At 36.3% G+C, this 115343-nt stretch carries 108 protein-coding genes, 2 pseudogenes, 1 riboswitch and 1 other annotated feature (2 of these 112 only partly in view); of the genes and pseudogenes, 36 read left to right on the forward strand and 74 right to left on the reverse strand.

What is annotated here, in order from left to right:
• Together parE and parC are read left to right on the forward strand one after the other, a co-directional pair.
• On the forward strand, window positions 1–463 hold the final stretch of the coding sequence (gene parE, locus J7W16_RS06095; RefSeq protein WP_210596382.1) for a DNA topoisomerase IV subunit B. Its footprint begins 1508 nt before the window's first position; the window shows 463 of its 1971 coding nt (coding positions 1509–1971); its start codon lies beyond the left edge, outside the window; it ends in the stop codon at window positions 461–463.
• Window positions 464–465: 2 nt separating this feature from the next.
• A complete protein-coding gene (parC, locus tag J7W16_RS06100; protein WP_210596383.1) occupies window positions 466–2922 on the forward strand; it encodes a DNA topoisomerase IV subunit A in 2457 nt (818 codons plus the stop codon).
• 325 nt (window positions 2923–3247) lie between these two features.
• Here the strand turns inward: parC and J7W16_RS06105 are convergent, their stop codons facing one another.
• The 5 genes from J7W16_RS06105 to J7W16_RS06125 form a co-directional block, all read right to left on the reverse strand.
• The gene (locus J7W16_RS06105) at window positions 3248–3619 is read right to left on the reverse strand and encodes an rRNA methyltransferase (RefSeq protein ID WP_210596384.1); all 372 of its coding nucleotides are present in this window, start codon (window positions 3617–3619) and stop codon (window positions 3248–3250) included.
• Window positions 3620–3751: 132 nt separating this feature from the next.
• Window positions 3752–4828, reverse strand: a complete 1077-nt coding sequence (gene xerS, locus J7W16_RS06110; protein WP_210596385.1) for a tyrosine recombinase XerS — start codon at window positions 4826–4828, stop codon at window positions 3752–3754.
• A 363-nt stretch (window positions 4829–5191) separates the two neighbouring features.
• Window positions 5192–5377, reverse strand: a complete 186-nt coding sequence (locus J7W16_RS06115) for a hypothetical protein (RefSeq protein ID WP_210596386.1) — start codon at window positions 5375–5377, stop codon at window positions 5192–5194.
• A gap of 152 nt (window positions 5378–5529) precedes the next feature.
• Window positions 5530–6153 carry a YpmS family protein gene (locus tag J7W16_RS06120; protein WP_210596387.1) on the reverse strand — a complete coding sequence of 208 codons (624 nt, stop codon included), beginning with the start codon at window positions 6151–6153 and terminating at the stop codon, window positions 5530–5532.
• Window positions 6153–7091 carry an SGNH/GDSL hydrolase family protein gene (locus tag J7W16_RS06125; RefSeq protein ID WP_210596388.1) on the reverse strand — a complete coding sequence of 313 codons (939 nt, stop codon included), beginning with the start codon at window positions 7089–7091 and terminating at the stop codon, window positions 6153–6155. Before J7W16_RS06125 ends, J7W16_RS06120 begins: the two co-directional genes overlap by 1 nt.
• A 287-nt stretch (window positions 7092–7378) precedes the next feature.
• Between J7W16_RS06125 and J7W16_RS21880 the strand changes: the two are divergent.
• Both J7W16_RS21880 and J7W16_RS22255 read left to right on the forward strand, forming a co-directional pair.
• Window positions 7379–7885 (forward strand): annotated as a pseudogene (locus J7W16_RS21880) (peptidoglycan recognition protein family protein); the annotation flags it as partial.
• A 30-nt stretch (window positions 7886–7915) separates the two neighbouring features.
• Window positions 7916–8419 carry a peptidoglycan-binding domain-containing protein gene (locus J7W16_RS22255; protein WP_346726910.1) on the forward strand — a complete coding sequence of 168 codons (504 nt, stop codon included), beginning with the start codon at window positions 7916–7918 and terminating at the stop codon, window positions 8417–8419.
• 272 nt (window positions 8420–8691) lie between these two features.
• On the opposite strand, the gene J7W16_RS06135 is transcribed toward J7W16_RS22255, so the two are convergent.
• Window positions 8692–10623 carry a fructose-1,6-bisphosphatase gene (locus tag J7W16_RS06135; protein WP_210596390.1) on the reverse strand — a complete coding sequence of 644 codons (1932 nt, stop codon included), beginning with the start codon at window positions 10621–10623 and terminating at the stop codon, window positions 8692–8694.
• Between the two features lie 278 nt (window positions 10624–10901).
• Entirely contained in the window at window positions 10902–12566 is a 1665-nt protein-coding gene (locus J7W16_RS06140) for a 2-isopropylmalate synthase (protein ID WP_210596391.1), read from the reverse strand.
• Between the two features lie 51 nt (window positions 12567–12617).
• Window positions 12618–12834, reverse strand: a binding site (T-box leader).
• Window positions 12835–13033: 199 nt separating this feature from the next.
• Here J7W16_RS06140 and J7W16_RS06145 point away from each other — a divergent pair.
• Entirely contained in the window at window positions 13034–13624 is a 591-nt protein-coding gene (locus J7W16_RS06145; RefSeq protein WP_210596392.1) for a lysophospholipid acyltransferase family protein, read from the forward strand.
• A gap of 141 nt (window positions 13625–13765) precedes the next feature.
• On the opposite strand, the gene J7W16_RS06150 is transcribed toward J7W16_RS06145, so the two are convergent.
• From J7W16_RS06150 to J7W16_RS22260, 3 genes are all read right to left on the reverse strand, one after another.
• Window positions 13766–14488 carry a hypothetical protein gene (locus J7W16_RS06150; protein WP_210596393.1) on the reverse strand — a complete coding sequence of 241 codons (723 nt, stop codon included), beginning with the start codon at window positions 14486–14488 and terminating at the stop codon, window positions 13766–13768.
• Window positions 14489–14598: 110 nt separating this feature from the next.
• On the reverse strand, window positions 14599–15243 hold the full coding sequence (locus J7W16_RS06155; RefSeq protein ID WP_210596655.1) for a TlpA disulfide reductase family protein: 645 nt from the start codon (window positions 15241–15243) through the stop codon (window positions 14599–14601).
• A gap of 15 nt (window positions 15244–15258) precedes the next feature.
• Complete coding sequence (locus J7W16_RS22260) at window positions 15259–15372, reverse strand: TlpA family protein disulfide reductase (RefSeq protein WP_210596394.1); 114 nt, start codon at window positions 15370–15372, stop codon at window positions 15259–15261.
• A 163-nt stretch (window positions 15373–15535) separates the two neighbouring features.
• Between J7W16_RS22260 and J7W16_RS06165 the strand changes: the two genes are divergently transcribed.
• The gene (locus J7W16_RS06165; RefSeq protein ID WP_210596395.1) at window positions 15536–16222 is read left to right on the forward strand and encodes a YetF domain-containing protein; all 687 of its coding nucleotides are present in this window, start codon (window positions 15536–15538) and stop codon (window positions 16220–16222) included.
• A gap of 172 nt (window positions 16223–16394) precedes the next feature.
• On the opposite strand, the gene J7W16_RS06170 is transcribed toward J7W16_RS06165, so the two are convergent.
• On the reverse strand, window positions 16395–17651 hold the full coding sequence (locus J7W16_RS06170) for a CYP152 family fatty-acid peroxygenase CypC (protein ID WP_210596396.1): 1257 nt from the start codon (window positions 17649–17651) through the stop codon (window positions 16395–16397).
• Between the two features lie 167 nt (window positions 17652–17818).
• Between J7W16_RS06170 and J7W16_RS06175 the strand changes: the two genes are divergently transcribed.
• The gene (locus tag J7W16_RS06175; protein WP_210596397.1) at window positions 17819–18592 is read left to right on the forward strand and encodes an STAS domain-containing protein; all 774 of its coding nucleotides are present in this window, start codon (window positions 17819–17821) and stop codon (window positions 18590–18592) included.
• Window positions 18593–18893: 301 nt separating this feature from the next.
• Window positions 18894–19511: an acetate uptake transporter gene (locus tag J7W16_RS06180; protein ID WP_210596398.1), complete on the forward strand. Its 618-nt coding sequence runs from the start codon at window positions 18894–18896 to the stop codon at window positions 19509–19511.
• Window positions 19512–19571: 60 nt separating this feature from the next.
• Here J7W16_RS06180 and J7W16_RS06185 read toward each other — a convergent pair whose 3' ends face one another.
• The 4 genes from J7W16_RS06185 to lepB form a co-directional block, all read right to left on the reverse strand.
• A complete protein-coding gene (locus J7W16_RS06185; RefSeq protein ID WP_210596399.1) occupies window positions 19572–20426 on the reverse strand; it encodes a DUF4097 family beta strand repeat-containing protein in 855 nt (284 codons plus the stop codon).
• Window positions 20423–20980, reverse strand: coding sequence for an HAAS signaling domain-containing protein (locus J7W16_RS06190; RefSeq protein WP_210596400.1), 558 nt, complete (start codon window positions 20978–20980; stop codon window positions 20423–20425). The genes J7W16_RS06185 and J7W16_RS06190 overlap by 4 nt, the downstream gene beginning before the upstream one ends.
• A complete protein-coding gene (locus tag J7W16_RS06195) occupies window positions 20973–21296 on the reverse strand; it encodes a PadR family transcriptional regulator (RefSeq protein ID WP_210596401.1) in 324 nt (107 codons plus the stop codon). The genes J7W16_RS06190 and J7W16_RS06195 overlap by 8 nt, the downstream gene beginning before the upstream one ends.
• Before the next feature lie 212 nt (window positions 21297–21508).
• Window positions 21509–22126, reverse strand: a complete 618-nt coding sequence (lepB, locus tag J7W16_RS06200) for a signal peptidase I (RefSeq protein ID WP_210596402.1) — start codon at window positions 22124–22126, stop codon at window positions 21509–21511.
• Window positions 22127–22333: 207 nt separating this feature from the next.
• Here lepB and J7W16_RS06205 point away from each other — a divergent pair, with 207 nt between their 5' ends.
• Together J7W16_RS06205 and J7W16_RS06210 are read left to right on the forward strand one after the other, a co-directional pair.
• The gene (locus J7W16_RS06205) at window positions 22334–22768 is read left to right on the forward strand and encodes a MarR family winged helix-turn-helix transcriptional regulator (RefSeq protein ID WP_210596403.1); all 435 of its coding nucleotides are present in this window, start codon (window positions 22334–22336) and stop codon (window positions 22766–22768) included.
• A gap of 89 nt (window positions 22769–22857) precedes the next feature.
• Entirely contained in the window at window positions 22858–23484 is a 627-nt protein-coding gene (locus tag J7W16_RS06210; RefSeq protein WP_210596404.1) for an FMN-dependent NADH-azoreductase, read from the forward strand.
• Between the two features lie 71 nt (window positions 23485–23555).
• Here J7W16_RS06210 and J7W16_RS06215 read toward each other — a convergent pair whose 3' ends face one another.
• The 3 genes from J7W16_RS06215 to J7W16_RS06225 form a co-directional block, all read right to left on the reverse strand.
• Complete coding sequence (locus tag J7W16_RS06215) at window positions 23556–23708, reverse strand: hypothetical protein (RefSeq protein ID WP_210596405.1); 153 nt, start codon at window positions 23706–23708, stop codon at window positions 23556–23558.
• A gap of 106 nt (window positions 23709–23814) precedes the next feature.
• The gene (locus tag J7W16_RS06220) at window positions 23815–24132 is read right to left on the reverse strand and encodes a DUF3892 domain-containing protein (RefSeq protein ID WP_210596406.1); all 318 of its coding nucleotides are present in this window, start codon (window positions 24130–24132) and stop codon (window positions 23815–23817) included.
• Between the two features lie 76 nt (window positions 24133–24208).
• Entirely contained in the window at window positions 24209–24799 is a 591-nt protein-coding gene (locus J7W16_RS06225) for a polysaccharide deacetylase family protein (RefSeq protein ID WP_210596656.1), read from the reverse strand.
• Between the two features lie 273 nt (window positions 24800–25072).
• On the opposite strand from J7W16_RS06225, the gene J7W16_RS06230 reads away from it, so the two are divergent.
• The 4 genes from J7W16_RS06230 (at window position 25073) to J7W16_RS06245 (ending at window position 29023) form a co-directional block, all read left to right on the forward strand.
• Entirely contained in the window at window positions 25073–25696 is a 624-nt protein-coding gene (locus J7W16_RS06230; RefSeq protein ID WP_210596407.1) for a nitroreductase family protein, read from the forward strand.
• A gap of 351 nt (window positions 25697–26047) precedes the next feature.
• Complete coding sequence (locus J7W16_RS06235) at window positions 26048–27277, forward strand: MFS transporter (RefSeq protein ID WP_210596408.1); 1230 nt, start codon at window positions 26048–26050, stop codon at window positions 27275–27277.
• Window positions 27278–27447: 170 nt separating this feature from the next.
• Window positions 27448–28413: a processed acidic surface protein gene (locus J7W16_RS06240; protein ID WP_210596409.1), complete on the forward strand. Its 966-nt coding sequence runs from the start codon at window positions 27448–27450 to the stop codon at window positions 28411–28413.
• Window positions 28403–29023, forward strand: a complete 621-nt coding sequence (locus J7W16_RS06245; protein ID WP_210596410.1) for a class D sortase — start codon at window positions 28403–28405, stop codon at window positions 29021–29023. The genes J7W16_RS06240 and J7W16_RS06245 overlap by 11 nt, the downstream gene beginning before the upstream one ends.
• A 77-nt stretch (window positions 29024–29100) precedes the next feature.
• On the opposite strand, the gene J7W16_RS06250 is transcribed toward J7W16_RS06245, so the two are convergent.
• Entirely contained in the window at window positions 29101–29817 is a 717-nt protein-coding gene (locus J7W16_RS06250) for a gamma-glutamyl-gamma-aminobutyrate hydrolase family protein (protein WP_210596411.1), read from the reverse strand.
• A 346-nt stretch (window positions 29818–30163) separates the two neighbouring features.
• Here J7W16_RS06250 and J7W16_RS06255 point away from each other — a divergent pair, with 346 nt between their 5' ends.
• Window positions 30164–30931 (forward strand): LysM peptidoglycan-binding and 3D domain-containing protein, encoded by a 768-nt coding sequence (locus J7W16_RS06255; protein WP_210596412.1) that lies wholly within the window; start codon window positions 30164–30166, stop codon window positions 30929–30931.
• A 264-nt stretch (window positions 30932–31195) separates the two neighbouring features.
• The gene (mreBH, locus tag J7W16_RS06260) at window positions 31196–32206 is read left to right on the forward strand and encodes a rod-share determining protein MreBH (RefSeq protein ID WP_210596413.1); all 1011 of its coding nucleotides are present in this window, start codon (window positions 31196–31198) and stop codon (window positions 32204–32206) included.
• A 313-nt stretch (window positions 32207–32519) separates the two neighbouring features.
• On the opposite strand, the gene spoIIP is transcribed toward mreBH, so the two are convergent.
• The 3 genes from spoIIP to J7W16_RS06275 form a co-directional block, all read right to left on the reverse strand.
• A complete protein-coding gene (gene spoIIP / locus J7W16_RS06265; RefSeq protein WP_210596414.1) occupies window positions 32520–33392 on the reverse strand; it encodes a stage II sporulation protein P in 873 nt (290 codons plus the stop codon).
• Window positions 33393–33929, reverse strand: coding sequence for an RNA polymerase sigma factor (locus J7W16_RS06270; protein WP_246879871.1), 537 nt, complete (start codon window positions 33927–33929; stop codon window positions 33393–33395).
• A 708-nt stretch (window positions 33930–34637) separates the two neighbouring features.
• A complete protein-coding gene (locus J7W16_RS06275; protein WP_210596415.1) occupies window positions 34638–35153 on the reverse strand; it encodes a type 1 glutamine amidotransferase domain-containing protein in 516 nt (171 codons plus the stop codon).
• Window positions 35154–35348: 195 nt separating this feature from the next.
• Here J7W16_RS06275 and J7W16_RS06280 point away from each other — a divergent pair, with 195 nt between their 5' ends.
• Window positions 35349–36008, forward strand: coding sequence for a DsbA family oxidoreductase (locus tag J7W16_RS06280; protein ID WP_210596658.1), 660 nt, complete (start codon window positions 35349–35351; stop codon window positions 36006–36008).
• Between the two features lie 410 nt (window positions 36009–36418).
• On the opposite strand, the gene J7W16_RS06285 is transcribed toward J7W16_RS06280, so the two are convergent.
• Entirely contained in the window at window positions 36419–37984 is a 1566-nt protein-coding gene (locus tag J7W16_RS06285; protein ID WP_210596416.1) for a histidine kinase N-terminal 7TM domain-containing diguanylate cyclase, read from the reverse strand.
• 182 nt (window positions 37985–38166) lie between these two features.
• A complete protein-coding gene (locus J7W16_RS06290) occupies window positions 38167–38745 on the reverse strand; it encodes a YdcF family protein (RefSeq protein WP_346726907.1) in 579 nt (192 codons plus the stop codon).
• Between the two features lie 140 nt (window positions 38746–38885).
• Between J7W16_RS06290 and J7W16_RS06295 the strand changes: the two genes are divergently transcribed.
• Together J7W16_RS06295 and J7W16_RS06300 are read left to right on the forward strand one after the other, a co-directional pair.
• A complete protein-coding gene (locus tag J7W16_RS06295; RefSeq protein ID WP_419095814.1) occupies window positions 38886–39284 on the forward strand; it encodes a GNAT family N-acetyltransferase in 399 nt (132 codons plus the stop codon).
• A 246-nt stretch (window positions 39285–39530) separates the two neighbouring features.
• Window positions 39531–40052 (forward strand): DUF5698 domain-containing protein, encoded by a 522-nt coding sequence (locus J7W16_RS06300; protein ID WP_210596418.1) that lies wholly within the window; start codon window positions 39531–39533, stop codon window positions 40050–40052.
• A gap of 33 nt (window positions 40053–40085) precedes the next feature.
• Here J7W16_RS06300 and J7W16_RS06305 read toward each other — a convergent pair whose 3' ends face one another.
• Together J7W16_RS06305 and pepF are read right to left on the reverse strand one after the other, a co-directional pair.
• A complete protein-coding gene (locus J7W16_RS06305) occupies window positions 40086–40814 on the reverse strand; it encodes a ZIP family metal transporter (protein WP_210596419.1) in 729 nt (242 codons plus the stop codon).
• 210 nt (window positions 40815–41024) lie between these two features.
• Window positions 41025–42842, reverse strand: coding sequence for an oligoendopeptidase F (pepF, locus tag J7W16_RS06310; RefSeq protein WP_210596420.1), 1818 nt, complete (start codon window positions 42840–42842; stop codon window positions 41025–41027).
• Between the two features lie 224 nt (window positions 42843–43066).
• Here pepF and J7W16_RS06315 point away from each other — a divergent pair, with 224 nt between their 5' ends.
• A complete protein-coding gene (locus J7W16_RS06315; protein ID WP_210596421.1) occupies window positions 43067–43225 on the forward strand; it encodes a hypothetical protein in 159 nt (52 codons plus the stop codon).
• A 483-nt stretch (window positions 43226–43708) separates the two neighbouring features.
• On the opposite strand, the gene J7W16_RS06320 is transcribed toward J7W16_RS06315, so the two are convergent.
• The 8 genes from J7W16_RS06320 to J7W16_RS06355 form a co-directional block, all read right to left on the reverse strand.
• Entirely contained in the window at window positions 43709–44254 is a 546-nt protein-coding gene (locus tag J7W16_RS06320) for a DinB family protein (protein ID WP_210596422.1), read from the reverse strand.
• A 153-nt stretch (window positions 44255–44407) separates the two neighbouring features.
• The gene (locus tag J7W16_RS22605) at window positions 44408–46099 is read right to left on the reverse strand and encodes a methyl-accepting chemotaxis protein (RefSeq protein WP_210596423.1); all 1692 of its coding nucleotides are present in this window, start codon (window positions 46097–46099) and stop codon (window positions 44408–44410) included.
• Between the two features lie 5 nt (window positions 46100–46104).
• Complete coding sequence (locus tag J7W16_RS06330; protein ID WP_210596424.1) at window positions 46105–46458, reverse strand: STAS domain-containing protein; 354 nt, start codon at window positions 46456–46458, stop codon at window positions 46105–46107.
• 4 nt (window positions 46459–46462) lie between these two features.
• On the reverse strand, window positions 46463–46891 hold the full coding sequence (locus J7W16_RS06335; protein ID WP_210596425.1) for an ATP-binding protein: 429 nt from the start codon (window positions 46889–46891) through the stop codon (window positions 46463–46465).
• Entirely contained in the window at window positions 46854–48104 is a 1251-nt protein-coding gene (locus J7W16_RS22265) for a GAF domain-containing SpoIIE family protein phosphatase (RefSeq protein WP_210596426.1), read from the reverse strand. The genes J7W16_RS06335 and J7W16_RS22265 overlap by 38 nt, the downstream gene beginning before the upstream one ends.
• 165 nt (window positions 48105–48269) lie before the next feature.
• Window positions 48270–49844, reverse strand: a complete 1575-nt coding sequence (locus J7W16_RS06345; RefSeq protein ID WP_210596427.1) for a M2 family metallopeptidase — start codon at window positions 49842–49844, stop codon at window positions 48270–48272.
• 93 nt (window positions 49845–49937) lie between these two features.
• Window positions 49938–50396: an SAM-dependent methyltransferase gene (locus J7W16_RS06350; protein ID WP_210596428.1), complete on the reverse strand. Its 459-nt coding sequence runs from the start codon at window positions 50394–50396 to the stop codon at window positions 49938–49940.
• A 30-nt stretch (window positions 50397–50426) separates the two neighbouring features.
• Entirely contained in the window at window positions 50427–50798 is a 372-nt protein-coding gene (locus tag J7W16_RS06355; RefSeq protein WP_210596429.1) for a VOC family protein, read from the reverse strand.
• A 116-nt stretch (window positions 50799–50914) separates the two neighbouring features.
• On the opposite strand from J7W16_RS06355, the gene J7W16_RS06360 reads away from it, so the two are divergent.
• Window positions 50915–51772, forward strand: a complete 858-nt coding sequence (locus tag J7W16_RS06360; RefSeq protein WP_210596430.1) for a LysR family transcriptional regulator — start codon at window positions 50915–50917, stop codon at window positions 51770–51772.
• Between the two features lie 40 nt (window positions 51773–51812).
• Here the strand turns inward: J7W16_RS06360 and J7W16_RS06365 are convergent, their stop codons facing one another.
• The 3 genes and pseudogenes from J7W16_RS06365 to J7W16_RS06370 form a co-directional block, all read right to left on the reverse strand.
• Window positions 51813–52598, reverse strand: a complete 786-nt coding sequence (locus J7W16_RS06365; protein ID WP_246879872.1) for a class I SAM-dependent methyltransferase — start codon at window positions 52596–52598, stop codon at window positions 51813–51815.
• A gap of 51 nt (window positions 52599–52649) precedes the next feature.
• A pseudogene (locus tag J7W16_RS22390) lies at window positions 52650–52796 on the reverse strand (cysteine-rich CWC family protein); the annotation flags it as partial.
• Between the two features lie 381 nt (window positions 52797–53177).
• A complete protein-coding gene (locus J7W16_RS06370; RefSeq protein WP_210596432.1) occupies window positions 53178–54458 on the reverse strand; it encodes a chloride channel protein in 1281 nt (426 codons plus the stop codon).
• A 114-nt stretch (window positions 54459–54572) separates the two neighbouring features.
• On the opposite strand from J7W16_RS06370, the gene J7W16_RS06375 reads away from it, so the two are divergent.
• Window positions 54573–55820 (forward strand): erythromycin esterase family protein, encoded by a 1248-nt coding sequence (locus tag J7W16_RS06375; protein ID WP_210596433.1) that lies wholly within the window; start codon window positions 54573–54575, stop codon window positions 55818–55820.
• Between the two features lie 58 nt (window positions 55821–55878).
• Here the strand turns inward: J7W16_RS06375 and J7W16_RS06380 are convergent, their stop codons facing one another.
• From J7W16_RS06380 to J7W16_RS06390, 3 genes are all read right to left on the reverse strand, one after another.
• Window positions 55879–56382, reverse strand: a complete 504-nt coding sequence (locus J7W16_RS06380) for a GNAT family N-acetyltransferase (RefSeq protein ID WP_210596434.1) — start codon at window positions 56380–56382, stop codon at window positions 55879–55881.
• 153 nt (window positions 56383–56535) lie between these two features.
• Window positions 56536–58371 (reverse strand): UbiD family decarboxylase, encoded by a 1836-nt coding sequence (locus tag J7W16_RS06385; RefSeq protein WP_210596435.1) that lies wholly within the window; start codon window positions 58369–58371, stop codon window positions 56536–56538.
• 42 nt (window positions 58372–58413) lie between these two features.
• Entirely contained in the window at window positions 58414–58680 is a 267-nt protein-coding gene (locus tag J7W16_RS06390; RefSeq protein ID WP_210596436.1) for a DUF6407 family protein, read from the reverse strand.
• A 374-nt stretch (window positions 58681–59054) separates the two neighbouring features.
• On the opposite strand from J7W16_RS06390, the gene J7W16_RS06395 reads away from it, so the two are divergent.
• On the forward strand, window positions 59055–60266 hold the full coding sequence (locus J7W16_RS06395; protein ID WP_210596437.1) for an L-lactate MFS transporter: 1212 nt from the start codon (window positions 59055–59057) through the stop codon (window positions 60264–60266).
• 628 nt (window positions 60267–60894) lie between these two features.
• On the opposite strand, the gene J7W16_RS06400 is transcribed toward J7W16_RS06395, so the two are convergent.
• Both J7W16_RS06400 and J7W16_RS06405 read right to left on the reverse strand, forming a co-directional pair.
• Window positions 60895–62682 carry a S9 family peptidase gene (locus J7W16_RS06400; RefSeq protein ID WP_210596438.1) on the reverse strand — a complete coding sequence of 596 codons (1788 nt, stop codon included), beginning with the start codon at window positions 62680–62682 and terminating at the stop codon, window positions 60895–60897.
• Window positions 62683–62830: 148 nt separating this feature from the next.
• Entirely contained in the window at window positions 62831–63604 is a 774-nt protein-coding gene (locus tag J7W16_RS06405) for an SDR family oxidoreductase (protein ID WP_210596439.1), read from the reverse strand.
• Window positions 63605–63846: 242 nt separating this feature from the next.
• Between J7W16_RS06405 and J7W16_RS06410 the strand changes: the two genes are divergently transcribed.
• Entirely contained in the window at window positions 63847–64311 is a 465-nt protein-coding gene (locus J7W16_RS06410) for a hypothetical protein (RefSeq protein WP_210596440.1), read from the forward strand.
• Between the two features lie 455 nt (window positions 64312–64766).
• Here J7W16_RS06410 and J7W16_RS06415 read toward each other — a convergent pair whose 3' ends face one another.
• From J7W16_RS06415 to J7W16_RS06435, 5 genes are read right to left on the reverse strand one after another with little or no spacing between them, the layout of a single operon-like run.
• On the reverse strand, window positions 64767–66446 hold the full coding sequence (locus J7W16_RS06415) for a long-chain-fatty-acid--CoA ligase (protein ID WP_210596441.1): 1680 nt from the start codon (window positions 66444–66446) through the stop codon (window positions 64767–64769).
• Between the two features lie 38 nt (window positions 66447–66484).
• Window positions 66485–68257: an acyl-CoA dehydrogenase family protein gene (locus J7W16_RS06420; protein ID WP_210596442.1), complete on the reverse strand. Its 1773-nt coding sequence runs from the start codon at window positions 68255–68257 to the stop codon at window positions 66485–66487.
• Window positions 68258–68311: 54 nt separating this feature from the next.
• Complete coding sequence (locus tag J7W16_RS06425; RefSeq protein WP_210596443.1) at window positions 68312–69487, reverse strand: acetyl-CoA C-acyltransferase; 1176 nt, start codon at window positions 69485–69487, stop codon at window positions 68312–68314.
• Between the two features lie 23 nt (window positions 69488–69510).
• Window positions 69511–71904, reverse strand: coding sequence for a 3-hydroxyacyl-CoA dehydrogenase/enoyl-CoA hydratase family protein (locus J7W16_RS06430; protein ID WP_210596444.1), 2394 nt, complete (start codon window positions 71902–71904; stop codon window positions 69511–69513).
• Window positions 71905–71926: 22 nt separating this feature from the next.
• Window positions 71927–74071, reverse strand: a complete 2145-nt coding sequence (locus tag J7W16_RS06435) for a (Fe-S)-binding protein (protein ID WP_210596660.1) — start codon at window positions 74069–74071, stop codon at window positions 71927–71929.
• A 252-nt stretch (window positions 74072–74323) separates the two neighbouring features.
• Here J7W16_RS06435 and J7W16_RS06440 point away from each other — a divergent pair, with 252 nt between their 5' ends.
• Window positions 74324–75091 carry an electron transfer flavoprotein subunit beta/FixA family protein gene (locus J7W16_RS06440; RefSeq protein WP_210596445.1) on the forward strand — a complete coding sequence of 256 codons (768 nt, stop codon included), beginning with the start codon at window positions 74324–74326 and terminating at the stop codon, window positions 75089–75091.
• Window positions 75092–75130: 39 nt separating this feature from the next.
• Window positions 75131–76111 (forward strand): electron transfer flavoprotein subunit alpha/FixB family protein, encoded by a 981-nt coding sequence (locus J7W16_RS06445; RefSeq protein WP_210596446.1) that lies wholly within the window; start codon window positions 75131–75133, stop codon window positions 76109–76111.
• 35 nt (window positions 76112–76146) lie between these two features.
• On the opposite strand, the gene J7W16_RS06450 is transcribed toward J7W16_RS06445, so the two are convergent.
• From J7W16_RS06450 to J7W16_RS06460, 3 genes are all read right to left on the reverse strand, one after another.
• Complete coding sequence (locus J7W16_RS06450) at window positions 76147–76527, reverse strand: hypothetical protein (protein WP_210596447.1); 381 nt, start codon at window positions 76525–76527, stop codon at window positions 76147–76149.
• 170 nt (window positions 76528–76697) lie between these two features.
• On the reverse strand, window positions 76698–78227 hold the full coding sequence (locus J7W16_RS06455; RefSeq protein ID WP_210596448.1) for a multicopper oxidase family protein: 1530 nt from the start codon (window positions 78225–78227) through the stop codon (window positions 76698–76700).
• Window positions 78228–78348: 121 nt separating this feature from the next.
• Window positions 78349–78576 carry a hypothetical protein gene (locus tag J7W16_RS06460; RefSeq protein WP_210596449.1) on the reverse strand — a complete coding sequence of 76 codons (228 nt, stop codon included), beginning with the start codon at window positions 78574–78576 and terminating at the stop codon, window positions 78349–78351.
• A gap of 221 nt (window positions 78577–78797) precedes the next feature.
• Between J7W16_RS06460 and guaC the strand changes: the two genes are divergently transcribed.
• Window positions 78798–79781, forward strand: coding sequence for a GMP reductase (gene guaC / locus J7W16_RS06465; protein ID WP_210596450.1), 984 nt, complete (start codon window positions 78798–78800; stop codon window positions 79779–79781).
• A gap of 78 nt (window positions 79782–79859) precedes the next feature.
• Here the strand turns inward: guaC and J7W16_RS06470 are convergent, their stop codons facing one another.
• The 4 genes from J7W16_RS06470 to J7W16_RS06485 all read right to left on the reverse strand — a co-directional run bounded on the left by J7W16_RS06470 (window position 79860) and on the right by J7W16_RS06485 (window position 83383).
• Window positions 79860–80612, reverse strand: coding sequence for a YdcF family protein (locus J7W16_RS06470; protein ID WP_210596451.1), 753 nt, complete (start codon window positions 80610–80612; stop codon window positions 79860–79862).
• Between the two features lie 126 nt (window positions 80613–80738).
• Window positions 80739–81593 carry an HAD family hydrolase gene (locus J7W16_RS06475; RefSeq protein WP_210596452.1) on the reverse strand — a complete coding sequence of 285 codons (855 nt, stop codon included), beginning with the start codon at window positions 81591–81593 and terminating at the stop codon, window positions 80739–80741.
• Between the two features lie 202 nt (window positions 81594–81795).
• The gene (locus J7W16_RS06480; RefSeq protein ID WP_210596453.1) at window positions 81796–82800 is read right to left on the reverse strand and encodes an LLM class flavin-dependent oxidoreductase; all 1005 of its coding nucleotides are present in this window, start codon (window positions 82798–82800) and stop codon (window positions 81796–81798) included.
• A 76-nt stretch (window positions 82801–82876) separates the two neighbouring features.
• On the reverse strand, window positions 82877–83383 hold the full coding sequence (locus J7W16_RS06485; protein ID WP_210596454.1) for a DUF421 domain-containing protein: 507 nt from the start codon (window positions 83381–83383) through the stop codon (window positions 82877–82879).
• Window positions 83384–84228: 845 nt separating this feature from the next.
• Between J7W16_RS06485 and J7W16_RS06490 the strand changes: the two genes are divergently transcribed.
• Window positions 84229–85014 (forward strand): SDR family oxidoreductase, encoded by a 786-nt coding sequence (locus J7W16_RS06490; RefSeq protein ID WP_210596455.1) that lies wholly within the window; start codon window positions 84229–84231, stop codon window positions 85012–85014.
• 83 nt (window positions 85015–85097) lie between these two features.
• Entirely contained in the window at window positions 85098–85253 is a 156-nt protein-coding gene (locus J7W16_RS06495) for a hypothetical protein (protein ID WP_210596456.1), read from the forward strand.
• 330 nt (window positions 85254–85583) lie between these two features.
• On the opposite strand, the gene J7W16_RS06500 is transcribed toward J7W16_RS06495, so the two are convergent.
• The 8 genes from J7W16_RS06500 to J7W16_RS06535 form a co-directional block, all read right to left on the reverse strand.
• Window positions 85584–86780, reverse strand: coding sequence for a phosphoglycerate dehydrogenase (locus J7W16_RS06500; RefSeq protein ID WP_210596457.1), 1197 nt, complete (start codon window positions 86778–86780; stop codon window positions 85584–85586).
• Window positions 86781–86930: 150 nt separating this feature from the next.
• A riboswitch (ZMP/ZTP riboswitch) is annotated at window positions 86931–87011 on the reverse strand.
• A gap of 142 nt (window positions 87012–87153) precedes the next feature.
• Window positions 87154–87528, reverse strand: a complete 375-nt coding sequence (locus tag J7W16_RS06505; RefSeq protein WP_210596458.1) for a PH domain-containing protein — start codon at window positions 87526–87528, stop codon at window positions 87154–87156.
• A gap of 188 nt (window positions 87529–87716) precedes the next feature.
• Window positions 87717–88502, reverse strand: coding sequence for a formate/nitrite transporter family protein (locus J7W16_RS06510; RefSeq protein ID WP_210596459.1), 786 nt, complete (start codon window positions 88500–88502; stop codon window positions 87717–87719).
• Window positions 88503–88721: 219 nt separating this feature from the next.
• Window positions 88722–89714 carry a Gfo/Idh/MocA family protein gene (locus J7W16_RS06515; protein WP_210596460.1) on the reverse strand — a complete coding sequence of 331 codons (993 nt, stop codon included), beginning with the start codon at window positions 89712–89714 and terminating at the stop codon, window positions 88722–88724.
• A 128-nt stretch (window positions 89715–89842) separates the two neighbouring features.
• The gene (cysI, locus tag J7W16_RS06520) at window positions 89843–91564 is read right to left on the reverse strand and encodes an assimilatory sulfite reductase (NADPH) hemoprotein subunit (RefSeq protein WP_210596461.1); all 1722 of its coding nucleotides are present in this window, start codon (window positions 91562–91564) and stop codon (window positions 89843–89845) included.
• 30 nt (window positions 91565–91594) lie between these two features.
• Window positions 91595–93430 (reverse strand): assimilatory sulfite reductase (NADPH) flavoprotein subunit, encoded by a 1836-nt coding sequence (locus J7W16_RS06525; RefSeq protein ID WP_210596462.1) that lies wholly within the window; start codon window positions 93428–93430, stop codon window positions 91595–91597.
• Between the two features lie 769 nt (window positions 93431–94199).
• Window positions 94200–94769, reverse strand: a complete 570-nt coding sequence (locus tag J7W16_RS06530; protein WP_210596463.1) for a flavin reductase family protein — start codon at window positions 94767–94769, stop codon at window positions 94200–94202.
• Between the two features lie 167 nt (window positions 94770–94936).
• Complete coding sequence (locus J7W16_RS06535) at window positions 94937–95914, reverse strand: ring-cleaving dioxygenase (RefSeq protein ID WP_210596464.1); 978 nt, start codon at window positions 95912–95914, stop codon at window positions 94937–94939.
• Between the two features lie 196 nt (window positions 95915–96110).
• On the opposite strand from J7W16_RS06535, the gene J7W16_RS06540 reads away from it, so the two are divergent.
• Complete coding sequence (locus J7W16_RS06540; protein ID WP_210596465.1) at window positions 96111–96815, forward strand: M50 family metallopeptidase; 705 nt, start codon at window positions 96111–96113, stop codon at window positions 96813–96815.
• An 809-nt stretch (window positions 96816–97624) separates the two neighbouring features.
• Here J7W16_RS06540 and J7W16_RS06545 read toward each other — a convergent pair.
• Window positions 97625–99400, reverse strand: a complete 1776-nt coding sequence (locus J7W16_RS06545) for an SLC13 family permease (RefSeq protein WP_210596466.1) — start codon at window positions 99398–99400, stop codon at window positions 97625–97627.
• A gap of 154 nt (window positions 99401–99554) precedes the next feature.
• Here J7W16_RS06545 and csaA point away from each other — a divergent pair, with 154 nt between their 5' ends.
• Both csaA and J7W16_RS06555 read left to right on the forward strand, forming a co-directional pair.
• Entirely contained in the window at window positions 99555–99884 is a 330-nt protein-coding gene (gene csaA / locus J7W16_RS06550) for a chaperone CsaA (RefSeq protein WP_210596467.1), read from the forward strand.
• A 179-nt stretch (window positions 99885–100063) separates the two neighbouring features.
• Entirely contained in the window at window positions 100064–102694 is a 2631-nt protein-coding gene (locus J7W16_RS06555; protein WP_210596468.1) for an EAL domain-containing protein, read from the forward strand.
• A 292-nt stretch (window positions 102695–102986) separates the two neighbouring features.
• Here J7W16_RS06555 and J7W16_RS06560 read toward each other — a convergent pair whose 3' ends face one another.
• The 5 genes from J7W16_RS06560 to J7W16_RS06580 form a co-directional block, all read right to left on the reverse strand.
• Window positions 102987–104273, reverse strand: coding sequence for an ATP-binding protein (locus tag J7W16_RS06560; protein WP_346726911.1), 1287 nt, complete (start codon window positions 104271–104273; stop codon window positions 102987–102989).
• Window positions 104274–104276: 3 nt separating this feature from the next.
• The gene (locus J7W16_RS06565) at window positions 104277–104486 is read right to left on the reverse strand and encodes a hypothetical protein (RefSeq protein WP_210596470.1); all 210 of its coding nucleotides are present in this window, start codon (window positions 104484–104486) and stop codon (window positions 104277–104279) included.
• A gap of 206 nt (window positions 104487–104692) precedes the next feature.
• A complete protein-coding gene (locus J7W16_RS06570) occupies window positions 104693–105121 on the reverse strand; it encodes a disulfide oxidoreductase (protein ID WP_210596471.1) in 429 nt (142 codons plus the stop codon).
• A 1-nt stretch (window position 105122) separates the two neighbouring features.
• Window positions 105123–105803: a DsbA family protein gene (locus J7W16_RS06575; RefSeq protein WP_210596472.1), complete on the reverse strand. Its 681-nt coding sequence runs from the start codon at window positions 105801–105803 to the stop codon at window positions 105123–105125.
• Window positions 105804–105906: 103 nt separating this feature from the next.
• Complete coding sequence (locus J7W16_RS06580) at window positions 105907–107175, reverse strand: ATP-binding protein (RefSeq protein ID WP_210596473.1); 1269 nt, start codon at window positions 107173–107175, stop codon at window positions 105907–105909.
• Between the two features lie 162 nt (window positions 107176–107337).
• On the opposite strand from J7W16_RS06580, the gene J7W16_RS06585 reads away from it, so the two are divergent.
• The 4 genes from J7W16_RS06585 to J7W16_RS06600 all read left to right on the forward strand — a co-directional run bounded on the left by J7W16_RS06585 (window position 107338) and on the right by J7W16_RS06600 (window position 110258).
• Complete coding sequence (locus J7W16_RS06585; RefSeq protein ID WP_210596474.1) at window positions 107338–107508, forward strand: hypothetical protein; 171 nt, start codon at window positions 107338–107340, stop codon at window positions 107506–107508.
• Between the two features lie 125 nt (window positions 107509–107633).
• Window positions 107634–108560 carry a 3'-5' exonuclease gene (locus tag J7W16_RS06590; RefSeq protein ID WP_210596475.1) on the forward strand — a complete coding sequence of 309 codons (927 nt, stop codon included), beginning with the start codon at window positions 107634–107636 and terminating at the stop codon, window positions 108558–108560.
• A gap of 92 nt (window positions 108561–108652) precedes the next feature.
• The gene (locus tag J7W16_RS06595; RefSeq protein ID WP_210596476.1) at window positions 108653–109414 is read left to right on the forward strand and encodes a TatD family hydrolase; all 762 of its coding nucleotides are present in this window, start codon (window positions 108653–108655) and stop codon (window positions 109412–109414) included.
• Between the two features lie 97 nt (window positions 109415–109511).
• The gene (locus J7W16_RS06600) at window positions 109512–110258 is read left to right on the forward strand and encodes a glycerophosphodiester phosphodiesterase (RefSeq protein WP_210596477.1); all 747 of its coding nucleotides are present in this window, start codon (window positions 109512–109514) and stop codon (window positions 110256–110258) included.
• 97 nt (window positions 110259–110355) lie between these two features.
• Here J7W16_RS06600 and J7W16_RS06605 read toward each other — a convergent pair whose 3' ends face one another.
• The 6 genes in view from J7W16_RS06605 to J7W16_RS06630 are tightly spaced (at most 23 nt apart) and all read right to left on the reverse strand, a layout consistent with a single transcriptional unit that may run on beyond the window.
• The gene (locus J7W16_RS06605) at window positions 110356–110532 is read right to left on the reverse strand and encodes a hypothetical protein (RefSeq protein ID WP_210596478.1); all 177 of its coding nucleotides are present in this window, start codon (window positions 110530–110532) and stop codon (window positions 110356–110358) included.
• Window positions 110533–110542: 10 nt separating this feature from the next.
• Window positions 110543–111304, reverse strand: coding sequence for a 2-amino-3,7-dideoxy-D-threo-hept-6-ulosonate synthase (locus J7W16_RS06610; RefSeq protein ID WP_210596479.1), 762 nt, complete (start codon window positions 111302–111304; stop codon window positions 110543–110545).
• Window positions 111305–111327: 23 nt separating this feature from the next.
• Window positions 111328–112437, reverse strand: a complete 1110-nt coding sequence (locus J7W16_RS06615) for a 3-dehydroquinate synthase II domain-containing protein (RefSeq protein ID WP_210596480.1) — start codon at window positions 112435–112437, stop codon at window positions 111328–111330.
• Window positions 112418–113692, reverse strand: coding sequence for a phenylacetate--CoA ligase family protein (locus J7W16_RS06620; RefSeq protein ID WP_210596481.1), 1275 nt, complete (start codon window positions 113690–113692; stop codon window positions 112418–112420). Before J7W16_RS06620 ends, J7W16_RS06615 begins: the two co-directional genes overlap by 20 nt.
• A 12-nt stretch (window positions 113693–113704) precedes the next feature.
• Window positions 113705–114460 (reverse strand): amidohydrolase family protein, encoded by a 756-nt coding sequence (locus J7W16_RS06625; protein WP_210596482.1) that lies wholly within the window; start codon window positions 114458–114460, stop codon window positions 113705–113707.
• 12 nt (window positions 114461–114472) lie between these two features.
• Window positions 114473–115343: the 3' portion of a phenylacetate--CoA ligase family protein gene (locus J7W16_RS06630; RefSeq protein ID WP_210596483.1), read on the reverse strand. 464 nt of this gene lie beyond the right edge of the window; 871 of the gene's 1335 nt are visible here — the last part of the coding sequence; the start codon falls outside the window, past its right edge — the gene reads right to left on this strand; the stop codon is at window positions 114473–114475.

Consider the following 115343-nt stretch of genomic DNA (forward strand, 5'->3'; position numbering starts at 1 on the left):
TGCGGATACCGATGGAGCACATATCCAGGTTCTACTTCTAACATTCTTTTATCGCTATATGCGACCACTTTTTGATGTTGGCAAGATCTATATCGCATTGCCACCACTTTACAAAGTAAGCAGAGGAAGCGGAAAAAAAGAGGTTGTTGAATATGCTTGGGATGAAAGAGAACTTGATAAAGCAACGAAAATCGTTGGACGAGGCTATATTTTGCAGCGTTACAAGGGTTTAGGTGAGATGAATGCAACCCAGCTCTGGGAGACTACGATGGACCCAGAAACAAGAACTCTTATTCGAGTTAAGCTTGATGATGCAGCCCGTGCAGAGAAACGAGTAACTACTTTAATGGGCGATAAGGTTGAACCACGCCGTAAGTGGATTGAAGCAAATGTTGCCTTCGGTCTTGAAGAAGAAACAAATATCCTAGAAAACGAAAATTTAGCTGTAATTGAGGAGGAGTAAGCTTGTCACAAACAGAGCGTTACTTAGACCTTCCTTTAGAAGATGTCATAGGCGATCGTTTTGGTCGTTATAGTAAATATATCATTCAAGAACGTGCCTTACCTGATGCAAGAGATGGTCTTAAGCCGGTACAACGCCGGATTTTATATGCAATGTATAAAGAAGGAAACACAGCAGAGAAACCATTCAGAAAGTCAGCTAAAACGGTTGGTAATGTAATCGGTAATTACCATCCACATGGTGATTCCTCTGTCTATGAAGCTATGGTTCGTATGAGTCAAGAGTGGAAAGTACGCAATTTACTTGTTGATATGCATGGGAACAACGGTTCGATAGACGGAGATCCACCAGCAGCAATGCGTTATACTGAAGCGAGATTATCCAAGATTGCTTCACAGTTATTAAGAGATATTGAGCGTGATACGGTTGAGTTCATCCCTAACTTCGATGATTCTGAGGAAGAGCCTGTTGTACTTCCCGCAATGTATCCGAACCTCCTTGTTAATGGTTCTACAGGTATCTCGTCAGGTTATGCAACCGATATCCCACCACATCATCTAGGTGAAATTATTGATGGCGTCATTATGCAGATGGAAAAACCATCAACTACGCTTGATGATCTTCTTCAAGTAATTAAGGGACCTGACTTTCCTACTGGAGGAATCGTTCAAGGAATTGACGGTATTCGCCAGGCGTATCAAACAGGAAAAGGTAAGGTTGTTGTGCGTGCGAAGACGGAAATTGAAGAGCTTCGTGGTGGAAGAGAACAAATTATTATTACTGAAATTCCATATGAGGTTGTTAAATCAAATCTTGTCAAAAAAATGGATGAGCTTAGATTTGATAAGAAGGTCGATGGAATCGCAGAGGTACGCGACGATACAGATCGAACCGGGTTACGTATTGTAGTTGAACTAAAAAAAGAAGCAGATGCAAATGCAATTCTACATTATTTATTAAAAAACACTGATCTTCAGGTCACATATAATTTTAATATGGTCGCAATTGCGAATAAAGCTCCAAAGTTAATGGGATTACAAGCATTAATTCAAGCATATATTGATCATCAAAAATTAGTCGTCAAAAGACGTACGAAATTTGATTTGAAAAAGGCACAGGATCGCCAGCATATTGTTCAAGGATTAATCAAAGCCATTTCTATCCTTGACGAGGTAATTGCAACAATCCGTTCATCAAATGATAAAAGAGATGCAAAAGAAAATCTAATTTCGAAATACGCATTTACTGAAGCACAAGCAGAAGCAATTGTCACATTGCAGCTTTATCGTTTGACGAATACTGATATCACAACGCTTGAAGAAGAAGCAGCAGATTTAGAGCGTCGAATTCATGAGCTTGAGTCAATTCTTGAGAGTGAAAAGAAATTAATTCAAGTCATTAAGAAGGACCTACAAACGATTAAGAAAGAATTTGCTGACGTTAGACGTACAATTATTAAAGACGAAATTGAAGAAATAAAAATTAATATGGATGTGTTAATTGCGTCTGAAGACGTGATGGTCACAGTAACAAAAGAAGGATATGTCAAGCGGACGAGCATACGTTCGTATGGTGCGTCAAATGGTGAAAACCCTGGAATGAAGGAAGGGGATTATTTACTCGGTCATTACGAAATTAACACGACCGATATTCTCATGCTTTTCACGAAACTAGGGAATTACTTATACATCCCTGTACATCAGCTTCCAGATATAAGATGGAAAGACGATGGCCAGCATGTTGCGAATTTAGTAACTGGACTTGATCGTGAGGATGAAATTATAACTGCCATTCCAATTAAAGAATTTAAAGAGGAAGAGTCTTTACTTTTTATTACGAAACAGGGGATGGCTAAACGTTCGCAACTTTCTCTTTACCAAGCACAACGCTTCACAAAACCATTAATGGCACTCAAATTAAAAGAAAATGATGAAGTTGTATCTGTGGCATTAACAAATGGTGAGAAAGAAGTGTTTATCGCAACAAATTTAAGCTTTGGCTTATGGTTAGGTGAAAGTGAAATCAATTTAGTTGGCCAAAGAGCAGCTGGAGTAAAAGCAATTAACTTAAAAGAGGATGATTATGTTGTTGATGCAACGACATTCTCATTAGAAGATAAAAAAGTTGAATTTGTGATTGTCACACAGCGTGGAGCAGTAAAAAAGATGCCAATCACTGAGTTTGATAAGTCTAGTCGAGCAAAACGAGGTCTTGTGATGCTTCGAGAGCTAAAGTCGAATCCACATAGGATCTTAGCTTGCAAACGCGTCATGGACACAGCAGATACGTTTGCTGTTAAGACGAAAAAGGACATTGTTGAGACATTTACCGTTTCAGATTACCGTAACTCTGATCGATATAGTAATGGATCATTTATAACTGATGTTCACCAAACTGGTGAAGTAATGGAAGTTTGGAAGATTGTCGATACGACAATTAAAAACGAAGAAAACAAGTAAAGTGTAAATGCATGGGGGAGATAGATCAATCCTCCATGCATTTTTACTGTTTAGGTGGTTGGTATTGTATTTAGAAGCGGAAAGAGGGAAGCAATCCTAATTCCAGACTTTGTTGTTGGTTTATTCATAGTAAGTAAGTAACCAATTTAATTTTCAGTGTGCGAAGTATATTGAACTTATAAGTAGTAAATCTGAATGACAAAAATCCAACTTAATTTTTATTTCGTCTCATTATCTTAAGAATACTTTAGATTAGAGACAGATTACATTTTTATTTTTTTACTTCCGATAATATATATTATGTTCGGGGCACTAAATAAGAATATTATTCTATTCGGTATTTATGGCTTCTAAGTTTAAGGTTATCAAAATCAATGAAGTTCACACTATATTCTATAACATCGTTTATAAATAATTTGTTTTGCTTAGCAAATTCTTTAACATTTGCTAATAATGCTGTATCATATGTTGTTTTGTAATGAATTCGATCTTTTGGTCTCAATTCTTTATTATATGAAATTGTTCCATTCAGCAACAAATTCTCTAATCCGCTTTCCAATAGGTAGTTAGGAAAAGTGTGATGTTCTTTTGCTAAAGTATCCAATTGCTCTAAAAGTGCTGCACTTATTCGTGTTCTAAATTTAACTCTATTGTGATCTGTTGTATGAACCAGCTTGCCGTTTACTGATTTCCACATTATAAATCCATCCTTTATTTAAGTAATAGGGTTTAGTTATCATAATGAATAATTTACTTAAGATAGCTCAAATATACACTTACTAGTGATTCAGATCGTTATTCCTTGACCTGAATCACTAGTTATTAATCATCAATCCTTTGGCATGTCCATTTTATCAACCGCACTTTTTAGGTCATCATTTCTAATATGTGTATAGATCATGGTGGTTTGGATTGAGGAATGACCTAATTGTCTTCTTAATTTAGGTACATCATTGATCTCAAAATGATATCTTGTTGCAAACGAGTGGCGTAGTTTATGTACAGATAACGATGGTTTTCCGAATGCTGTTGCATATTTTTCAATAAGTTTTTCAATTGAACGTGCTGTTAATCTTCTTGTTTTTCCTTTAGGACCCATTGCAGCTGCTACGAACAGTGCTTTATTGGTTTTATCAACCTTATAACGACTTTCTCTAATTTTCAAGTATTCTTGAAGGTCATCCATAGCAATTTTACTAAAAAACACATACTGTTCCTTGTTACCTTTACGAATGACTCTCGCTGAATACTTTTTAAAATCGATATCATTCAAATCTAAATTAACAATTTCCGAAAGTCGCAAGCCGGAACCAAGTATCATTGACGTAATTGCTGTATCTCGTTCCTGATTTAGCTTATAGAAGTTCACTAGCTTCTTATTTTCTTTTATTAATTCCCCGTAATCATGTGCAACAAAGCGTCTAAACCCTTCATATTCATCACCAATTAATATTTTTCCTTCCATTTTGTTTGCAATGGTTTCCATGCTTTCTTTTATGTCATTAAAGTCAACCTTAGCCATCACATTGCGGCTTAGATAGGGCTTAAGGTCACGTGTTTCTGCAATATTTTGAAGATAGTTAAATAGTGATTTCAAGGCTGATAATTTACGATTCACTGTGATCTCTTTATTATCTAGCTGATAACGAAGAGAATGCAGAAAGCCTTCAATTTGCTGGACTGTTAATTTCTCAAGTAATTCTAATGGGATCTCACGTACGGAACCCTCGAACAAATGTTCCGAAGTAATCCACTGAAAAAAGATTTTGTAATCATGACAGTAATTTAGTAAGGAAGCTGCAGAAAGTTTTCTTCGTTTGTGATCAATATATTCTTCAACATACCAGGGTAAGTCTTTTAGCAGTAATTGTAGTTTTTGATAATGTTGCTGCTGTTGATTATTCATATAATTCACCTCAATACTATACATTCTACATAGAATAATGATTTCCTTCTTTTATTACGTCAAATTTATATTTTACGTAATAATGTTTTGGATCTATATCCAGAGCAATCAATATCTCCTGTTCATTTCTTCATAACTGTTTTGTATAATTGATGCGATTTAAAATAAAGCTTTTGATAAAAATCCTCAAAGTAATGAGAAACTATTAGCCTTATTAAAGAAAAGAAAAACGCTATAACTAATATGATAAATAAAAATATTGCACCTAGTTTGATTCCCTCCATTAACAACACCTTCTTTGATCTATCCTGGTTATATTGATTTAAGGCTTGCTCATTTCAGATTACATCAAGCGAATTTATTTTAACGAATTGCTTTGTTATTTTTCCTCCATATTAATGACATTATCAGTAAACTAACGCCAAGTGACATCGCAATAATTTGATCGAATAAAAGCTCGCCGGTTTTGAGATAACGAATTAAAGATGCCCCACCAAAAATAGTTATACTTATAATAGCTAAGCGAATTAAGAAAGAATTTGTTTTCAAATAAGTCCCCTCCCTCTCTTCAGTGATCTCCACTTCTATTGATTTCATCTTAACATTAATTCCCTTTTTTCAACAAGGATGGGTGCCTCAAACACACTATTCATACAAAAAAACCCACTACTTTTTACTGAGTTAGTGGGAGGTTATTATTTTTAAAATCCTAATGTTTCATTTGGAATCTTTATCCAAAAAGAGATGTTATCTTGTTTCAAATCAAAATGTTGGACTTTTACATTAATATTATTTTTCATTTTAATTTGAGTGACTGCTATATAGATCCTTTGTTTCTTCGGATCAATTTCAATCCAGTCAGGGGTTTCTAACTCTTTCTTGACGTATTCGAGAATTTTCTGTTGTGGTAATTGGAGCAAACCAAGTGACATTTCTGTAGGATATAGAACAAGGTCTCCATTCTCTTCTACTGACGGCTCTAAAATAATTGAGACAGGAATGTCTGTTTTAAAGGCCTCAATTGAACCAGTGAAATGGACATTCTCTTCCATGTTAATCGAATATTTGTCATCTTTATCTTTAAGTTTTTTATCAATATATGCATTAACAAGATCGTTTAGGTTTTGTTTACTTGACTGGATCGTAAACTCAGAACCAAGTTCCTCTTCAAAAATTTCTGAAATCGATGTCCCTCCCTCTGAAACAGGCCAGATAATAAACATTAGAAATAGTAGAAGGAGACAAACATTTATTCCAGCCAAAATTATGAATAACGTTTTCCAATTCCAGTTTATTCTTTTGAAGTCAAATCGCTTTCTAAACATTATTCAACATCCTCTGGTGTAATATCCGTTTCCTCATTTATTTCAAGATGCTCTAGGACACGTTTAGCAATTAATTTGTAGCCACTAGTATTTGGATGGAATTGATCATCAGCTAATAAATCAATATCACCATTTAGGAATAAATCCTGTGTAGGTATAAAATGGACATTTGCATATTCCTCTGTAAGTGATTTACCAGCTGTGTTCCAATCATTCAAGATTATTTGTAGTTGGTAAATATCACTGAAATAACGTTCAAACGGATTGTAAAAGCCGATCAGATATATTTGTGCATCTGGATTCAGCCCATTGATTCTATCCAATATAGCAGTAAGACGTACAACATAATTTGGTAGCTCTTTTTGGAAAGGCTCTAGTGTGAGATTAGTAAAGTTACTTTTAACTATTTTCATAATATCATTCGCACCAATTGTAATTAACACAGTATCTGCCTCTTTGATAGAAGCTGCAATTTCTTCTTTTTCGAGTCGTTTTAATAACTGATCAGAACGGTTACCCCTTTTTCCGATATTTTCAATTTCTATATTAATATTATTATCTTCAAAAGTGTGGTTCAAAATCCCCACATAACCTCCCTTTTCGGTTTCATCACCAACGCCTTGTGTAAGTGAGTCACCGATCGCAACAATCTTTTGTTCTTTAGTAAAAAGGTTAATTGCAACATCTAGGACTTCTCTGACCTTATCTTTTAAATCCTCTGTTATCGTTGGTTGCTCCAATGTATTCGCCTCAACTAATTGCTCAACCTCTTCAGCTGCATTGGTTTCAGGTAAATCTTCAACTTGTTCTTCATTAAGGATATTTACCGCTTCCACACTCTCTAGCTTCGTTTGACTTGGATTCAAAAAAACTAAATATAGAAGAAAACTAACAAGAAGTAAAATTGCAATTGCGCCTAATGCTTTCTTCATATGCATGTTCACATCACACCTGTCAATAAGATCACTATTAAACTAGAAAATGGCTAGTTTGAATATCTCATCATTTTATCATTCAGAAGCGAATAATGTAATATAATTTTCTCGCTTTTTTTGTAGAAAGTATTTCTAAGAGTCACCCCCCATTCCTTTGGTTCCTTATATTAATAAAAAGAAGAAAGGTTAGTATCCTTGATTTACTTATACCCCATTTTCTTCTGGTCTTATCACAGAATTATTGCTACATGCATAAACAAAAGTATAAATAAATCAATTAGAGGTGTTCTATGTTATATAATATTACAAGGGATTACATCTCATTAGGGAATTCCCGATCAGGTCAAAGACTAGAAAATGTAGAATTTATTGTTAGCCATGATACTGGTAACCCTGGTTCCTCGGCATATGCTAATAGGAATTACTTCGAAAATGCAGATCCTTTTGCTTCAGCTCATACTTTTATCGACGATGATATTATTTTGGAAATTATTCCTCTTACTGAAAAAGCGTGGCATGTTCGTAATAGTGTTACAGCAGATAACCAACGTTTTGGAGCAGATGCTAATGCTGCAGCAATCGGAGTGGAGCTTGCTTGGGGTGGTTCAATTAATTTTGAGGAAGCATACAATCGCTATGTTTGGTACCATGCCTATTTATTAGACAAATATAATCTCGATGCAGACAGACATATTGTCGCTCACAGTACTCTTGACCCAACTCGAAGAACAGATCCTCAGAATGCCTTAAATCGATATGGTATCTCGTGGAATGAATTTATTAGTGATGTCAAGAGAGCACGTCAAAAATATTTTGATGGCCAAGAAGTGACAGAGCCCGTCATAAAAGGTGAATCGGTTGACCTTCCATTAAGTAAAGGAGACGAAGGGACATTTATTCAAGAGATTCAACGAGACCTTATTCGTGCAGGGTTTTCTTTACCTGTTTACGGTGCGGATGGAATTTTTGGAGCAGAAACACAACGAGCGGTCATGCGTTTTCAAGAGGCTTATAATTTACAGATTGACGGGTTAGTTGGTCCAATTACACTAAATAAATTAAAAGAAGTCGTTGGTTCAAGTAATCCTCTTTCAGACTTTCCTTTACCAGATGGAATCCTGAGAAAAGGAGATGAAGGCCCTGAAGTCGCACGTGTTCAGCGTGCACTAAAAGCAATTGGCTATGACCCCACATATATTGATGGAATCTATGGTGAATTAACAGAAAATGCCGTTAGACGTTTTCAATCAAGCTATGCGAAGCTTGCTAATGATGGCATTTATGGGCCAAATACAAGAGAATATATGGAACTGGAATTAGATAATTTATAATTAGTAGGATTGTTTATCGGAAGGAGAAATTTCTTCTTCCGGTGACTTTTTCACCTGACAATAACATCAATAAAGATGAGTGCTATCAATACATAGAAAAAGAGACCGGGACATACAAAAGCTTCTAATGAAAATTAAACAAATCAATAACTTAGCTACTGTATCTAACCCAGCTATGATTGTTCGGTTTTTCATTTAGTTAACCACCTTTGTCCCTGCCTCTTACAAAATTTTTGATTTTATAATCTCAGTTGCACAAAATTAAATTAGTCTTACTTTACATACCGATCTTGCATTAAGCTATTCAACGTAGAGACTTCCTGTAATAGCTCCTCTCCAACATTGGTTTCTAAAACTTTCTTTCTTTCGAGCTCTTCATCGACTAATCTCTTCACAGACAGAACATCCGTTCCGTTCAATAGTACCTCTTCTTTTGAATTGAAATGTTTATGGGCAACTAACTGCATTCCAAATGAATTGTATAATAACGTGTAACCAGCAATACCGGTTGTTGATTGATAAGCTTTAGAAAATCCACCGTCAATAACAATCATTTTTCCGTTTGCCTTAATTGGGTTTTCTCCATCAATTTCTTTGACTGGTGTATGACCATTGATAATATGACCTTGATCTGGATTAAGATCAAACTCACTTAAAATTTGACGACAAATCTCCTCATTTTCACGTAAATAGTAGTAAGGATTTTTCACTTCTTTATGAGCTTTTTTATCCTTAATGAAATACCGTTCAAATGTTGTCATCTCCTTTTTACCAAAGAGCGAGGAATACTCACCCGTCCATAAATACCACGCGATGTCTGTAGCAAGATCATCAGTTTCTTCTGGGTGTGCAAATGCATATCGTAGATGCTGTTCAAAGACATCAAGCAATTCACGCCCAGCGTAGGTTTTATTTTCAATAATCATTTGATCCATATTTCCTTGTTCGTCTAAAGGGATACATCCATGAATAAGTAGGTTTCCGTTATATCTCAAGTAAAGGCTACCCTTTTTCATTAAAAAATTCATATGTCTAGCTAGTTTCTCGGAGTGCTGGACGGAAAATAACAGTTTATCAATTACCTGTCTTTCCTCTTCCAGCAATTGATCAGGCTGCTTGGGATTAATTGTTCCAAAGCAAGTATCTTCAAGTGGATAAGTAATGCCATGAAGTGTAATTTCGTTTTTATCATAATCGACCTTCTCGAGCATAAGCCTATTTGACATCGTAAAGTTAGGTCGCCTTTTAATAATAGGCATTTCGAGCTTAAATTGAATGATTGCAATAGCTTGATGAATTTTTGTGATTTGTAATTGTTCTTGCTCGGTAAGTTGCTTGTCGGAATGGCGCTTTGGTCTAAATGCTGGGTTGTCCTCATAATACTTCTCAGCAAGATTAAGAAGTGGTCTTAGGTTGATCCCATAGACGTCTTCAATGATGTCCAAATTATCGTATCTAGCACAAATACGGATGATATTGGCTAAACAAACCTTTGATCCAGCAAATGCACCTATCCATAATACATCATGATTTCCCCATTGGATATCTACAGAGTGATAGTTTATTAATGTATCCATAATTTTATCGGGCTCGGGTCCCCGATCATAAATATCTCCAACAACATGAAGATGATCCACAACCAACCTTTGAACGGTATAAGCAAGTCCAGTAATTAATTTGTCAGCTTGTCCAAGTGCGATAATTTGTTGAACAATTTTTGCGTAGTACTGTTTTTTATTGCTATATTCGTCTGTCTTGTACAATAATTCTTCAATGATATAAACAAATTGCTCTGGTAGGGCTTTGCGTAATTTAGATCGTGTATATTTTGAAGATACATATGGTAGCAGCTTGATCAAATTCGTAATCATTTTTGTGTACCATTCTTGCAATTCTTGTTTATTATTAGCATTATTCTTAATTATCTGTAATTTCTCTTCAGGATAATACACTAATGTCGCAAATTCGCTAATATCATCGGCAGTTAATTCATCGACAAAGATATCTCTTATTTTCTCTCTCACTTTACCTGATCCGTTTCGTAATACATGCTGGAATGCTTGATACTCTCCATGTAAATCACTGACAAAATGCTCCGTTCCCTTTGGTAGATCGAGGATAGCTTCAAGGTTAATAATTTCTGTTACTACTTTTTCCTCACTATCATAGCGTTCGGCTAGTAGATCTAAAAATTTAGTGTTCAAGATACATTGAATCCCCTTTCAAATAACATTTAAATGAGTTGAATGTACTTTATCATACGATCTATTATAGCAAATTATTTATTTCTAATCGGGTGTACCTGCAATAAATCCGGACTATTTTAATAGGTTACTATATGCTTATCTTCGACTAAACAAAGCATTTACTACAAAAATTGCATTGTGTGATAGTGTATATGTAAAAAAACGATCTCAATCAAGTAGGAGCGTTGCCCTTTTGCTGCAACGCTCATTTACTCTCAAGCTAACTTGTCGTTTTACTATTGATCTAAAATCAATTTATTAACAGCACTGAACAGGGCTTTAATCGATGAAGTCATAATATCGACGTCTATTCCACATCCCCAGTATATGGTACCAGATTCGTTTGTAATACCGACATAGGAAACTGCCTTCGAGTCGGAACCAGTTCCCAACGCATGTTCCTTATAAAGTAAATTTGAATAGCTAATATTCAATTGACTTTGAATGACCTGGCTAATCGCATCTAGTCGTCCATTACCTATGCCGGTAAACTCATGAATGACTCCATCCTTTTTCACTTCAATCATCGTTTCAAATTGCTCGCCACTTTTGAATGAATAATCAATGAACTGAATTGGTTTATTTAGGTTGATATATTCCTGCTCAAAAATTGTATATATTTCAGCAGAACCTAGCTCCTTATGCAAATGATCGGAAATTGATTTCACTCTATAGCCAAAGCTCTCCCGCATTTGAATAGGCAGATCAAGACCATAAGTTTGTTCTAGGATATACGCAATGCCACCTTTACCTGACTGACTATTAATCCTAATAATATCTCCTTCATACTCTCGACCAATATCGGTTGGGTCGATTAAAAGATATGGTACATTCCAATATGGTTCAGCATTGTCCTCTCTCCATTTAATCCCTTTTGCAATCGCGTCTTGATGAGAGCCAGAAAATGCAGTGAAGACCAACTCGCCGCCGTATGGATGTCGTTCTGGTACTTTCATTTTTGTGATTCGTTCGTACACCTTTAAAACGTCTGGAATTCGTTCGAAATTCAGCTCTGGATCAATGCCGTGTGAATATAAATTCAAGGCAAGTGTCACAATATCAACATTTCCAGTCCGCTCCCCATTGCCAAATAACGTCCCTTCCACTCGGTCAGCTCCTGCTAACATCCCAAGTTCAGCATCAGCAACACCAGTCCCTCTGTCATTATGAGGGTGAATAGACAAAATGACATGCTCCCTATACTTTAAATGCTCACTCATATACTCAATTTGGCTTGCATAGACGTGTGGCATCGAAAGCGAGACCGTTGCAGGGAGGTTAATGATCACTTCATTATCTACTCCTGGTTTCCAAACATCTAGGACCTGATTACAGATATCAAGTGCAAAATCAATTTCTGTTCCTGTAAAGCTTTCTGGTGAATATTGAAAGGTGAAGTCACCTTCTGTTTCCGCTGCACAGCTAGTTAATAATTCCGCTCCAGAAACCGCAATCTGAATAATCTCTTCTTTTGATTTCTTGAACACTTGTTCTCTTTGTGCAACAGAAGTCGAATTATACAAATGAACCACTGCTTTACGGACACCCTGTAACGCATCAAACGTTTTCCGAATAATATGCTCTCTCGATTGAGTTAACACTTGTACTGTGACGTCTGCAGGTATTAAATCTTGTTCAATCAATGTTCGTAAAAAGGTAAATTCAGTCTCTGAAGCAGCTGGAAAGCCAACTTCAATTTCTTTAAAGCCTAGGTCAACTAATAACTGAAAGTACTCAAGCTTTTCTGCTAAGTTCATTGGTACAATCAAAGCCTGATTGCCATCCCTTAAATCAACACTACACCATTTTGGTGCCTTTGTTACATATTCCTTCTCCATCCATTTCATGCTAGTCTTAGGTGGCATGAAATAGCTTCTAGCATATTTGTTATAGTTTTTCATTATGTTCATACTCCCCTTTATCTAATATAAATAAAAAAAGCCCATCATCTCTTAAGAGACGACAGGCTTGAACCTTCGTGGTACCACTCTTGTTGATTTGTTTATCCTAAAACAAATCCACTCTAAACCGATTACGGGGTTAATCGTTAAGGCCTGTGATAGCCTTACCACTCACGGATGAGTTGGGGAGTCTATAGACTGTCTCTCACCAAAACGACAGCTCTCTGAACAATAGAGGATCCTTAATACTTCCGATCATTGTGTTTATTGAAATATTTGAATTTTCCTTATATTAAATCGGTTATGAGTTACTGTCAAGGGTATTTCAAAAAAAGACAAATAGCAAGATGGTCACTACGTAAAGAAGATGCATAGTTCTTTATTACTGATGGTTAATTAATTGATGTATTTTAATACTAATTTGATTATAATTTTCTAGATGATCTTTTATTGAAAGGAAGGAAGATATGTACACATTTGGTAGAGTTGTAATGAAAGCATTTCTACTCATTTTTGGTGGAGGCATCAAAGTATTGCAGCGGGATCGATTACCCAACATACATAACGGATACATTGTGGTTTGTACACATAGGACATGGATTGATGTAGTAGCACTTGGTATTGCGATGAAACCGACTTCGTTATATTATATGGCAAAAAAAGAGTTGTTCCAAACGAAGCTAACTAATTGGTTATTCTCATCATTGCATGCATTCCCTGTCGATAGAAAGAATCCTGGGCCGAGCACATTGAAAATACCTCAACGTCTAATAAAGCAAGGAAAGGTCGTCGGAATTTTTCCAAGTGGTACGAGATCAACAGAAAATGTAGGTTTAAAAAGAGGTGCTTTTGTAATAGCAAAACGTGCTGGAGTCCCTATTATCCCAGCTGCTTATAAGGGACCTAATTCACTGTTTGGAATTTTCAAGAGAGAGAAAATCAAGGTCATCTTTGGAGATCCAATCGATCTTAGCGACTACGATGCAAAAGAAGACTCGGAAATTGCTTTACAAAAAATACAAACAATCTTTTCTCAACTTGAAAAAGAGCTAAATTAGTCAAGCTTCCTCAATCATTTTATCAAAAATCCTGTCGACACTATTGCATAAAACAATAATGTAGACAGGATTAGCCCTCTTACTTGTTAATTATGCGTTGAATGAAAATCTACTCCATGTGAATATGAGTGTTCAAACAGGTTATTTCCCGACATGAATTGCGGTTTCACTAATAATATAACTAAGACGTAACCTGGCTAACCACTTTTCTGAACTACTTTGATTTCCGATGATTCCATTAATTGCTTCGTGATATTCTAAACCTTCGACAGCAGTGTAGCCTATATTGAGTTTAGCGATTCTATGAATAATCATAGCCCATTCGGCATCTGTCATCTTTTCTTTTGAATATGTATTAATATATGTCGCTGCTCTCCTTGTAAACATACAGGATCCAGCGGTTACGTCAACTTTTTGACCTAGCTCCATCGAAACAATTTTGTTTGTAATTGTCTCTGTCTCAATCCATTCTATAGGATGTGTTTGCATCGCACGTTCTGTACGTCCTAGAATAAGATAATCTTCATCATGTTTAGTTGATACTGTCCTCTTTAATTCTTCTAAGTAATTCTCTCCCCAGGTCAACAGTCTATCAAAGTCACAGTAATGGAAAAACTCACTTTCTCCACCAAGTCCGAATTTTACCACTTCTCGTCTCGCCTCTGCTGCTCCTTTTTTGGGTATGATCTTCACATTGAAGTTGCTATTTTTCAGTTCTTTTATGTATTCAATTGAGGATTTGTCGCTAATAGCAATGAAAACCTCCCCGTAAATATGTTCAATTTCCTTTTTCAATTGATTCATTAATTTAAGATTTTTTGCGTTAGGGTCATGGGTAACCGTTAATAGTGCGACGTTAGTCAAGTTTTATCATCTCTCTCTGAAAAGTAGATTACAAAATATACTATAGAATGACCGCCATATTAATTCAAGAAAGCAGAGTGTGATCTGCTTTCCTGGATTAATGATAAAAATTACTTTTTCTCATTTGAAGTGCCAGGAATAACACAGCCTTCAGGACTACAAACTAAATCCTTATTTAATAAAGCTTCCTCCGTCTTTTCCTTTTCTAGCTGTTTTTGTTGCCATTCAATGTCAATCGTTGGTGAAAATTTCTCAGGATGCCGGATGTACCATCTCTGCTTCCTGATTAAGAAATTATCTGCATTAAGTAATAAAGCTTCATCCAATTCTTTTAAAGCTTCTTCAATTTTATCATTATTGTAATACTCCATTCCCAACTTGAACTTGGTCTGTGAAAGCTGCTTTTCAAGTGCATTAGTTGGATTGGACGGGTTAAAATAGTGATCATCTAATTCTACTTTTTCAACTTCGTTAAAAAGTAATGTTCTAACAGCTTCTATATGATCTGTATTAGAAACTTGAAAGCCTTGTTTAATTAAGCGAATGACACCTGCTTTGTCAATGAAAATACCATTCGGGACAATATTGAAGTTAAACAAATTGGCAAGCTTATTTTCAGGATCAACAACAGTTGTAAAGGAAAGATCTTCAGAATATGGCTTCGCTACATCAGCACCTTGAATATCAACAGAAACGGATAAAATTTCAAAATCTTTATGTTTATATTTTTCATAAAATTCCTGCCACCCTGGCAGTTGATCTCTACAACGTCACCAAGAAGCCCACATAAATAGTAGCGTGTTTTTTCCTTGATAATCATTAATTGAGACTTCTTTTCCATCTAAATCAAAAAGTTGAACAGTTGGCATCTTTTGTAATAACACTGTATCCCTCCTTTTTAGCTTTAGTTTACTTTATACAGTTATTTTAAACCAATCATCTGCTTCCATTCCATCGACTAGTACCATGTAATCATAATAAAGAATGCATGAGGCCTTAACAATAGACAACAATAAGAAGTAATAGAGAACGAAAGGAGAATCGATTATGACTTTACTTGAACTTTCAATTAGAGTCTTACTTGCTTTTGTAGTCTTATTAACTTTGACTAAAATAATGGGAAGAAAAGAACTATCCCAGATGACGTATTTCAATTATGTATCAGGAATTACAATTGGTGCAATTGCAGGTGTATTAGTTATTGATTCAAACGTCAGTATCAGAAATGGTGTATTTGCACTGGTTGCTTGGACTTCTGTAACAATCTTGCTTGGGTTTATTGATATTGGATCAAAAAAAGCACGCAATATGATTGAAGGTGAGCCGAAAATCTTGATTAAAAAGGGTCAAATTATGGAACAGGAGCTACGGAAAGTACGTCTCGACATTGATGCATTAAATGCCTTACTAAGACAAAAAGATGTTTTCGCTATTTCTGAAGTTGATTATGCTATTTTTGAGACAGATGGCAATCTTTCTGTCCTTAAAAAAGAAACTGAAAATAATGGATTTCCCAAACAGGAAATGTCAAAGCATGCTCCACCTATAGCCACTGCTGTAATTTCAGATGGAGTAATTCAAGAGGAAAACTTATCTAAATTAAATATTGATCACGCTTGGGTAAATGAACAATTACATCAAGCTGGAATTTCTAAAATCGAAGACGTGTTTTATGCTGAATTACAAAAAGATGGTAGCTTATATATCGACCAAAAACATGATGTAATTCACTAAGTGGCTTACTGGAAAACAGTTAGTGAGTATTCTAATTCAGGGGAAATGAATTCCTAGCTTAGGACAACGTTAGTTTTTCATCTGTTTTCTTAACTATTCTCCAAATGAAAAGCTAAGTCATCTGCCTCTTAAACCAGTGACTTAGCTTTAATTTATATTATTTATATGAGGACTATTTTCTCTTCACATTTCTAATGATAATCTTACTCTCAGGCAAACTTGGTATTTCATTCATACTAAATTGTAATTCTTGCTCTGGTAGCTCATATCTCATTTTATTGACAAGATTATCTAAACTAACCTTCATGATATCAATCGTAATCCATTCTCCTGCACATCTATGTCCAATATCATATTCTCCTCCACCCTGTGGGATAAAATCAAATGGACTTTTGTCCCATTGTATAAAACGATCAGGCTCAAAACGATCGGGATTTTCCCAATCATCTGGATGGTGATTTGTGCCATATAAATCCAGTAGTGTCAACGTGCCTTTCTCGAATTCATATCCGCCCCAAGTGAAATCGTCTTTGACACGTGCTGCGGTAAACGGGAAAAAAGGATAATATCTTCGCACCTCTTGTACAAAGCGTTTAAGATGTTCCTGATCCCCTGTTTTTAGCTTTTCAACTTCCTCTGGATAATGATGAATAGCAAGTGCAGTAAAACAAATGTAGACTGAAATCGCAACAATTGGCCGTAGTAAATTAATAAGTTCAACTGCTACAATTTTCTCATCTACTAACTCACCATTTGTATCGCGGTGCCACGAAAATTTATAAAGAGCTCGATCTTGTTCGGGTTGTATTGCTCCTGTCCTAACCTTTTTTACAAGGACCTCTACCCTATCTTCTATTTTGGACCTGGCCATTCGGCCTTTCCAGTGGCTTGGACCAAGTGCAGCGGCGGTTTCAAACATAAGACCAAGTTCTTTTGACCAATCATCTATATCTTCACCTATCGGAATCCCTGTCCATTTGCTAGCAACGAGTGCTAGAATTTTCTTTGATTCATCGTATAGGACAATAGTGTCATCCCTTAGCCCCCAACTAGTAATTGCCTTTCTCCATTCTTCCTCTGTTAATTCCGATATTTCTTGAAGTGATTCTTTCGTCATTAATGACATGAACATACCTTTTCTTTCTCGATGAGCGTCTCCATCTAAGCCTTGAACGCCACCTTGACCAAATAATGTCTTCTCGATTCGTTTTGGTGCCGCTCCAACTCTTGTAAACTTGTCATTATCATAAAATAACTTTGCGGTTTCTTTTCCTGTTAAACAAATCGTCTTCTCCGCGAGTAGCTTAGTTTCAAAGACATTCGAATGAAACATGTGACTTCTGTTTAGAATAAACTGATAGCCTTCCTGTAATAACTTTAGACTATGATCAAAACCCTCTTCTATTGGCATAGTATGTTTGTTATTCATTATCATCTAGTCCTCCGTATTAACAATCATTTCAATACTTACTATTATTCCCAACTACTTGCGATAAGAAACCACTGTTTATCCTATATGAATAACATGCCGTTTCTTGTAAACTTATTATCTATGGGATATAATTACGTAAATTGTAAACTAAGGTGGAAAAAGCCATGAATCGACAAGTACCTATCAATCTTTCATGTACTGATGCGCTAAATAGCATAGGAGAAAATATCATCATTGCTGATAAGGAGTTCAAAATTAGCTGGATGAACATTGAAGCGATAAAAACACTTTCAGTTGTAGCTCCATTTTATAATTTGGAAAACGCTGAGAAAATGATTGGCTTAAATATGGATTTTTTCCATAAGAGACCCGGACATCAACAACAAATTATGAAACATTTAAGTGAGAGTCACAGAGCGAGAATTAATATAAAAGGTGTACTGGATGCCGATATCGTTATTACCCCGATAAAGTGTGAACAGAATCCCCAGGATATCGAAGGATATATGGTTATGCTAATGGATATCACTTCACAAGCAGAAGAACAAAAGAAGAGAGAACAGCTGATTAGAGAGCTATCTGTTCCTATTTTAAATATATGGGATAAGACAATCGCATTGACACTTATAGGACAGTTAGATGTAGATCGCGGTGAAATGGTTATAGCAACCGTCTTAGAGGAATGTGTCTCAAAGGGGATTGAATTTGTCATTTTAAGTCTTGCAGGAATCAATAGTTTTGATGACAGTATTAGAGCGAACCTTCAAAAACTATACGACTGTTTGAAATTAATCGGTGTCCAATGTATCATAGTTGGTATTAAACCAAAGCTAGCATTAAATATTATTGAGCTGAACAATAGTCTCACTTTTAGAGATGCAAATTCTGCGTTGAAATACATAATGAAACACCAAAATATGAAACTAGCTCAAATTTAATTTTGATGATCAACTAAATCTTCTTTTACTACAGAAATCCACCAATATAATGGTGGGTTTGTTTTATCTTTTTAATGTATTCGTTTCTAAAAAAATAGAAAAACTATACGGATACATAACAAGATTTTGGTGTACTGGCTCTACTTAACAATCTAATACCCACACCCCTAACCTAACTAAGCATGCTCCCAAACATCGCAAAAAAATTATTTATGAAAATTATGCTTACATAATAATTTTAATTGAAATGGTGAGTTTTTTCGTGTAAATTAGTCAAGTATGTTTAATAGGAGGTATCATCATGAGTCAAACTCAAACAAATCAACGTGTTCAAATTGTTACGGCAGACCCTTCTGCTATCGGTCTCTTTGGGCTAGCTATGGTCACTTTAGTCGCATCCTCTGCAAAGCTAGGTTGGACAGATGGAGTTTCATTCGTTCTTCCATGGGCCATTTTCTTAGGAGGGATTGCACAACTTTTTGCAGCAGTGCAAGATGCCAAGCATAATAATACATTTGGGACGACAGCTTTCGGAGCATTTGGATTATTTTGGTTAGGTGTTGGAACAACTTGGCTAATTAATTATGGGGTTTTCGGTGAAGCTGCGGCTGCGGCTGCGGATCCAAACCAGTTAGGTGTAGCCTATATTGGGTATTTAATCTTTAGTTTATTTATGACAATCGGTGCGATGGAAACACATAAAGTCCTATTTATTATTTTTGTCCTCATCGACTTCTTGTTTATTGGACTAGCTCTTTCAACCTTAGGAATCATGCCCGAATTCATGCATCAACTAGCAGCAGTATCTGAATTATTAATTGCTATTTTTAGTTTCTACGGTTCGGCAGCTAGTGTTTTAAATAACCATTTCGGGAAAGTAACGATACCAGTAGGAAAGCCTTTCGGGATTTTTAAATAAAGTTACTTTACAAAAGGAAAGGATAGACAAGAACTTCATCTTGTCTATCCTTTTTTGAAATTATTTTTTCTTTACAGTGATACTTCCATTGTCTGTAGTAAGTTTAATTAGATGGTCACCGTTTCCTATCACCTTGTTTTTCGATGTATCTCCTAATAAATCAACTTCTCCATTATCTACATCGATTAAAAAGGTTGTATTAGTTGGTTCATTCTCTGTCTCAATCACAATCTCACCGTTATTTGTTTCAAATTCAATAGACCGATCTAAATCAGTAGTAAATAACGAAACACTACCGTTATTTGTTCTACCAAAAATCTCCCCTTCAATATCGCTCAAATTAATTTCTCCATTTTTAGTGGAAGTACTGACAGATTCACTAGCACTAATATTGTCTAACTCAATTGATCCATTATCTGCTTCAACATTCAAGACTGAGCTATTAATGTTTGTTAATTCAATCTCTCCATTGTTTGTCTTAGTTGAAAAATCGATTGCTTTGAAATCATTCACTGAAATTCGTCCATTATTGTTATTGATTTCGATTAATTGATATTCTTTTTCTGGGACATGTATTTTTAAAGCTTGATTCATTGTAAAGAAATTAAAGTTAAATAATTTTTTGTTGATATTCTCTACTGTAACAATAAGTGAACCCTCCTTAACCTCACTAGATATTAAGTAGTCTGAAGGATTTCCGGTGAATTCTACTTTTGTAACATCATTTGTCGGAAGGAGTTCTACCTCCGCGTTATCTGAATCAATCTTTATAGAAGAATATTCTTCGTTTTCTATAATAGTCTCCTCTGTTGTCGTTAACGCCATACTTGATTTATAGGTTGCAGCACTTCCTACAATTCCAATGATAACTAATAAAGAAGCTAATATTAAAATAATTCCTGTTCTTTTACTCATGATTTCAGACCTCCTTTAACAAGTTTTACGTTAAATTTCAAATAGCGAACAAAGCCTTTACTTAATAACTGAGTAATTTTGATCATCGCAATGATGAGAAACAATCCAATTCCACAAAATCCAATTGTTATGAATAATTCAAAAAGTTCAAATGTATTTGGATAAATAAGTACATTTACTAAAAGCAGTATTGGTGAAGAAGTTAAGGCAATTCCAGATATCCAACCCGCTAAGACGATGGCAACTAAAGCGATAAATGGTCCAATGACAATAATAAGGTTAAAAAAGCTTAAACCAATAATGGCCCAGACAGCTCTTAGGATATTACCTATGGTTGCAGATGTTTGCATTTTATCTAAATGGTAGGTCGCAATCATATCCCGTGCAATCGTTTGAGGTGAGCCGAGTGAAGCGGATATCTCTTCTTCTGGTTTCCCCTGTTCCTTACCAATAGCAAAATGCTCCTCAAAATCTAAGATAATATCTTGTCGTTCTTCAACAGACAATTGTGTTAAAGACGATTCTAACTGAGTTAGAAATTGATTTTTAGTCATTGTCTACACCTTCCTTTATAATTTGATTAACTCCATTTGTGAATTCATGCCACTCTTTCATCAATTGATGCAAAAAAGCTCTCCCGTCGTGAGTAAGTTTATAATACTTACGTGAAGGACCTTCTGTTGATTCTTTTAAATACGTTGTAAAATAACCTTCCTTTGACAATCGTCTTAGCAATGGGTAGACCGAACCTTCTGAAATGGCAATTTGTTCGGATATTTTTTGAACAAGCTCATAGCCATAACGATCTTGTTTATCTAGAAGGACGAGAACACATAACTCGAGTACCCCTTTTTTAAACTGGACATTCACTATTTAGTCACCCCACATCCCTTTATTAACTAGTACTATACATTGAACAGTACTGACCTTGATCTAAGAGTACCACTTACTACTGTTCATAGCAAGGTACTGTTTTAAAATTAGGTCATAAAATACCAAAAAAGATAGGTTATCTAAGAAATGACTACCTATCTTTATCATTTATTTTAAAAAAAAGTGTAATTCAGTAATAGATTCGTTATCTAAAATGTATTCATTTTATCAAAAGGGTAAAAGCGGAAGAAAACTTCCCCAATTACATGGTCATCTGGAATCGGACCAATTGTTCTACTGTCAGTACTACCATTTCTGTTATCACCCATTACGTATATATGTCCTTCAGGAATAGTAATGGTTTCAAATGGAAATTCCATCTCCTCGTCTACATATTTTTCATTTAATTCAGTCCCATTTCTGAAAACTTTTCCATTCTTAAATTCTAATTTATCTCCAGCTTTTCCAATAACTCGTTTAATCCATAAATTTTCTTGATCTGAGTTACCTAGAAGCTTATAAATAATTGGATTATCTAAAAAGTTGTCCTGTATAGTTCTTTCTCTACTTATTCGACTATCAATTATTACCACATCGTTATATTCTGGCATTTGACCTAAAAGATAGCTAGATTTAAAAATCATGACTCTGTCACCTGTTAGGTCTTCTTCGGAGCTATCTCCACCGAAAAATGTAGGTTCCATTGAACTCCCACTAACGGTAAAAGGTTGAATAATAAAGGCGCTCACAATAATTGCAACGAGCAAAGCGACTAAAATTGATTTAGTCCAACTAAATATTTCTTGTAAAAATTTCTGAATAGGCATGGAGAACAACATTCCTTTCTAAATTGATTGATTAATGACCATTCTTCATTATTGTTAATGACCTTAGACAAACTTAAATTAATTCTAGCATTCTTTTCCATTAGTTAGGATTTTTTTTATAAGTGTTCATGGTTGACATCTTTTTTTTCATTATTTATACTAACCTTTGTGTTAAAAATGTATAGCAACTAATAATGAGGGATCAATTTGAATTTAACCTTTCAAGACTACATTAGTATTAAAATTCATAAGACAGATTTAGTCCTTACTAACTTTATTAAATTGAAGTTAGAGCCCTTTAACCTTGCTCCTGAACAAAATTTAATTATGATGTTGCTTTGGGAAAAAGATGGATTAACTCAAAACCACATCGGAGAAAAATTAGATAAAGATAAAACGAACATTGCTAGGATGGCTTCAAGTTTAGAGAAAAAAGGATTTATTAAAAGAAGTCATTGTTTAGACGATCGTCGTTCAGTGAAATTATATCTAACTCCCTGTGGAGAAAAGCTTGGTGAGGAAATCAAACCCCTGATTGAAGAGTTTAATGAGGTAGTTTGCAAAGGTTTTTCAAATGAAGAGCTTATAGAACTAGAGAGATTACTATTAAAAATGAAAAAAAACGTTCAAATTCATTTATGATTTTCAGTTTCATATATAGTTGCTGTATCAACATGATTAAATTGAAAAGTTGTTATAACAACCTTTCTTACCACTAGGAGGTACAATCTATGTCAAACGTATTATTTATCAAAGCTAACTCTAGACCGATCGAACAGGCAGTAAGTGTCAAGCTCTATTATTCTTTCCTTGAAAACTATCAAAAGGCAAATCCAGATGACGTAATTACAGAACTTGATTTGTTTGAAGAAAACCTTCCATACTATGGTACAGATATGATTAATGGTATGTTCAAACTTTCGAAAGGAATGGAATTAACTTCTGAAGAAGATCAAGCAGCAACTCTTGTTTCTAAATATTTAAATCAATTTCTTGAAGCAGATAAAGTTGTTTTTGCTTTTCCACTTTGGAACTTTGCTGTTCCAGCTGTTCTGCATACGTATTTAGATTACTTAGCACAAGCTGGAAAAACATTCCGCTATACTGCTGAAGGTCCAGTTGGTTTGCTCAATGATAAAAAAGTAGCCCTACTAAATGCTAGAGGGGGAGTGTATTCCGAAGGTCCAGCACAGGCATCAGAAATGTCGCTAAACTATGTTAAGACAATGCTTGGATTCTGGGGTGTTGAAGACTTGACTACCGTTATTGTTGAGGGGCACAATCAGTTCCCGGATAAATCAGAAGAAATTATTGCAGAAGGTCTTAAGAAAACTGAGCAAGTTGCTCAAGAATTTTAAATTTCTATCAAAAAGCGTTAGTGGTGACTCGGAAGATTATCTTCGAGTCACCTTTTTCTTTGAGAAATTCGCTATTGATATGGGAAAAAAGGATAACGAGTTTCAGTACTTCTTTTTTCGTTGGGACTAATTAAATACTGAGATTTTGGTTTTTGCTTGAACATTTTTGATTTATCGACGTTTCTGCCATCAAAATAGGTCCCATTTTTAATTTCTTTTATCATGAGCAATCTCCTTTTTAATTTAAGCATATAAGTTTTTATGGAAAGTAATACTCATTATTTGCTTCTATTCAAAAAAACCTAAGGAGCAGGTAGCCGCTCCTTAGGTTTAAAAAAGAGGAAGTTGATCTAAGTTGTTTTCTTTTATTCCATCGGGTTCGCTTCGTATGATGTCTCTGCCGTATTTATGAAAAACATCAATATGTGCAAGCCGTCCTTCTTTCGCTTCCGTTAATGCAGAGATATAATCTAATTCTCTTCCTGTATTCGTTTTAAAGGCAATAATATCGCCTTCATCGTTTTTTCGTACGGCGACGACCTGTTCTTCTAATGAAGAAGCAGATTCTGTTAAATTTTCACTTTTGGCTTGTTTAAGTCCCTCTTCTTTGTACTGATTAAATATTTGCTGATAATTATTTAATTCCATTGAAAAAACACCTCCCGAACATATGTTTAGTATAATCAGGAGATGTTTTTTCATACGGGATCATATTTGGGTGCTTCTATCTAGTATCATTCCCCTCTAATTGAACAACGGTGTGAGGGCTAGAAAATGTCAAATTCTTTTTTCGTATTTCCCTTATTAATGAATCTAGAATAGTAACTGTTTGAGGTAGTTCATGAAGCAAAACAGTATGTCCCGCTTCAATATGATCGACTACATTCTCGATTATTTGATGAGGATCCTTAGGATGCTTCCAATCCCAGCTTGCAACACTCCATAAAACAATTTCTAGATTCAACGCTTTGGCTACCTTAAATGTTTCATCATTATATAAGCCATAAGGTGGACGAAACAATCTTATCGGTTCATGTAAAGCCTGCTCCAGTAATATTTTGGATTTTAACATTTCATTGTATTGTTCTTCATACGATAGCTCTGTTAATATTCTATGAGAATGGCTATGTGTTCCTATAAGATGGCCATCGCTAAGAACTTTTTCTAATTTATTTCCGCTAGGTAACATCCCCGTCTGCCAAAAGAAAAGTGCCTGGACTTTGTTCTTATTTAGGATCGTAAGAATGTCGTCTAACAAATTAGTTGGCCCATCATCAAACGTGAGAATAATTTCTGCTTGTTTATTTTTGACGATAACCCTATCGTCATTCCAGTCGTGAAGGACTGAATTTCTACCTCATACTCAACTATAATTACGTTTTTTTAACATATTTCCTCCCCATAACCATTTCGCTATAACCATTCCTACATTTAACATATTATATCTTAGTTTTGACTATAAGTTGCATTTAATGCTTGACCCAAAGTTACTAACGATTTCCTTCTATGCAAAGCTCTCTAGTCGCACATACTACACTGTGTAGGTTTTCCTACTTAGATAACAAAATGGTTATAAGGAGAGGTTAGATTGGCACAGCAAACAACACAAGAAAGGCTAACCATTCAAGACTTGATTGAATCACGCCATAGTGTAAGGAAATTTGTTCAAGAAACAATTCCTAAAGAAGATATCGATCGTATTTTCGATTTAGTTCGCCTCTCACCAAGTGCTTGGAATTTACAGCCTTGGCGTTTTCACGTCGTTACTGATACAGACCTTAAACAAAAGCTGCAAGATGCTGCTTACGGGCAAACCCAAGTAACATCAGCCCCAGCAGTTATACTTGTTACAAGTGATATGGAAGACGTTATTAGAAACTTCCCTGAAACGGTTCACCCTGGACTATCTGAGGAACACAAACAAACTGAAATAGCGAATTTATCGTCGTTATTTGGTGGGATGAGTGTTGAAGACAGAGGACAATGGGGACTGACTCAAACTAATATTGCTCTTGGTTTCTTACTTGTGTCTTTAGAAGGCTTCGGATACTCTAGTGTGCCAATGTTAGGATTTGATCAAGAAAAGGTTAAGGAAATTTTAGGACTTTCTGAACATGTGAAGTTTGCAGCGATGGTGCCATTTGGACGTGCTGATGCTGAAGGATACCCTCACCATCGATATGAATTAGACAAAATTGTCAAATATCATTAAAAGTAATCGAAGGGTCTCGAAAGAATCTTCTTTCGAGACCTTCCTCTCATTCTCAGCAGTAATTAGGAGGAGTTAAGTTGTCAAAAGAGCAAAGACCTGTCTCATACCAACAAACGCTCGGAACAAAAACCGAACAAATTAGACAAGCAACCAAGGAAAAAAGAGAAAAATCAAACAAATCTTAAAAGAAACCGTTAAACGATTGTTCTCCGAGGCCACTTAAAGGGAATGTGAAGTGTTTATTCCTTTATACTTGGTCTCTTTTTTTCTTGAAATTTCGTATTGCGAAATAATCGATTTATTATTAAAATAATCCTTAGCTACTTTTGCTGACTAAAGGAGAACGTAATCATGAATCGAAAATTATTTCTATATGTTAAAGCTTTTTCAGACTTTGGAACGTATATGGATTTGATTGTCTTAAATGTATTAATCTATGCTGCAACCGGAAGTCCTGTCTGGCTCGCCGCTGCAATGGCAGCTCGTACTCTTGGTGGAGTGTTATCAAGTTTGTTTTCAGGAGTCGTTGCCGATCGCTTTAACCGAAGAAAAATTATGATCAACACTGATATTGTTAGAGCTCTTATTATTCTTATATTAATTCCATTTCCAAGCCCTACTCTTATCCTTATTGTTTCTTTCTTAATCGGACTAACGAGTACTTTTTTTGCAGTAAGCTTCAGTTCAGAGATACCACGAATATTTGGTGAGGATAAAGTTCTACAAACAAATGCAATCATTGCGAGATTAACCTCAATAAGCCTTGTTGCTGGCTTTATTGGTGCTGGTGTTTTAACTGATTTTTTAGGATATAAAGCAACGCTATTAATTGACTCAGCTACTTATTTAATTTCTGCCTTGGTTCTTGTAAAAATGAGATGGGATTCAACAACTGAAAAATCTCCTTTTGCTCTTTCCTCTGGCTTAAAGGAAAAAATGATTAGTGTTGTAAATGACTTAAGGGAAGTTTACAAATATCTAAGGTTAGCACCAATGCTCATGATGGTTAATATTGTCTTTCTTGTCGGAGCATTTGCTGGGAGCTCCCATAATTTAGGTATTCCCTTACTTGCAGAGACGATTCATTTTGAACGGCAGGGCTTTTACTACGGGATGATTTGGGGCGTGTGGGGACTTGGTTCCGTTCTTGCGACAATGATACTTCCGAGATTTAAATGGCTTCTTGAGCAAAAACTCTATTGGGTCTGCTTTGTTTCGGCGATTCTTATGTCGACAGGCTTCATCATTTTCTTGTCAACGACCTATATATGGATCATTTTCCCATTTGCATTCTTAACTGGGATCTTTGATGCATCGTTTACTACATTGCATGCAACCATCCTTCAAAAATCTGAAAACTATATCCGCGGCCGAATATTTGGAGTTGGGATGCTACTTAAATCATTAGGATTTGCTTTAGGTTTCTTGGTTGCCCCCTTCTTACTCGAAAGAATGACGATGCCAGAAATGGTTTGGATTTTGCACGGTACGTTAATTATAACAACAATTATTATCATTTTTTCAGCAAACAGTATAAAAACAAAGAAGAAACTTATTCCTCAAGTAAAAGTAAGCAATTGATCTCATTCAATTAAGACCAGTGATCCTCTGATCTCTGGTCTTTTTTATGTTGGTACTCCCCCATTTAATTACTTTAATTAAATGATTTAATCTAAATCGATGGTATATATTTCAAATTTTATCAAATGATAAAATATACCAATTGTTACTTATAATGAGGAGGCATTTCTATGAAAAGATTACTAACAGCACTCACACTCACTCTTTTAATCAGTGTTCAGTTACCTGAAGCAACTTTTGCCCAAATTCCCCCAGAAGAAATTGAGCAATATCTTTCACCAATTGGTTGGGAGGTTACTGATTTAGAAAATTATTTGAATGACTATTACGATAGATCCATTGATTCCTTTAGTACGTTAGAAGAACTAAAAGAATGGGTTGGAACTCCTATTACTGAAGAAAATCGTCAAGCAGTATTAGATAGCTACAATATGTCTTTACAAGATCTTGAAATCCTACTAACTGAGTTTGGTGAAAGTCCAAGTGATTATTACTTTGTTGAGGATTTAGATAATGCTATTGATTTCTATTTGAATTTTAATGATGATATGGCAGAAGTAACTGATTTTTTTGGGATATTAGGGATCTCTGATGCAGAACTTGAACGAATGTTTATCCATTTAAGTAAACTAAATGAACAAGAGATCGAACAGCAAATGACTCTGATAGAATCAAGAATCTTAGCATTAGATACATTTACTGAAGCAGCTGAATTAACAGAAACACAAAAAGAAGAAATGGCGTCAATTTTTACTGATATGCTTTCCGCTTACAACGTATCAGCTGTTTTTTATCTTGAATCTCAAGGACAAAGAGAACAGATGACATTACGATCTCTTTTGGATATGGCCACCCTAAACGGTAATGTTCTAATAATCGAACTTTACGATGAAGAGGATAATCTTTTATTAGACATCGTCATAGATGAGGATTTATTTGATACTGACTTCTTAAGTCAATTAGGTGAAGATTTACTATTGTTGCCTCATCTAGCCAATGAACATCCGATTGCCCAAAAGATGCCTAATACCGCTTCTCCTTACGTCAATAATATGCTCATTGGTTTAATGATTTCATTGTTTAGTATTGCTCTATATATTCGTCTTCGTAAAAGAAGAGAAAAATATGTTTCCTAAGAAAATGATAAATGGAAGAATGAATGGCATGGTGCCTATCATTCTTCTCTTCATTATCGGCTTAATGATCATAGCAATTAATTCTTATTGGTATGTTCAGGGAATTTCTTCGGTTGATTCAATACGAATGACAAGTGAACTAAAAGTCAAAGAACATATAAATCTATCTAAAAAAACAATCACTACAGAGAATCAACTCAGCCTACCCTCTGTTGGCGATATGTATGGACATTTATTAATTCCGAAATTAGATTCAAAAATCCCTATTTTTTACGGAGCAGAAGAGGATCAGCTTAAAGAAGGGGTTGGTCATGTTCAAGGGACTCCTTTTTCAGGTGAAAATAGTAATACAGTGCTATCAGGACATCGCGACACCGTATTTCGTCATCTTGGTAAAATAGAGAAAGGCGATCGTCTTATCATTGAAATGAATGCTAACATTTTCACCTATGTTGTTAAAAAGATTCGAATTGTTGATGAAAATGAGCCCACTGTCATTGTCCCAAAACCAAGGTCGACATTGACAGTTATTACCTGCTATCCCTTTGGTTATTTAGGGAATGCACCACAAAGATTTGTATTAATTGCTGATTTAATCGACAAAGGATAAAGTCATCAGGTTATTGAAACAAAAAAAGGCTACTGAAAAAAGTGAAATTTCCCCTTCTTAGTAGCCTTTATTAAAAATTAGAAATGTCTACAGGCGTCAACAAATGCTCTGAAAAGATTAAAGTTATACTCTTCCTCGTGATAAGTAAACTCTGGATGCCACTGGACGGCATGAACAAATCGTTTGGTTGGCATTGTTATTGCTTCAATTACTCCGTCCTCAGCATAGGCAACAGCTTCTAATTGGCTAGATAAATCTTTTATTGCTTGATGGTGACAGCTATTAACCATTAATGACTCGTTATTGATTATTTCTTGAAATAATGTTCCTTCTTTTATACGGACACTATGAGAAGGGTTCGTGTATGGGGGTTTTTGACTATGATTTAAGGCTTTCCACCCATGAAATTGTGATGGTAAATCTTGATAAAGAGTACCATCTAATAAGACATTAATTAGCTGTAAGCCACGACATATGCCTAGAACCGGCTTGTCTAAAGTTAAGAGTTGGTCAAATAGCTTGCTTTCCATTATATCTCTCTCCTGATTAACAGGACCGCATTCTTTTCTCTTCTTCTCTCCATAGAGATCCGGCTTAATGTCATGTCCCCCGGTAAACAGAAATCCACGATATGTAGTTGCAATTGAGCTTATTATTTCCTCATTCGTCGTTAATGGAAGCATAACTGGAATTCCACCAGCATCCTCAATTGCCTTCATATAACCAGGTAGCATCCAATAGCTTTTTTTCTCGTCATCATATAGCGGTAAGATAGCAATCAATGGTCTTGTCATATAGTTCAATTCCTCTCTCTTTTCTATTGTCTATTCAGAGCTAGTATTATATAAAAACAATTTACTATAAAAGTTAATATACCATGTTACAAGTAGTTAAATAGAGACAAATGATGATCGATCCGCTACTTCACAAATTTGCCAATAAGTAGTGCTTTACATAGTTTTACGTATTGTTTTGTTATCAGTCAAGCCTTACAACCTCGATTCAAAGACCTATACATAATTTCCCACGCTACTGTTACAGCTGTAATCTGATTGTTATAAGGCTGTTCTTTTTAATGATATGTTCCCATGATAGACTCAGCAATGAAAGTGAAATCAAAACAATTATGGAGGTATATAGATGAAAAAGAAATTCTTTTCGATTGTCACAGCCGGTGTACTTGCAGGTACTCTTAGCTTTGGAATAAGTGCTAGTGCGGAGGAAGTTATTGTTAAGAAGGGCGATACATTATGGTCGATTGCTTATCAGAATGATATTGCCCTAGAACAGCTAAAAGAGATCAATCATCTCTCTGGTCATTTGATCATTCCTGGTCAACGTTTAAATATAACTAATCAGGCTAAAAAAGAGACAAGTTATACAATTGTAAAAGGTGATACTCTTACGTCAATCGCAAGAGAACACGATGTTACTGTTGCAGAGTTACTAGAATGGAATGAAATAAACAATCCACATTTAATAGTCAGTGGTGCTACCCTAACGATAGGTGGTACTGTTGATCCGGTCCAAAGTAAAAAGACAAAGACCGTCCAACAACAGGCTAATAAAAACAGCTCTTCTCAAGTTGAAAATGAGCCAAAAATAAAAACAGAAACCACAAATGATTTAACAGTGACAGCTACCGCGTATACAGCTTCTTGTGATGGATGTTCAGGGGTAACATCAACTGGAATAAATTTATTGGAAAATCCAAATCAAAAGGTGATCTCAGTTGATCCATCTGTAATTCCATTAGGAACTAAGGTTTATGTCGAAGGTTACGGACATGCGATAGCTGGTGATATTGGTGGGGCTATTAAAGGAAATAAAATTGACGTGTTTATCCCTGACCGTCAAGATGCCTTAAATTGGGGCGTAAAAGAAGTGAAAGTAACAATTCTAAAATAATTGGTTAGGTCAGGTCAAGTCAACTAAACTGTTGTTTAGTTGACTTTTTTACACCCTTTTTAGTAGGTAAATAAACACAGTACTAAAGGTTTAGAAGAAGTGCTATTTAAAAATGTCAGCCTTTTCAATTACGAAATCCCTTACTCATCCCATATTTCACTCATACTCTTACATACAATGTGAGCTATCCGCCTCTTTTCCCTCATCATTACACTTGGTAAAATGAAACACTGTTAGACAAGAAACGACAAAGTTGGTGAACATATGTGGACAAGCACTGAAATTGGTATTGACTTAGGAACAGCCAATATCCTCGTATATTGTAAAGGAAAAGGAATTGTTTTAAATGAACCATCAGTAGTAGCAATTAATACAGATACAAACGAAGTATTAGCAGTTGGTACGGATGCGAAAAATATGGTTGGTAAAACTCCAGCAAATATTATTGCGGTTCGTCCATTACGTGATGGTGTGATTTCTGACTATAATATGACTTCAATAATGCTAAAGACCGTAATCAAAAAAGTGAGTAAACAACTAGGGTTATCGTTTAGAAAACCAAATATTGTTGTTTGTACTCCTTCTGGTTCAACTTCTGTAGAACGTAGAGCAATCGTAGATGCTGTTCGAAGCTGCGGGGCCAAGAATGTTCATTTGATTGAGGAACCAGTTGCTGCAGCGATCGGAGCTGACCTGCCTGTTGAAGAACCAATAGCTACTGTTGTAGTCGATATTGGTGGTGGAACAACCGAGGTGGCAATTATTTCTTTCGGTGGTGTTGTCTCTAGTAATTCAGTAAGAATTGGTGGAGACAAATTAGATGAGTTGATCATTCAGTATGTTCGTAAATCGTATAATGTATTAATCGGTGAGCGGACAGCTGAACAAATTAAAATCGAAATTGGCTATGCTCCCATTGAACATAATGAGCTTACGATGGAAGTCCGTGGCCGTGATCTAGTTAATGGATTGCCAAAAACAATCACCCTTCATTCTACCGAAATACAAAAAGCGCTGAAAGCTGAATTACTTCAGCTACTAGAAGCATTACGCTTAACATTAGAACATTGTCCTGCCGAATTAAGCGGTGATATAGTTGACCAAGGTGTAACCTTAACTGGAGGCGGTGCTCTTCTTAATGGTATTCAGGAATGGCTTACAGCTGAAATATCAGTACCTGTTCATATTGCTCACAGCCCCCTTGAATCAGTCGCAATCGGGACTGGGCGGTCACTTAAGTTTATTGATAAGTTACAGAAGGCTTCCATTTCATAGAAAAAGGAGCTGTTACAAAAGTATTTAACTAATAGAGAATTCGATATTAGTTGGCTGACGTTAACCGCTTCTGAAATATTCTTCATTTTCCGCGGTAAGCCGGTAAGCCTCCTCGGCTATGTAGTGAACCCAAAAAAGTTACACAGCTTATAATGAAGCAACTTGTTTGGCAAGAGTTCGGTACTGTATTGGACTCTTGCCTTTAAGTTTGCTTTTGCATCCCTCAGGAGTCTACGTATATTTCATCCGCTAAAGATTGCTTCGTTCATGCATTTTAGTTAGAGTCTTTACTAGGTCCCACTCTCTTTCTTATTTAATTATCTTCCTTCATTACCTGCAAGATGATCTCAGCTAAATAATTTGAAGTTAGCTTAAGTTCATCGATTGAATTTTCAGGTCCACCCATTTCAATTAACAAAGCACCATTAAACAATTCTTGATTGTAGTTAGATGAAAAAGAAGCCCCTTTTTTAGTAAGAACACCCTTTGATAATCCCGGAAACATTAATTCTGCTTTTTCGTGTAATTTCTTAGCTAGTGCTTCGTTTTCTTTGAAGTTTGGATGGTTTCCACTAATGACAAAGAAAATGCGGGCAACGTCTTTACCTTCAATTTCTATTGTTGTTTCATTTCTAGTTAGTGTATTTCTATGAATATCTAAAATCATTTGGATCGTTGGATATTCTTGAAGGATTTCTTTTACATAAGTACCTGTCACTTCATAGGATTGTTCGTATGTTTTCTGTTCCTTTAAAACTTGTTTTTGGACGTCCCTCTTTTCATGTATAACATCAATCCCTTTACTTTCAAGTTGATCACTTAGATATAGACCAATGGAGGAAATATTAACTTCATCATCAAACGCTTGATCTAAAGAAGTGCCTTCAGGTAATTCTGGAATAAACGATTCTGTATTGTGGGTCTGATATATATAAATTTCAGGGTTAATGATTGAGTTAGTACTAACAGGTGTTAAAAAATCTGAGTTATAAACAACTAGAAAGGAAATGATAAAAGCAGTAATAAATGCAAAAGTCGGTAAAAATATATTTACTTTACGACTATTCTTACCAAAACGTTGAACAAGTTTTTCTTCTAATTCACGATTAAATTCAATGTTAGGAGTAATTTTAGCATGTCTGCTTTTAAGTTTTTCTAATAACTCATTTTCATCTCGTTCATTCATTTATATCATACCCTCCTTTAGTTCTTTATTATTGATAAGGTTCTTTTTTAGAATTTGTAGTGCCCGGTGGTATGTCACTTTCACTTTAGATTCTTTCCAGCCAAGTACCTTCGCCGTCTCTTTAATCGATAACTGATGAATCCCACGAAGAATAACAACTGTTCGTTGATCAACATTTAAACAACTTAGAGATTCGTAGAGCACCGTGTTCTGCTCTTTAATCATTATTATCTCTTCAATTGATTCTTTAGCTGGTAGAATAAATTTTAAGAGGCGGTCACTAATTATTTTTTGTTTTTTTTGCTTTTTCATATGGTCATATGTTACATGACGTGCAATTGAAAAGATCCATGTCTTCAATTCAGATTGCCCCTTGAAATTAGCTAAGGACTTAAATAAGCGAATAAATACTTCTTGCGTTAAATCTTCAATATCGTTTGTATCAGTCAAAAACGAACTAATAAAACGATAAACATCTTGAAAATGCTGTTTGTAAATTTCCCGAATTTCTTCACTTCTTTCATTATTATTTATCAAACTCACACCCCCATTTTAATGAATTACTAATTAGTCATCGTATAGTAAAAAAAAGTTACAGTTGAAAAAAATAATCTTTTTAAAGATTCTCTCTGCTTATTCGGGATAGTTTTAAGAAATACATAGGTTTAGCAACACTGAATATATAGGAAAACTCAAAAAAATTTTAAGGCAAGCGATACTAATTTTCATTCTAGCAAATAAAGAATAAAAAAAGGCAGTCCAATTATAGAACTGGACTGCCTTTTAGACCGGAGACAAAACGCTTTTGAGAGATTCTTAAAAGCGTTGCTACGTTAATTCATCTGTTTTATATTAGATATACTGCCAAACCAACTCCAACAGCTTATCTTCCAAATTTTAGACATCATTATCCGTTCACCCCTGTTCATTTTTGTCAATTATAGAAAAAAGCGGACTTCTGTCTCTTGTTGAGAAGAAACAAATTTCCATTTTTCACTAGAAAAAGCGGACGGGATGGGAGGGCCGACTCCTGCAGGATGAAAGGGCAGGTGGAAATCCACCGGCAGAGCCGGTTAGTTCCACGCCCTCCTGCGGAAAGCGTGCCCCCCATCCCGGTAGCGAGGTCGAAGAGCGACAGCTTACTACTAATCAAAAAAACCTGTCGACTTGACTCGCTATGACGAGACTTTGTCGACAGGTTAAAAGGCAGTCTAGCTTTAGAACTGGACTGCCTTTTAATCTATATTATTTTAACACCTTAAGTGATTCCCTATTAAATGCAGGAATATCTTCTGGTGAGCGACTTGTAACTAAATTACCTCCACACACGACAACTTCCTTGTCATGCAATGTCGCTCCCGCATTTTTAATATCAACTTGAATTGATTTAAATCCAGTTACGTCCCTTCCTTTAAGAACTTCTGCATTGATCAGTAATTGTGGGCCGTGACAAATGGCCATAATCGGTTTTTTACTTTCTGCGAACTTTCTTACAAAATCGACAAACCGATCGTCCGCACGTAGGATATCTGGTGAGAAGCCACCTGGAATAAATAGAGCATCGAAATCAGCGACACTTACTTCATTAATCCCTTTATCAATAGCTACTGTAGCTTCCTTATTTTTACCTGTTACAGTCTTACCACTTTCCTTTTCAATTGTTACGAGCTCATGTCCTGCATCTTTATATGCTTTCGCAGGCTCTGTATACTCCGAATCCTCAAATAGATCCGTAATAAGTACGGCAATTTTCTTACTCATGAATATCACTCTCCTGATTTAAGTCTAGTAATAATTTACCCTCTCTCAAGAATCGTAAACACAAAGTCTTTTTGATTTCTAAGCAATTTATTGGACTGAACCGAGACATGCTAGGTATACTACAATAGAAAATGAAATGGAGGTATGATGATGTTAATTGAAATGTGGACAGACTTTTCTTGACCTTTTTGCTATATTGGCAAAAAGCGTCTGGAGGACGCTATCAAAGAAATTGAACACCCTATTGAAGTAGTCTACCGTAGCTTTGAGTTAGACCCAAATGCTGAAAGAGATATTAACTATAGCATGTATGAGAAGCTTGCACAGAAATACGGAATGAGCATAGAAACAGCTAAATCTAACTGTGACAATATGGTCCAAATGGCCAAGACTGTTGGATTAGACTATAAGTTCGATACACTTATTTTAACGAATACCTTTGATGCACATCGTCTGGTTATGTATGCAAAGACTCAAGGGAAAATGCAAGAAATGACAGATCGCATTTTATATGCCTACTATACCGAATCAAAGCATATTGGAGATCATGAGACATTAATTCAGCTTGCTAAAGAGATTGGATTAGATACAAAGACTGTGTCAGAATTGCTTGCAAGTGATGAAATGAGTAAAGAGGTTCGTCAAGATGAGCAAGAAGCAGCTGAACTTGGTATTAACAGCATTCCGTTTTTCTTAATTAATCGAAAATACTCCATTACAGGGGCACAATCTGCTGAGACGATCAAACAAGGAATTGAGCAAATCATTAAAACAGATGGTCCTTTTATCAATTTAGATGGTCAAGAAGATGCAGCAGTTTGTGATGAAAATGGTTGTGAAATTCCTAAAAAGTAGCAAGAAACACACCGCTTTCAGGCGGTGTGTTTTTTTAAATCCTCTACTACTCAAGTACAAAGGGAAATTAGTTAAAGTGAAGATTGAGGTGCTAGAAATTCTTTTTCCATCTAAAACACATCCTTCGTCGTTGTTTCATTCGTACTTGTTAACTAATGTGAAAAGAAATAGAAAACAAATCCAACCAGAAAGTTATCATCTTCATGATCAGGTACATTAGCAGTATATTCATGTTTATCCTGCCTGTATGCTTTTATAAATCGATCGACCTCTTCTATAATAGCGATCATCTCACTCGTATCAATTTTTACTGAATAATAGCTAGATTCTTCAGGCATAAATTTAAGTGATAGTATCTTCTAAAAAACAAAAAGGAAAAACGACTTTTTCATGATGTCGCTTTTCCTTTTTCAGCTGATTTCTTGTAGACTTCCTTCATAGAGATTAACACAATTACGCCCCGCCGATTTTGCATCGTACAAAGCCTGGTCTGCCTGACGAATGAGTAACTCAATAGAATAATTATCTTTGCTAATGATACTACTTGAAATACCGAAACTTGATGTTACATTCAACTGATTATTTCTTATTTGGAATAAGTTGTTGCTAATATTTAATCGTATTTGATTTGCCATTTCAAATGCTTGGAGAGCTGGAGTGTTAGGCAAAGCTATGATGAACTCTTCTCCACCGTAACGACCAAAAATATCAGTTTCACGTAACGTCTTCTTAGCTATTAAGACAATTTGAGTAAGGACAATATCACCAGCTTCATGACCATAAGTATCATTAACAAGTTTAAAATAATCGATATCAAATAAGATGATTGATCCAGCATCTACTTTCTCTCTTACCCGCTCAAATGCACGTTCTGATTCTTTTAAGAAATAGGTTCGATTAAATATCTGTGTTAAGCCATCGACACTTGCTAATTCTTCTAATTTCGTTTGCAAGTGAACTCTTTCAGTTATATTGACAAATGTAACGATATAACCAATAACTCTAGTGTTATTACTTAATAGTTCGGAAAAACGAATATGATAATATGTATCCTTTTCATTATCTTTATGACAATAATCACAATCATTTTTTTGAATTAATATCTCGATTAATCGTTCATATTGCTCGAAAACGGTTGCTATTGATTTCGTAATTGTGTTTGGGTTCAATGTAGGAATTAAATCCTTAGCAGCGAGATTGTAATCAACAAGAATATTGTTTTGATTGAGTACAATTACACCCTCCTTCATCCGTTCAAATACCTTTTCTCTAGCGATTGGTGCAACGTTGAACATTTGGAATGAAAATAATGCAGCTCCATGAAATAACCAAGTAACACTTAAAGACACTGGTCCAATATCAATTCCGTAAGGGCTTAATCCATTGATGTAGAAGTTACCCGCGACTATCGGTACAAAAATACCGAACATCATTAATAAAAGTTGGATTCGAAAGCGAAACAACGCCTGTTTCAATTGAACAAGTAGGATAGCTAAGCTAATTGCTAGGCACAAAAACACAAAAACAGAATGAACATAAAAAAAAGGCCCACCTACAAGCTTGATAATAGGAAAAGGACTGTCATCTCTTAGCTCCATCGAGGTATAGTATAAATGATGAAATTGATTGGTATGATGCATAAAAATTGTCATGACAGGGATAAAGAAAAGAATATAGCCCAACCATCTTGGCAGCTTTTTTCCAATGTATCCATAGCACATTAACATAATGCACAAAGGAATAAACGGTAATGCTAAATATTGAATACCTAACCAGAAAGTAATCTCTTTCAAGGTGGTACTTGTTAACTCTAATGCGTAAGAAAAGGTAAAAATAGAAGAAAGAAAAGTTGCTAAAATGAAATAAAAAACTCCAGGTGCTTCCTTCATTTTGAAATATGCATAGATGGATAAAAATAAGCTTAATAACCCCGCTAAAATAAGTACATAAATGTAGATAGTTAAATCATGATGCATCATTTGCCTCTTCCCAATATTATGAAAAAACCTTGATTATTATTATATTGTAGTTTTGATTATCTGACTAGAAAAACTTTAGACTATTTTTTCTTGAAAAATCTTGGTACTAGGATAAATAAAAATACAATAAAAACAATTAGTGCTATATGATTAATGTTCATTTGTTCTCCCTTCATCGGTCATTTGAGGAGGTATTTATAATAAGCAGGAAACTCTCGAATCGTTGAATAAATATCTCTCGATTCAACATAATCAGCATGTGCTGAATAAATATGGCGAAAACCGAGCTTTCTAAATGCTAGTTTCGTTCTTGTTATATGAAAATACTGTGAAATAACCAGTACAGATTCGACATTCATGTCTGATATTATTTCTTTCGTATTTTGGGCTGTCCTAAAGGAATTGTAACCATCACTATCAACTAGAATAGCTTCTGAAGGAACATCATTTTGTTGTAAATAATCCTTCATTATTTCTGCTTCATCATAGCCTTCCTTACCAACACCACCACTTACCAAAATCAATGGAAAATATCCATCTTCAAATAGTTCAATAGCTTTGTCTAATCTTGCTTTCAAACGGTCAGACGGTACTCCGTCTAATTCAACCTTATTACCTAAAACGACAGCGACATCTACATTTGCTACTTCATCGTTTAACCCGTCAACCAAAATGATTATTGTGTGGATAACAAACCATGCGAAAAAAAGAGACATGACGAAAGAGACATTTATAAACAGTTTACGTTTGAATCGCACGTGCTCACCTCGTGAATTTGTATATGTATAGAAAGGTATATTTCACGTTACCATACATTTATATAACTATCCACATTTATCAATTACTGGTAAACTATTAGAAAATGATCAGAATTGAGAGGAGCTTTTCGAATATGACTATTCAAATTAGCTATAAAGACAATATTCTACCTACTGCAACTGAGATGGCCTATGTATTTAAAGATTCTGGTTTGAAAAGGCCTGTAGATGATTTACCTCGTATTCAAAAAATGATTGATCATGCCGATTTAATAGTAACTGCTTGGCATAATGAGGCTCTAGTAGGTGTTGCAAGATGCGTCACTGATTTCAGCTACTGCTGCTATTTATCAGATTTGGCTGTTTTAAGTAAGTACCAAAAGCTTGGTATTGGTAAAAGACTAGTTGAATTAGTTCAAAGTACTATTGGGGAACAGGTTGCACTAATACTATTATCTGCACCAGATGCCATGGACTATTACCCTCATATTGGTTTCAATGAAATAAAAAACGGATTTATTATTCCTAGGAAAAATTAACTTTTAAAATAAAACAATCATATTACAAATTAAATTAGATTTAAACAACATTTCAAATTCAGTTAAAAAGAGAACCTTCATTTTTGAAGAGTTCTTTTTTCGTATACTAGATCAGTGGGAGTTCCCTTCTTATTGCGGACACTCGATTGATAGCCATATCTAATTACACATGATTTGATTCAAAAAGGATATATTAACATAATAAGAAGATGTTGTTCATTTGCTATGAAAGAGAGTGAATCAATTATGTATAATATAATATTGATCTTTTTGCTTCAAATCATTTTAGTACCAATTTTGTCACTTCGAATTATTTTTGTTGTCAAAAACGTTACGATCCTTGCGTCGATCTTTGGCTTTTTAGAAGCCTTAATCCATATTTTCGGTCTATCTATCGTTTTAAGTGGAGATCAAAGTATAGTGGAAATGCTAATTTACGCTATTGGTTTTGGGGTTGGGATATTCATTGGTGGATACATTGAAAACAAAATGGCGATTGGATACAGTACATTAACAGTAAACTTATTAGAGGAAAACACAACACTTGTTACAGCACTTAGAAATGAAGGGTTTGGGGTAACGACCTTTGAAGGCCGGGGAAGAGATGGCGTTCGTTACCAACTCCAAATTTTAGCAAAAAGGAATGCGGAAAAGAAATTAATAGCAATGATCGAGCAATATGAACCACAGGCATTCATTATTTCATATGAACCTCGGAAATTTAAGGGTGGCTACTTACTTAAAGCTTTGAAAGTGAAAGAACGTTAGAATAAGCAAATATATGCAATTGCTACTATTTGCTTATTCAAAATATGTAAGAATTAATGCTGTCAACAGACCTAATGCAGAAATATAACCAACAATCGGCCCTCCTTCTTCAAACGCCTCTGGAAGCATCGTTGATGAAACCATTGCAAATATTGCTCCCGCAGCAAAAGCCCCAATCATTGTAATCACAACCGTTGAACCAGGATCTATAAGGATATAACCTATTAATGAGCTTATTGTTGCCAGAATCATGACGACCAACCATAGGAAAATGATTTTCCCCTTGTGGTAGCCATCTTTTTTCAAACCAATACTACTTGATAATCCTTCTGGAAAGTTACTAATAAAAACAGCAATGACGATAACTAGACTAACTGATTTATTACCCAAAACACTAACACCAATTATGATCGACTCAGGAATAGCATCCATAATTGATCCTACAAAGATAGCCATCCCAGAATGACCAGCCGGATTTCCCTTTGAACGTTTCCGTTTTTGCCCACCTTTTTTAGAAATAAAGGCTTCAATTACCATGAACAATGTGGCACCAGAGAGAAAACCAAGTGAAGGATAAAAAATACCACCTTCTTCTACCGCACCAGATAATAATTCAAACGTAGCTGCACCAATAAGTACACCAGTTCCAAATGCCATAATAAAGGAAGATACCTTCACTGGAATATCCTTAAAAATTCCGACTAAGGCACCTAGCACAAGCGAAGAACTAGCTATAGACGCCCACATTATTGCAGATAACATAGCCTTCACCCCAAATTCGATTTCAGATATGATTAACTTATCCAAATTTCAATAAAATTACTTTAATGATTCTGAAATGAAAAAATAAGAGCATATACTAAATTCCTTTTTACAAATCTTCTCTAAACCTAATTTACATATATTTCTAAGCAAAAATAAAAAATCAGACACAAGTGAAAAACATCAAGTGTCTGAATGAATTGCCTTATATTAAAAGCTCTTTTCTAACTCATCTACTAATGATCCCACATATGCGACTGCTTTTTTAATAGGTTCAGAAGTCGACATGTCTACACCTGCTAATTGCATTAATTCTAGCGGCTTTAACGTGCCACCAGCCTTCAAGGCTGATAACCAACGATCGACAGCTGGTTGCCCCTCTTCCTTTATTAACTGTGCCGCAGCGGTTGAAGCTGTTAAACCCGCCGAGTAAGTATAAGGGTACAGACCCATATAGTAATGCGGTTGACGCATCCAAGTTAGTCCTGCTCCTTGGTCGATTTCTACAGCATCACCCCAGAAACTTGCTAGCAGCTCTCTCTTTTGTTCAGATAAGATCGTAGCTGTAATCGGTGTCCCTTTGTCAGCTAATTCGTACACCCTACGTTGAAGTTCACCTTCAAGAATATGAGTAACAAAATTATGATAATACGTTCCAAGTGATTCCAGGATCACCCATCTACGCATGCGATCGTCATTAGACTTGGCGAGAATATGCTGACTAAGTAACATCTCATTCATAGTTGAAGGTGCTTCGATAAAATATCTTGAAGGTCTTGTGTTTGACATACGTTGATACCGTCCAGCTAATCGAAAATGACCAGCGTGTCCTAACTCATGCGTAAGAGTGAAGGTATTTCTCATTGAGTCACTCCATGTCATTAAAATGTATGGATGGACCCCATATGGGCTTGAACAAAACGCACCAGATCGTTTACCGACATTATCCGCTAAATCAACCCACCGATTACTAAGACCCTCCTCCATAATCTCCATATATTCAGGCCCCATTACCTTTAGGGATTCCAAAATCATTTTTGAAGATTCTTCATAAGTGACCTCTGGCTCGAATTCGGTATCAAGAGGTGCTTTTAAATCGCTGTAATACATTTTCTCTAATCCTAGAACACGTTGCTTTAACTTTGCAAAACGCTGCATATGCGGAGCAAGCTCTGTTTGAATTGTCTCTAATTGTCTATGATACATTTCTTTTGTCACCTGTTGATCAGCTAAAAGCATATCAGTAGCAGATTCAAAATTACGTAGCTTCGCCTCTACAACTTGTTTTTTTACCTCAGTTGCATAGGTTGCTGCATATGTGTGTTGGTATTGTTCAAGTGTAGCTGTAAATGATGCGTAAGCCTTGCGACGTAACTCAGTATTTTTAGATTCTTCATATTGCGGAAAGGAATTAAACGTTAAAGGGTGCTCTACTCCATCATCAGTTGTGAATGAGGGAAACGTCATATCAGATGTTTTGCTTCGATCATAAATCATATATGGAGAATCAAGGATCTCACCAAAGGCAGCTAGTACCTCCTCAGCATCTGGTGTAAGTCTATGTGGCTTTGTTTCTAACAAGTCTGTTAAAGTCTTTTCGAATTCCAATAGTTCTTTTTCTTCTTTTATGTACGCTTCAACGGTCTCATCTGATAATGCTAATATTTCAGATTTAATAAAAGATGTACTTGCACTGAAGGCTGACATGACAGAAGCTACACGAGCAGCATTTGATTGATTAGTTGGATCAGTGCCATCTGCCGAAAGTTTAAGATGAGCATATGTCATGACTTGTGTGACTCTTTCAGCTAATGCATCATTAGCGAGTAGACACTCAAGTAATGTCTTTGCACTTTCATGAAGATGCCCTTTATATTTTGTTACGGTTTGAAGATCGCTTTGAACAGCTTTTAATTCAACCTCCCACGCTTCCTCAGTTTTAAATAAGTCTTCTAGATTCCAAGTATTTTCTACTGGGACTTCCGCTCTTGTTAACGTCTTTTTTATTTGCTTACTCAAATCATACATCCCCTCTCATTTTAATGTTTCGACTATCGAAATGTTTAATATAATTATATAGTAACGAGAGATAAATTAAAATAACTTAAATGAAATTTCTTAATTTTTTGTTTAATCTATCGGTAATTTATTTAAGTGATTTATTACTCAAAAAAAATCGTGATATTTTCTTACAAATTAATATTCAGCCTGAGTTATTGTTGATATGATGCATAGACTAAAGGAGGGATCTTATGTATCTGAGTTTGTTTTTACTCGTAATTGGTTTGGTAGTAGGCTATTTGAATTTCAATTTTATCGGTGCTTTTTTAGGAGTGCTCACTGCTGTTTTAATCGGAATCGTTATACAGAATGTCAAATTCAGTACAGATATTACACAAACTCCCTCATGAGAATTCGTTTAATATTAATAAGGACAGAGTTTTCTCTAAAGTGATGTAAGAGTATTTTTTGAATACCTTTTCCTATATCACAATGTTGCCATGATGCGATGCTTCGACCTCGCTACCGGGATGGGGGGCACGCTTTCCGCAGGAGGGCATGGAACTAACCGGCTCTGCCGGTGGATTTCCATTTGCCCTTATGTCCTGCAGGAGTCGGCCCTCCCATCCCGTCCGCTTTGTTAGAGAATAAATGGGAATTAACTCTCATAAATAAACTGGGTGAAAGACAATGTAAAAGAAGTTGGATATTCCGGAATCTCAATTCAGTTTTTTTGACAAAAAACGAACTCCAAGAATCTTGGTGAAATGGTTTAATTCAAAATATAATTAAATGAAAAAAACGTCTTTGAGAGCGGATTCTCAAGCCGTTTTTTAGGGTCTAAGGTGATTCAAATGGATTCGTTTGAACCACCTATTTTGATAATGTATCTTCTATTTATTAGCTCTATCCGGAAACCTATCAGAATTAATATATCGATCATTAAGAATGTTACGGTGATGGCGTTCATGTCCTGCGATAATGGCAATGAGTGCTCGAACAGTAATTGGTGAATCATTTGCGATCCCACTACGGATCCACTCTTCACTTGTTAAATTTTTTGCGGATTGAATGGTTGCTTGCCTGATAATCGTTAGAAGTTCGATAAGATCGCTAAGAGAACGTTGATCAAATGAAGCATTTTGAACATATTCATTTTCATTGAAACCCGGAATATTTCTAACTTCACCACGAGCAATGCATAAAAAGCGGTATGCCATGATTTGCTCCGTATCTATGATATGACCAATAACCTCCTTAATACTCCACTTATCTGGACCGTACCGAAAAAGAGCTTGCTTGTCTGAAAGGCTTTGCAACATAGTAATCGTTTCTTCTATTTGCTGGACAAGCATCTCAATCAAATCACCATCTGGAAGCAGCTTTATGTAGGTTCCGTAAAATGGAGGGTATTCGTTTGCCTTTAGTTTATTTTCCATATTAGATTTCTCTCCTTTATAGGGATTTTTTTACTTATTCCACAATCACAAGAACAATTCCTTTAAAAGCGTCTCTAAATAAAAAAGAGCACAAATTACATTTCTGTAATTTGGCTCTAAATATGCTTAAAAATCAAGGTTAATTTAACTTACTTAAATCTTAAATGAAGATAAATCCTCTTGTAATTTCTGAGCTAGCTTTGCTAGATCCCTTGAACTTGCTGCAATTTCTTCAATCGTCGAACTCTGTTCTTCGGTAGATGCCGCTGCTTCCTCTGTTGAAGCAGCAGAAGCCTCAATTATTTCATTAATGCTTTTAATTGAACCTAGAACACCTACTGTAGACGATTCAATTAGGCCGAATATATCTTTTATATCATAAATTCCATTCTGCGTTTCTTTGACATTTTCTACAATCTTTTGAATTGAAGCCCCACCTTTTTCGATTAGAGAAACTTGCTCCTTAACAGCCTCTAAGTTGGACTCCATTGTATTTACAGTCACTTCTGTTTCTGATTGAATATCTTCTATTAGTGACGTAATTTGGTTGGCCGCACTTGTTGATTGTTCTGCAAGCTTTCGGACTTCTGTTGCAACGACTGAGAATCCTTTTCCATGCTCTCCTGCACGAGCTGCTTCTATAGCGGCATTCAAAGCTAACAGATTCGTTTGATTAGAGATATCTGTAATAACAGTTATAATTCCACCAATTTCAACAGATCGACTACCTAGCTTTTGAATAGACTCAGTAGCAAACTCAACAGTGTGTGTAACTTTTCCTAAATGTTTAATCGCATCACTAATCGCTGCATTTCCACTTTCAGCTTCTTCTGTTGAACTAGTTGCTTTATTAAGTGATGTAGCAACAAGTTCATTCCCACGCTCAATTTGCGAAAACGCTACTTCCATAGCACTTAAAATCGAAGCAGCCTCTTCTGACTGGTCATTCGTTCCTTCGGCAATTTCAGAGGTCGTTCGCGCGATTTGTGCACTCATTTCACCTGTTACATCAGCACTTGCAGCAAGCTCCTCAGAAGTTGCAGCTGTTTGATTAGCTGTGTCTTTAATTCCTGCAATTAGTCGTTTTAAATTGTCACTCATTAAGTTGACTGATTCAGCTAAAGTACCAATCTCATCTTTAGATTTCAATTCAAGACGATCAACAGTCAAATTCCCTTGTGAAATTTCTTTAGCCACATTTGTTACTTTGAGTAATGGTTTTATTTGTCTACCTACAGTATAAAAAATGATTGCTGCAATAACTAAAACTAAAACCACTCCAAATGTAATAAGTTGCGTCCGGAATTCTGAAATCATTTCGTTATAGACATCAGCTGAATGACCTACAAAAAACATACCAATAATTTCACCAGATGCGTTTTTTATTGGTTCGTAAATCGTAATTAATTCCCGCCCAACAACGATCGCCTCTCCTAAATAAGTATTACCGCCTTGTAAAGTATGTTCTGCCACTTCATCAGATACTTGTGTTCCTACAGCTCTTTCGCCATTTTCCCCTGTAACATTGGTAGAGATTCGTGTATCACCAAGAAAAATGGTAACAGCATTGTCCGTTAAAGAGCCAATTCGATCAACAGTATCAAAATTATTATTCAGACTGACGGTTCCTTTATAGAGCTCACCATTTTGAACAGACCATTCACCAGGGTATGCCTCATCCATTAACGACATAGATAAAGACAGTGCTCCCTGTAAACTTTCATTTGCAACAAGTAATACATCTTTTTTTGCTGTATTAACAGAATGATAAATTAAAACAGTAGATCCAATAATAAATAATCCAATAAATACAAATGTTAACTTTTCTTTAATTCCTAATCTCATAAGAACTAGACCCCTTTTTCCTTAATATCTTTGATGACATTCTCTTCTGTTGTCTGTAATGAAAATAGTTGATCCAGTTTGGCAATTTCAAACAGTTCTTTTATGAAATCATCATTAATTATTAAATAAATATTAGGACGATCTTGCTCAACATGCTTTAGAAATGTGACTAGAAGCCCCATTCCAGTACTATCTATAGCCTGTACCTTGGTCAGATCAAAAACGAACGCTCTTGCATTCTGATCTAAATTTTCAAGTAATGCTGTTTTAAAATAATCCGTTTGTCCAAATTGTACTTTGCCTTTTAATTTAAAGAATTGAATCTGATCCTTAGTTGTCTGTTCAAATTTGTCTTTCATCTATCTATCTCCTTTTCTCTATACTTACTGTGAATAAATCATGATCTTCCTGATAAAAAGATAGTTGATCGACTAGTTCCTTAACCATAAGAAGACCTCGTCCCCTCTCTTGGTGAAGAGCATCTTCTAACGTTTTCTTAGTAAAAGAACGATACTGTTGTTCGGATATTCCTGTACCCCGATCAGTAATAGAAGCACTGATAAAGTCATTGTTAATCTCAACCTTGATATCGATATGATAATTCAACGCGGCATCTTCATACTTTTTAACTGTTGCCTCGTAAGCATTAACAATCAATTCTTGAATAACAAAGTTAAGCTTACGATCTGAAGTATCAGTAAATTTAAGAAGTGAATGCTCGATGACATCACCAATATGTTCTAACGCATATTCTTCACACGGTAATTGGAAATTCATCACTAACATCGACATTCATCCCCCCTTTTTTTCTTTGTAGTTGGATAGACATGATGCAAATATCATCCTCAAGTTCTTCCTCAGCCATAATTAGTTGTTGGATATATGGAACTAGAGGAAATTTTGTTTCCTGAGCATGGTCAATTAAACGGTTAAGCCATGTAAGATTACTCTCTCTTTGTTTGTTAAAATGATCAGTTAGCCCGTCAGTGTAAAGAAAAAGGGATTCATCTTCATGATATTGAATTTTCCCGACGATGTTTGGTAGGATGTTCATAATTCCAAGTGGAACAGTTCCATCACTTAAATACGTTTTCTTATTAGCAGCAGTCCTAAACAATACTGCTGGCGGATGCCCTGCATTCAAGTAATGAATTTCGCCTAAGTTGGTATCGATATATACATAGATCCCGGTTAAGTATGTAGTAACTTCTTCATGCTTAAATAGATCTATAATCAGTTGGTTTAAGTGATTCATTACATTAAAGGGTTCACGTATAGTCATAATTAAATCCTTTAGCTGCGAATAGACGGCCATGCCAATTAGAGCAGATGATACACCATGCCCCATCACATCTAAGATAATTCCACCGTATACACCTTCCTCTATTAAATACCAAGCATATAAATCACCAGAAAGTAATGTAGAAGGTTTATAAAGATAATCAATTAATACCAAATCATCTGAAAAATCTTGACTTAATGTAGTTGCTTGTATTTTATTCGCTAATAATAATTCCTTCTGTGTACGAATCTCATAATTTTTTAATTTAAGAAACATGTCTTCTAATTCAATTGAATTTGAAATAATACTCGAATATGTTTCAAGTATCGGGACATGGTCTTCATTTAAAACATTAGGCTTCGGATCAAGAGCACATAAAGTCCCAAACACACGTCCGTCATCATGAAGAATAGGTACTCCCAGATAGGATCTTATTGAAAAAATAGAGGTTACTGCTAAATTATTCACCAGATCAGATTCTAACGCATCTTGTATTAGTAATGGGGATCGGCTAGATGAGACATAATTGCAGTATGATTCCTGTAATGGTTTATCAATTGGCAGTTCAATTGAACAGCCACCTTCCTTATTAATAATCTCTAAAATCTTAAAGCGATCATTTTCAGTTGTTGCAACAAAAAAAGATTTTGCTGGAATTGAATCCTCCATTAACTTCAGCACATTTTGTGCAGTTTGCTCAAATTTCGATTGTACCTGTTTCACTTGATGCCTCCTAAGAACAAAATCGAAATGGCCTTTGAAGTGTGATCTACGTCACACTTCTATTGATTTTAATACATTTTTAGACAAAGTTCTACATTTTATTTCATAGTTCGATAAAAATTCGCATCAAAAAAGTCCTCTAAGTAGTCTTAGAGGACTTCAAGTCTATTTTGCAAATTGATTAACAAAGTAAGTTGGATTTAATTTTTCACCAGTGACCTTCTCAATTTTTGTAATCCAATCAACACTACTACCTAAATAAAAGTATTCCTTCTCTAAAAAAGAACCTACCTCAGGAGTATACGTATCCATTGAAACATTTCTTTTAATGTAAATGTCTAATTGAGACGCTGTTAATTCGCCTAGTAAATAATTTTGATAATACACTGGAGCAATACAAAAATGAATTTTTGCTGCCCAATGAGGATAATCCGTATCATTTGGCGGATTTATAAATTGAACATCATTTACAATTTTCCACCACAAGGCATTCAAGTCTTGATCAGGATTTTCATAGAGTTCACGCTCGAAAAAGACAAACGTCATGATCCAACGGGCTGAAATCAACATTTGACGTTGAAGTAACCGTTCCAATTTCGGTGTTAATCGTTCGATCGTTTCTGCATCGATTTCAACAAATTTCTGTAACCATTCAGGACTTTTTCCCATTCGCCCATAATACATAGCGATCGCTTCAGTACTTAGGATATGCGAGTATTTACGTAAACTAAATGGGAGCTTCGGATTTACAAGATCATCATAGATTGCATGACCAAACTCATGTAGCATTGTATCCATCCAGTAGCTTGATTCATCAATATTACAGAGAACTCGAATATCACCAGAATGGTCAATATTACTCATGAATGCATGTTGATTTTTCTTATCTCGTGGATATAAATCGCTATTTTTAATTAAATGTGTAATGTCTAACCCCATTGCTGAGAAGGTATCAATCGTAATTTGTTCAATATCCTTGCCTTTGTAGTATGGATCGATGTCCAAACCTTTGACATTAGGGGCTTCTTGAAAAAACGGATCTGAATAATGCCAAGGGCGTAGATCGTTGACTGTGATATTGAATCTTTCTGATAACTCTTCATCCAATTCTTGCTTAACCTTTCGAAACGGTTCATCAGTTGTTTCCTTAAGCTTCTTAAATGTTGAAAAGACAAAGTCACGGTCAAGCTCTTGAAGTTCAAAGGCCATTTGGTGATGGTTCGCATAACCTAGACTGCGAGCTGCTTCATTACGTTTTTTAATCAGAGTGATCAGCTTTTCCTCAACTTCTGCACCAATTTGCTTACTCGCATGCCATGCTTCTTCTCTTTCAGTTAAGTCTGTGCTATTACCAAGGATCTTTCTTATTTCATTTTCTGATACTGGTTCCCCCTTAATCTCTGCACGAAATGTGTTAAAGGTTGAATTCAATTCAGTCGATAGACTTACAAGTTCTGTCAATGTTTCTTCAGGCAATTGGTTCCCGACGATATCAGAATAAAGTAAGTTGAGTTCACGCTTTTGTACCGGGTCTGTTACACCAGCATCAAGATACTCTTTTACTTGTTGAAATAAGTCAGAGCTACTAAAGTATTTGCTATAAGCCACTCCAGCTTCTCCTGTTTTTTTGCTCCACTCCTCTTCTCCTGTTGTAGCTGCTTTCCAGGATGCAAGTGAATAGGCTGTTGCTAGCTCTTTCATTTTTTCATTTTGTTGCTTGAGGAACAATTCTAGTGACATTATGTATTTCTCCATTCGAGTTATTTTAGTATAGTGAGATTATTTCATAGGTTCTACCCTTTTGACAATTATTAATGGAGAAGAATGAAAGAATCAATTCCAATACTTCTTCATAATATCTTGACTCCATTTTGGTTGGGTAACTTTTCCTTTTGGTAAAAATTCATTCATAACAGGCTTAATATCTATTATGGGTGTCTTGTTAATACAATCTAGCCCTTGGACAAAGAGCTGGCTACCCTCTATTTTTACTAGCTTAACAATCGTACTCCCTAATTTATTTGGACGGTTTTTGGCTCGTTGGGCAAATATACCTACAAGCGGATATGAGATATTATTTCTTGGATGACGTGCACCTAAAATGATCTTATCCTTCTGTACAAGATGGAAATAATAGATAATCTCTAAATGAGAAAATGCTTCTATTTCTTGAAGGGAATCTGCATTTAATGGTGGTGTAAGTCTAATCGTTGTAATGATACTCCCCCAGTAATCATCCGTAACTTCAACTCTTTCATTATAGGCATAGCCAATTGGTGAAATATTAATCAAATTATGACTACCTCCTTCCCCTCTATTTTTTCATTTTCTCCATTCGATAAACTCGATCCGATTTCCAAAAGGATCGTCTACAAAGATTCTATTTGCATTTTCAATTTGCTCATCTTCAATATAGTTAATATGATGTGCAGTGAGATGTGTCTTGAGCTCATTTATATAAGCAACTTCAATTGCGGGATGTGCCTTTTTAGAAGGTATAAAAGGTTCTTCAATTCCTATATGCAATTGAATAGCTCCTTTAGCAAACCAAACGCCACCACGGTTTCTTACTCCCTCAGGCTTAATTACTTCATTAAACTCTAATACTTCAACAAAGAACTGTCTTGCTGTATCCTCTGAAGCCTTAGGAGCAGCCAGCTGAACATGATCTATTGCCTTTAATTCAAAGCCCATTTCAATTCCTCCTTCTTTACATTTCCTTTGAATTAAGTATAGTTAAAAATATACAATAAGAATAATATTGATTATTTATCAATAATGATAACAAATACTTATCATTTGAGGTGTTTATGAAAACTGACGACTATAAATTACTAGTAATGATTAAAAAGCAGAGGACGATTCGTGCAGCTGCGAAGGAGTTATTAATCTCCCAGCCAGCGATAAGCCAGAGGTTGAAACAGATAGAAGAGCAATGGGGTGAAAAGATCTTTCTGAGAACACATAAACAACTGATTGTTACCCCTGTAGGAGAAAAGATTATTGCATTGGCAGAAAGAATCATTTCAGAGGAAAATCAGCTTTTAGATGATATCTCAAGAATGTCTGATCAAGTTAGGGGAAGGCTTTCACTCGGTGTTTCATCTGTTGTCGGCCAATACTTGCTTCCAACAGTACTTCAAGAGTATACACAGACGTTTCCAGAAGTAGAGATCGAATTATTTACAGGTTTAAGTCAAGACATTCGGCAGTCGATGGCGAATTTTCATTTAATGATTATACGGGGTGAGAAATTAAATCAACTGAACTGTATTGAACTGTTTTCTGAACCTTTATATCTTATTGAAAGGAAAGATATCAATCCAGAGCACAAAAATAAATTATTAATTGAATTTCAAAGCGACCATAGCTTTCATTCCTTGGTTGAACAATGGCTTGTTGAACAAGCAGAGATTAAGATTTCACGCAAAATTAAGGTGGATCAAATTGAAACGTGTAAACAGCTAATGTCGCATGGTATTGGTATGGCGGTGTTGCCTGAGATGGCAATGACTAATTTGAATCTTAATGAGTATGTAATAAAGCCTTTAGTAGCGAATGAAAAAATGATTAAAAGAACAACATGGCTTTGTTATACAGATATCGTAAGAGAACTTCCACAGGTAGAGGCATTTTTTCAGTTATTAAAGAAAAGCCACTTTTCCTAATACTACAAAAAGTGGCTTGATGCATGATAGGTGAAATCTCTTAGGTTATATCTAGGTCTTTTACTTTTCGACAAACATAAATCATATTGTCGCTTGCATTCGTTAGAGGTGTTTCATTCCAATCTTGGTAAATAGCTAGAATTTCGAACCCATTCATCGTTAAAAGACGATTCATTTCTTGAGGAAACGTGTAGCGAAGATGTATATTCGTTCTCTTTTCGGCAATGACGTCTCCCGCAAGATTCTTAAATTTTCTAATTGTGAGATAATGCTGGATTTGACTGATTGAATGATAAGTGCTACTTGTATAAACATCTACCTTATTTTGTGTATCTTTATCAATATAGCTTCTCCAGTATTCCTCTTTACTTGGTTGAAGGAGCTCCTCTTCATTTGGAAAACGAGTATCAAAGATAAACATTCCATTTACCTGTAAATGCTTATTCACAGCAAGAAGCAGAGCATCCTGATCTTCGTTTGTTAGAAAATGCTGAAAGGAGTTACCAACTGAGTAAATCAATTGAGTTTGAACAGGCAAATCTAACTTTGTACAGTCCTGCAATTCCCATTCTATATTTACGTTCTCCCGTTGAGCTTTTGTTCTTGCTTCTTCTAACATACTTCTATGTATATCAACCCCTATCAGTTGATAACCTGCACGAGCTAGAGGGATTGTGACTCTTCCTGTTCCACAAGCAAGATCAATAATTACACCAGTAGTCTTACTAGCCCATTTTAGGATAAAAGGTAGGTCATTTATCTGAGTATTTTCTTTATCATATAAAATAGGATGATCATATTCTTCAGCATTCGTGATTGGACTCATTATGGCCCCTCCCTCTAATTGGCTCTTCTTAAATGAAACAAGGCATTCTTTACAAATACAAGACCTCTCTAGCTCAGCTGCTGGTAGCAGTTTGAAAATCTCACTCGGGAATTCCTCTTGAAAGCACCAACATGATTCTTTGTTACACTCGTTCCCTTTACTACAAATTGGACAAAGCTCAATAAGTAACATCAACATCCCCTTACATCAGTAGTTTCAATTTCATCAGTTTAATAAAAGGCTATTAAACTTAAACGTGGTTACAAAACTAAACTAGAGTCAAAATATAATGATCCTTACTGGTATAGTAACCGTAAATTACTACCTCTGCAATATTTTACAAAGTAAGGTTAGGCTGTCTTAAACTTAAGGAAAAGAATAGATTCTGAGTTGTCCTCTAACAAATCGGACGGGATGGAGGGCTGACTCCTGCAAGAAAAAAAGCAAATGGAAATCCATCGGTGAAGCCGGTTAGTTCCATGCCCTCCGGAGGGTGTGTGCCCCCATCCCGGTAGCGAATTCGAAGCGTCATATTCAGACAATTGAGGATCTTTATCTTCAACTAATAAACTTATACTTTTACTTATACTTTTTACTACTCTCTATCGATTCGATCGTTGAACCGTCCGTAACTGTAAACAGTCTGCTCTTAGGCTCATGTAAAGTTTGAGACGGCCATAATCCATGATGTCCAGAAAAGAGATAACTAATTAAACAAGCAACAAAGAAAAATTCTATTCCTTTCCCATCAAACATTTCAACACTCATAAGAAAAGCTGTAAGCGGAGTATTGGCACCACCACAAAAAACGGCAATCATTCCTAAACCAGCTAAAAAGGATAACGGTAGATCAAAAAATCCTGAAAGTGTGTTACCTAGCGTCGATCCGATAAAGAATAACGGAATCGCTTCCCCACCTACAAATCCCGTGCCTAATGTTACTGCTGTAAAAATAAGTTTAGCTAGGAAAGCAAAAGGTGGAACCTCCTCTACAAAAGAGTTCTCAAACATCTCTAGCCCACGGCCATTGTATTCTTGATTTCCAATGATTAATGTTAGGACGATGATAATCACCCCACCAGTGAATGCACGGATCATATGATTTTTGTTTGTGAGTTTCTCGGAAATCTTTTGGATGCCATGTCTAAGTTGGCAGTAAAGAACACTGACTAGACCAAACAGAACTGCCAGGATGATCACTTTTGCGAAGGATTGTAATGTTGTATCAGGTATCGTCTGAATGATTAGTGATTCATGCTTAATGCCCCAAATGGATTCAGCCATATAATGTCCGACAAAGCTAGAGATTAGACAAGCTACAAAAGCTTCATATTTCAATTTTCCTACAGCAACAAATTCCATTCCAAAGATCGCCCCTGCAATCGGTGTTCCAAAGGCCGCTCCAAAACCAGCACTTACTCCACACATTAGGAAGATCTTCATATCCATTTGCTTTATTTTTAAAAATTGATTAACCATTTGGGCGATGCTCCCGCCCATTTGAACAGCCGCACCTTCCCTTCCTGTTGAACCCCCAAAAATAATCGTGATAAATGTCCCGATGTATACGAGTGGTCCCATTCGTTTTAATACCTTCTTTTTTCCATGCACGCCCTCAATAATAAGATTATTTCCCTTTGCAGCATCATTTTTACCATAGTTCATATACAAATAGCCTATTAATAAGCCTCCAATTGGTAAGAAATAGATGAGCCATGAATGATTTTCCCTTTTCGTGCCAAGAAAATCATTTGTAGTTAATAGAAAAGACGTTGTTGTACCAACAACTAACCCTATTACTAACGCCAATACAATCCATTTTATTAACGTAAGTGAAAATACTTTATAGCTTGCAAACATTTAGTTTCCTCATTTCAACTACTTTTTTCTTAGCTTCTTAATAAAAAATGGAAACTATACAAGTTACTATAATTTTCTACCTGAAGGCATACTAAGGAAAAAGGAGATTAACTAATGGTCAAAACACTTGATTTAACAAGTCATATTAAAGAACATTCAATTCGTTTCGATAGCATAAAAGAGATGGAGCCGCTACTGCAAGCTGCTGCAGATGCCCAATTTGTACTGCTCGGGGAAGCATCACACGGAACCTCAGAATTCTACACGTGGAGAACTGAAATTTCAAAATGGCTAATTGAAGAGAAAGGCTTTCATTTTATTGCTGTTGAAGGGGATTGGCCCTCATGTTATGAGGTTAATCGCTTTATCAAAGGCTATAACGACACCCCTGACGCAAAGACATCGCTTAAAGCATTTAATCGCTGGCCAACTTGGATGTGGGCGAATGAAGAGGTTGTTAATTTAGTTGAATGGTTGAAAATATATAACGAACAGCAATCGTCCAAAGAGAAAGTTGGATTTTATGGAATTGATGTATATAGTCTATGGGAGTCAATGGAGGCGGTTGTCGATCATTTAGAAAAAATCAAGTCTCCAGTAGCTGAATATGCCAGAAAGGCATTTCAGTGCTTTGAACCTTTTAATCGTGAACCGCAGATGTACGGTGTTTCTGCAGCTCTATATGGAGAAGATTGCTTTGATGAACTGATGGAATTATTGAATAAGCTACATCAAGCTCGTCATCAGTTTCCTGCAGAAGATGAATCGTCATTAAATCTCCACGTCAATGCTTTAGTTACAAATAATGCCGAGGATTACTATCGTGCAATGATGACAAATGATAATCAATCTTGGAACATTCGTGATCAGCATATGGTTAGCGCGATTGATATGGTTGCAAATTATTATGGGAAAGACGCAAAAGGCATCATTTGGGAGCATAACACTCACATTGGTGATGCAAGAGCAACAGATATGGCGAAAGATGAATTAGTGAATGTCGGACAATTGACTAGGGAGAAATACGGGGAAGAAAAGGTGTACGCAATAGGATTTGGCACATATGAAGGAACAGTTATGGCCGCGACCAAATGGGGTGAAAAGCAACAAATTATGTCTGTTCCAAAAGCAACACTAGGCAGTTGGGAAGACTTCTTACACAGAGCAGGTGCGTTTAATAAGTTCATTATGTTTAATAAGCAAAATCATCATTTATTTTCAGAAACAATCGGGCACCGTGCCATTGGGGTTAGCTATAATCCGAAATATGAACATCTTGGAAATTATGTACCATCACAGATCTCTGAACGATACAACGCATTTATTCATATTGAGCAATCAGAGGCTCTTCATCCACTTTAATGTAAAAGAAACATGCCTACAATTATTTGTAAGCATGTTTCTTTTAATCACTCTATGATTACAAGAACCGACGATATCTCAATGAAATATAGTTGTCTTCATCGTCCAATCCATCTTCAACGTTCATAAAACAAAATCCTTTCGCTTCATAGAAAGGAATACCTAGATTGTTATCTTTTTGAACTGAAACCCACTGTTCTTTAGCTTGATATTCTTCCTTTTGTTGTTTTGTAACTGCAGTAAGCAGCATTGTCCCGATCCCTTCATTACGTCGATCAGGTCTTATATACAGTACATAAATTTCTCCAACCTCATCTTCAATTATTCCACCACCACAAGCCCCTACCACTTGGTTATTGTCTAATGCAACAAAGTACCCTCCCCATTCCTTATCGGTATTAGTCACTTTATTTAAAATCCGTTCATAATTATAATATTTGTTTATAACTCTTTGGATATAGTTCTTCTTATGTAAATTGATGTATGTTGTCCAATTAGCTTTAGTGCACACATCCGAAATTCCATTGACATGATTTGAGTTTGCCTTACGAATATAAAGCATTTCATTCCCCTTACATCATTTTATTCATCGTAACATGAATACGCTCGAATATGTAAAACTCATCATAATTTCCTACAAATTGCTTATGTTTCCCACTTAAAAAGAGGGTGTTCCAGAAAAGTTGTAACATAACTTTTTGGAACACCCTCAACACTATTTGGAAATAACGCCACTTAAACTTGCACCTTCAACAAAGAAACGCTCAATGTTTTTCTCTACATCTGGATCAGAAACTAACAGCGGTGCATGATGTGGTTTAATTCTGGCATCGATAATGATATTGTCGCACGACCAATGTTTATTTTCATAATAACTGTTTACACCATGGATATCATGGGATGGATTACTGCGAGTGAACGTTGCCCATAGGAAGTTAGACATAGTTTCACTCATAAATCGACTGTCATCACACAGAATGATTAAAGGGCATGAAGGCATAGCACCCTTTTCTTCAATCATTGTTGTTAACGTTTTGATTTCATTTAATGTCTGTTCACTTGACGTGTACTTAGGACCTTCAATTGCGACAACACCTGGCATCACTAATAATGCTTTGCCAAAGTTATTTAAGTCTTTTAAGTGCTCTGGCACGTCTGTACAAAGGTCTCTTTTCTTATCACCACAAGCTGCAAAAATAACCTTGCTACCGGTATTCAAACCAGTTCCAGAATAATCAAGTGTATCAATCGTTGTATTGGTCTGGAAATGAATATCTCTTCTTAAATCGATTCGTTCTAGAATGTATGCTAGAAATTTAATTTCTTCATGTGTATCTAAAGGCATTTCTTCTTCAGCCGCTATGAATAAGTATTTAGCAAGACTCAATTGCCCTGTTCCTAAAATCCGATTGGCAATTGTAAGCAGTTCTGCTGGTTGCTTCACTTTTTGATAGGGTGTATAGCGTTCACTGCCAATTGCAAAAAGAAGTGGATGAACCCCTGCTGCATCAACAGCATGAACTTCCTTAACTCCAGGGATTTCTTGTTTGATTGCATCACCAGTTAATTCGTGGATCAAATCACCAAAGGCTGTATCCTCTTGAGGTGGACGTCCAACAACGGTAAAAGGCCAAATTGCATTTTCTTTTGCATATACCTTGTGGACACGCATTAACGGGAATTCATGAGTTAAGCTGTAATAACCTAAATGATCCCCGAATGGTCCTTCAGGCTTTGTCTCCCCTGGATGAATCTCACCAGTTATGACAAAATCTGCGTCATGACTAATGCAATAGCCATCTACATAGCTGTATCTAAAACGACGACCTGATAATAAACCAGCAAAGGTCATCTCACTTAATCCTTCTGGCAATGGCATGACAGCTGATAATGTATGAGCCGGTGGACCACCAATAAAAATACTTACTTTTAAAGGCACTCCAAGTTTGTTCGCCTTTGCTTGATGAATACCAATGCCTCGATGTATTTGATAATGTAGACCAATTTCTTTATTTAGTTCATACTCATTTCCACTCAACTGAACACGATACATTCCTAAATTAGCATTCATTATTCCTGGTTTTTCTGGATCCTCACTGTATACCTGTGGCAACGTAACAAACGCACCACCGTCGTCTGGCCAGTGATGAATGAGTGGGATATCGGAAATTTGTATTTCTTTAAAACCATTTAAACTGTTGGTTGGTTTTTTCATAGGTAATGCCTTCGATCCTGCAATGCCTGATCCGATATGTTTGAAAGGATTCTTTAAAGCACTGATTGGATCATTACGCAGGGCAATCACGTCTTGAGTAGAATCTAATGTGTTCCTAAAAATAAATTTACTTCTCTCCAAATGACCAAACAGATTAGATACTGCTCGATAGCTTGAGCCTTTAACGTTTTCAAATAATAACGCAGGTCCATCTGCGGCAAATACTTTCATGTGTATTGCGGCCATTTCTAAGTGCGGGTCGACTTCTTCATGGACACGAATTAATTGTCCTGCTTTTTCTAGGTCGAGAATACACTCTTCTAAATTACGATGCATATGCCTATCCCCTATTTCTCTAATGTAATCTCTAAATTACATTTAATAATTTCGAACAATTTGTCCATTAAATACAGCTTCAATATTTAGATCTTGGCCAGTCGCCAATTCAGTGATCTTCGAAAGAATGGTTTCTTCAACAATCGACTCAATCCATAACTCATTCTTATCGCGAATTGACGTTGTCAGGTCGTAATAATTAAGAGCTAACTCTATTATTTTTCTTATATCACTCATACGCGTTGAATCAAAATCTTTAATTGTCGTTATTGATGCTTCAACAAACGCGTTAAAAGATTGCTTTTGCAAGGATAGAACTCCCTTCAACATGTTGTCAGCTTTCCTTAAGTATAATTTGAAATTGTGCTGACGTCCAGATTCGTCATTTTAAGACATAGGCTGATACTAGTTGACAACAAGAATAATTATGTAATAATAGATAAAGTGCTTATAGAGTTGTTATGACAACTAGATAGCTTGTACCAATGTTCTATAACAAGGGTGCAAGAAATCATCAAAAGATTGTCTGAAAATAAAAGAGTTTTGATCCTAATGAGAAATTAAATACATTTGGTGGCTTAAGTAAACACATTATTGTGAGTACAAAAGAGACCGACGTTGATGGAAACTCCTATCTACGTTGGTCTCTTTTTTAATGAAACATGATTTAGGAGGAAAATGTTATGAACAGATGGTTGGTCGTACTTGGTGCTGTAATTATTCAAATTAATCTAGGAGCAGTATATGCTTGGAGTTTATTTAACCAACCGCTTATTGATAAATTCGGTTGGGAACGAGAGGATGTTGTTTTTACATTCTCAATCACGATTGCGGTCTTTGCATTTACAACTATTTTTGCTGGAAGACTTCAAGATAAGATAGGACCTAGGTGGGTTGCAACAATTGGTGGGTTATTACTTGGAATTGGTTTGATTTTATCAAGTCAGGCAACGACTCTGACTCAGCTTTACTTTTATTATGGTGTTATTGGCGGAATTGGAATTGGTATGACTTATGTTTGTCCACTATCCGCGTGTGTAAAATGGTTCCCAGATAAAAGAGGATTTATAAGTGGTGTTGCTGTTGCTGGCTTTGGATTAGGTGGATTAATCTATAAGCCGATTATTGGATATTTTGTAGAAAGTACTGGTGTTTCATCTTCATTTATGTACTTAGGAATCATCTACTTACTTCTAGTAGTTGCAGGTGCTCAATTGTTAAAGGATCCACCTGTTAATCTTACTAATGAGTCTAATAATTCAAACGGTACAGATTCAGAAGAAACTAAACAGTTCTCTCCAAAACAAATGCTTAGTACGTATCAATTCTATATGTTATGGGTTATGTTTTTATTTGGTAGTATTTCTGGGTTGTTAGTCATCAGCTTTGCTGTTGATATCGGTGTCGAGCTTGTTGGGCTTAACCTTGAAAGAGCTGCAAATGCAGTAATGGTCATAGCCTTATTCAATGCAGCAGGTCGAATTGTATTAGGGAAAATATCTGACCAACTAGGTCGTACCAATACACTTATGGTGATTTACGGAATCACTGCCTTAATCATGTTCTATATGAGTTTCGGCACAATGAATTACGGTATTTACCTTGTTGCTGTTTCACTGATTGGTTTTTGTTTTGGCGGATACCTGGCACTCTTCCCATCAGTAACAGCAGATTACTACGGTACCAAAAACATTGGAAGTAATTATGGTTTTATGTATCAAGCCTATGGACTTTCTGCATTTGCAGGACCATTTATTATAAAAGTGATTCCATTTACACAAGCATTTCTAATCTCGGGATTGATTTGTGTACTTGCGATTATTATGGCGAAATTAGTCCAAGCACCGAATTTGGTTTCTAAAAAATTTCCAGAACAAGAGGCTGTTAGAAACTAATATTTTAAGCGTAGCGAAGTTTTCATCGCTACGCTTTTTAATTTATTTTTAAATATATGAACCGGTGAAACTAGTGGCTGTAAAAGTCGCTTCGACACGCTACCGGGATGGGGGGCTCGCTTTCCGCAGGCGGGCGTTGAACTAACCGGCTCTGCCGGTGGATTTCAACTTGCCCTTTCTTCCTGCAGGAGTCGGCCCGCCCATCCCGTCCACTTTGATGATATGGAAGATAGAATTTTCCTCCTCCAATCAGTAAATATCACGTGATTATTAAATTCAGCCAAATAACTAATAGAATTACGAGGTTAATATTGCAACAACTAATTGAAGGATTAATTCGCTGAAGAGAATGTAAGCTTTGTCCTTTACTAGACGGGTGCTATAAAGAAGATCCTTAAACAAAAACCATTTAGTCACTTTAAATATCAAAGGAGTACCTTGCCCAAGAACGGGTCTATTCGTCTTGCAAGTTCAGGGATTAACTACGATTTTCGTAGTTAATCTTAAACGAATCATGGACCTGAAAGCCCCAAAAGAGAATAAATAAAAAAGGAGACAGGTCTAAATGATCCATAATATAGGTCATCTTTTCCTGTACTCCCTATTTTAAACTCAGCTATTTTAGTACTTAAAGAAATTCCCCTAGAAACTCAATCATTTTTTCATAAACTTTAATTTCGTTTTCTTTTTTAGAAAAGCCATGTCCCTCATCATCAAGTACTAAATAGTCAACAGAAGTACCGTTCTCTTTAAGTGCGGCAACAATTTGATCTGATTCTTCTTTCACGACGCGAGGATCATTTGCCCCTTGTATAACGAGCATTGGTTTGACCATGCTGTCCAAGTAGGTGGTCGGTGAATCTGTTTCTAAACGTTCCTTATCCTTAACTGGATCTCCTACCCAGCGGTTCATGATTGGCTTCCAATGATCTGGGACCGAATTAATAAATGTAAATAAGTTACTTACTCCAAATATGTCAACAACTGCTTTGAAATATTCAGGGTGACGTCCCGCTAGTAGAAGGGTCATATAACCACCATAACTACCTCCCACGACAAACAACTTGTCACGCTCGGTAATTCCTTGATCGAACAACCATTCGATTCCATGAACACAATCTAGACGTGGACCGTGCCCCCAATCACCTTCAACAAGTGTTGTGAAAGTTGCTCCATAACCTGTACTCCCTCTAAAATTAGGTGCGAAAATAGTATAACCACGATTTAAGAAGCATTGAAACATAGCTCGAAACCATTTTCGTTCAGCTGATTGAGGCCCGCCATGTGGCCAAAAAATCGTATGACCATTTGAAACTTCTGGTTTTGCTCTAAATAGGAGCGCTTCAATCTCCATGTTATCAAATGACTTATACGTGACAACCTCGGGCTCCACCATTTGTTCAGACGTTACACCAAGGACAAGATTATTTGTAATCCTTTCAAATGTCTTTCCTACTACTTTTCGGTAGATATTTGTTGGAATGGTCGCACTTCTCCCCATTAAATACAAATTACCACTTTCACTTACTACTAGCTTTTCGATAACGTCTGTTGGCGAATCAATTCGGTTAGCACGTTGTTCACCAAGCTTTAAAGAATATAAATGATCAGTAACACCTTTTTCCGTTACAAAATAAAAAGTCGCTTGTTGTTTATTCCATTTTAATTCAGTTACATTTTCAGTCTCTATTTTTAATACCGGTTCAAATGTTTTTGTGAGCAGATCGAAGGAAGCAATATAAGAAAATTCCTCACCGTAATTCGTTAAAAAGTAGATCGTTGAATTATCAACGTATACAGCATTAGAGCTTGTGTGTACGTCTTCTTTTGATGGAGTAAGTAGTATCTCTTCATCATTAACATGGGCATAGGATAACTGATATGTATTTGCTAGCATACGTGTCGTAACGAAACTTTCTTCGTCTGGAGATACTGATTGTAAATAACTAGCTGCGGATTCACCTTTGTAAATAATTTTATCTTGCTCTGTCTCTAAATTATATTGATGGATGTTTAGAAATTGTGGATTGTCTTTACTTGTGACATAGTAAATGTTCTTGCCACTCGCAGACTGGTCAGCAAAAAAGAACTTCTGATCTTTTTCTCCACCAATAAACGGTTGTCGCTTGCCACCATCCAAGGGTAATGCGTAAATTTGGTAGTTCTCATCTCCATCATTATCAAATCCAGAAAGAACCATTTGATTTTCTCCATCAATTTTGATGAAATTACACGCTTGATCCACCTGTGCAAATAGATAAGGAAATTGGTTCGGGAAATCAATTGCCCAGAGGTTATGTTTTCCATTTAAATTACTGCTGAAAATTAATCGACTTTCATCTTTACTGACAGCAAAGGTCGTAATCGCAAATGTCCGAAAAAACTGATCTAAATCTGGTTTTGGAAACTCAATCATCTTATTCACGCTCCTAGTAATTTGTTTCAACACATTTATTTTAGCATAATGTTTCGTAGTGCGAAATATTATCATTGGTGATATTATCAAATTGCCCCAATCTTTTATGTACTAATTAATCATTCAGAAGTTAGTCGAGAGTTATTGATCAACGTTTAAATCCACCTTCTGAATGAATGATTTGTCCTGTAATCCACTCAGCATCCTCACTAACCAAAAATCTAATCGTTCTAGCTACATCTCTAGGTTCGCCAATTCTGCCAAACGGAAACATTTTAAGTAATTCGCTCTTATCATGATCAGTCATCCAGCCTGAATCAGTTGGACCAGGGTTTATCGCATTAACAGTTATTCCAAGTTTGGCTACCTCTGCTGCGAGTGTAATTGTTAGAGCATCGATGGCTCCTTTAGTTGTTGCATAGGCTAATTCACCAGGCATTGGTCCTTGAAACTGTCCCGACGTAATATTTACGATTCTTCCTCCTCTTTTCTTTTTGAATGTCCTAGCAAACTGACTACTCAACAGTGTTGTCGCTCTAATATTAATGAAATAATGCTGATCGAGGTCATCTACAGTTAGAGAAGTAAAGTCATTATTCGTAGAGTAAGCTGCGTTATTTATTAATATGTCTGGCTCACCAAATTCATCAATGACTCGATTTAATAGATCAGTCGCTGCATTAGACTTAGACAAGTCCAGCTCTACGGAGGAGACTTTCACCCCTTTTTCTAGTAATTGTTCCTTTAGTAACCTCGGTTCTTCTGATTCAATATTCCACGGCATAGTTCGGTCATACTCTGTCCAGTATGTGAAAAAGATGTCACATCCAGCTTCAGCTAGTTCTAAGCATATTGCAGCCCCGATACCTTTCAGTCGACTAGCACCTGTAATAATCGCAATTTTCCCTTTCAATTGTTTCATTGTTATTCCCCCCATTAAAGAAGTTAAGGTATTGAATTAGCATACTATATCAAATATTTGTCATCTTTCCTCTTCTATAATTAACTATAGGTATTACTTACACATAAATAAAGTGTAGAACGACCCCTATTGTATTAAATTAAGCGTCGCCTGCTCATAATAAAAAAAGACATTCCATCCAAAGCGAACAATCAGTAATTATGGTATAGTTAGAAACTACATAATAGTATATTGGAGGCACTATGTTAACATTTGAAGAAAAATTAGCAATTATTGAATCATTTCCCGAGCTAGAAAGAAAAGATGTATCATTAGGACGTGTGAATTTTCATTACAATGAAAGCTCGTACGATCAGAAAAATGTTGTCTATCATCTCCATCCAAATGGAAATGGATTTGTTTATGCCGGTAAAATGACTGGGTACGAAACGAATGATAAAGGTATGGTTAATATTCGCAACTTTACCGAAAAAGCCATTCGATCAACTGTTAGAAAAGCCATTCTCTCCTTAACACCAAGAGAAACTGAGCGACTTGATGAACCAACCGAGGAAGTTTGGATTAATGACAATACCGTTACACTTACAGTACTTAAAGAAGAAGATATTTGGAATGTTTATACTGATGAGGATGTTCTTGATGGAACATTTAATTCATACAGAGAAGCCACTAACTACCTAGAGGCAGAAGGTTTTTCTCGAATCTAACTATTTAACAGACGTTCAGGGATGCCTTGAATGTCTTTTTTTATTATTCTTACGCGATTAATCTAGGAATTTGATTCTTAACTAAAAATGGTCTCGATATGTTCTCATATTTCAATTAATGAACACTAAGTTTACATAATATAATTATGACAAACTATTGAACTGAAAATAGAATTTTTTTACTAATTATCTATTTATTTATAATCTATTATTTTATAATTAATATTGTAAATTACTGTAAGGAGGCAGAGGATGAATAATAAACTATTTGTTTTTTTAGTGTTCTCTTATTTATTTTAGCTTTAGTTCCAAAGAGAATGATCATTTTCACTGTTAACAATAATAATAACGGGATCACTGAGGAATCGCCTGATAATAATGAATCAATTTCCTAAAGCTTAAAAGACCTAGAATGATCTCTTTCTTCATTCTAGGTCTAGCAAACTAAAAATCTTTCACTCTACAAACCCTTTATTCTTTTCCTCTTCAACGACTAATCTACGCAATGTTTTGCCGACTAAGGTTTTTGGTAGGCTTGTGCGAAACTCATATTTTCTCGGTACCTTGTAAGCAGCAAGTCTTTCTCGACAAAATGCTTCTAGCTGATTAGCGTCTGTTGATACACCTTCTTTTAAGACAATATAGGCTTTCACTGTCTCACCTCGATATTCATCTGGTACTCCAGCTACTACTACGTCCATCACGGCTGGGTGTTTAAATAGTACCTCTTCTATTTCCCGAGGATAAATATTAAATCCACCTGCAATAATAAGATCCTTTTTCCGGTCCATAATATAGAAAAAACCATCGTTATCCATCATCGCCATATCACCAGTATAAAGCCAACCATCTCTTAATGTTTCACTCGTTGCTATAGGCTGATTCCAATATCCTTGCATGACTTGTGGCCCCTGGATAAGTAACTCTCCAACATTTCCATTCTCAACATCTTCACCTGTCTCTGGATCGACGACTTTAGCTATTGTATCAGGGAATGGTATACCAATCGAACCAAGTTTTCTTTTTTCCCAGATATTATTTGCATGTGTTACTGGTGATGCTTCGGTTAAACCATACCCCTCAATTAATTTTCCATTTGTTAACTTTTCAAATCGTTCCTGAACATTTCCAGGTAATGGTGCAGCACCACTAATACAAATATTAATAGAGGACAAATTATATTTTTGAACGTCAGGATGATTAATTAGCGATATATACATCGTTGGTGCCCCTGGAAAGGTACTGGGTTTCATCTTGTCTATTAATTTTAAAGACAAATCAATATCAAACTTCGGTAATAGGATCAACATTCCACCAAGCCTCATCGCGAGATTCATTAACACGGTCATACCAAATACATGAAAAAAAGGTAATGCTGCTAGATAACGTTCGTTTCCTTCTTCACTCTTGTAGCACCAAGCTCTTGTTTGGATTGTATTTGCAACTAAATTATAGTGAGTAAGCATGACCCCTTTCGCTATACCAGTTGTGCCACCAGTATATTGAAGTAGAGCGAGATCCGTTTCTGCATCAAGTTCTACAGTAATCGGAATCGCTAATGCTGATTTAAGAAGATGTTTGTAGGAGTGGACCTTTTCACTATAAGTGACATCCATTGATAAGCCGTCTTTTTTCACTGTTAATGGATAGAGTATATTTTTTGGAAAAGGGAGATAATCTTTGATAGAGGTAAAGATTATATTTCTTACATTAGTTTTAGGTATTACGCGTTGAATTCGCTTAAATAATAGATCAAGTGCAATTAGGATTGACGTTCCTGAGTCATTCAATTGATATTCAAGCTCTTGTTCCATATAGGTTGGATTTGTTTGAACAACAACAGCACCGATTAGTAAGGAACCGTAATAGGCAATGACGGCTTGAGGGCAATTAGGTAGCATAATTGCTACCCTATCGCCTTTTTGAACGCCAAGATCTTTTAATACATTTGCAAAACGATAGGTTTCATCGAGCAATTCCTTGTATTTTATTTTCTTACCCAAAAATGCTAAAGCGATATGTTCAGGAAATTTTTCTGCAGAATCATTCAGGAATTGAGCTAAATTCTGTTTAGGGTAATCATAATTTGGTAAAACCTCTTTAGGGTAACACTCTAGCCACGATTTTTCAGACATATCAATCACCCCTTTTTTGGCCTACAGCAAATAATTACTTAAACAAGAAACTTTTCAGCAGATATCACTCGTTTTGCAATTTGTCTCTTCAATTCAATGGTATTAACAGGTACTCTTCTGGCTAGCTTTTTTAGTATAGATAGTTGTGTTCGAAGGATGTCGCCTGACTCCATCGCTGACAGAGCATCCTTTGCTAAGTGCTCTATTATGTCAAATGACTCATGAACAATCACTTGTGTCATCTCAATTGAATTCTGACAATGAGCTTCACCCTTTTTATCGATTAATTTCTTTGTTCTTAAGTAAGCGCTTTCCATTGAGAATACTTGGATCATGATGTCTGCTAAATGACTAAGAATCTCCTGCTCCTCTTCTAGCTTTAATTGATACTTTTGTACAGCAATACCGCCAAGCATTAGGAAGATTTTCTTCGCCATTGATATGAGGTATTCCTCTTGCTCTAACAGTTGCTCAAATGTCCTTGTTGGAACGAATGTGAGCAGTTCTGATTGTAAGGCCTGTGCCTTTTGCATGAGTGGTAACTCACCCTTCATTGCTCGTTTAATAAGTGTACCAGGAATCAGTAATCGATTAATTTCATTAGTCCCTTCGAAAATACGGTTGATTCTTGAATCCCGGTAAATTCGTTCCACCTTGTATTCCTGGATAAATCCATACCCACCGTGAATTTGCACCCCCTCATCAGCAAGGAAATCAAGAGTTTCAGAGCCGAAAACCTTGTTAATTGAGCATTCAAGTGCATACTCAGCAATGACCTTTGCTGAAGCTAAGCCAGCGTCGGAACCACTTAATTCAATCTCACTCATATTAGAATCCATTAAACCAGCCGTCCGGTAGACCATGCTATCTAGTGCAAACGTTTTAATATTCATCTCTGCTATTTTTTTTCGGATAAGAGAAAAAGATGAGATTGGTTTATTAAATTGTTGTCGTTCATTTGCGTATTTTGCAGTAAGTTCAATTGTATCTTTTGAAGCTCCTAAACACCCAGCAGCAAGTTTAAATCGTCCAATGTTCAAAATATTGAAAGCGATAAGATGACCTTTACCAATTTCCCATAATAAATTATCGACTGGTACTTTAACATCTTCTAAAATGAGTGAACATGTAGAAGAACCTTTTATCCCCATTTTCTTTTCTTCAGTACCGATACTGACACCTTCCATTGATTTTTCAACAATAAATGTGCTAAATTCCTTCCCATTCACTTTCGCATATACAATGAACACTTCAGCAAAACCAGCATTCGTGATAAATTGCTTTGTTCCATTTAATAGATAGTACGTCCCATCCTTAGAAAGTGTCGCTGTCGCTTTTGCCCCTAATGCATCTGAACCTGAAGAAGGTTCAGTTAGGCAATATGCTGCGATTTTCTTTCCAGTTACGAGATCAGGCAAGTATTTCCTCTTTTGATCCGTCGTACCAAAATAAACAATCGGGAGCGTACCAATCCCAATATGTGCACCTAGTGAAAGGGCAAATGAAGAAGCTTTTGATAACCGTTCACTAATTAAAGTAGAGCTAACTTTATCGAGGCCAAGACCATTGTACTCTTCAGGTACATCTGCTCCCAAAAGTCCTAATTCTCCAGCCTTTTGAAGCAATTCAACTGTTAAATGATAGTCTAATTTCTCAATTTCCTCATCATGCGGTAAAACTTCTGCTTCAATAAAATCCTTTGTAGCGTCTGCAATCATTCGCTGTTCCTCCGTAAAGTCATCGGGGGTCACAACTGAATGAAAATCTACATCTTCAATGATAAAACTTCCGCCAATTTTCTTTTCAGTCATCGAATCATTCCTCCTAAAATTTAAATTATTGGTTGAATCCTTTTACAAATACTATTAAACTTCAAAAACTGCGGCTGCCCCCATCCCTCCTCCAATACACATTGAGACAACGCCTAAGCCTCCACCACGTCTTTTCAACTCATATAATAAGGTTGAAGTAAGCTTTGCTCCCGTACAGCCAAGTGGATGTCCGAGGGCAATTGCCCCCCCATTTACATTTACCTTTGACTCATCAATATTCAACTCGCGAATGACTTGAAGGCATTGTGCTGCAAAAGCTTCGTTAATTTCAAATAAATCAATATCATCTAGTTCGACCCCAGCCATTTTAAGAGCCTTTGGTATTGCCTTAATTGGTCCAAGACCCATAATTTCAGGTTCAACACCGGTGACCGCGAAAGCTTTGAGCGTTGCTAATGGCTTAAGCCCTAATGCTTCTGCTTTTTCTTTACTCATTAGGATCGATGCCGCCGCCCCGTCACTCATTTGTGAAGAGTTTCCTGCCGTTACGGTCCCACCAAGTTTGAAAGCAGATTTGAGCCTTGCGAGTGCATCAACTGTCGTTTCAGCACGTACGCCTTCATCCATTTCAAATACGATATTTTTCTCCGTTACTTCACTATTTTCGTTAATTTCAGTAACTGTCGTTTGAATAGAAGTGATTTCTTCCTTGAACTTCCCTAACTTGATTGCCGTAGCTGCTTTTTGATGGCTGTTTGCCGCAAAGAGGTCTTGATCCTGCCTCGAAACTTGATAACGACGAGCTACTTCCTCTGCCGTAAAGCCCATACCCATATAGACTTCTGGTAATTCCTCTACAATTTTTGGGTGTGGTGATGGCTTAAAGCCCGTCATTGGAACATGGCTCATACTCTCAACGCCACCAGCTATAATAACATCTGCATGACCAAGCATAATCCGCTCTGCCGCAAACGCAATTGATTGTAAACCAGAGGAGCAAAAACGATTAATAGTTAGTGCTGGTGTTGTAACTGGAAATCCAGCATAGAGTGAAATAATTCTTGCTATATTTAACCCTTGCTCTCCTTCAGGCATTGCACATCCAAAAATAATATCTTCTACTTCTTCTTTTTTAAGGCACGGTGTTCGTGTCATAACAGCATCCAAAACGGTTTTCCCTAAATCCTCAACCCGTGTTTGTGCGAGAGCACCTTTTTTGGCTTTGCCTACGGGTGTGCGTGCAATTGAGACAATAACTGCATCCCTCATCACATTTCACCTCTTTCATTTTGTTAATTTCGTAGTGGTTTTCCTTTTGTTAACATATACTGCATCCGTTGCTGTGTTTTCGGTTCACCACATAGACTTAAAAAAGCCTCCCGTTCCAAATCTAATAGGTACTGCTCACTCACTAATGTACCTGCTGGAACATCTCCACCCGCTAATACATGGGCCAGCTTATTCACAATTAATTGATCATGATCACTTATATAGCCACCTAATTTCATTTGGTAGGCACCAAGCTTCATGATGGCTTTCCCCTCTTTGCCAACAACATGAATTCTCTCGTTTTTCTGCGGAACATAACGATCTACTAATCTCAACGCAGCTTGTTTAGCTTCATAGATCACATGATCTGAGTTTGTCACAATTAGATCTGATTTACGTAAGTAACCTAATTTCTGTGCATCCAAAGCACTTGTCGATACTTTTGCCATTCCAATTGTTTCAAACAATTTATTTACGAGTGGTTGAATGTCTGTTAGTTGTTCAGACGCTGATTCACTTATACGGCTCACATATTCCTTACAGCCTCCACCTGCTGGAATTAAACCAACCCCTGTTTCAACCAAACCATAATAGGTTTCTGCAGATGCAACGACTTGATCACCAGGAAGACAGACTTCGACCCCTCCTCCCAATGTCATTCGATGTGGGGCTGTCACGACTGGTTTTTCAAACTGTTTTAAATGTAGCATTGTATTTTGAAACATCTTAATAATATGATCGACTTCATCCCATTCTTCATCTTGAGCTTCCATTAAAAGCATCATTAAATTCGCACCAACACAAAAGTTTCGGCCTTGATTTGCGATGATAAGACCATTAAAATTACGACGCACCTCCTCAATGCTTTGTTCGATCATCATCAAAATATCGGCTCCGATTGCATTGTTAGGCGAATGGAATTCAAGGCAAGCAATCCCATCTTCAAGATCAATTAAACTCGCCCCATTGTTTGAGAGAATCACCTTGTTCTGTTCTTTAAGTGCTTTCAACGAAATAACCTCAGGCACTGAGTCAACTAATCTGTATTTACCTTTTGAAGAATAATAGGTGAAACCATTTTCTTTTAAATAAAAGGAGTTATTTCCAGCATCAATCCACTCTTTAACCCACTCGGGAACGACTAGGCCCTCGTCTTCCATTTTTGCTACAGACGACTTTAGTCCAATTGCATCCCAAGTTTCAAAAGGGCCTAAGCTCCAATTAAACCCCCATCTCATTGCTTGATCTATTTCAATAATCGAATCGGCGATTTCGCCTAACTTTTCTGCTGAATATAAAAGAACTTTTTTTAAAATATTCCATGCAAGCTCTGAATAGCGATCCTGACCAGCGAGTAATGCTTTCAACTTTCTTTCTGGACCCTTGACTAATTTTGCTGATTCTAAAGAAGAACCAACAACTTTGTTCTGTCGTTTGTATTGCAATGTAGTTACATCTAATGAAAGAATTTCTTTTCTTGTCTCTTTTTCCACCTTTTGGTAAAAGCCTTTCCCTGCCTTTTCACCGATCCATCCGTTGACTACCATCTGTTTTAACAATTTTGGGACTTCGAAGATCTGTTGCTCTGATCGATTATTGACCTTTTCTGATACATTCGTTGCTACATGGATAAATGTATCAATCCCAACTAAATCCAATGTCCGAAATGTAGCACTTTTGGGTCTCCCCAACAATGGTCCAGTAACTGCATCGACTTCCTCAACTGAAAATCCTTTTTCAAGCATTTCATTTAGCGTGACAAGCAGGCCAAACGTCCCAATTCGATTGGCAATAAAATTCGGTGTATCTTTGGCGACAACGACTCCTTTACCAAGCTTTTTCTCACAAAAATCTTTCATAAAGCTACTGACCTCTGGCAATGTTTTTTCTCCTGGTATGACTTCTAAAAGCTTCATATACCTAGGTGGATTAAAGAAATGTGTTCCAAGGAAGTGGTTTTTAAAGGAATCTGGTAGATCCTTAACCATCTCATTAACTGAAATTCCAGATGTATTCGTGCTAACAATAGTGCCATTAACCCATACTGATTCTAACTTTTTATAGAATTGCTGTTTGATCTCAAGATTTTCAACAATGACTTCAATGATCCAGTCAACCTCCTTAACTTTATCTAAATCATCCTCAATATTCCCTGGACTGATAAGAGCCACAAGATCTCGATCAAATAAAGGGGATGGATTTGTCTTTTTCAACTTATTTATCGCTTGACTCGCAAATCTATTACGTACTTGTTTGCTTTCAAGGGAAAGTTGATTAGCTATCTCCTCATCCGTTAATTGAGCCGGTACAATATCAAGAAGTAAGCTAGGTATCCCTATATTAGCTAGGTGTGCAGCAATGCTTGCACCCATAACACCAGAACCAATAACAGCAGCACGACGAATTTGTCTATCCATTACTTTATAACCTCCTACTTGCTCAATTTAGAAATTCATTTTCAGGACCAAATACTGCTCGTTCTAGTATTTCAGCAATATCTTTTGCCTTCACTTCCACTTCTTTTGCTTTCGTCCCGTCTTCAAGCATTGTTAAACAGAACGGACAAGCACTGCTAATGACTGTAGGTTTTACTTGGAGAGCTTGCTCTGTCCTTGCAACGTTCACTCTTTTGCCCGCTGTTTCCTCCATCCACATCATGCCACCACCTGCACCGCAGCACATACCATTCTCACGGTTTCGATCCATTTCTACTAATTCGACTCCTGCAATCGACCGGAGAACATCACGAGGCTGCTCATATATATTGTTGTAGCGTCCTAGGTAACAAGAATCGTGATACGTAATTCGTTCCTTCACTTCATATTTAGGAATTAAGCGTCCTTCTTTTAAAAGCGAATCAAGAAATTCGGTATGGTGAATAACCTCAACTCCTTCTAACCCGAAATCAGGATACTCATTCTTAAATGTGTTATACGTATGAGGACAGGCTGTCACGATTTTTTTCACATTGTACTTTTTCAATGTTGCGATATTTTCAAGACAGAGTTGTTGAAATAGCATTTCATTACCCATTCTTCTAGGTGTGTCTCCGGAATTTTTTTCTTCATTTCCTAAGATCGCATAATTGACTGAGGCCTCGTTCAGTAAACGTGCGAATGATTTAGACACCTGTAAACTGCGATTATCAAAAGACCCCATTGAACCAACGAAATATAAAATATCAAATTGAGGATTTTCCTTAACAGTTGGAACGAGTACGCCATCAATCGTCTCAACCCATTTTTCTCGCTCTCTGCGATTGATCCCCCATGGATTACTTTGTCTTTCAATATTCTGAATGGCACGCTGTCCTTCAAAAGGCACACGTCCCTCCATAAGTAGTAAGTGACGACGTAAATCTATTATTTTATCAACATGCTCATTGCCAACTGGACATTGATCCTCGCAATTTCTGCAAGTCGTACAAGCCCAAATCTCTTCTTCCGTAATAACATCCTCGATTAACGACAGCTCTTTCGGATCAGTAGCTGTCTTCTTCCACATCCTTTCTTGAAGTGACATTGTTGGTTCGATCGTTAACGCTGCTTGAGACCAATCACTTATTTCAGTCTCTACCCTCTCCATTCGATGTGTTGTTGTAGTCGATTGAAAGGCAAACGCAGGTACCCAGGCTGATTTCGATGTAATCGCTGCGCCTTTTTCTGTCAAATGATCTCTGAGCTTGACAATTAAATGCATTGGCGAGAGAATTTTCCCAGTATTCGATGCGGGACAAACATTCGTACATCGACCACATTCAACACAGGCATAGAAATCGACCATTTGCTGGCGGGTAAAATCTTCAATTTTTCCAACACCGAATGTCTCTGCTTCTTCATCTTCTAAATCTAATTTTTTTAATTTTCCAAGATGATCTGTTTTTCTTAATAAAAGATTAATTGGTGCAGTAATTAAATGAAAATGCTTTGACTGAGGTACGTAGACAAGAAAAACTAGTAAGATTAGTAGATGTAACCACCAAAATAGATAAAAGAGGATGTTAGCCGATGTTGTTCCTAGTTCGCTAAAAGGGGCAGCAATTAATGACGATATTGGAGCATACCACGAAACCCCTCCACCATGAATGACTCGTTCAAACGCTAATGTTAACAAAACACTGATCATTAATGAAAAAATTAAAAAGATGACAATACTAGGTTTTTTTCCACGCTTTAGACGGGATAATTTCTCGTTATAACGTCTATGAGCTGCATATCCTACTGCTAAAAATATGAGAAAGACAGTTATTTCCTGCGATAGACTGAATACTTGATAGGCAGGAATAGGTAGAGCTTTTACGCCAAGCCCCTTCACAATAATATCCAAGGCACCTAATTGAAGAATAATGAATCCGTAAAAAATAATGACATGCATTATTCCACTTTTGCGATCTTTTAATAGCTTCTTCTGTCCTAGTATTTCATTAACGAATGTAGCAAAACGTCCATACAAATCATGTTCAATCTTTTCTTTTTGCCCGAGCTTAATATATAAATAACGATGATAAACAGCCTTAAAAAACAAATACAACGCGTAAGCGCTTACAATAAGAAAACCACTAAACTGGAGCCATTGCCAAACCATAGCGTTCAACCCTTTCTTAATTGATAATCTTTCATTCTCCTTTTCACCACCTTGTGGATCGATCACAATACGTATATTTCCAAAAGAAGGAAGATATTCGTTTTCATTTTCCAAAAAATTTAATATGAATGGAACGAAAATTGTGACATAAATTGATTATGTAACTGAGAATCATTTTTTGAAAGGGTTTTCAATAATGATATGCACGTAAATGATTGTTCAAGAACTCGAAACATGAAAGGAGAATGAATTATGGATATTTATGTTGTTATAAAACAAACCTTTGATACTGAAGAAAAGATAATCATTGAAAATGGAAGTATATCCGAGGATAGCGTTCAATTTGTGATTAACCCATATGATGAATATGCAATTGAAGAAGCTATTCAAAAAAAAGAGATTTCTAGCGGAAAGGTAATTATTCTATCCGTAGGTCCAGAACGAACAACTGAAGCATTAAGAACCGCTCTTGCTATGGGAGCGGATGAGGCAGTTCTAATTTCTGATGAAAAAATCGGTTCAGACGAGACTTCTATTTCAAAGGTGCTAGCTGCATATTTAAATAGTCGAACGTATGATTTGATTCTTGGAGGGTATTTTTCCGTAGATAATGGTGCAGGCCAAACAGCTATTCGTCTTGCTCAATTACTAGATATCCCCCATGTCTCATCGATTACGAAATTAGTACTGAATGATGGAATTGCTAATGTTTGTAGAGATGCCGAGGGTGATCTAGAAGAAATTGAAGTTAAATTACCTGCTCTCTTTACAGCCCAGCAAGGCTTAAATGAACCCAGGTATCCTAGCTTACCGGGCATAATGAAAGCTAAGAAAAAACCACTTATCCGGCTAAGCCTTGATGATTTATCTATTAGCGAGGCTGATCTAGTCGAAAAGACAAATCGCGTTTCCCTTCATCTTCCTCCCGAAAAAAAACAAGGCGAGATCTTACAAGGTGAGTTCCAAGAACAGGTGAGTGATTTAGTTGATAAGCTTCAAAATGATCTAAAAGTATTATAGCAGTTGTAAACTACTTACTAATTTCAAGGAGGTCTTCCTATGAGTAAAACAATCTTAGTCATTGCTGAGCATAGTGACGGGAAGCTTCGTCAAGTTTCGTATGAAGCGATTCAGGCTGCTAAACTATGTACTAAAAAAGGTGATAACATTCATATCGCTATTTTAGGATATCAAATTACAGAATTAGCGAACAGCATTTCAGATGAGAGTATAGAGAAGATCTATGTGATGGATCATCCTGATTTAGAACAATATAATCCAGAATCCTACGTAGCAGGTGTGAATCAATTAGTTGAGTTATCTAGTCCTGAAGGCATTGTATTAGGACATACCGCGATTGGGAGAGATTTAGCTCCAATTATTTCAGCAAGTCATGATGCAGGCCAAATATCTGATGTCATAAAAATAGAGACATTAGAAAACGAAGTCTTATTCACCCGACCTATCTATGCAGGAAAGGCATTTGAAACAAAGAAATTCTGTTCTACTCCCTGGGTATTAACCATTAGGCCAAATAATATTGACACCATAGAAATCAAAAATGGCAGCATAGCAATTGAAAAGGTAGAATATAGCAACCCCATTTCCCTAAGGGCTACTATTCAACAGGTGGTTCGTAACACCTCAGGGAAAGTAGACTTATCAGAAGCGAAGATTGTCGTTGCCGGTGGGCGTGGTGTGAAGAGTCAAGAAGGCTTTAAGCCTCTTCAAGAATTAGCAGATTTACTTGGAGGAGCTGTAGGTGCCTCAAGGGGAGCTTGTGATGCGGACTACTGTGATTACTCTTTGCAAATTGGTCAAACAGGAAAAGTGGTCACACCAGAAATTTATATTGCTTGTGGCATAAGTGGAGCGATTCAGCATGTGGCTGGCATGAGTCAATCGAAAGTCATTATCGCTATTAACAAAGACCGTGACGCTCCCATCTTTAAAATTGCTGATTTTGGAATAGTTGGTGATCTCTTCACGGTTGTTCCGATGCTTACAGAAGAATTCAAGCAAGTTCTCGCAAAATCATAGAACGACTAAACCAAGCCTATTCCCTGATATGAAAACTAAGATCTAACATACTCTGCCTGGTACGAATTATCTCCAGCATGAACAGACAGTAAAGTATTCGCATAGCCAACTAAACGGTTGACTAGCTCATCACAGATGGCGTAAATAAGAGAATCTAATCTTGGTTGAAAAAGTTTGGGATCGTCAAATATGATCGTCGTGTTAATAAATATATCTTTATTACCTTGAAGATCATAATGAATAATGACTTTCCCTGCTGCCCCTTGCGTTTTAGGGTCCTGGTAATCAGCTAAAAAAATAAACCATTCTTCTGCAGTTGCGGAACGAAAATTTTTAGAAAACGTCATTTCTTTTAGAGCTAGATTTATTTCACTCTCCATTTCAGGGCTAATCAAATCAACAATATTTTTCTTCATGACACAACTCCTAAACGGTTTAATAAAACTAGTTTCTATTAGTATTAAAGAATTTATCCAAAACAAAAAACCTTTTTCTTTGGAGGAAAAAGGCTCTTTGTTGCCATACAGTTAAGAGTATATAGAGGGGTGCTCACTTATAAGGACACCCTCTAGGTTAAACAATCTAATTATTCTGGATCAATTACTTTAAGTGGTCGCATCATATCATAATCTTCATGTTCTAATATATGACAATGCCAAACATAATTACCAGAATAAGGTCCATATTTGCCAATTACACGTGTAATAAAGCCAGAAGGAGAGGCTATAGTATCTTTCCAGCCACGTTCATTTGGTTCAGGTGATTGCGGTGGTCCTGTGTAAATAATTGATCCGTCATGATTGTATTTCTCCAAATCAAAGGGTTGTCGCTCTAATACTTGAAATTGGATTAAGTGAATATGCATCGGATGCGTAAATCCTGTTGTATTAATAAATGACCATATTTCCGTTGTTCCTACTTTAGGTTTCTCTGTAACAGCTTCATGCCATCTTTTGTTATTTAGTAAGAGTAATGGTCTGCCATATTTGTCAGATGAACCAACTAACTTTAAATTTCTCATTGCCACTATCTCATTCCCTTTTAAAGATGGTATATGAGATAATCGTTTCGGGATGATGCTTTTATCTGGTGCAGAAAGGGAATCACTTACCTTTATTTGCATTACATCATCTGTTTCATCCTCTGGGCTGGCATTTTCTCCAAGATCATTTTTTAAAATCAATTCCTGTCCCTTATATCTCTCAAAATCTATAATAACATCAACTCGTTCAGATGGTTGCATTGAGATAACCTGCATTTCAACTGGTTTTTGCAGCAGTCCACCATCAGACCCTATCTGATAGATTGGTTGATTCGAACTAAGATACAAACTATAACTTCTTGTGTTTGATGCATTTAATATGCGAAAACGATATTTCCTAGGCTCTACCTCTACATATGGCCATACTTTACCATTTACTAAAATAGTATCTCCTGTAAATGCTGGTACAATTGAAGGATTTGGAAGCTCTTCCGATGCATCATTAGGCTGAGTTGGATAATTCAATGACCCATCTTCGTTAAATGAACGATCTTGGATAATTAATGGGATCTCATACGAACCAGATGGCAAATGTAAAGACTTTTCATGCTTATCCCGAATAATATAAGCACCTGCTAAACCTGCATAATTATTAAGCCTCGTCATTCCCATCGCATGATCATGGTACCATAGCATCGTCGCTCGTTGTTTATTGGGATATTCATATATTTCTTTCTGAAAAAAAGGACCAACCTCTTTGTAATCCTTAGTAAACCATGCCTCAGGATAACCATCACTTGGCCATGGAGTTTCCCCCCCATGCAAATGTGTGACTGTTCGTACCTCTGGCAGATCGGAATCATGAATGGACCGATCGACTGGCAATATATGCCTTGAAGGAAGTTGATTATCCCACTTAATTTCAATTGGTTCACCTTGATTTACTTCAATTGTAGGACCCGGGACTTGACGGTTATATCCCCAAACTCGGGTTGGAGGTAAATCTCTATGCATTTTTTGTGAGAACTCCTCCATTTTGATCTCGTAATAATGACGCTTATCCTTTGTTTTTGAAGGACGTATTGCTTCCATTATAGGTAAATAGTCTACAAATTTCTCTAGTTTTGGACTCATATAAACACCTCTACTGTTTTATGATTACTTCAGTAGATGGCAAATGTGTAGAAATCGGAACGGCATCTGTCCTAAGGATTATTAATCAGCTAAAGATCAACAAAAAAGACCTAGTCTAAGACTAGATCCTTCCTCTTACTTCGTTTCTTACTGCTTCAATTAACTCATCTGTTAAATTGGCTGGCAAGGATGTTTCTTCTTCGAAAACCCATGAATTAATAATTTCTAAATCATTCTTCTTAAACGTCACACTATAGTTTTTGTCTTCATGAGTGATTGTCGCAGTAACTGTTTCTTCACCATAGAAATCATCATCAATAATCATATCTGTCAATTCATACGACTGCATGTTATACCCTCCCAAATAAACTGATTAGTAATAGAATGAACCAATTTTCAAAGGTTATTCTCCTGTTTGAAACTAAGAGGCAACTCCTGAATTATATTAAGAAAAAAATACCTATGTAGATAAAAGTCTTTGACATTCAATCAAAAATGAGGTAAATTAGCAAATGGTCGAACGTTTCACTAATAACTTAACTTTAATATTCGTATTTAGGGGTGTATTTCATGGATAATGTGTTTGATTACGAAGATATTCAATTAATTCCTTCAAAATGTATTGTAAATAGTCGTTCAGAGTGTGATACTTCAATTACTTTAGGAGGACATACATTTAAATTACCAGTCGTACCTGCAAATATGCAGACAATTATAGATGAAAAAATTTCAATCTATTTAGCTGAAAATGGCTACTTCTATATTATGCATCGATTTGAACCTGAAAAACGTCGCAACTTTATTAAAGAAATGAAGTCTCGTCAATTAATTGCATCTATTAGCGTAGGAGTCAAAGAAGAAGAGTATAGCTTTATTAAGGAGTTGGCGGAGGAAAACCTTTCTCCTGACTTTATTACAATCGACATTGCACATGGACATTCAAATGCAGTTATCGAAATGATCAAGCATATTAAGAAGCATCTACCTGAAAGCTTCGTAATCGCTGGAAATGTGGGGACACCAGAAGCTGTAAGAGAATTAGAACACGCTGGTGCTGATGCTACAAAGGTCGGAATTGGGCCAGGGAAAGTGTGTATTACTAAAATTAAAACAGGCTTTGGAACAGGCGGATGGCAATTAGCTGCTCTAAGATGGTGTGCAAAGGCTGCAAGTAAGCCGATCATTGCCGATGGCGGTATTCGTACACATGGTGACATTGCTAAGTCCATTCGTTTCGGTGCCTCAATGGTAATGATCGGATCATTATTTGCCGGTCATGAGGAATCTCCAGGTGAAACCATTGAAAAGGACGGTAAGCTATACAAGGAATATTTCGGTTCAGCTTCTGAATTCCAAAAGGGCGAAAAGAAAAATGTTGAAGGTAAAAAGATGATTGTTGAACATAAAGGTGCATTAAAAGACACCTTAACAGAAATGGAACAAGATCTACAGTCTTCAATTTCCTATGCTGGTGGAACAAAATTACTATCTATTCGAAATGTAGATTATGTTGTCGTGAAAAATTCAATTTTTAATGGTGATAAAACCTACTAAGTATCCAAAACGACGATTGCCTAACCAAAGCCATTAGCTTTGGTTAGGCAATCTTTTTTTATTAAAGAAGAAAAAATTCTAGAATATCAATGTTTTTATAAGACCAAAATATTCTCTTATAACATAATTCATTTTTATAAAAAAAGGTGAATTTCCACTTGCTCCATTGCAGGTTAAACCTACTTGCTTGCAGATGATTTTGGCTCTTAACATATGATAATCACTTGTGACAATCAAAACGGTTGGGTTCTCCATTTCTAATTCTGTCATTAGATCTTTTGAAAATTGGATATTTTCGTTTGTCGATGTTGATTGTCTTTCATATTCAATACGATTAGCTTCAATACCGTGTTCAACTAAAAAACGCCCCATTGCCTCAGCCTCGGTGATTGTCTCTCCAGGACCTTGACCACCAGAAACAATGACCGGTAAGCTTTCATCACGTTGGAGTACACGTAAACCAGTGTTCAACCGGTCTTCAAGTGTCTTAGAAGGAATCTCTCCATTAAGTCCTGCTCCTAGTATGACAACAACATCTATGTCTGAAGTAGTCATTTCTTTGCTAGTATGACCGTGATAAATGATAATGGTTTCTACAAGCACGAACGAAATGATAAAAATACAATAACTTGTTAAAACAATTTGAAATAATCTTTTTAATTTTCGACTCTTTTTTCTTTTATGTGCTAACATTTTCAGAGAAAGAATGAGGATAATATTAACGGTGATAAATAACACACCAAAGCTTCTGCCAAACAACAATATAATAACGAATAAACTAGAAACGAGAAATAAATAACGTAACCTTACATTCGAGAAATAAGTATTCATTTATATTAGCCTCTTCTCTATTGAGTCAGATCATTATTCTAGTTCGCAATTCCTCATAAATCTCCTGCTTAAAATGGAATAAACATTGAAAAGCACGATTCCCACCTAGGAAACGTGCCTTCTTATTTACAGATTAAATTTAGATTTCAGATAATGATAGACGCCATCTTCATCACAAGTAAATTCGGTTACTTCGTCAACTACCTCTTTTATTTGTTCCCCTGCATTTTTCATTGCAACCGAAAACTGAACAAAGTCTAGCATAGGAAGGTCATTATGACTGTCGCCAATAGCCATTGCTTCAGCCGAGGTTAAATTAAATTGGTCTAGGATTTGCTTGATTCCGGTAGCTTTATTTACATTTGCAACCATGACCTCAACATTATGCCCCGAGGAAATTGACGTCGTAAAATCAATTTCATGCTTTAGTTGCTCTAATTCATTTTTCCAATTGTTAATATGTTCTTTCGTTCTAGAAAAGAAATAAAATTTAGAAAAACGATTACCTTCGATTGTTTCCTCCCAGGATATTTCTTCTTTGATCGCTTGTTTTCTTGAAAGCCATTCATTAATTCCAACACCTTCGGGCTTCGGTTCACGAATCTCGTTTTCTACATAAGCTTGATCTTGTTTTAAAGTCACCCGCGGTGCACCATAAGGAAATAGCTCATAATATACTTTGCTTTCTCTAGCTCTTTCAATAATTTTCTCGACAAGTTCAATTGACAAGGAGTGTTCAAAAACGACGTCTCCTTCTATGTAACCGGCCATTCCATTTGATGTGACAAACCCATCCACTTTGAACCCTTCAGGTACAACGCCAGCAATTTCATCATAAGAACGACCTGTCGCTACAAACACATAAAAACCCTTGCTTCTTAAGTTATCGATTATGTCTTTTGTAGCCATTGTAACTTTGTTCAGATGGTTTAAAATTGTTCCATCCATGTCTAAAAATATTGCTTTAGGTGTGAATCCCACTAATAAATCCCCCCGTTTTTTTGTAAATAAGTTCATTTATCAAGTATACACATAGCTATATGCAAGCTCAACTTGATTTACCTCAAAGCAAATAGTAATTATAAAGGTCGAATTCAAAACGACTTAATTAGATCTTTTACTTGCTAAAAGAGACATTTGAGAATTATTTCTCAAATGTCTCTAGTCCGATTCGTATCACAATTTACTCACCATCAATTACGTCTTTAAATAATTGATAGGATCGAATTTGTTTTTCTTGATCATAGATATAAGATACTGCCATAATTTCATCAACTTTATACTTATCTTGGAAGCTTGTTAACTGTTTTTTAACCGTTTCTTTACTGCCTTGTAATGTAACACTAGACATGGATTTGGCCATCTCTTTTTCAGGCTGACTCCATATACTGTCCATATCCTCTACTGGAGGACTTAACGGTATTTGCGTGCCTCGAACAACATTTAAGAAAAACTGTTGCATCGTCGTCGATTCAAATGCGGCTTCTTGATCACTCTCAGCAGCAATGACGTTAAGACATACCATCATATAAGGTGATTTCAAGTATTCTGATGGTTTAAATTCTCTCCGATAAATCGATATCGCCTCTTCCATATATCTAGGTGCAAAATGAGAAGCAAATGCATATGGTAGCCCAAGTTTTGCGGCCAAATGAGCCGAATCTGTTGATGAACCCAGAATGTATATCGGGATATTAGTCCCAACACCAGGATGTGCCTTTACATAGCCTTGTTCTTCAGCAGGACCGAAGTATGTAAGCAGAGCCTGAACATCATCTGGAAACGTATAGACGGAAGAATCATTTTGAGTACGTCTTAATGCACTGGCTGTTCTCATATCTGTACCTGGGGCACGACCAAGACCTAGATCTAAACGGTTAGGATAGATTGTTGCCATCGTACCGAACTGCTCTGCAATTATAAGAGGAGAATGATTAGGCAACATCACACCACCTGAACCAACTCGAATGCGATCAGTATGTTCAAGTGTATGTTTAATCAATATAGGAGTAGCTGAACTTACAAGAGTTGGCGTGTTATGATGCTCAGCAATCCAATAACGTGTATAACCCATTTCTTCAGTAGCTTGGGCCAAATCAACCATTGATTGAACAGCCTCTTTTGCATCCTGACCTTGACGAATTGGTGCAAGATTTAAGACGGATACTGGAATATTTATGTTTGACATTTGGAAGTTCCTTTCTTGATCAAGTTTCCTTACTATAGTAACAGCTCAAGACAAGGAACAAAAATTTAATGCCTAGTCATTTTTTTACGTTTTCTAATGTAGATTTTTCATCAAATTCTGATTTTTTTATGATAGAAATTCTACCGTCGGTTTCTAAAATGACAGCATCAACACTGGACATTGAACCAATTCCATTTGAACGGGCAGCTTGCAATATTTCAACTTCTAATACCCTTTTCTTCTTCATCACTGTTCTGAGAAATTGATCATTATAATAGAGTAATTCAGGAGTAGATTTCACCAATCTACTAACTTTACTCGATCGAACCGAAAGCCAAGCAATCATATATTGCATTCCTACTAAGACACCAAAAGCAGTTATACCTTCTGCAAGTGCCACATTCTTATTTAGTAAAATGGTTGCCAACGTCGAACCTAGTGCTACGGTGACAACTAAATCAAATGCGTTCATTTTTGACAGCGTTCGCTTTCCAGAACTCCTTAACACTACGATTAAACCAAGATAGGCTAGTATTCCAACTAATAACGTTCTCCCAATTGTTTCCCAATCATTAAAAAGCATCAATACACCCTTTCTTTTATGCTCGCCTTCTTACTTTTTTGTTCCCTTCTATTCTTAATTACAAACAGTCAGCGGAAATATTACAAACAAAAAAGGCTAGGACATAATTAATGTGCCTGACTAAAAACCCGAACAAAATAATCCTTTAGCGGATTAAATATACGTAGACTCCAGCGGGATCTAAAAGAGGCCACTGAAAAAGGTGTAATTTTTACCTTTTTTAGTGGCCTTTAAGCAATGAGCGGAACCGTTGCATTCTCTTAAGTCTTGCTATGAGTGGGTTTCTCATAGCAGGCGTGCAACGAGTGGAGCCATTGCTGCTTCCTAGAATCTGCTCAAAGGGGCTTTTTCAGTGGCCTCATCTAAAAGCCAAAGTTGAGTCCCCGCAGGCTAACGTGAGGCGGCTCAACGGCTTCCCGCGGAAAGCGAAGTATATTTCAGGAGCGGTTTCCTTACTCCATACCCCTTCGTTTGCTTTTTTAGTTAGTTAAATCACTTTTTTCCCAGCCTCTGTTACCTTTGATAAAGAACACTTATTCTATTTCATGTATGCATCAACTAACTCATAACTTCTCTCTTTTGTTAGTTCTATTCTTGTACTTACATACTCCAGTATTTCCATCGTTCCACCTTCATATTTTAAGGCAGCTTTTCTGGCTGTTTCAGCACAATACATTTTAAAAAAGTAAGAATATAAGTAATAAATTATGGTCACATGTTCACATAAATTAAGCTATCTACCATTATTATAAAAATTTTCCACTTCAAGCATTCTATTTAAATTATTATGTTTACCACTTTCACTGCAGGGAATAAAGATGAAAAAGTAAATGGAGGCGATTGAAATGACTAAAACCATTTTCATTACAGGAGCAGCAACAGGACTCGGTAAAGGAACAGCAATCGGATTAGCAAAGAAAGGCTATAAGGTTATTGCAGCAGTCGAGTTACATTCACAAGTGACTACATTAAGAGAAGATGCCAAGAATGCGGAAGTTGAACTTGAAGTAATCAAAATCGATATTAAAAATCAAGATGAACGAGCTCGGATGCTACAATATGATTTTGATATTTTTGTAGCAAATGCAGCAGTAAATGAAGGCGGGCCACTTGGAGAAGTTCCAATGTCAATTTTCAGAGAGATTTTCGAAGTAAATGTTTTTAGCACATTAGAAACTGCTCAACTTGCAGCTCGTCTATTCATGAAGAAAGGACATGGGAAAATAGTATTTATGTCCTCCATCGCTGGAATTATGGCATCCCCTTACAGTGGTTTATATGCAGCATCAAAACACGCACTTGAAGCTATTGCTAAAACGATGCAAAAAGAGATGGAACCATTTGGTGTCCAAGTTGCCACCATCAATCCGGGTCCGTTTGCGACAGGATTTAACGACCGAGCAGTTGAAGCTAAATGGAATTGGTATAACGAGGATATTCATTATACACCGAAGGAAGAAATGAAAGAAGCGGACAAAAGCGTTAAAAACCAGTTTGATCCTAAAAAAATGATTACGAAAATGATCGAAATCATCCCAGAGGATTCTCACCAATTCCGGACGGTTTTTCCAAAAGAAACAGAACAGCAAATGAAAAAAGAAGAAGCTGAGTATTGGGAGAAAAAGATATAATTACGACCTATTCTTGCAAATCCAGCTGAATGGTCCTTCGATAGTTGAGCATATTAATACTAAGAAAGTGAGGTGCCAAACAAATGTCAAAACAAGGTATGCAGAAGAAGGACCAGACGAGAGAGCAAATCGAGAAACAAGATCATCGAAACGATATTGAAATGGGTGAAGATTACCAAATTGGTAACACAGGTTCACAGAGCCAAAAAAAGAGTGGTCGACAAGTAAATAAGAAATAGAGTTAGATCAATTGCTTCCTAACCCTATATGTGATGTTATTTTACATTCTCTATATCAAGTAAACGAGTCATACTTTTAACTAACATAATTTAACAGCTTCTTTTATAATCAAGATGTGTTATACTAAACTAGCGATGAGCTAAGTTGCATAAGACGAGATTGACACGCCTTCTAGGCATGCATAATGTGGATTCTGCAGTCTCTCGCCGTAACACGCATAAAAAGACGTCCTTTTTGGGCGTCTTTTTTCAATTCAATTGAAAAAATATTAAAAGACACTATCCAAGAGGATAATGCCTTTTCTTATAAGAGATTTAAGAGATTATTTATTAAATGACACGAGTTGTAATCATACCGTCAATCTTATTAAAGTTATCCTGCAAATTTGCAAGTACTTCGTCATTAACATTGTTTTCAATATCAATCATCGTATATGCGTAGTCACCACGGCTTCTGTTCACCATGTCAGCAATATTCAGTGCAGAACTTGAGATAAGAGAAGTGATTTGCCCCACCATATTCGGTACGTTTTTATGGAAAGCAGCTACACGTCTTTTACCTGTGTATGGCAAAGAAGTGTTCGGGAAATTAACTGAGTTTTTGATATTTCCTGTCTCAAGGAAGTTCTTCACTTGTCTTGCCGCCATGATCGCACAGTTTTCTTCTGACTCATTCGTTGAAGCACCTAAATGAGGAATTGGAACAACATTTTTCATTTTAAGTACATTTTCATTTGGGAAATCCGTAATATACTTACCAACTTGACCACTCTCAAGTGCGGCTTCCATATCCATTTCATTGACAAGTTCCCCACGTGAGAAGTTCAAAATATGAACACCAGGCTTCATCGTGTTAAATGTTGATTCGTTGAACATTCCAGCTGTATCTTTCGTATATGGAACGTGAACAGTAATGTAGTCACAGTTTGCGTATAACTCTTCAACAGTCATCGCTCGTTGAACATTACGAGATAGATTCCAGGCTGTATCAACAGAAATGAATGGATCAAAACCGATAACATCCATTCCTAAATGAAGAGCATCGTTAGCAACAAGAGCACCAATTGCCCCTAGACCAATAATACCAAGTGTTTTTCCTTTTATCTCTTTCCCTACAAATTGCTTCTTCCCTGCTTCAACAAGCTTACCAATCTGGTCTCCTTGATCTTCTAACGTTTTTGCCCACTCCACCCCTGCAAACAGATTACGTGAAGAAGCCATAACAGTAGTTAATACAAGTTCCTTTACTGCGTTCGCATTCGCACCAGGTGTATTAAATACGACAATTCCTTGCTCAGTGCATTTTTCCACAGGGATATTATTAACACCTGCACCTGCTCTAGCTATCGCTTTTAATTGATCATTAAATTCGATTGAGTGCATATTGAAACTACGGACAACAATGGCATCCGGATTCTCACTTTCATTATCAACAATATAATTTTCTTTAAAGACATTTAACCCACTTTCCGCTATGTTGTTTAATGTCTTAATCGTTTTTACATTATCTAAAGCAATTGTACTCATTTCATTCTCTCCCCTAACTCTTTTTTTATTATTATAGAATGAATAACTAAAATCATAAACATATTATTTCTCATTCGTCTACTTCAGGTTACTAGAATATAAGCATACTTCTATACGAGTAAACAGAAAGAGGCAAGGAGAAAATCCCCTTACCTCTGCCCAGGCGAACGGCTAAAACGACACTATATGCTCCCTCACGGTTATCCGCATTCGCCAGTTACATATAGCCTTTAAATTAATTTCATTTTATCAAATTTTCTAACAATGAGCAAGTGTAATATTTATTAAAAATAGTGTATTCAGTTATCTTAGCAGATAAGCGAAATAACCCTACTTTTATGTAAATAAACGATTGTTCCCACAATCAATTTTACTAAAGAACATATCCTGCTAAAACACTTTGAACATCATAAATATTGAGACTCTTATTAAACTGCTTCTGGATAGGTGCTGAGCTACTAGAAATCCAAATCTTTAATTCGGCATCTAAATCAAAATTACCAGCAGTTTCAATACTAAAGTGAGTAATATTACGATATGGAATTGAGTGTAACTCAATTTTCTTTCCTGTTAAGCCCTGCTTATCTAGAAGGATCAATCGCTTATTCGTAAAAATAAACATATCGCGAACGAGCTTGTATGCCTTGTCTACAGTTTCACCATTCGTTAAGACATGTTCAAATTCCTTTCTAACATCCTCAATTTTAATCTCAGAAGCATTACCCATCATTCCATCTAGGAAACCCATTATTTATTCCCCCATTCTAATATATTCATTATTAGCTTTGACTCTTTGGGTAGTAGACATCAAATTCAATCACTAAGTGTAAGATATTTTCATCTTATAACGCTAAGTTGAATTATAACATATTAACCTAATTATGGAAGACACTCAACAAAAACTACAGTAAATCCAACAAAGATAATGTGTATTTGCTATTTTTCCTCTCCAAAAAAAGGTTTATTAACATAGTAATACATTACACCCATTAGCCCACCACCACCAATGATATTACCTGCCGTCACGGGTACAAGATTGTGTACAACCCCAGACCAAGAAATCGTTTCGGGGTGGTCAACAACTAATGCAATTGCAAATGTGCACATATTTGCGATACTATGTTCGTATCCAGAGATAAAAAAACAAAAAACAAAAAGCATCATAGAAAATATTTTTGGACCATCCCCTTGCAATGACATAGGAATGAAAAATGCTAAACATACGAGCCAATTACATAAAATGGCTCGGAAAAACAACTCTGATTGAGGGGCATTCATTTTATACTCGGCAACACTTAACAGAAATCCATTAACGGTCGGTTCAGCGAACAAACCTGTCAAAAGGATAAGGAGAGCAAAAACAGTTGCTCCAAGAAGGTTCCCAATATAGCTCATTAGCCAAAGTTTAAGAACATCAAACCATTTCATCTTTTTGCGAAGTGCTGTATATGTATAATAGAATGTATTACCAGTAAACAAATCTCCTCCCCCGTAAGCAATTAGGATAATCGCAGCTCCAAACGTTAGTGCAGCAATAGGATACGTAAGCGGAGAATGTTCTAAATAAAATAAACTACCTGTTTTAAATGCAACGATAACGCCAAACCCAATAAACATGCTAGCTAACATTGCTCTAGCTAAATACATAAGCGGACTAACACGGTAGATTCTTTGTTTTTTTAATGCAAGCTCCTCCACCTTTAACAGTGCATTAATTTCCATGAGTGTCTCTCCCTTCTCTCTCTACTTCGAAGCCCTCTTTCCTATCTATCCTGCTCTAAATCATTTGGCTATATGTATAACCAGATTCACATAATCTATTTCGGGAAATAGAAAAAAGGTACCATTAGGATACCTCTTTCTTTATTATAAGACAGTGATTATAATCACAAGTTCGTTCATTGTTTCTTATTTTTCAAGTAGAAGATATGGTGAACCTCACTATCTAGCATAATAATTTTTCACCAATTCTCCCATCACCCAATTGGTTCTTGTACCGGTCTCCCCGTTGCTCGGACACTGCTGCCCTTTGCCAGTTAATTCTGCTACAATTGTTTCGAGTAATGGCTGATGGACATGTTTAGGGGGATCAAAGCTCCATTCCTTTGTTCCATTTTTTGTTGTTAAAACAATTGGCGTGTTACCAAAAGTCGAGAAGCTGATCGTCCCTTCACTACCGATAATTTTATTTACATCTAACTCCTCATGAGCAGAATAACACCACTGACCGACACCATGGGTTCCGGATTCAAATTGATACGTACCAGTAACAAGATCTTCTGCTTCATAATACCCGGATTGATTTGAAGCATATCCACTAACGGATTTAATCGGTCCTAGTAAGAAGTCTAATATATCAAGTGTATGACTTCCTAAATCGTAAAATAGTCCACCACCCGACAAATGGGGTTGAACCCTCCACGGGGGATTTACCATATTCTTTTCCTTTTCAGAAACCTGTTGATACTGAATGGTCGAGACAAGGCGAACATCCCCGATTACATTATCTTCTAGTAGCTCTTTTATTTTTAAGAACCTCGGTTGTGCTCTCCGATAATAAGCTACATATAATGGAACTTGAGCTACCCTACAAGCATCCACCATTTCTTCACACTCATTAACATTTAATGCCATGGGTTTTTCAACATAAACGACCTTCCCTGCCTTGGCTGCCTTCAGTGTGTATTCTTTATGTAAACCTGGTGGTGTTGCTATGTATATAGCATTAATTTCCGGATCATTAATCAATTCATCCGCGTTATCATACCACTTTGGAACCATATGCCTTTTTGCATAATCCTCTGCTAGTTTACCAGTTCTTCTCATTACAGCAATCAATTCCGAATTCTCTATTTTCCCAAAGGCAGGACCACTTTTGACTTCTGTTACATCCCCACATCCAATAATTCCCCACTTTACCTTTTCGAAATTCATGTCAGTCCTCCTATGCTAAAATTCAGTTCAATTTAACATATTAACATTATTTACCGTTTGATAGGCAGAATTTTTGTTAAAGTTAAGTAAAAAAAAGAGACAGATATCACCTGTCTCTTTCGTTCAGACTAATTATGAAAATTCGTTCCATCCGTTGTTTCTGCAATTACACCAGTCCGTACAACGAAGTCACCGAAATGTTCGCCTTCTGTACGTTCTTTTGCATAGTTAGCAAGAAGGGCTCTTAATTCATTCAGAATCTCTTCTTCCCCAATATTTTCACGATACATTTTGCTTAACCTGCTTCCATCATGAGCAGCACCTAAATACATATTGTACTTACCAGGTGCTTTACCAATGAAGCCAATTTCACCTAATGCCGGACGACCACAGCTGTTCGGACAGCCTGTCATACGAATTGTGATCTCTTTATCTTTTAAGCCGTTCGCATCAACAATTGCATCAATCTTTGTTAATAGCTCAGGTAAGTAACGCTCAGCTTCCGCCATTGCCAAACCACATGTTGGCAACGCGACACAGGCAAGAGAACTACGGCGAATCGCTGTATAATGTGCACCATCTGTTAAACTATATTGCTCAATTAGTTCGGTAATTTTCTTCTTCTTTTGACTCGTCACATTTGCAATGACAAGGTTTTGATTACCAGTTAATCGGAAATCCCCTGTATGGATTTTGGCAATCTCACGTAAGCCTGTCATTAGCTTATAGTTTTCATAATCGGCAATCCGACCACCTTCAACGAATAAAGTAAAATGCCATTTACCTTTAACACCCTTTACCCATCCGTAACGGTCACCATTATGATCAAAATGAAATGCTTTTGCTTCATCAAGACTCCAGCCTAAACGATTCTCAAGCTCTTCTTTCACCGTTTCCAAACCAAGACGATCAACCGTATACTTGAAACGAGCATTTTTTCTTTCTGAACGATTTCCGTAATCACGTTGAATCGTAATGATCTTTTCAGAGATGTCATACAATTGTTCTGGCTTACAGAAACCAATCACTTTAGCAAGCTGAGGATATGTTTCTTTGTCACCATGAGTCATTCCCATACCACCACCGATAGCTACGTTAAATCCAATAAGCTTATTATCTTCAACGATGGCAATGAAACCAAGATCTTGCGAAAAGACATCAATATCGTTTGATGGTGGAACCGCAATACCAATTTTGAACTTTCTTGGTAAATAAAGCGGACCGTACATTGGCTCAACCTCTTCATCAACTTCAGGGGAACTAGCCACTTTCTCTTCATCAAGCCAAAGCTCATGGTAGGCTCTTGTACGTGGTAACAGTTCATCACTTAGCTGTTTAGACCATTTAAAAACTTCCGTATGAATCTCAGATTGATCTGGATTTGGATTACACATCACATTACGGTTAACGTCTCCACAGGCTGCAATTGTATCTAACATTGATGCATGAATATCTTGAATTGTTTGTTTCATGTTCCATTTCAATATCCCATGCATTTGAAACGCTTGTCGAGTTGTCAGCTTCAACGTACCATTTCCATATTTCTGTGCGAGTTCATCCATTACAAGCCATTGATCAGCAGTTGAAACCCCACCTGGCGTACGAACACGAAGCATAAATTGGTATGCAGGCTCTAGTTTTTGCTTATGACGCTCATTTCGAAGGTCACGGTCGTCCTGCAAGTAGCTACCATGGAATTTCATCAGACGATTATCATCATCAGAGATACCTGAGCTAATTCGTTCTAGCATCGTTTCTCTCAGCGTACCACGTAGATAGTTACTTTCTTCTTTTATACGCTCAACATCGCTTGGCGATCCTTCTGGTGCTTTTAACGTTTTATTTGCCATTTTTCAGTAAAACTCCTTTCGACCAAAAACTCAATATACGTCGCGCTGGTAACGTTTTTGTTGCTGCATGTCAGCAAGATAGCTTTCCGCTTGTTCTCTGCTCATGCTGCCTTCTTTTTCAATAATATCGATAAGTGTATTGTGAACATCATGTGCCATATGCTTTTCATCACCACAAATGTAAACAACCGCCCCAGCTTCAAGCCACTCATATAATTCCTTACTATTTTCTTGCATTCTATTTTGAACATACACCTTTTCAGCTGTATCACGTGAGAAAGCAACGTCCATCTTGGTTAAGACACCATCTTTTAATGCCTTTTGCCATTCTATTTGATAAAGGAAGTCTGTTACAAAATGCTGATCACCAAAGAATAACCAAGATTTCCCTTCTGCTCCAGTTTCCTCACGCTCTTGAATGAACGAACGGAATGGTGCAATGCCTGTCCCAGGTCCAACCATAATGATTGGAGTATCAGGGTTTTCTGGCAACTTAAAGTTTTCGTTATGTTGTACGAAAACCGGAAGTGTATCACCAGGCTCTAATCGCTCTGAGCATAAGATTGAACAAACTCCATTACGCTCGCGTCCGTGTGCTTCATAACGAACCGCACCGATCGTTAAGTGCACTTCGTCTGGATTTGCTGATAAACTACTTGCAATCGAATATAAGCGAGCTGGCATTTTACGTAAAATACCAGTGATTTCTTGAGCTGAAACGTTCCAAGGACCGAAATCTTTTAGCAAATCAAGTAAATCATGTCCATCTAGATAGGCTTTTAATTTATCTTCGTTTCCTGTAGATACAAGGTCTTTGAGCTCACTATTTGAGGAAAGCTCAGCAGCCTTTTGAATAATTGGTTTCGTCAGTATAGTAATTTCATAATAAGAAATAAGTGCATCTTTAAGTGAACGTGTTTCACCTTGCTTATTCAATGTTACTGTTTCTTCTGAATTCCAGTTCATTTCTTTAATTACCATATCTACAAGTATTGGATCGTTTTCTGGATAAACCCCAAGGCTGTCACCAGGTTGGTATGTAAGACCAGAGCCTTCAAGTGATATCTCGAGATGTCGTGTTTCTTTGTTTGAGCCACGGCCATTTAAATTTAGATTTTCTAGCACTTCCGCTCTAAATGGGTTTGTGCGAGAAAATTCCGATTCGACAGCTGCTTCAGTAGACACTTGTGCTTCTGGAGTTGCTGTTTCACCTTGTGCTTCACTTAGGCCATTAATAACCCCTTCGATCCACTCTGCCGCTGGTTCATCAAAATCAAGATCACAGTCAACACGAGGATAAATGCATGTTCCACCAAGCTCTAGAAGCTTTTCATCAAAGTCTTTCCCTGTCTTACAGAAAAATTCATAAGAACTATCTCCAAGCGACAGAACAGAGTAGCGAAGATTTTCAAGCTTAGGTGCACGCTTCCCGTGAAGGAATTCATGGAATGAGATCGCATTATCTGGTGGATCGCCTTCTCCATGCGTACTAACAACGATAAGAAGGTTTTCTAGCTTCTTAAGATTGTTTGGTTTGAAATCGTTCATTGATGCGACAGTTACCTTAAAGTCTTTTGCCTCAAGAGCTTTCCCTGCTTTCTTAGCAAGTGCTTGTGAGTTTCCTGTTTGTGACCCAAATAAGATTGTTACATCCTTTGAGATCGTTTGTACTGGAGCTGCGGCTGGCGTCACCGATTCAATTGCTTGAGCACCCTGCTCTGGAGCACTAACGACTGAAGTAGCCGATGATGCAGCAATATAACCACTTAACCAAACCTTTTGTGATTCTGTTAATGTTGGTAGAAGGCGATTAAGAAGCTCTACCTGTTCCTGATTAAAAGGACTGTTCATTACCTGAAGTTGCAAAAATACCCACCTCACAAAGGAAATATAATTTATCATCCCTAATTTTTCAATTATTGGAATCAACAATTCTAGCATTCACTATTAGTGAAAGAATGATTAATTTTATCATAGTTCTACAATCCCTATGAGTCAAGTCGGTTTTTCATAATAAACCATTCTTTCTTTTAAAATAAGACAATTTATAACACATAATCTTTTACGTTCTAAAGCAGAAATCCTGTTAGATCTTTATAATAGTAAGTATCAAAATCCTATTGTATGATATCATTTTAAAACTTCCCGATAAACTGTCTGAACCTTTTATTAAAAGAATATTTTAGGAGCAGGTAACAAACCACGGATCCTTTAATTTATTATTTGTTTACAATTTTCCTTAACTGGGAATTGAAGATTAACGAATTAAAGGAGGAATTAGCAATGATCAGAACTATCCTAATGGTAATTGGAGCAATTGTTGTGATTGGCTTCATTATTTCTTTATTGTAATCAATAGCAAAGAGGCTAGGACATATGTGTATGAGCTAACTTAAAACCTGAACAAAGTTAGATAGTGTATCGACACCGCTCCTGAAATATACTTCGCTTTCCGCGGGAAGCCGGTGAGCCTCTTCGTGCCACGGCACTGCGGGGTCTCACCTTTGGCTTTTCATTCCGCAGGAGTCTACGTATATTCATGCGCTAAATAAATGCTTTGTTCAGAATCTAAGTTAATTACTCAATTACTTTAGTTAGGGTCACAGCCTCAATAATGCTCACCCAAGCAAATCACTTACTTATCCCTGTTTTCAACATCATGAGAAACAAAACTACTATTTCTATCAACACAGGTGTAGATAGATCTTCCTAAATATAAAGGAATTGATAACTTCTCAAAGTCAGGTAATCCGTTTTCTTGAAACTTGCTTTGATCCTGATAAAATTGAACAATATTACCGACAAACCAATCATGATCTCCATACGTCTGACTATCGAAAACTTCACATTCATAAGCAATATAAGCATCCTTTAAAATAGGGGTATTTGTGATTATTCCTTTTTCGAAATTCACTCCCCCTTGTTCAAATTTATTTGTACTTGACCCTGAAAATACCCCTGCTTCTTGTATAAATCTTGCCTTTTCAAAAGGGAGGAAATTTACAGCAAAAGACCCCGCTTGTTTAATCAGTTGATATGTATGCCTTTCACGTCCGATAGCTACACCGTACATTGGCGGATTATATGAAATATACGAATGCCACCCAACTGCCATTACATTTTCCTTTCCGTTGTGAGAAACAGTCACGAGGGCAACCATCCCTGGGTAACTATGCATAACTTGTTTGTTTATTGCCTTAATCATATTATTACCTCCCTAATCTTTTAAACTTATTCTCTCATAGTTTTTAAATTATATTGAAATATATTTTAGCGGAATTTTTGTATTCTTGAAATACTTGACATAATTAAGGACCCAGAGTCATATAGACTGCGGGTCCTTAGTCATGTGTATTAGAAGTCTTATTGGTATTATTCCTTCACAAACTCTTTTGTACTTCTTACTGTATTAATTGGACGAACCATTTTCTCGATTTCTTCACGTTTGGATTCCAAAAACGGAGGTAAAGATAACTTCTCTCCTAATGTTTCGTATGGTTCATCACCCATAAATCCAGGCCCGTCTGTAGCAAACTCAAATAAAATTTGTGGAGCAACTCGTGCGTAAAGTGATTCAAAGAAAAAACGATCAACATAGCCAGATGTCTGCATCCCAAAACTTGGTAGCCTATCAATCCACTCATTTAATACATTTCGGTCTTCAACACGAAAAGCAACATGATGAACTGTACCAAACCCCTGTCTTGATTGAGGAAGAACGACATTATGCTCTGCAATGACTTGGGCCCCGTTTCCACCCTCTCCAACCTCAAACAAGTGGAAAGAACCTTCTTGAGCAACTTCTTTAAACAAAAGAACCTTTTCAAGTACTTCTTTAAAATGATCAAAGTTAGCAATTCTTATGAAGATTGGACCTAATCCGGTAATCGCGTATTCTAAAGGAATCGGTCCCTTTTTCCAAGGTTCTCCTGCTTCAACACCTTGATTGAATTCATCGGAGATTAATTGATACTGCTGTTCATCGAAATCAATAAAAGAAAGAGTCTTTTTACCAAATTGCTCTTTAATTCCTTCGTGCTTCACATTTAATCGTTCAAACCTTGTTAGCCAGTATTCTAATGCTGCATCACTTGGTACGCGAAATGATGTCTTTGAAATTTCATTCGTCCCGTGTCTTCCCTTAGGAATACCAGGGAAATCAAAAAATGTCATATCAGTACCAGCACTACCTACATCATCAGCAAAAAACAAATGATAGGTTTGGATATCATCTTGGTTAACCGTCTTTTTAACCAAACGCATTCCTAGAACATAAGTGAAAAATTCATAATTTTTCTCTGCACTGCTAGTAATTGCTGTTACATGGTGTATCCCTTTTAAATGATTCATCTAATCCTCCAATGAGCATAGCTTCTCTTAAGTTATTAAGATAACTTTTATTTTATGGTATGTTGAGAAAGCTATACGCTTCTTTTTTATTTAAATGATTAATAATTCTATATTGAATTAATTTATAACCCAACTATATCATAGTGATTAAAATGAAGTCAATAATATCAATTTCATTCCTAGGCTATGTCTTTACTTGATAAATTGGTTTATTTTTTTCAAGGAACGTTTATACTTTGTTGTAAAGGAGGGGCTTTCAATTACGATCATTTTTTATATTATCATTGCATGCGTGATTTCCTTCATACCGATCCTACGTACGATTTTTGGAAGCTATCACACACTTATACATGAAACAGGTCATGCGATTATAGCAATTATAACAAGAGGAAATGTACGTTCCATTTCTCTATTTTCAAACACTGAAGGAGTAGCTCACACAAGTTACCGATCTTGGTTTGGTGGAGTGATTACTAGTTACTTTGGCTATACCTTCGCAACATTGTTTACAATTTCCTCGTTTTTTTTGATCTATCACCATCACTACACGGCCTTATCGTATTGTTTAATCGTTTTAGCTACAATCAATTTGTTTCTCTGGGTTCGCAATACATATGGAATCCTATGGCTTATATGCTTTCTTTCACTTATGATATTTATTGAGTATAATCAGCTACTTACCTTTCGAATCCATTTTTTGACTCTTTTATCAAGTATACTATTGGTTCAATCACTATTAAGTTCTTTTATAATATTTCGGTTAAGTATTGTTCATTCCAAAGGGGCTGGAGATGCAACAAGCCTGAACAAACTAACAGCAATCCCTACCCTACTTTGGGGTCTACTATTCTTTGTTCAAGCACTATATGGTACTTATTTTGTTATTACGAATTATCTATAGATAAAACAGAGGCCACTGAAAAAGATAAGGTTTTAATCTTTTTAGCGGCCTTCAAGCAACGAACGGAGCCGTTGCATTCTTTTAAGCCTGTGTTTTTTTCATAGCAAGCGCCATTACAACTTCCTCGATTCTGTTCAAAGAGACTCTTTTAATGGCCTCATGCAAAAGCCGCAGGTGAGATTGCACACTGCAAAGGAGTCCCCTGATAAACGTAACTTTTGATTGGCGGCTGTTTTTCTTTTTTTAGGTTTAGAATTTGTTTTGGATTAACTACTAAAATCTCAGCTACAATCTGAACTTGCAAGTCGAACTAGAGGATTTTTCATAGCAGTGTCTATGCTCTAACTCACCTTTTTACATTCTATTTGCTAGCCTTTTTAATTCTTCTGTATGCTAGAATACCTCTTGATCAAGGAGCTCGTTTGATTTTAGCGTGATTACTTCTTTATAGTATCCGTCTCATAAAGGATAGACCTTAGATTCTTTACTGCGAAGAGTATTTCAACTAGTTGTTGAGATTTTGAACGAGTGATTTCATCAGTTTCTTTGGCTGAAATTTTACTGTTCTATTGATATTTACTTATAAGAGCAGAAAAATTCCATCTTACCTTTCATCAAAGCGGACGGGATGGGCGGGCCGACTCCTGCAGGAACAAAGGGCAGGTTGAAATCCACCGGCGTAGCCGGTTAGTTCAACGCCCTCCTGCGGAAAGCGTGCCCCCCATCCCGGTAGCGGTGTCGAAGCAACTTTTACAGCCATCGCTGAATGTTTTACGATATACAACTTTCCACTAACCTTGCCTCTTATTTTAAATAATCCACACAAAATAAGTAATGGTTACAGTGACAATCATATAGAGTAAATTTAACGGAATCCCGACCTTAATAAAATCTGAAAAACGATAACCCCCTGGTCCGTATACAATTAAATTGGTTTGATAGCCAATCGGTGTCGAGAAACTCGCGGAAGCACCAATAGCAACCGTCACAAAAAATGCCATTGGATCAAGAGATAACTGATTAGCCATTGCAAATGCAATTGGAAACATGAGAACAGCAGCAGCGTTGTTAGTAATAATTTCAGTAAAAACCGTCGTCAATAAGTAAACACCTATTAAAGCACCTATTACCCCTGCCCCTTTCGTTAACTGAACAAAATGATCAGCAATAAAAGTAGCAGCCCCCGATTGATCCAAAGCGATACCGACACCGATCGCACAAGCGATTAGTAATAAAACATCGAATTGAACATGTTTTTTTGAACTTTCAAATGTAATGGTTTTCGTCAAAAACAGTGTAATAACAGCTAATAAGGCTGCTTTAAACATAGACATGATCCCAAAAGATGCGAGTATAATCATTGCAATTAGTGTGCACATTGCCATCGTTGATTTTTTGGTGTCAACAATTCCAGGCTCCTCAAGTGCTGATACAACATAAAAATCTCTCGTTAAGGAACCTCTTGTTATAAAATCCTTATTAGCCACTAGAAGGAGTGTATCCCCTGGCTTCAAGGCGATATCTCCAATTTTATTATGAATGCGTTCATCATTGCGATGAACAGCTACAACGCCTGCATCGTACTTATTCCTAAACTTACTTTCTTTCACTGTTAGATTGACTAAAGAGGATTGATGTGAAACTACCGCTTCTACTAAATGAGCACTTCCTGTTTGTAATTCCTCTAGCTTGAAATCTGCTCCTGTTTCGATTCTTAGTCCCTTGATATTTTGCAATTCTACAATCGTAGAGAGCAACCCTGTAAAGATCAGACGGTCCCCCGCTTTTAATTTGTGATAGGAGGGAACTGGTCCCGTTCTTTCTCCATTTCTAAAAATGGCAATTAAGTAAAGTCCCTGAAGGTTTCGAAGGCCAGCTTCCTCAATTGATTTCCCGACAATTGCCGAATTAGCTTCAACTAATACTTCTGACAAATACTCTCTTGATGATTCATTAAAGGATTCTTCAGCTGTTTTTCGAGAAGGTAGTAATTTGTAGCCAATTGTTCCCATATACAGCATCCCAAGTATACTTGCAGGGAGACCAACAATCGCTAATTGAAACATTGAGAAACCTTCCATCCCCTGTTCCAACATAAATCCATGAACGACAAGATTGGTTGACGTTCCAATAAGAGTTAATGTTCCACCAAAGATCGCAGCATAAGACAATGGCATTAGAAATTTTGAAGGAGAAATATTTCGATCCTTACACCATTTTCGGATCACCGGCGTAAACATGACGACGATTGGAGTATTATTTAAAAAAGCTGACATGCTAGATACCGGAAGCATCATTTGAATCAATGACCTTCTAGGATTTTTTCCGCTACCTAGTGCCTTCATCATAAGATGATTGAGCATACCGCTCTGTTGCACAGCACCTGCAACAATAAATAAAAGAGCAATCGTTAACATTCCTTCATTAGCAAACCCTCTCAGTGCATTAGAAGGTGACAGAATACCTGATAATAACAGCACCGCTAAAGCACAAAAAACAATAAATGCCGGCCTTGCCACCTCTTTAATTAAACAAACAAGCATAACAAGGACGACAGAAATGACAAAAACTATTTCTATGGTCATGAGAGTTCTCCTCAATTGATCTTTAATATTTTATTATATAAATAGTCTATTCTCACAAAACATATGTGTCAACTTGGTTTTATGATTTTTGACACTTAAACGTTCAAAAGAATGGTATTATTATATAAAATTAAATATTTGATGGGGTGAACTTATGTCAACGATTGAAAACTTTTTGGAATTAGATATGCGTGTCGGTACTGTTATCAAGGCTCAACCTTTTCCAGAAGCGAAAAAACCGGCAATTAAATTACAGATTGATTTTGGAAATTTAGGCATCAAGAACTCATCAGCACAAATTACCTATAGGTATAACCCTGACAATCTTGTTGGTCGTCAAGTAGTAGCGATAGTAAATTTACCACCTAGAAGAATTGCTGGATTTAAGTCCGAGGTTTTAGTAATGGGTGGTGTACTTGGTCAAGAGGATGTTGTTCTACTTACAACAGACACAGCAGTACCTAATGGTACAAAGGTCTCATAGTATATAATTTCATCAAAAAATCAAAAATCCTTATCCAATGGTCTTAGCAGGTGAAAACCAAAAAGATTTTATTGTCGAAAATTGTAGTAAACACATAAAGAAATAGTATATAATAATGACCATATAGTTCTATAGGACTATATGGTCATTATTATATTTTTTTGAAAGTTGGGATGAGTGTGGAGCACGAACATCATCGAAAAACACTAATCTTCATTTTATTATACATAGTAATCTATTATACACTCATCTTGTTTGGCACAGGTAATGAACCATTTTACATTATTAGTCGTAACTTAATGTCAACTTCCGCGGCGTTCATTGCTGCAATTTGGCTTACTCGAGCTTTTAAAACGACTGTTTCAATCGAAAGAATTGTATGGTTTTGGCTATCACTAGGATGTTGGAGTTATTTTGCTGCAGAGTTAATTTGGATGTATTACGAAAGTTTTCTACGGACAGAAGTCCCTTTTCCAGGTTTAACCGATCTTTTTTACATGCTACAAATTCTATTTTATTTAATTGCATTCTCACGTTATCAATTTATCGTAAAAAGATTTTCTAGAATCTTACATCTTATTTTTGAAATTGTTATTGTGATGATTGTTATCGCAACATTTAGCTATTATTTCATTATCGAACATCAAATGAATAATCCAGAATTAACCGGTTTATTTTTATTTATATCAATTGGTTATCCTGTTGGTGATCTATTTTTAATATTTGCTGCAGTAACTCTATTTTGCACTGTAAAAGAAAGTGCAGTGAAAAGAGGATTCTTAATTATATTAATTGCAGTAATCATTCAAACAGTAGCTGATTCGAGTTATATGTATCTTCTACTTAATAATAATTACCATACAGGAAGTTTAATTGATCCATTATTTAGCCTATCACTTCTTTTAATTGGTTATTCAGGAATTCATGCAAATGGGTCTATCACAAATAAAAAGATTGATGCCTTATTTTTGAAGTTTGATACCCTTAGAATTTTGCTTCCATATGTCGGTTCATTAGGGTTGGTTCTGTATATTATTTTAATGGATCGAGAACATCAAATCCTTACAATTGGTGGCTTTCTCTCAATCCTTTTAATAATTGTAAAGCAAATCTCTGTTCTATATAACAACAAACAATTATTAGGCCATCTTAATCGTAGTAATGAACGATTTCAATCACTTTTTGATCATCATCCAGATGCAGTCGTATCTATTAATCTAAAAGGCGAATTAACTAGAGTTAATAATACTGCTGCGAAAATGGCGAACTGTTCTAATGAAGATCTTATCGGCCTGCAATTTGATTCCTTTTTCGAGGGCGAAGATCTGCTAAAGGTAAGGAAGCATTTTCATTTATCTTGTCAAGGTGATGATCAACATTTCGAGGTGAAAATTAAGAAGCCTAATGGAAAAAGGCGAAACCTCCTACTGACGAATATTCCAATGTATGAAGATAATCAAATTGTGGGCATTTTTGGAATTACCAAGGATGTCACTGATATTAAGAGAAATGAAAAGAGAATTAATTACTTAGCGTATCATGACTCTCTAACAGGCTTAGCCAATCGTGCTTATTTCGAAAATTCATTAGACTTAATGATCGCTGAATCAAAACAGGATGGGATCGGTTTTGCAGTTATACTCATTGATTTTGATCGATTTAAAATTATTAATGACACACTTGGTCATGATGCCGGGGATCAATTACTTATTGCCATTGCAGAACGATTCATCTCTTTAACAGAGCATAAAGCACTTGTGGCAAGACAAGGTGGAGATGAATTTTCTCTATTAGTTAAAGGCACGAAATCAGATGTAATTGAATTATTAGATAAAATAATGACTGGTTTAAACAAGCCACATAAAATCAAAGGAAATATTTTTATTACAACCGCTAGTATAGGAGTTTCATATAGTTCAAATGGGATTGAAACTGCTGTAGATGTATTAAAAAAGGCTGACATCGCCATGTACGCTTCAAAGAAAAACGGCAAAAATCAATATACTTTTTACGAGGAAGGTTTGGCTCAAGAATCCGAGAATCAATTATGGATTGAAAATGACTTATACCATGCCATCAATAACAAAGAATTTCTATTATATTATCAGCCACAAATCGATTCGACAAATAGTAGAATCTATGGAGTTGAAGCTTTATTACGCTGGAATCATCCGAAATACGGTATTCTTGCACCAGGTCAGTTTATTACAATTGCCGAAGAAACAAATATGATCTTACCGATTGGCGAATGGGTTCTGAGACAGGCATGCCTAGAAGGGAACAAGTGGCATGAATCAGGAGAATTACTTGAAATAGCAGTAAACATTTCACCAAAACAATTCCAATCACCCCATTTGATCAAGATGGTCGCAAATATAATAGCGGAAACTGATTTCAATCCTAATTATTTAGTACTAGAAATCACAGAAGCCGTTGCAATGAATAACATCGACGAAACGGTCATTAAATTAAAAGAATTAAAGGCCATGGGTATTCATATCTCGATTGATGATTTTGGAACGGGACATTCATCATTGTCGTATTTAGCCCAGTTACCATTTGATGAATTAAAAATTCCACGTGAGTTAGTGAACGAGCTTGGAAAGGAAACGCATAATGCCATTGTTTCAACAATTATTACATTAGCAGATAATCTAAAATTAAAAATAATAGCTGAGGGTGTTGAAACAAACGAACAAAAATCTATACTACAGAACATGAATTGCACTAATATGCAGGGATATTTATTTAGTAAACCTGTTTCAAGAGAAGATATTGAACATTACTTTCAACAATTTAGTACTAATTAGTAGTTATTATCTAAAAGAAGAGGCTGGGACATAACTAAAGTGCCTAACTGAAATACCGAATAATGCAATCACATAGCGGATGAAATATACGTAGACTCCTGCGGGATGAAAAAGCCAAAGGTGAGACCCCACAGGCGTAGCCGAGGAGGCTCACCGGCTTCCCGCGGAAAGCGAAGTATATTTCAGGAGCGGTTTACATCCGCCAACCACCATTGTTCGGATTTTCTATTAGTTAAATCACTTTTGTCCCAGCCTCTTCTTTACGATTTTACATTCTGACATATTTGAGCAACTAACACCGATCAGCTGCTATTGGTAAAACAACCGTAACAGTTGTTCCTTCGTTAACAATACTAGCAAAACTAATTGTACCATTATGTTCTTCGATAATTTTTCGAGAGATCATTAACCCAAGCCCAGTCCCTTTTTCTTTTGTCGTATAAAAAGGTTCCCCTAGTCGAGAGAGTCTCTCTTTTGAAATACCTATTCCCTCATCATCTACTATGACCACCAATTTTGTTCCTGTTTTTAAGATTGAAACTAATATATTGCCGCCCTTTGACATCACATCGATTGAATTTTTGATAATATTTTTAAAAACCTGCTTAATTTGGTTACGATCACAACTAATCAGTGTTGTTGAAGTATTTACATCTATGCTTATCTTTACGTTTTTTAAAATCGCTTGTGTATTTAAGAGAACAATTACTTCTTTAATTAACTCGACCATATCATTTTTTTTGACTATTGGGATCTCAGGTTTAGCTAAATAAAGAAATTCATTAACGATTTCATTTACACGCTCTACTTCTGCCATAATAATATCATAGTAAAGATGATTCTCTTTAGCTGAACCCTTGAGCAATTGAATAAATCCTTTAATGCCTGTTAATGGATTTCTAATCTCATGTGCTACCGCAGCTGCAAGCTGTCCAGCAAGTGAAAGCTTCTCTGAATTATGAATGAAATGCTCTACCTTTTTCTTATCAGTAACATCTCTAATTATGATTTGTTTTGCAGGTTCACCTCTATAAATCAAGGTCTGCTCCATTGCCTCAATATCAAGAAACTCTCCATTTTCCTGTTTCAATTTTCTTTCCATTACATTAACGGTATTCATCTGTTGACATGTCTTAATGATCTTTTGGTCATTATCAAATGTATCTTCAGAAACTAACAAACTAGAAATGTTCCTACCTATTAGATCTTGTTCATTGCTGACTCCGTGAAGAATGGCAGCTGCTGGATTAGCATAAAGCAGTTCCCCTTCTTTCTCAATAATGATACCATCAGGAGATTTTTCAACTAACTGACGATATAAGTTCTCCGAATTCTCTAACTCAATAAAATAGGAGAGAAATGTAGCCATTGATTGTAATAAGACAACCTCTTTATCTTGAAACGTATAAAGTGAAGTATCTATCGCACAAAGCGTCCCGAAAATTTCACCACTTTTTGTAATAATCGGTACTCCCAGAAAACTTTTTATATTTAATTCTTTTGTCACGTCCATTTTACTAGCAAGTGCGTGTTGAGATGTATCATTTATAATAACAGGGTCACGCCCTGTTCCAATTATACTTCAATAGGCATCCAAAAAATTCAACTGTGTTCCTGATTCAAACAATACCTCTTTACGGTGAAAAACACTATGTATCATACTCATAACTTGGTTATTAGAAGCCACACAAAAGGTGTTGACATTCATTTGTTTGCTTAATACCTCTAAAATATGGTCAGCAGCTTCTTTAAGACTAGTATAAAATTGATTTTCATTCTCAATTACTCTCATTAAAATACACCTCCTTACAACTGATTTTAGTTAATTATACAGGAAATGACTGAATATTATAGTGATTATTCTTTTTCAGATTAAATAACACTCATTATGTTCATTTAGTGCAGCATTTTCTTAAACTTAACAGTCTTATTTCCGATTAGACAGTTTAATCAATTAACTTTAAATTAACCAAAAAAAATAGCACATTAAAAAAAGTGCTATTCTCTCGAGTTTTTTATAGTTGAACTGGCCAGAGACATGAAAAGTATGATTAGTGAGAATGCGACAAGAGCTAGAAATGGTATCGTTATAAAACCAAAAAAGTTAATATATTGAGCATTGCATGGTACTCCACTAACACATGGTCTGATTGGTGCAAAACCAGGTATCTTCTGTATTAAATAATGATATAAGGAAATAATCCAACCAACCATTGCGAGTGGTAATACATATTTTCTTATTGTGAAATCACTTTTAAATGTAGCAATCCCCAATATAAGTGACAAAGGATACATCAAGATCCGCTGATACCAACATAGATCACAAGGAACAAACCCTAGTATTTCACTAAAATACAAGCTTCCTAAGGTTGCTACAAGTGATACGAGCCAAGCGGAGTACAAAAATAATGGTTTGTTTATATTCATATTACTCGTGTTCCTGTAATTCTTCTTCTATTATACTTTTAATCATCTCGTAATCAAAGGGATCTTCAACAACCTTTTCATTAATCATGACGGTCGGTGTTGACGTAACATTATATTCATTTACAAGCTGAGTATCTTTATTAACCTCGGCAATCTCATCCTGCTGTTCAATGCTTTCTCTTAATAATGATGAATCTAATGATGGGATCCCATTGGCAATATCCACGACTGCATCAATTGTTAACCAAAGATTATCATGGTTTTGACTTTCAGGTTGTGCTTCAAATAATTGTTTATGGAATGTCCAATAATCAGAAGGTGATTGTTTTAAGACAGACTCCGCTGCTAATGACCCTATTTCAGATTCCTCACCGTGAAACAATACATTAACATATGAAAAGTTGACCGAACCATTATTAATATACTCTTCTTCTAAAAGTGGCAATACCGCTTCTCCCCAGGCTTTACAGCTTGGACATTTAAAGTCACCAAACTCGACTACAGATACAGGTGCATCGACATTTCCTAAAAGTGGCTGTCCACTAATCGGGGGTTGTTCATCAAAAACCACGGCTTCAGGTGTTGTAGAGTAATTTTTAAGTAAGATTAATAACGTTAAAATAATAATAATTCCTAATGTAAGGACTACAGCCATTTTCATAGGTGATGTTGTTTTATTCATTCAATCTACCTCTTTTCAAATAATTACCTCTATTTTATACGATATCCAGTAAAAAATCGTTAAAAAAATAATGAAAAATAAACAAACCTTCTTTCTCACCATTTCATCTGACAATTTTCAGTGTAATAGTAAATTCAGTTCCTTGATTCAATACACTTTTCACACCAATCAGACCACTCATTTCTTTCACTATTCGATAAGTAACCATAGTTCCGAGCCCTGTTCCGCTGTTTTTTGTTGATACATATGGTGATCCTAACTTTTCAATTTGTTCAGAGCTCATTCCAATCCCGTTGTCTCGAATTTTAATTATTGATTGGTTGCCAATTCCTTCTTGGAGAATTGTGAGAACCCCACCAGATGTCATTGCCTCAATCCCATTTTTCATAATATTAATTAGACATTGATGGAATTTCTGTCTCTCCCCTAATACGTATATCCCTTCTGTGCCAATAAGTTTAATGTCGACATTATTAATCATCGCAAAAGGGGTAAGCACATTTATGACATAGGTAATTTCAGAATATACATCCAATTTTTCAATACGACCTAAAGTTGGTTTTGCAAAGCTTAAATAGTCATTTATTATTAATGATGCTCGTTGCAATTCCTCTATTGATAAGTCGATAAATTGCAGTCTTTTGTCCTCGGGAATATTGGGTTCTCGTAAAAATTGAAGAAAACCTTGAGTCACTGTCAGCGGGTTTCTTACCTCGTGTGAAATACTTGCAGCAATAGCACTTACAATTTTCAATTTGTCTAGTTCTATTATTTCTGAGAGAATATCATCGTCTTCACGAGTTTTTTCAATAAAGTGAACAATAAATACAACACCTAGTATTTGAATGCAATATAAAATAACGAAAATAAAAAATTGGAACCAATTACTTAATGGACTTAAAGAAAAAATAAATAATAAACTAAGAGCATCAACGCTCGCTGCAATAAAAGCAATCCTCACTTTTTTGTTTATTTTTGTTGTTGTTTTGAAAACAGGAATCATAAACCAAATGTATCCATAAATAATTAAGTATTCAATTAAAGTAACAAGAGCTCCCTCTCCACCTAGATAAAACCGGTACGAGCATAAGGTGATCAAAAGAATTAGCCCAGCTTTCCGTCCACCATATAACACACCAATGATGAATGGCACGATTCTCATATCAAGGATATATCCTTCCATCACTTCAACTGAGAAGCTCATACAAAGTAATATCGATATGCACGAAACCAAAATAATAAATAAATTAGTAGAAAAGTTTTTATACTTTCTAGCGAGAAATTGATGAAAAACAAAATAAAGAACAAAAACATATGATAGGTTCACCAATAGGAAAGCCGAAAATTGAATCAAATTGATTTTTGTTTCCATTTCATTCCTTCTTCCATCATACAATGATAAGAATAGATTCTCCCTCATTTTAGTAATCCCTGTATACTTTTGTCTTTTTTTATCGAAATTTACATTAAATTAACATAACCTTATAGGAAATCGGTGATACTATCCGATAATTAAACAAGCGAGGTGAACTATATGGGAAAATGGAATGAACAAGCTGCTCAAAATAATAATTTGCAACCAGATCTAAATTTGAAAAGTGAAGAGCTTGTTAACAAGAAGATTCAACTTAATGTTCAGGAGCAGATCGGGATGGAAGCCATTGGTCAAGATGAGAAGGATGTGAAACCCCAAGGTGGTCAATAAATTTGAACACTTAATTACTGTGTTTAATCATAAATTTTCGATCAAGTGATTTGTTGGATGTAATTGGTCCTTCCCTTTCCAAGAGAAATTTCTTATAATTCTCTGTTAGGAGAGGAGGACCTACATTGGCTAAACTGAAACAATATATCTTTTTTGATTTTGAAATGCTTTGCTCTGATCAGGGAATGAGCTTTGATTCAATGGAAGCTATTCGCCTCGGTGCGGTTAAATATGATTTAGAGACTGAACAAACCTCGACATTTGATCAATATATTAAACCCGAATCTACGAAACCATTAAGTTTATTTTGCAAGAATTTAACAGGGATTACTGATGAAGATCTTGAAAAAGCAAATTCATTTACAATCGTTTTTTCTGAGTTTTTATCATGGGTTGGCGGTGTGAAAAAGTCCCAATTTTTCTCATGGTCACAAAGTGATCTAATACGATTAAAACTAGATGCATCCGTTCATGATATTCCGAATTCTGTACTTGCTAAAATAGAGAAACGCTATATCGACTTCCAAGAAATCTTTACGAAAAGGGTCTCAAAAACGAACGCATCGGTTGAAACAGCCTTACAGCTATACGGATTGGATTTCATCGGCGAGAAACATAGTCCAATGTACGATTCTTTTAACACCTTACGAATCTATCAGCAATTCTTACGATTTCCTATTGTGACAGATTTAATTATGGTAGAGAAATTTATATTTGATAATGATTCATATTTAATAGGTGAAATAAATGAAGAATTAGACAAGAAACTTAAATCTGATCTTTTACATGTAGTTGGCTATGACGATGTTTTTCAAATGAAAGAGGCTAAGAAACTTGTGAAGAAAACAAGGAATTTGGTTAAAAAATACAATAATATACGGCTGAATCGCTCTGGCCTATTCAATGAAACGATTATACGCAATATCGAAAATCTTATTAGATTTCACCATCGACTCGTGGCAGCATATGAAGAGCACGCAGCTTTTTCATCAAATGTACTAATTTTAGATGAGTATCTGTATCAACCACTTAATGCTTTTAAAATGAAGTGAGGATGAAGATCTTCCTTCATACATATCCCATTTAAATTTTAAGTTTTTCTTTTTATCTAAAATAATATAATTTTCGGAAAGGGATGAGGATAGTGATTGACTCACATATCCATCTAGATCAATATCTAGAACTAGATAAGCAAATAGAGAGTTGGCATGCAAATGGAATCACTCAAGTCATTGCTGTATCAAATGATCTCCCCTCTTCATATAGAACACTTGAACTTCAATTGAAACACCCCGAGATGATAAAAGCCTGTGTTGGGTTTCATCCAGAGTACCCACTTCCTACTGAACAAGATGTTAAGGAATGGGAGCAGCTTGTTAAGATCGAAAGAAAACGAATTGTCGGCATTGGTGAAATTGGACTCCCCCATTACCAAATAAATAACTTATCACATACCCTCACTGAATACATTGATAGACTAACTAGCTACTTACATATAGCGAAAATTCATTCCTTACCTGTAGCATTACATGCAGTTCATGACAAAGCTCAGGTGGTTCTTTCACTCCTACAAGAATTAGAGATAAAGAAAGCTCATTTCCACTGGCTTAAAGCATCAAGTCATGTATTAGAACAAATCAGTCGTGCAGGTTATTTCATTTCAGTAACCCCAGAGGTTTGTTATCGAAGACGTGACCAACTACTAGCTCGAGCTATCCCACTGAATCAACTATTAATTGAAACAGATGGTCCTTGGAAATACACTGGACCATTTAAATCTAGACAAACAAGCCCTTTACTGTTGCAAGACATTATCACTCATTTATCCTCATTAAAAAATAAAACGATTGAGCAAATCCATACCGAAACGAATATAAATACTAAACGATGTTATTGTTTTAACTAAGATGTTAAGTTTATGTAAAGTCTTTAATAGTAAAAAGGGTGAGACTGTAAGTGCACCGAAATACACTGTAGATAATTTAAATCAGGAGTGATCACAATTGCCTACTAATAAAACACTCATTTTTGCTCATCGAGGCTCGGCTGGGACACACCCAGAGAATACAATGGTTGCTTTTCAAGCTGCCCAAGATTTAGGGGCAGAGGGCATTGAACTTGATGTTCAGCTAACAAAGGACCAAATACCTGTAATTATTCACGACGAAATGATTAATCGAACAACAAATGGAACAGGTTGGGTGAAGGATTTTACATATGAAGAAATAAGAGAATTTGACGCAGGAAGTTGGTTTTCTTCCTCTTTCAAACAAGCTTCAATCCCTTCTTTAGAAGAATTATTACAATGGGCTACATCATCTGATCTACTTCTGAATATCGAGCTTAAAACAGGGATAGTACGTTACCCTGGTATTGAGAAAATAGTTATTGATCTAGTAAAAAAGTATCATCTAGCAAATCGAGTTATACTATCTTCTTTCAATCATTATAGCCTTGTCGAAGTACGAAAATTTGATTCGAGTATAGAAACTGCTATTCTATTTATGGAAGGCCTATTCGAGCCATGGAATTATGCTAAGGTCGTTGGTGCAACTAGCTTGCATTGTTATTTACCTGTTGCTACACCCGAACTACTAAAGGAAGCTAAGGCTGCTGGGGTTCGTGTTCGTCCTTTCACTGTAAATGAGGTGAACGATATTCAGTCATTACTAGAAAATAATTGTTCAGCAATCATAACTGATTGGCCGGAAAAAGCACTTACTATTCGAGAAACTCTAGTTCAAGCATAATAAATTTTTACATAGAAAAAATGTCCCAAAAGATTAAACAAACCTTTTGGGACATACGAATCTATATTGGCATTTCAACCATCTTAATTATTGTCCTTTATTGTTGTTTCCCTTTCATCTTCTCCAAAATCTCTGGGGGAATATTCAACCCCATTTCTCCTAACATATCAAATACAGCCCCTTGGATGTCTTGACCACTTTTTCCTTCAGCCTTTAATTGCTGAATTTTACCTGATAGATTTTCAATTGCTTTACCTACGTCCTTATTATTCATTATAATCCTCCTATTTATCTAGTATCATTCGTATTGATGAACATAGTTTACCTGGGTCTTCATTCTGAAAAATATTTCTTCCGACAGAAATTCCTTTTGCCCCTGCTTCAACAGCATCATTAATCATCGTCAGTAGATCATCACTTGTATTCAACTGCTCTCCTCCAGCAATTAAGACAGGGATTTTCACACCTGAGATTACTTCTTTAAAGGAATCTGTTGAACCGCTATAATTTACTTTGACAAGATCTGCTCCTAATTCCTCTGCAATACGTGCTGCATGGCGAATCCGCTTTGAATCAAACTCATCTTCCTTAGAACCATTTCGAACATACATCATCACAAGCAGTGGTAAGCCCCATTTGTCACATTCCTCAGCAATCATTCCTACATCTCTTAGTTGATCAGCTTCGAAATTGGAACCAAGGTTCACATGTGCCGAAATGGCAGTCGCACCCATTCTTACTGAATGCTCTACAGAGGAGACTATTTCCTTTCTTGTCGACTGCAACTCAGGAACAAGTGCAGTTGATGCAGATAGATGGATAATTAGTTCTCCGGCATTCGAACCAAGGATATCTGTTAAATAGCGAACCAGACCTTTATGAACAATAACTGCATCAGCCCCGCCATTTAAGACCTGTTCTACTGTGTTTTGAATCGTATCTAACCCTTTTACTGGACCGATCGTAATTCCGTGATCCATAGGAACAATTAATAGCTTGTCGGAATGATGATATAGTTTCTTCAAACGTAATTCTTTACCCGACATATCGTTTCACCTCTTTACTTTCTTTATCTCTCAATGATTGTTTCAGTCACTTTTACGCCAACATGTCTTCCGGGTTCACAAATATACGCTAATAATTCATCTCCAGGTTTGATTGTTGACGCATTACGTGGCTTACCATCTGCACTCATAATTCTGATATGCCAGTCATCTTGCACGATGACATTAATTTCACGGTCTCCAACAGTACCTTTAATGAGTAACATTGGTCGAACCTCCGTTTTCACTCGTCCAACAGTTAAAACACGAGTTTCCCCCTGCGTATTAACACATAACACCTTGTCTCCAGCCTTCAAATCACTTAAATATTCAGCAGCATCCTCTGGTTGCCAAACATAAGAATGGACGGCACCAGCATTAACTCGAAATGGTCGTAAATTCATATATGGTAAATGATGAGTTTCTGAACAAACGAATACACCACCACCTGAAGTTGATCCGATAATCATCCCTTCATCTTGAGTCATAATCCCAGTTGTATCAATACAAGTTCGAACACCCATTCCCGCATGATGGACCTCGGTTACAACCATTGGATGAAGATCAAGCTTTGGTAATGATTGCTTTGACATAAATGTTGTAAGTCTTTTGACCTCATCAGCATTGGCTGTAGCAAATAAGACACCATCGCTCCCTTTTTCTAATGTTCCATAAGCGATCTCAGTATCAATCGCTGTATTTACCGCACGTAATAACACGGTATTGCTTTCTTCTAATCTCGCAATAATTAATTCTAGTGGTATATTTGTTGGTAGATCGAAATCAACAGCAGCATAATCGTAGTCACTTGCTTCAAAAGAACAACGCTCTAACATTTCACGGTCATTTACTGCATAGAAAATGCATGTTTTTAATCCTAGCTTTTTAGCTTCAGCTAAAATTTCCTTATTATCAGAGAAAACAATATCTTCACTTGCGACTTCAGCTAATTGCTGAAGATCTTGGACTTCTGTAATAAATGTCATTTTCTGCGGGAAGTACCCTTCTTGACGTTGCTGAATCGTCACAAGTACCTTATCAATCGGCGAATGATTAATCATCTCCCAAACATCCATATTCTCTACTGAAATCCCTCTACCATCAAACCAAACCTGTCTATCTTTCTTTACTGTCATCTAAAATACCCCTCTCGGCTAATAAATTTTTCAGTTCAGTCCCTGTTAAAAAGTAACGTGGTTTTGCCTTCATTCCAAATGCTAATGGCTCACTTCTGTCATATAGTGTTCCTTTATCTAACAAATAAATGAAAAGATTAACTTTATAGTAGTCTTCCAAAACTTTAATATACTCATTACTCACTTGATCGCTATCATTTTCCTTTTCAATTAATAAATAGAGCTGATCATCTATTGTTCCTGCAACCCAAAAACGTTTCGCCGTTAATGGTGAGAGGATCGCTTCTAATTCATAAATATCAAAGATTTGATCTTGGATTAATAAACTTTCTTCCTTCCTCCCCCTAATAACATAGGGGTGGCCTTTACCGCAAAGACATTTCTTTTCTTTTCGTTGAACAAGATCACCTGTAGCATACCGAATGAGTGGGGTTGCTCGGTTACGAAGTGTTGTTATGACTAAGTTTCCAACCTCACCATCTTTCACTTCATTTTGAAGATCATCTTTTAGAATTTCGATATGAAACATTTCTTCAAAAAGATGCAGCTGCTGTTCCTGACAATCAACCATCGCTGTGCCGATCTCTGTCATCCCATAATTATCAAAGACAGGTACTTCCCAAATCTCTTCAATTAGGTCTCGTTTATACGGGGTTAGTGGTTCACCAGCTGTACAAATCGCACGCAAATTAGGAAAATCAGTTCTCGGATCAAATCCAAGAAGTGTGGCCATTTCAGCAAGCATGATTGCTTGTAGTGGGATACAAGCCAGAACCGTCACTCTAAGTCTACTCAAAAGATCAATTACTTTAGGCATTGGCGTAATGGTTGTCCGACTATCAGCAGGGATCACACAGCCACCACATGTTTGAACAGCCTCATGCAAAAAATGTGAGATTGTCGATAAGGCATATGGAAAGCGAATGAGGACAACATCTTGATTTGTCATTGTTACACCACTCGTTGCAATTTGATCTGTAATTTCCTTTAAGTCTTTTGCACTATACCAAATGGATACAGGCTGACCTGTTGTTCCAGATGATTCATGATACTGAGCTAATAGACTATTGTCAGTTGCAAGCAAACCATAAGGTGACTGCTCCCTCAAATCCTGTTTTGTTGTGATTGGAATTGTTTTTAAATCAGCTAAACTAGTTAGCTTGTTATTACCAATTCGGTTTGAGTAGAAAGGTGCTGTCTTTGCATAGGCAAGAACCTGATTAAGTGATTCTACTTTTTCTTCTTCATTAGTCATAAAATACTCACCCTATTTCAATTGAAGAAGCTCTTTTATATTTCCACTCAAAATTTGATCACGTTGATCATCTTTAATCGAAAGTCTCATTATTTTGTCAAGTTCATTTCCTGGATGTGCAAGAGGATATTCAGAACCGAAAATCACTTTTGAACCACCGATTTTCTTTACTGTCTCTTCAATATGAAGGAAATTAGCTGTTGATGTTTCAAGAAATACATTTTTAAATTTTCTTGCCGCTTCAACTGCTTCAAGATCTGCAGGTCCAAATCCCATATGACCGATAATGAAATTCGTTTTTGGAAATTGTTTAGCGAGTTGAACGAATTTACTCGTAGATGCGCCGGGATTATAGACAACATGTGAATACAAAGGGAAACCATAATCTCCACATAATGAAGCCAAGCTCGCCACACCTTTAGATCCAAATGAGAATTGGTGCGATAACGGAGAAAGCTTTAAGCCTTTAAATCCTTGCTTCTTACTATCTTCAAGCTGCTTGCTCACATCTTTGTCATGTGGATTTAAACAGACAAACCCACGAATTTGTTTATGATCTTTCATTGCTTTTTCTACATACTTATTATCAGGGATCGGATTGTCGGGCTTTGATTTCCCAGTAATATAGTCGGTCATTTTTCTAACATCTAACATGGCCCCAGGAACCGCAACTCCTTGGCTAATCCCTTCAGCCTTCAATATTTTCAAATACATTTCTGTGTTACCGTATTCTGTATTTGATAAATGTGCATGTGCATCGATAATCATTTATTTTCACCTCTATTCATTTACAACACGAACCGTTTTGCCTTGTGGCCTTTCAAGCTTGTCAACAAACTCGAAAGTGAATGGAATTCCTGAAGAATATTCTAGTTTACTAGCTAACGAATCTGCCAAATAAGCGGAGGCCTCGACATCATCTGCTAACTCACAACGAACTTTAATCGATTCATTATCTTCATCCTTTTTCACAACAAACTCAAACCAATCACCAATATCCGGTTCTCTCATTAGAAATTCCTCTAAATAAAATGGTGAAAGAGTCGTGCCATTATAGCGAATCTGATCGGAAACTCTTCCGCGGAGGTGGAATTTAGGAAGTGTTACACCACAGGAACATTGTTCGCTGTCAACATAACCAATATCCCCAGTTCTAAATCGAATGATTGGAGTGTCATAACGAAGCATACTTGTAACAACAATCTCTCCAATTTCACCCTCGTCGAGTACTTCTCCCGATTCAGGGTCGACAATTTCAATTAACGCATGTGCTTGTGTGACGTGATAGCCATCATGATCATCGCACTCAATCCCAAGCACGCCACACTCGAGGCTTCCATAAAAGAAATTTGCTGTAGCACCCCAACGTTTTTCTAGTCTTTCACGAAAAGCTGGTGAACAGCCTTCCCCTGTTATCCACAGTTTTTTTAACTGCAATTCAGATAATTCGAAATTTTGACTTTCTGCCTCTTCCGCTAAAAGCATTGCCCAAGATGGTGTTGTAATCACGACATTAGGTCTTAAATCTCTTAAGAGCTTCACTGTCTTTTTCGGTGCTGAATATGCTCCACCTTTTCCTGCAGGAATAACTGTTGCCTCACAGCCTTCCATGAATGTTTTGTGAAAAGCTAAGCCAGCGGCACTCATTTCA

This window comes from Halalkalibacter suaedae (assembly GCF_017939705.1).
In the GTDB taxonomy this organism is placed as follows: Bacteria; Bacillota; Bacilli; order Bacillales; family Bacillaceae_D; genus Halalkalibacter; species Halalkalibacter suaedae.

What these genes read in the sequence shown, in the direction of transcription:
- J7W16_RS06420 (WP_210596442.1), bottom strand. Translation starts at nt 68,257, where the DNA reads ATGACTGAAAAGAAAATTGGCGGAAGTTTTATCATTGAAGATGTAGAT.
- J7W16_RS06180 (WP_210596398.1), top strand. Translation starts at nt 18,894, where the DNA reads ATGAGTCAAACTCAAACAAATCAACGTGTTCAAATTGTTACGGCAGAC.
- J7W16_RS06415 (WP_210596441.1), bottom strand. Translation starts at nt 66,446, where the DNA reads ATGTCTGAAAAATCGTGGCTAGAGTGTTACCCTAAAGAGGTTTTACCA.
- J7W16_RS06580 (WP_210596473.1), bottom strand. Translation starts at nt 107,175, where the DNA reads ATGGAAACAAAAATCAATTTGATTCAATTTTCGGCTTTCCTATTGGTG.
- J7W16_RS06470 (WP_210596451.1), bottom strand. Translation starts at nt 80,612, where the DNA reads ATGAATACTTATTTCTCGAATGTAAGGTTACGTTATTTATTTCTCGTT.
- J7W16_RS06175 (WP_210596397.1), top strand. Translation starts at nt 17,819, where the DNA reads ATGAATCGACAAGTACCTATCAATCTTTCATGTACTGATGCGCTAAAT.
- J7W16_RS06570 (WP_210596471.1), bottom strand. Translation starts at nt 105,121, where the DNA reads ATGAATATAAACAAACCATTATTTTTGTACTCCGCTTGGCTCGTATCA.
- J7W16_RS06370 (WP_210596432.1), bottom strand. Translation starts at nt 54,458, where the DNA reads ATGTTTGCAAGCTATAAAGTATTTTCACTTACGTTAATAAAATGGATT.
- cysI (WP_210596461.1), bottom strand. Translation starts at nt 91,564, where the DNA reads ATGGCAAATAAAACGTTAAAAGCACCAGAAGGATCGCCAAGCGATGTT.
- J7W16_RS06515 (WP_210596460.1), bottom strand. Translation starts at nt 89,714, where the DNA reads ATGAATTTCGAAAAGGTAAAGTGGGGAATTATTGGATGTGGGGATGTA.
- J7W16_RS06485 (WP_210596454.1), bottom strand. Translation starts at nt 83,383, where the DNA reads ATGCTTTTTAATGATTGGGAAACAATTGGGAGAACGTTATTAGTTGGA.
- J7W16_RS22605 (WP_210596423.1), bottom strand. Translation starts at nt 46,099, where the DNA reads ATGAGATTAGGAATTAAAGAAAAGTTAACATTTGTATTTATTGGATTA.
- J7W16_RS06445 (WP_210596446.1), top strand. Translation starts at nt 75,131, where the DNA reads ATGAGTAAAACAATCTTAGTCATTGCTGAGCATAGTGACGGGAAGCTT.
- J7W16_RS06360 (WP_210596430.1), top strand. Translation starts at nt 50,915, where the DNA reads ATGAAAACTGACGACTATAAATTACTAGTAATGATTAAAAAGCAGAGG.
- J7W16_RS06315 (WP_210596421.1), top strand. Translation starts at nt 43,067, where the DNA reads ATGTATCTGAGTTTGTTTTTACTCGTAATTGGTTTGGTAGTAGGCTAT.
- J7W16_RS06145 (WP_210596392.1), top strand. Translation starts at nt 13,034, where the DNA reads ATGTACACATTTGGTAGAGTTGTAATGAAAGCATTTCTACTCATTTTT.
- J7W16_RS06625 (WP_210596482.1), bottom strand. Translation starts at nt 114,460, where the DNA reads ATGATTATCGATGCACATGCACATTTATCAAATACAGAATACGGTAAC.
- J7W16_RS06545 (WP_210596466.1), bottom strand. Translation starts at nt 99,400, where the DNA reads ATGACCATAGAAATAGTTTTTGTCATTTCTGTCGTCCTTGTTATGCTT.
- J7W16_RS06105 (WP_210596384.1), bottom strand. Translation starts at nt 3,619, where the DNA reads ATGTGGAAATCAGTAAACGGCAAGCTGGTTCATACAACAGATCACAAT.
- J7W16_RS06345 (WP_210596427.1), bottom strand. Translation starts at nt 49,844, where the DNA reads ATGTCACTAGAATTGTTCCTCAAGCAACAAAATGAAAAAATGAAAGAG.
- mreBH (WP_210596413.1), top strand. Translation starts at nt 31,196, where the DNA reads ATGTGGACAAGCACTGAAATTGGTATTGACTTAGGAACAGCCAATATC.
- J7W16_RS06620 (WP_210596481.1), bottom strand. Translation starts at nt 113,692, where the DNA reads ATGACTAATGAAGAAGAAAAAGTAGAATCACTTAATCAGGTTCTTGCC.
- J7W16_RS06500 (WP_210596457.1), bottom strand. Translation starts at nt 86,780, where the DNA reads ATGAGTACAATTGCTTTAGATAATGTAAAAACGATTAAGACATTAAAC.
- J7W16_RS06530 (WP_210596463.1), bottom strand. Translation starts at nt 94,769, where the DNA reads ATGATTAAGGCAATAAACAAACAAGTTATGCATAGTTACCCAGGGATG.
- J7W16_RS06505 (WP_210596458.1), bottom strand. Translation starts at nt 87,528, where the DNA reads ATGGGTTTCCTAGATGGAATGATGGGTAATGCTTCTGAGATTAAAATT.
- J7W16_RS06585 (WP_210596474.1), top strand. Translation starts at nt 107,338, where the DNA reads ATGGGAAAATGGAATGAACAAGCTGCTCAAAATAATAATTTGCAACCA.
- J7W16_RS06380 (WP_210596434.1), bottom strand. Translation starts at nt 56,382, where the DNA reads ATGCTTTATATTCGTAAGGCAAACTCAAATCATGTCAATGGAATTTCG.
- J7W16_RS06235 (WP_210596408.1), top strand. Translation starts at nt 26,048, where the DNA reads ATGAATCGAAAATTATTTCTATATGTTAAAGCTTTTTCAGACTTTGGA.
- xerS (WP_210596385.1), bottom strand. Translation starts at nt 4,828, where the DNA reads ATGAATAATCAACAGCAGCAACATTATCAAAAACTACAATTACTGCTA.
- J7W16_RS06240 (WP_210596409.1), top strand. Translation starts at nt 27,448, where the DNA reads ATGAAAAGATTACTAACAGCACTCACACTCACTCTTTTAATCAGTGTT.
- csaA (WP_210596467.1), top strand. Translation starts at nt 99,555, where the DNA reads ATGTCAACGATTGAAAACTTTTTGGAATTAGATATGCGTGTCGGTACT.
- J7W16_RS06535 (WP_210596464.1), bottom strand. Translation starts at nt 95,914, where the DNA reads ATGAATCATTTAAAAGGGATACACCATGTAACAGCAATTACTAGCAGT.
- J7W16_RS06275 (WP_210596415.1), bottom strand. Translation starts at nt 35,153, where the DNA reads ATGAGTAAGAAAATTGCCGTACTTATTACGGATCTATTTGAGGATTCG.
- J7W16_RS06435 (WP_210596660.1), bottom strand. Translation starts at nt 74,071, where the DNA reads ATGGTTTGGCAATGGCTCCAGTTTAGTGGTTTTCTTATTGTAAGCGCT.
- J7W16_RS06405 (WP_210596439.1), bottom strand. Translation starts at nt 63,604, where the DNA reads ATGAAACAATTGAAAGGGAAAATTGCGATTATTACAGGTGCTAGTCGA.
- J7W16_RS06305 (WP_210596419.1), bottom strand. Translation starts at nt 40,814, where the DNA reads ATGTTATCTGCAATAATGTGGGCGTCTATAGCTAGTTCTTCGCTTGTG.
- J7W16_RS06355 (WP_210596429.1), bottom strand. Translation starts at nt 50,798, where the DNA reads ATGGGCTTTGAATTAAAGGCAATAGATCATGTTCAGCTGGCTGCTCCT.
- J7W16_RS06400 (WP_210596438.1), bottom strand. Translation starts at nt 62,682, where the DNA reads ATGATTGAGTTTCCAAAACCAGATTTAGATCAGTTTTTTCGGACATTT.
- J7W16_RS06125 (WP_210596388.1), bottom strand. Translation starts at nt 7,091, where the DNA reads ATGCATATGAAGAAAGCATTAGGCGCAATTGCAATTTTACTTCTTGTT.
- J7W16_RS06375 (WP_210596433.1), top strand. Translation starts at nt 54,573, where the DNA reads ATGGTCAAAACACTTGATTTAACAAGTCATATTAAAGAACATTCAATT.
- J7W16_RS06220 (WP_210596406.1), bottom strand. Translation starts at nt 24,132, where the DNA reads ATGGAATTAAATAATTATCAGCAAATATTTAATCAGTACAAAGAAGAG.
- J7W16_RS06255 (WP_210596412.1), top strand. Translation starts at nt 30,164, where the DNA reads ATGAAAAAGAAATTCTTTTCGATTGTCACAGCCGGTGTACTTGCAGGT.
- J7W16_RS06365 (WP_246879872.1), bottom strand. Translation starts at nt 52,598, where the DNA reads ATGAGTCCAATCACGAATGCTGAAGAATATGATCATCCTATTTTATAT.
- J7W16_RS06430 (WP_210596444.1), bottom strand. Translation starts at nt 71,904, where the DNA reads ATGGATAGACAAATTCGTCGTGCTGCTGTTATTGGTTCTGGTGTTATG.
- J7W16_RS06460 (WP_210596449.1), bottom strand. Translation starts at nt 78,576, where the DNA reads ATGCAGTCGTATGAATTGACAGATATGATTATTGATGATGATTTCTAT.
- J7W16_RS06165 (WP_210596395.1), top strand. Translation starts at nt 15,536, where the DNA reads ATGACTTTACTTGAACTTTCAATTAGAGTCTTACTTGCTTTTGTAGTC.
- pepF (WP_210596420.1), bottom strand. Translation starts at nt 42,842, where the DNA reads ATGTATGATTTGAGTAAGCAAATAAAAAAGACGTTAACAAGAGCGGAA.
- J7W16_RS06605 (WP_210596478.1), bottom strand. Translation starts at nt 110,532, where the DNA reads ATGAATAATAAGGACGTAGGTAAAGCAATTGAAAATCTATCAGGTAAA.
- J7W16_RS06385 (WP_210596435.1), bottom strand. Translation starts at nt 58,371, where the DNA reads ATGCATCGTAATTTAGAAGAGTGTATTCTCGACCTAGAAAAAGCAGGA.
- J7W16_RS06495 (WP_210596456.1), top strand. Translation starts at nt 85,098, where the DNA reads ATGTCAAAACAAGGTATGCAGAAGAAGGACCAGACGAGAGAGCAAATC.
- J7W16_RS06455 (WP_210596448.1), bottom strand. Translation starts at nt 78,227, where the DNA reads ATGAGTCCAAAACTAGAGAAATTTGTAGACTATTTACCTATAATGGAA.
- J7W16_RS06615 (WP_210596480.1), bottom strand. Translation starts at nt 112,437, where the DNA reads ATGACAGTAAAGAAAGATAGACAGGTTTGGTTTGATGGTAGAGGGATT.
- J7W16_RS06120 (WP_210596387.1), bottom strand. Translation starts at nt 6,153, where the DNA reads ATGTTTAGAAAGCGATTTGACTTCAAAAGAATAAACTGGAATTGGAAA.
- J7W16_RS06425 (WP_210596443.1), bottom strand. Translation starts at nt 69,487, where the DNA reads ATGAGGGATGCAGTTATTGTCTCAATTGCACGCACACCCGTAGGCAAA.
- J7W16_RS06320 (WP_210596422.1), bottom strand. Translation starts at nt 44,254, where the DNA reads ATGGAAAATAAACTAAAGGCAAACGAATACCCTCCATTTTACGGAACC.
- J7W16_RS06510 (WP_210596459.1), bottom strand. Translation starts at nt 88,502, where the DNA reads ATGGAAATTAATGCACTGTTAAAGGTGGAGGAGCTTGCATTAAAAAAA.
- J7W16_RS06285 (WP_210596416.1), bottom strand. Translation starts at nt 37,984, where the DNA reads ATGCATCATGATTTAACTATCTACATTTATGTACTTATTTTAGCGGGG.
- J7W16_RS06335 (WP_210596425.1), bottom strand. Translation starts at nt 46,891, where the DNA reads ATGTCGATGTTAGTGATGAATTTCCAATTACCGTGTGAAGAATATGCG.
- guaC (WP_210596450.1), top strand. Translation starts at nt 78,798, where the DNA reads ATGGATAATGTGTTTGATTACGAAGATATTCAATTAATTCCTTCAAAA.
- J7W16_RS06480 (WP_210596453.1), bottom strand. Translation starts at nt 82,800, where the DNA reads ATGTCAAACATAAATATTCCAGTATCCGTCTTAAATCTTGCACCAATT.
- J7W16_RS06215 (WP_210596405.1), bottom strand. Translation starts at nt 23,708, where the DNA reads ATGATAAAAGAAATTAAAAATGGGACCTATTTTGATGGCAGAAACGTC.
- J7W16_RS06210 (WP_210596404.1), top strand. Translation starts at nt 22,858, where the DNA reads ATGTCAAACGTATTATTTATCAAAGCTAACTCTAGACCGATCGAACAG.
- J7W16_RS06410 (WP_210596440.1), top strand. Translation starts at nt 63,847, where the DNA reads ATGTTAACATTTGAAGAAAAATTAGCAATTATTGAATCATTTCCCGAG.
- J7W16_RS06395 (WP_210596437.1), top strand. Translation starts at nt 59,055, where the DNA reads ATGAACAGATGGTTGGTCGTACTTGGTGCTGTAATTATTCAAATTAAT.
- J7W16_RS06330 (WP_210596424.1), bottom strand. Translation starts at nt 46,458, where the DNA reads ATGAAAGACAAATTTGAACAGACAACTAAGGATCAGATTCAATTCTTT.
- J7W16_RS06185 (WP_210596399.1), bottom strand. Translation starts at nt 20,426, where the DNA reads ATGAGTAAAAGAACAGGAATTATTTTAATATTAGCTTCTTTATTAGTT.
- spoIIP (WP_210596414.1), bottom strand. Translation starts at nt 33,392, where the DNA reads ATGAATGAACGAGATGAAAATGAGTTATTAGAAAAACTTAAAAGCAGA.
- J7W16_RS06450 (WP_210596447.1), bottom strand. Translation starts at nt 76,527, where the DNA reads ATGAAGAAAAATATTGTTGATTTGATTAGCCCTGAAATGGAGAGTGAA.
- J7W16_RS06440 (WP_210596445.1), top strand. Translation starts at nt 74,324, where the DNA reads ATGGATATTTATGTTGTTATAAAACAAACCTTTGATACTGAAGAAAAG.
- J7W16_RS06490 (WP_210596455.1), top strand. Translation starts at nt 84,229, where the DNA reads ATGACTAAAACCATTTTCATTACAGGAGCAGCAACAGGACTCGGTAAA.
- J7W16_RS06250 (WP_210596411.1), bottom strand. Translation starts at nt 29,817, where the DNA reads ATGACAAGACCATTGATTGCTATCTTACCGCTATATGATGACGAGAAA.
- J7W16_RS06190 (WP_210596400.1), bottom strand. Translation starts at nt 20,980, where the DNA reads ATGACTAAAAATCAATTTCTAACTCAGTTAGAATCGTCTTTAACACAA.
- J7W16_RS06245 (WP_210596410.1), top strand. Translation starts at nt 28,403, where the DNA reads ATGTTTCCTAAGAAAATGATAAATGGAAGAATGAATGGCATGGTGCCT.
- J7W16_RS06300 (WP_210596418.1), top strand. Translation starts at nt 39,531, where the DNA reads ATGTATAATATAATATTGATCTTTTTGCTTCAAATCATTTTAGTACCA.
- J7W16_RS06140 (WP_210596391.1), bottom strand. Translation starts at nt 12,566, where the DNA reads ATGAAAAACTATAACAAATATGCTAGAAGCTATTTCATGCCACCTAAG.
- lepB (WP_210596402.1), bottom strand. Translation starts at nt 22,126, where the DNA reads ATGCCTATTCAGAAATTTTTACAAGAAATATTTAGTTGGACTAAATCA.
- J7W16_RS06565 (WP_210596470.1), bottom strand. Translation starts at nt 104,486, where the DNA reads ATGAGAGTAATTGAGAATGAAAATCAATTTTATACTAGTCTTAAAGAA.
- J7W16_RS06170 (WP_210596396.1), bottom strand. Translation starts at nt 17,651, where the DNA reads ATGAATAACAAACATACTATGCCAATAGAAGAGGGTTTTGATCATAGT.
- J7W16_RS06610 (WP_210596479.1), bottom strand. Translation starts at nt 111,304, where the DNA reads ATGTCGGGTAAAGAATTACGTTTGAAGAAACTATATCATCATTCCGAC.
- J7W16_RS06575 (WP_210596472.1), bottom strand. Translation starts at nt 105,803, where the DNA reads ATGAATAAAACAACATCACCTATGAAAATGGCTGTAGTCCTTACATTA.